Raw genomic sequence first — 112,320 nt, forward strand, 5'->3', positions numbered from 1 at the left:
ACGATGACGGCATCGCGGGCGGCGCCGACGCCGATCACCGAGATGCGCGTGCCGCTCATCCTCTCCAGCGCGAGCACGTAGTCCTGCGCCTCGACGGGCAGGTCCTCGAAGGTGCGGGCACCCGAGATGTCGTTCTTCCAGCCGGGGAAGTACTCGAGGATGGGCCTGGCGTGGTGGAAGTCCGACTGGTTCACCGGGACCTCGTCGAACCGCACGCCGTCGACGTCGTACGCGACGCACACCGGGATCTGGTCGAGCCCGGTGAGGATGTCGAGCTTGGTCAGCACCAGGTCGGTGATGCCGTTGATGCGGGTCGCGTAGCGCGTGATGGGCGCGTCGTACCAGCCGACACGGCGCGGTCGACCCGTCGTGGTGCCGAACTCGAAGCCGCGCGAGCGCAGCCACTCGCCCTGCTCGTCGAACAGCTCGGTCGGGAACGGGCCCGAGCCGACGCGGGTCGTGTACGCCTTCACGATGCCGACGATGCGGTCGAGGCGGTTGGGTCCGACGCCCGAGCCGGTCGACGCGCCGCCCGCGGTCGCCGACGACGACGTCACGAACGGGTACGTGCCGTGGTCGACGTCGAGCATGGTCGCCTGGCCGCCCTCGAACACCACGACATCACCGCGGTCGAGTGCGTCGTTCAGCAGCAGCGCGGTGTCGTCGACCATCGGCCGCAGGCGCTCGGCGTACGACAGCAGATCGTCGACGATCTCGTCGCACGTGATCGCGCGGCGGTTGAAGACCTTCACGAGCAGGTGGTTCTTCTGGTCGAGCGCGCCCTCGACCTTCTGGCGCAGGATGTTCTCGTCGAAGAGGTCCTGCACGCGGATGCCGACGCGGTTGATCTTGTCGGCGTACGCGGGACCGATGCCGCGGCCGGTCGTGCCGATCTGGCGCTTGCCGAGGAAGCGCTCGGTGACCTTGTCGAGCGTGCGGTGGTAGTGCGTGATGAGGTGCGCGTTGGCGCTGACCTTGAGGCGCGAGGTGTCGACGCCGCGCGCGTGGAGCGCCTCGAGTTCGGCGAACAGCACCTCGAGGTCGACGACGACGCCGTTGCCGATGACCGCGTTCACGCCGGGGGACAGGATGCCGGAGGGCAGGAGGTGCAGCGCGTACTTCTCGTCGCCGATCACGACCGTGTGGCCCGCGTTGTTGCCGCCGTTGAACTTGACCACCCAGTCGGTGCGCTCACCGAGCAGATCGGTGGCCTTGCCCTTGCCCTCGTCTCCCCACTGGACTCCGACGATCACGATGCCTGGCATGGGCTACTCCCCCGTTTATTGGACGGTTACACCCCATCCTATCGATGCGGTCCGCAGGGCCGCCGATATGGTGTGCGTATGACGTCTCCCGCCGCCTGGACGGCCTCGCCGAGATGGGTGCTGAGCTGGTCCGTGATCCGGCTCGCGATGGCGGCGCTGATCGCCGCGGGCGTCATCGCGCAGCTCGTCCGCTCGGTGTCGAGCGCGGTCGACGCCGGCCGCCACGTCCCGACGATCGTCGCCAACTTCTTCAGCTTCTTCACGATCCTCTCCAACGTGTCGGCGGCGGTGGTCCTGACCGTGGCCGCGCTGTGGTTCTTCACGCGCGGGAGGGGACAGGATGCCGAGCCCACCGGCATCGCGGTCGCCCTGGCGTGCGTCACCACGTACATGGTGATCACCGGCATCGTCTACAACACTCTGCTGCGCGGGTACGACCTCGAGCCGGGCTCGATCGTGCCGTGGTCGAACGAGGTGCTGCACCTGTTCGGACCGCTGTTCCTGCTCGCCGATCTCTTCGTGGGCCCGCTGCGGCGCGCCCTGCCGTGGCGCGCGGTGTGGGCGATCGTCGCGTTCCCCGTCGTATGGGTCGTGTACACGATGATCCGCGCACCGTTCATCACCAACCCCGGCACCGGCGAGCCGTTCTGGTACCCGTACCCGTTCCTCAACCCGAACAACGCGAACCTGCAGCCGGTCAGCGGCTACCCGGGCGTCATCCTGTACGTCATCGGCATCTCGATCGCGATGCTCGTCGTCGGCGGCTTCGTGGTGTGGTGGGGCAGGCGCGTGGGCGGACGGATGCCGGAGGCCGAGGCAACCGGCGAGAAGGCCGGCTCTTCCGCCGTCGCCCCCTGACGCTGCTCCCGAGCGGATCAGAACGCCCTCGGGCGCTCCAGCTGCAGACCGGCGCGCCCGAGGGCGACTCACAGACGGGGAGAACCCGTGGCCCCAGACCAGGGGTCCCCCAGCGGCTCCGGCACCGGCCCCCAGTGCCGTCGCCGTGCTCGGCTTCACGCTAGCCTGTCCCCCATATGGGGGACAAAGCGCCGAACCGTTCTCCGAGCGAACTTTCAGCAAACAGTCGCGAGCCTGCCGCTCACTAAACTCGTACGCATGTCGAAGGTCCTTCAGTCCCTGCCCGTCGGCGAGCGCGTCGGCATCGCCTTCTCAGGGGGCCTTGACACCTCCGTCGCGGTCGCGTGGATGCGCGACAAGGGCGCGATCCCCTGCACGTACACGGGAGACCTCGGTCAGCCCGACGAGGACGACATCGCATCCATCCCCGACCGTGCGCTGCAGTACGGCGCGGAGGTCTCGCGCCTGGTGGACTGCAAGCCCGCTCTCGTCGAGGAGGGCCTCGGCGCCCTCGCGTGCGGCGCGTTCCACATCCGCTCGGGCGGCCGCACCTACTTCAACACCACGCCGATCGGTCGTGCGGTCACCGGCACGCTCCTCGTGCGGGCCATGAAGGACGACGGCGTCGACATCTGGGGCGACGGCTCCACCTACAAGGGCAACGACATCGAGCGGTTCTACCGCTACGGCCTGCTCGCCAACCCCGCGCTGCGCATCTACAAGCCGTGGCTCGACGCCGACTTCGTCACCGAGCTCGGCGGCCGCAAGGAAATGAGCGAGTGGCTCGTCGAGCACGGCTTCCCGTACCGCGACTCGGCCGAGAAGGCCTATTCGACGGATGCCAACATCTGGGGCGCGACGCACGAGGCGAAGACCCTCGAGCACCTCGACGTCTCGCTCGAGACCGTCGACCCCATCATGGGCGTGCGGTTCTGGGACCCCGCCGTCGAGATCGAGACCGAGGACGTCACCGTGACCTTCGAGGCCGGCCGTCCGGTCGCGCTCAACGGCGTCGAGTTCTCCGACCCGGTCGCGCTGGTCTTCGAGGCGAACCGCATCGGCGGCCGCCACGGCCTCGGCATGAGCGACCAGATCGAGAACCGCATCATCGAGGCGAAGTCGCGCGGCATCTACGAGGCGCCGGGAATGGCGCTGCTGTTCACGGCGTACGAGCGCCTGGTCAACGGCATCCTGAACGAAGACACCCTCGCGACGTACCACGAGCAGGGCCGCCGCCTCGGCCGCCTCATGTACGAGGGCCGGTGGCTCGAGCCGCAGTCGCTCATGCTGCGCGAGTCGATCCAGAAGTGGGTGGGCTCGACGATCACCGGCTCGGTGACGCTGCGTCTGCGCCGGGGTGAGGATTACACGATCCTCGACACCACCGGACCCGGCCTTTCGTATCACCCCGAGAAGCTGTCGATGGAGCGCGTCGGCGACGCGGCGTTCGGCCCGACCGACCGCATCGGCCAGCTGACCATGCGCAACCTCGACATCGCGGACTCGCGTTCACGTCTCGAGCACTACGCGGCGGCGGGCATCATCGGCGGTGCGGCCGCCGAGCTCGTCGGCCACCTGTCGCAGGGCGAGGCCGGCGAGATCACCGAGCGCACCGAGCACCTCAGCGCCGAGCAGGAAGAGCTCGCCGAAGCGACGGATGCCGCGAACGAGGCATCCGCGTTCGACGCCGGCACCGACTGACCGGGGCTGCGCCCCGACGTCCGCTCGTCCGTCAGCGGAGGATTCGGGCCGCGAACGACACTCGGGATACGATGCGAAAACGGTGCCATGCGACCCGAACCCGTGGCACCGGGTGCCGCTCCGCGCGGAATCGCGTGCCCCAGCCGACAGGAAAGACCTTCAATGTCGAAGCCCCCGACCTCGCCCTACGCCATCGACGACGCACCTACGGGCCGATCCGTCGGCCGCAGGATCGGCATCACGCTGTTCAGCATCGTCGCCGGGGTCGTGGTGCTGGCTCTCATCGCCGTGGGATTCCTCGTCTACACGGTGCAGCGATCGTTCCCGCAGCTGAGCGGGGAGGTCGCGGTGTCGGGGCTCGACGACGATGTGACGGTGCAGCGCGATGTGCTCGGCATCCCGACGATCACCGCCGATTCAGCGCATGACCTCTTCTACGCGCAGGGTTTCGTGCACGCGCAGGATCGGTTCTGGGAGATGGACTTCCGCCGCCACGTCACGAGCGGGCGGCTGTCGGAGCTCTTCGGCGAATCGCAGCTCGAGACCGATATGTTCCTGCGCACCCTCGGCTGGCGCGAGATCGCCGAGCAGGAGGTCGCGGCGCTCAGCGAGACCGAGCGCGCCTATTACGAGGCGTACGCCGACGGCGTGAACGCATTCCTCGCCGACAACGACGGCGCCGACGCCTCGTTCGAGTACGCGGTGCTGGGCCTGCAGAACGCCGACTACGAGATCGAGCCGTGGACGCCCGCCGACTCGGTGGCGTGGCTGAAGGCGATGGCCTGGGACCTCCGCAGCAACATCGAGGACGAGACCGAGCGCGCCGTCATCGCGTCGGACTTCACGCAGGCCGAGATGGACGAGCTCTACCCGGCCTATCCCTTCGACCGCAACCCGGTCATCGTGCCGCAGATCTCGACGGTCCCCGCCGTCGGCACGGCTCCCGACCTCGACGAGGCGGCCGGCGAAGGGGAGACGGATGCCGAGGCCGAAGCGGACGCCGCGACCTCGTCCGTCGAATGGACCGAGGTCGAGGGCGTCGTCGAGGCGGTCAGCACGCTCGTCGACGGCGTCGGTGAGGGCGTCGGCTCGAACTCGTGGGTCGTGTCGGGCTCGCACACGGAGTCGGGGATGCCGCTCCTCGCGAACGATCCGCACCTGGGGGCGTCGCTGCCGAGCGTGTGGCATCAGATCCAGCTGAAGTGCTCGGAGGTGTCGGAGGCCTGCCCGTTCGACGTCGCGGGCTTCGGGTTCGCCGGCATGCCGGGCGTCATCATCGGTCACAACGACCGCGTGGCCTGGGGATTCACGAACCTGACGACGGACGTCACCGACCTGTATCTCGAGAAGATCGACGGCGACTCGTTCTGGTACGACGGCGCGCTGGTGCCGCTCGAGGAGCGCACCGAGACGCTGAAGGTGGCAGGGGGCGACGACGTCGAGCTCGTCATCCGCTCCACCGTCAACGGTCCGATCGTGTCGGGCCTCACCGACGACTTCACCGCCATCGCCGACGATCCGAGCACCGGCGAGACGGACGCGATCGCCGCGCCGACGGATGCGCTGGCCGGGGAGTACGCGGTGAGCCTGCGGTGGACCGCGCTCGAGCCTGGGACGACGGCATCCGCCATCTTCGCCCTCAACACGGCACGCGACTTCGACGACTTCCGCAGCGCGGCGGCGCTGTTCGACGTGCCCGCGCAGAACCTCGTCTACGCGGACGTCGACGGCAACATCGGCTACCAGACCCCCGGCCGCCTGCCGATCCGGGGAGCCGGAGACGGCTCGATGCCCCAACCCGGGTGGGACTCGACGTACGCATGGCAGGGCTACATCCCGTTCGAGGAGCTGCCCGTCGCGTACAACCCCAAGGACGGCTACATCGTCACGGCCAACAACGCGATCGTCGGCACCGACTACCCGCATTTCCTGACGCGCGACTGGGACTACGGCTGGCGCGCGGCGCGCATCGAGGAGCTCATCCAGCGCAAGATCGCGGAGGGCCCGATCACGGCGGACGACCTGCGCGAGATCCAGGCCGACAACTCGTCGTTCATCGGCATGCGCCTGGCGGCGGCCTACCTCGACATCACCACGGGCGATGACGAGGCGGATGCGGCTCTCGAGCTCCTGCGCGAATGGGACGGTCAGAACGCGCCCGACTCCGCGGCCGCCGCGTACGCGAACGTGCTGTGGGACACGCTCGCCGCAAACATGTTCGTCGAGGAACGCGAGAACCCGGCGCCGGTCACCGACCAGGGCAGGATGTTCCTGGTCGTCGACCGGCTGCTGGACACGCCGGACTCGGAGTGGTGGATCAATCAGGGACTCGGCGTCTCGGGTATGGACGACATGCTCAAGCGGTCGGCGATCGACGCGCGCGAGCGGCTCGCCGCGCTGCAGGGTGACAACGCGAGCCGGTGGAACTGGGGCGGACTGCACGCGTTGCCGCTCGTCAGCGACACGTTCGGCGCATCGGGCATCGCGCCGATCGAGTGGCTGTTCAACCGCGGCCCGTTCCCGGTGGGCGGCGGCTCCTCGGTCGTCAATGCGACCGGCTGGTCGCTCGGCGACGACTTCGCCACCGTCACGGTGCCCTCGATGCGCATGGTCATCGACCTCGACGACTTCGACGAGTCGGGCTGGAACCACCTCACCGGCGCGAGCGGTCACACGTTCCACACGAACTACACCGACCAGACCGAGACCTGGCAGCGGGCCGAGCTCACGCCGTGGGCCTACACGCCCGAGGCTGTCGACGCGTCGACCACCGACACGCTCGTGCTGACGCCGGCCGGCTGACGCGTTTCAGCGAGAGGCTTCGTCGAACTCCCGCCGGAGGTACTTCGGCGCTTGGCTGCGCCACGCCTCGGTGACGAGCTCGGCGAGGTGGTCGTCGTCGACGCGCGCCATGCGGAATGCGACCTTCGGCTCGCTCCACCGCGTCGTGGTGCGCAGGAACACGTCGGGTGCCATCTCGACGAGCGCGAGCGCGTCGACCCGGTCGGCGACCTTGACGGCCACGACGAGCTCGGACGCGATGAGCGCGCGCATGTCGTCCGGGATGCTCGGCCACGGATGGCACTCCCACGCGTAGAGCTTGCCGCGCACGAACCACGCCGCTCCGCCGGTGGTCGCACGCTCCTCGCTGCCGGGCAGCTCCGCAGCCGCACGGCGGACGTCGTCGAGGGTGGCCACGGCCCGAGCCTAGGCCGCACCCCCGACACACGCGCGTGGGAGCCCTGGACCATGCGCCACGGTCGCGGCTAGCGTGAAGTGCAAGGAGGCGCCATGACGATCGACGACCGAGGAGCCGAGTCCGGATCCGAGACGGACCTCGCCATCGAGCGCGCGCTCGAGGCGGCGAACCTGCGAGCCGGCGGCGCGACAACGACCGCCGAGGTCGTCGAGGACTGGGAGCCTTCGGCCGTCGAAGCCGGCGACGTGGGCGCGGACGGGGACTAGGCCGCCGCGTCGGCGCCGTGCACGAGGTACGCGGCGCCGAGGAGAGGGGCCTGGCCGTCGAGGGGCGACGGCAGCACGCGCACGGTCGCCGCGTGGGGCAGCGGCGCGTGACGCGCGACGCTCTCGCGCACGAGGTCGAAGTAGTCCGGCGCGACGTTGACGAAGCCGCCGGCGATGACGGCGACCTCGAGGTCGAGCAGCGCCGCCGTGCTCGCGATCCCCTCGCCGACCGCCGACGCCGACCGGCGTACGGCCGCGACGGCGATCGGATCGCCCCCGGCGTACGACGCCGCGAGGTCTTCGCCGGTGCTTCCGGCCCACCCCTGCGATCGCGCCCACGCCACTGTCGGCGGCCCGGCTGCGAGAGACTCGAGGGTGCCGTCGAGCACATCTGCACCGGGTTCGCGAAGGCGGATCTGACCGATGTGGCCGGCATTGCCGGTGCCGCCCGAGACGACGCGGCCGTCCAGCAGCAGTCCGCCGCCGACGCCCGTCGACACCACCATCGCGAGGGCGTTGCGCACGCCGCGAGCCGCGCCGAGCCAGTGCTCCGCCATCATGAGGCACGCCCCGTCGAGAGCGAGCCGCACCGGCACGTCCGGCACCACACCGCGGAGGATTGCGACGACGTCGAGGCCCGCGCCGTTCGGCAGGTTCAGGGGCGAGGTCGTTCCCGCCGTCGTATCGACGGGGCCGGCCGAACCGGCCCCGGCACCGAGGATGCCGACGCCCGCGCCGCTCTCGACGGCCGCGGTCGCGGCATCCCGGATCGCCGCCGTCAGCTGGTCCCGCGTCGCCTCGCGCCCCGTCGGACGACGGTGCCGTGAACCCTCGAGCACCACGCCGGCCGCGTCGATCAGCGCGGCCTCGACCTTCGTGCCGCCGATGTCGACGGCGAGCGCAGCGTGCAGCATCCGTTCCCCCTTGTCCGAATCGTGCAAAACGCCGTCAGTTCTCGGCGGGCCCGCTGATGCGATCGAGGAGGTCGTCGAGCGAGTCGAACTCGATCGTCTCGGCGTCTCCCTCCTCGGCGACCTCGACGTTCTCGATCTCGAAGTCCTCGTCGAGCTGCACCAGGATGCGGGACTCGGGGAACTGTCTCGGCGCCGCGAGCGAAAGCAGCACGGCGTCGGCGAACACGACGACCGACTTCGGCTCCAGCTCGGCTCGGAGGTCGGTCTGCTCCACGATGGGCCCGTCGTCGGCGACCGCGTCCTCGAGCTCGGTCGCGACCGTCTCGACGATCGCCGTCCACTGTGCTTCGCTCATCGCCAGGATGCGCGAGACCCCGGCGACGAGCGCAGCAAGATCGGGGTCGTCCACCTCTTCGAGCTCGGGGTCGACGTTCACCATGACGTCGGCGCCCGCCGCGTCGAGGCGGGCGCGACCGTGGACGATGTCGTCCTCGGCTACGGGCTCGTCGAGGAGCCCGCCTTCCGAGAGGCGAATGACAAGGGCTTCGAGGGCGGGAGTGGCCATGACGACATTCTCGCAGTCGCGCTACTCGACAAGCTTGCCCGCGACCGAGACCTCGTGCATGAGCGCGGCGATCTCGTCGGGAATCGGCGGGATCTGCTCGCGCACGACGCCGGTCGTCGGCGACCACACCAGGTTGACCTGGAGCTCGGGGTCGATCTCGGGGTAGTCGCTGCGGTTGTGGCAGCCGCGGGTCTCACGGCGCTCCAGCGCCGCTTCGAGCGTCGCGCGCGCCGCGAGCGCTGCCGACTTCAGATCGAACGCGTGGGCGAGGTCGTGGTAGCCGGCGATGTCGGGGTGCACGCCGATGTCGGCCATGCGCGCCTCGATCGCGTCGAGCTCGGCGAGGCCGGCGAGCAGCCCCTGCTCGTCGCGCACGACGCCCGCGTACTCGGTCATGGTGTCGCGGATCGCGCGCTGCAGCGCACGCACGTTCTCGGTTCCGGATGCCGCGAGCAGGCCCGCGATCTCGTCTCGCGCCGTGTCGACCGCCGCCGCCGAGCGCTTCTGCGCCGGCAGTGCGGCCGAGTAGGCCGCTGCGGCCTGCCCCACGATCCTGCCGAACACGAGCAGCTCGATGAGCGAGTTGCCGCCCAGGCGGTTGGCGCCGTGAAGCCCCGACGACGCCTCGCCGATCGCGTAGAGGCCGGGCACGTCGGTGGAGTGGTCGGACGAGCGCACCCACACGCCGCCCATCGAGTAGTGCGCGGTCGGCGCGATCTCGATCGGCTCCTTGGTGATGTCGAGCATCTGCAGTTCGAGCATCGTCTGGTACACGCGGGGCAGGCGCGTCATGATGACCTCGCGCGGCAGGTGCGATACGTCGAGCCAGACACCGCCGTTGGGCGTGCCGCGGCCCTCCTTGATCTCGGTGTAGCAGGCGAGCGCGACGCGGTCGCGGGTCGACAGCTCGAGCCGCTCCGGGTCGTACCTGTGCATGAACCGCTCACCGAGGCCATTGCGCAGGATGCCGCCCTCACCCCGAGCCGCCTCCGAGATGAGGGTGCCCGCGGCGTTCTCGGGCTCGATGATGCCGCTCGGGTGGAACTGCACGAGCTCCGGGTCGCGCAGCCGACCGCCGGCCTCGACCGCGAGACGGAACGAGTCCCCGGTGTTCTCGTCCCGTCGCGACGACGTCCGGCGCCAGATGCGGTTGTGTCCGCCGGCGGCGAGGATCACGGCATCCGCGTGGATCAGGTAGCGCGTGCCGTCCTCGAGGTCGAACCCGTACGCGCCGAAGACCGCGCCGTCGTCGTTCACGAGGATGCGCGTGACGTACACGGTGTCGAGGATCGGCACCTGCAGCTGCGCGGCGCGGTTGATCAGGGTCCGCTGGATCTCGAGGCCGGTGTAGTCGCCGGCGAACGCGGTGCGACGGTAGGTGTGGGCGCCGAAGAAGCGCTGCGAGATGCGGCCGTCCTCCTCTCGCGCGAACGGCATTCCGTAGCGCTCGAGGTCGTCGATGCCCTGCGCCGCACCCTTCGTGACGGTCTCGACGGTCCCGGGGTTGGCGAGCAGGTAGCTCTCCTTGAGCGTGTCGGCGGCGTGCTGCTGCCAGCTGTCTTCGGCATCCATCGTCGCGAGAGCCGCGTTGATGCCGCCGGCGGCGAGCGATGTGTGCGCGTCGGACTTCGGGCGCTTGCCGAGGGCCAGCACATCGACGCCGGCCTCGGCCAGTTCGATCGCGGCGCGCAGGCCCGAGCCGCCGGTGCCGATCACGAGGACGGTGGTGGAGATCTGACGTTCTGAAGTGCTCACACTTCGACGCTAGGCATCCGTCCTCGATAACTCCAATGCATATTCCTGCTCAGTTCAATAGTCGTACGCTATTGATATGAACCTCGAGCAGCTGCGAGCCTTCGTCGAAGTGGCCCAGCTCGGCAACTTCACGCGCGCCGCGGAGCGGCTGCACCTGGCGCAGCCGTCGCTGAGCCGCCAGATCACGACGCTCGAGCAGGATCTCGGCGCCGAGCTCTTCCACCGCGCTCGGCGCGGCAGCACCCTCACGGTCGCCGGCGAGTCGCTGCTGCCCCTCGCCCGCCGCATGCTCACCGACGCCGACTCGGTGCGCCGGGAGCTCGCGGAGCTCGCCGGGCTGCAGCGGGGCCGCGTGCGGCTGGGCGCCACGCCGACGCTCTGCATCAGCCTCGTCGCCGAGGTGTTCACCGCCTTCCACGCGGCGCATCCCGCGATCGAGCTGCACATCTCGGAGCACGGCTCACGGCGTCTGCTCGACGAGCTGGGCGCCGGGGCGCTCGACCTCGCCCTCATCACGACGTCGGGTGCGGCATCCGCCGACCGATTCACCGTGACCCCGCTGCTGGTCGAAGAGCTCGTCGTGATCTCGTCGAGCGGCGCCGCGCCCCTCACCGATCGCGACGCGATCGGGCTCGCCGACGTCGCCGCGCTGCCGCAGGTGGTCTTCGATCCCGCCTACGATCTTCGGGCGACGACGGATGCCGCGTTCCGCGCCGCGGGCCTCACCCCCGCCGCGATCGTGCAGGGGGCCGAGATGGACGCGGTGCTGAGATTCGTCGAGCGGGGGCTGGGAGTGGCGATCGTTCCGGCCATGGTGCTGATCGAGCGTCCGGGGCTCCGCTCGGTGCGGCTCGTCGACCCCACGCTGACGCGCACGATCAGCGTCGCCCGGCCCGCCGACATCGCCCCGACCGCGGCCGTCGAGGTGATGCAGCGCACGATCACCCGGACCGCCACCGCGCTGGCCGAGGCATCCGCCGCGACCATGCGGCTCGCCTGACGCGCGGATCGGAAGAATTTCGCCGAAGCTATCGAAACGGGCGCCTGTCGTTCGTAGCAATGGTGAAAGCACCTCCGGAACGCGAGACAAGGGAGCAGCACCATGAGCACCACCTTCACCGTCGACTTCTTCTCGACCCTCGATGGCTACGGCATGGCCGAGGGCTGGCCGGGGTACTGGGGCAAGGAAGGGCCCGAGCTCAGGGAGGACCGAGTACGGACCTTCGCGCAGGAGCAGGTCCTCGTGTTCGGGGCGACGACGTTCCGGGAGTTCCGGAGCTTCGTCAAGGAGTACGACGAGCCCTACTACGACAGCCTCAACGAGCGGCAGAAGATCGTCTTCTCGCGCACCCTCGAGGAGCCTCTCGGGTGGGAGAACTCGACGGTCCTCCGCGAGGACGCGGTGACGGCGATCGAGCGACTGAAGCGCACCACCGACATGCCGATGCGATCGCACGGCAGCATCTCGCTGAACCGCGCCCTGCTCGCGGCCGGCCTCGTCGATCGGCTCGAGGTCATGGTCTTCCCCGTCGTCGCAGGACGCGCCGGCGGTTCCGCCCTCCTGCACGGCGGAGCGGAGTTCGACCTCGAGCTCATCGAGTCCACCGTGCTGGACGGACGCACGCTCAAGCTCGTGTACGCTCCGCACCTGCACGGTGAGATCCCCGCGGGTGTCGGCCCGAGGCGTCGTGGCGAGAAGTAGGCGTTCCGGGATTCGCCCGCGAGGGAAAGGATGAGGTCATGAAGTACCTGGTCAACGTCATCGACAGCCGCAGCAACTCGGGGACAGCCGACGAGATGGTCGCGATCGACGCCTTCAACGACAGGCTCCGCGCCGGCGGCCATTGGGTCTTCGCCGCGGGGCTCGCCGACCCGACGGTGTCGACCGTCATCGACGGCCGCGGCGACGAACCCGTGCTCACCGACGGACCGTTCGTCGAGACGAAGGAGTGGGCCGCCGGCTTCTGGATCATCGAGGCGCCCGATCTCGATGTCGCCCTCGAGCTCATGACCGAAGGCTCGAAGGCCTGCAACCGCCGCCTCGAGGTGCGACCGCTGCTGGAGGCGTGATCGACGCGCAGGATGCCCTGGCCCGCGCCCACCGCGACGAGTGGGCGCGGGTGGTCGCGACGCTCGCGAAGCGGTTCGGCAGCCTCGACATCGCCGAAGATGCCGCGGCGGAAGCGTTCGCGACGGCCGCCGAGCGCTGGCCGGCCGACGGCATCCCGCCGGGTCCCGGCGCGTGGCTCACGACCACCGCGACCCGCAAGGCGATCGACCACATCCGGCGCGAGAGCAGCCGCGACGCGAGGCACAGGGAGGCGCTGCTCGTGCACGACGCACAGCCCGAGCCGCTCGGCGTCATCGACGACGACCGGCTGCGGCTCCTCTTCATCTGCTGCCACCCGGCGCTCGCGATGGAGGCGCGCGTCGCGCTGACGTTGCGCATGGTGGGCGGGTTGAGCGTGCCCGAGATCGCGCGCGCGTTCCTCGTGAACGACACCACGATGGGAGCCCGGATCACGCGCGCGAAGGCCAAGATCGCCACGGCGCGGATCCCCTACCGGATGCCGGAGGCCGAGGATCTGCCGCGCCGCGTGTCGGGGGTGCTCGCGGTGCTGTTCCTGATCTTCAACGAGGGCTACCTCGCGTCCGGACCCGGCACCGCGCCGGTGCGAGAGGACCTCACCGGCGAGGCGATCCGGCTCACGCGGCTCCTGCGTCGGCTGCTGCCCGACGACGGCGAGGTCACCGGCATGCTGGCGCTGATGCTGCTCATCGAAGCCCGTCGCTCGGCCCGCGTGTCGTCTGCCGGCGAGCTCGTGCCGCTGGCCGACCAGGACCGGGCGCTGTGGGATGCCCAGCTCATCGGCGAAGGACACGCCCTGGTGCGCGCGCGCCTGGCCGCGCGCGTGGCGCCGGGCCGGTACCAGCTGCTCGCCGCGATCAACGCCGTGCACACCGACGGCGACGCCCCGGACTGGACGCAGGTGGTCGCGCTCTACGACCAGCTCGTACGGCTCGACGGCTCGCCGATCGTCCGGCTCAACCGCGCGATCGCGGTGACCGAGTGCGATGGGCCGGACGTGGGGCTCTCGCTCATCGACGCGCTCGAGCCGGAGCTGCGCGGCTACCACCCGTTCCATGCCGCCCGTGCCGAGCTGCTGCGGCGGCTGGGCCGCGACGCGGAAGCGGCCGACGCCTACGACGCCGCCCTCGCGCTCGCGGGGAACACCGCCGAGGTGGCGTATCTCACGCGGAGGCGCGAGGAGCTGTCGTCAGGCTGAGGTCCGGATCGCCCGCGGCAGTCGGCTGAGCTTCCGGCTCGGGCTCGGGCTCGGGCTCGGCGCTTGCGGCACCGGGCGCTCCCGCCGAGCGGTTGAGGATGCGCCGGACGACGGCATCCACCACCGCCCCCACGAGGGCGGCCACCACGATGGCGAGCACGATCGCCAGGAGCGGCTGGTCGTGGAGCCACTGCCCCGCGACGATGCCGAAGAGCGCGGAGTACGCGGCCCACGTGACTCCGGCCGCGACCGACAGCGGCAGGAAGCGCCGGAACGGGTACCTCGTCGCGCCCGCGGTCATGTTGACGGCGATCCGGCCCACCGGGATGTAGCGCGCGGTGAAGATCAGCAGCGCGCCCCGGCGGTCCAGTCCCCGGCGCGCCCAGTCGAGGGTGGTCGCGACCCGCTTCGCCCGCATCCACCGGAAGCGGGTCGTGCCCAGCGCCCGCCCGAGCTGGTACGCGATGTTGTCGCCGACGATGGCCCCGGCAGCTGCCACCGCGATGAGGAGCACAAGGTTGGGCTCGCCGGTTGCAACCGAGACGGTGGCTGCGCCGACGACGACGGTCTCGCTCGGGACCGGCGGGAAGAACCCGTCGATGACGCACACCGCGAACACCACGAGGAACAGCCAGGGCGATGCTGCGAGGTCGGTCACGAGGGTGTTCAGCAGTGCCAGCAGGTCCATGTCTGCGACGCTACGAGCGGGGCTTACGGTGCCACATCCGACGGAAGGCTGGACTGGACCTTACTTTCGTCAGTCTTGCGACGTACGGCGGCTTTCTACGATGGGGGGATGCCGCGTTCCGGACGTCCGATGCGAGAGACGTGGTCGACGCCGCTCGGCGTCGTGCTCCTGGTGCTCGCGACGTCCGTCGCGCTGCCCCTGGCGCGGTGGGGCGACTCGCCGTTGGTGCTCGCCCTGTTCCCCGCCGCCGCGGCGGGATACCTTGCCGGACGCCGCATGGCCGGGCTCCTCCCGGCGGTGGTGACGTTCGCCGTCGTGCTGGCCGTCTCGCTTCCGGTCTCGTTCGTGATGCCGGGCACGGCGCCGGTGGGCGACTGGATGGCGAGCGTGCTCATCTCGCTGCTCACCGTGGTCGCACCGTGGTGGTTCGGCAGGTTCCGGCTGCTGCGTGCCGAGCAGCAGAAGTCGGATGCCGCGATCCTGGCCGAACGCGCGCAGGCCGAGGAGCGCGCACGGATCGCCGACGACCTCCACGACACGATCGGGCACGAGCTCGCCCTGATCGCGGTGCAGGCCGGCGCGCTCGAGCTCGGACGCGACCTGACTCCCGAGCAGCGCGACCGGTTCCGCGAGCTGCGCGAGGCCGCGGTCCGCGCGAGCGGTCGCCTGCGCGACGTCGTGCAGATGACCCGGCCCGACGGGCCGAGCCGTCTCGACCCCGTCGGCGGCGAGGGCATCGAATCGCTCGTGGCGGGGGCACGCGACGCCGGCATGACGGTGAGCGCCGAGATCGACCGGGCTGCGATCGCCGGCGTGCACCCGCTCATCGCGGAGCTCGCTGTGCGCACGATCCGCGAGGGGCTGACGAACTCGGCGCGTCACGCCCCCGGCGCGGCGGTCGTCGTCGGCGTCAGACCGGAAGGACCGAACGCGATCGTCGTGTGGGTGCGGTCCGGTCCTTCGACCGGAGGCGATGCGGAGGGGGGCGGCCACGGCATCCCGAGCCTTCGTCGTCGCGCCGAGCTGCTCGGCGCCTCGATCGAGGCCGGTCCCGACGACCACGGCTTCGAGCTGCGGCTGCGAGCGCCGGCGCAGCCTCCGCCGTCGGGTCGCGACACGAGGGGCACGTCCGATCTGGCTCTGCGGTCGAACGCGCAGGGCGTTCGCCGGCGCGTGCTGCAGGCGGCGATCGTCCCGGCGACGATCATCGCGCTCGCGCTGGTCGGGTTCCTCGTCGTCCAGGCGATCACGGTCGCGCAGACCGCGATCTCGTCGGAGGTGTACGACGGGATCCACCTGGGATCGACGAGGGCGGAGCTCGCGCCGCTCCTTCCCGCTGGCACCCCGGGTCCGGTGCCGATCGTCTCCGAACCGCCGGTGCCCGTGGGCGCCGAGTGCGAGTACTTCGCCGCGCGCGACGGCTGGCTGCACTTCACCGATGCGACCTACCGCCTCTGCTTCGAGCAGGGCGTGCTCGTCGAGAAGATCGTGCTGGGGGTTTCGTGATCCGCGTGCTCATCGCCGACGACGAGGCCATGATGCGCGGGGGCGTGCGCGCGATCCTCGAGTCCGATCCCGACATCGAGGTCGTGTTCGAGGCGGCGGACGGTCACGAGGCGATCGCCGGGGCGCAGCGGCATCGGCCCGACGTCGCCGTTCTCGACATCCGGATGCCGCGGCTCGACGGCCTCGCCGCGGCCGCCGAGATCGCGGCCACCGTGCCGGCCACGCGGGTCGTGATGCTGACGACGTTCGGGGAGGACGAGTACATCGAGCGCGCCCTCGGCGGCGGCGCTCTGGGATTCCTGCTGAAGGCAGCCGATCCGCGCGAGCTCATCGCGGGAGTGAGGGCGGTGTCGGAAGGCGGCGCGTACCTCTCGCCAGACATCGCACGCCGCGTGATCGCGCCCTACCGCGACGGCGATCGGCTGCGCGGCGCCGAGGCTCGAGGGGCGATCACGGCTCTCACCGAGCGCGAGCGCGATGTGCTTGCGCTCCTCGGCGCGGGCGCCTCGAACGCAGAGATCGGCGCACAGCTGCACCTGGTCGAGGGAACCGTGAAGGGCTACGTGAGCGCGATCCTCGTCAAGCTCGGCGTGCGCAACCGCGTGGAGGCCGCAGTGCTCGCGCATCGGGCGGGGATCGTCGCGGCGGATTGAACCCCGTCAAGGGGTCGCCCGCGGGCGCCCGGCGGACTAGCCTGAGCTCATCGACGAGGGAGGCGAGGGATGACCGAGCAAGCCGTGCCCAAGTCAGGCTGGCTGGGCAAGTTCGCGGCACTCTTCCTCGGTGTCCCGCCCATCGCGGTGTACGCCGCCGACCAGGACGAGGATGACGAGCCTCAGCGGGACGGCGCTGATTTTCACTGGCGGGAGCGAACATGAGCGAAGAGTGGCATCGTCGGCACCTCGGAGACGACGTACCGGACCAGGCTCCCGGTGAGGAGACGCTGCTGGGCGCCGCGGGCGACGAGGTTCCCCCTGGGGGAGTCGTCGCCGGCTCGTTCGATCACGAGTTCCCCGGCGCCGACCCGTATGCGGGTATTCCCGCCGACGAAGTCGGCCTGCCGCCGCTGAGTGAGGCAGAGCAGGAGGCCGTGGCGCGCGAGGCGGACCGGCTCGCAGACGACCCGGGCGCGCGCGGCGATCTCTGAGCGCGAACGTCACGCCGGAGCCGCGAACCAGCTCCTGAATCACCTCGCGATCCGACGGCGGTTCCCGACGACCGCGGGTGCCTTCGCGATGGCTGGATGCATCGTCGTCATCGTCGGTCTGCTCACCCCGGTGTCGTTCGGCTGGTTCGCGTATCAGCCGCTCGCGAACACGGCATTCGCGCCTGGCGGGAGCGGGGTGTTCCTCTCGTCGGTCACGATCCTGGGATTCGTCATCCTGACCGTCGGACTCCTCGCGCTGTCCTTTCTCGCCGGCATGCGCACGGGCGCCAAGCGCCGCCGTTGACGCGGTGCGCCCTGCGTGCGCGGATCCGCTTCGACGCGCGCGAGGATGGACGCGTGCCCTCGACTTTCACTGTCGTCACCGTTTCCGCGCATGCCGTAGAGGAGCTCTTCGACGGGTCGCTCGACATCGACGCCCACGTGGCATCGATGTCGGAGTCGAAGGAGCGCGCCGTTGCCGGAGTGACGACAGGACGGATCGGGCTCGGCGAGACGGTGACCTGGCGGGCACGTCATTTCGGCGTGTGGTTCACCATGACCTCGGAGATCTCGGAGCTGGATCGGCCCGTCCGGTTCGTCGACCGGCAGGTGCGCGGTCCGTTCAAGATGTTCGTCCACGAACACGTCTTCGAGCCGCACCTGAGCGGATCACGGATGACAGATCGCATCACCGTCGGCTCCCCCGTCTTCGGCCGGCTGGCGGAGCGACTGATCCTCGTTCCCTACCTCCGCCGACTCATCGCCAAGCGGAACGCGCACCTCGTGGCCGCCCTGGGCTAGTCGGCCCGCGGCGTGCGGTGCGGACCCAGCCGCGACTCATTCAACGCGTTCGCCGCGGAGCCTCAGCTGGATCCGCTCGATGTGCTCCCCCAGTTCACCCGTCGCCAGAAGGCCGGAGCCGAGCGGGCCCGCGGAGTCTTCGCCGACCAGCGGCAGGAGGCGAAGCGCCGAGGCGACTTCGTCGCTCATGTGCTCGAGCTGCCACTCGAGCTCCGCCGTCGCGGCGTCGGGGTCGGCAGCCGCCAGCCGGGCAGCCTTCGCGGCATAGGCGGCAGCGCCCAGGGCGTGCGCTCCCATGTGCGCCACGCCGGCGGCCTGCGCTGCGGCGCGTGCGGCCGCGACGGCCGCAGGCGACGACGCCGACTGGGCGGCGCGACCCGCGACGAAACGCCGCTTGATCTCTCCTGCCGCGGTGAGCTCGCCGCGAGAGAAGGCGCGTGCGCGCTCGATCGCGTCTCGCGGCCGGTCATCGTCGGGCACCTCCGACTCGAACAACGCGAGAACTCGCTCCGCGCAATCTGCTGACCATGCCGCGACCAGACGACGGTCGGACTCGCTGAGCGATTGAGGTGACGACATCCCAGCACTCTGGCACACGCCGGTCGCGCGGGCTGGAACAATCGCATGATGACGTTTGCGATCGCAGCCGAGATCCCCGAGCCCGCGGAGCTCGTCGAGCTGTATCGATCGGTCGGGTGGACGGCCTACACCGACGATCACCGCAGACTGGTCGACGCGATCAACGCGTCGCACACCGTGCTCACCGCGCGCACGGAGGCCGGCGAGCTCGTCGGACTCGCGCGGACGATCTCGGACGGGCACACGATCGCCTACCTGCAGGACATCCTCATCGCACCGGAACACCACAGGCGCGGTATCGGCGGAGCGCTGCTCGACGAGATGCTCCGTCGAACCGATCACATCCGGCAGCTCGTGCTCCTGACCGACGCCGAGGAAGCGCAGCGCGCGTTCTACGAATCGCGCGGATTCGTCGAGGCTCACGACTTCCGCCCGAACGAGCTGCGTTCGTTCGTCCGCATCCGATGACCGGCGTTGTGTGCGGTTGAGGCCCGTCGCCGTCGTTGCGGCGGCGGTCGTCCTGCGATGGGCATACGGCGCCACGTCCTGAACGGCACGGGACGTGCCAGAGCGGTCGGGTCAGACCTTCTTCAGCTCCTGAGCCAGCATCACGAGAATGCCGCTCGGACCGCGGAGGTACGTGAGCTTGTACACATCCTCGTAGGTCGCGACGCCGCGCAGCGGGTAGCACCCGTGCTTCGCGGCGATCTCCAGCGCCTCGTCGATGTCATCGACCGAGAAGGCGACGCGGTGCATGCCGATCTCGTTGGGAAGCGTGGGCTCGGTCTCGATCGCGTCGGGGTGGATGTACTCGAAGAGCTCCAACTGACCCTGGCCGCCCGGAGTCTCGAGGATCGCGATCTTGGCGTGGTTCCCGTCGAGGCCGACGGCCGTGTCGGCCCATTCGCCGCTGACGGTGTCGCGGCCGAGGACCGTGAGTCCGAGATCGGTGAAGAACGCGATGGCCGCCTCGATGTCGCTCACAGCGATTCCGACGTTCTCGAGCTTGATGGGCATGGAGGCACCCTACCGAGCCGGGTCCGTCACCGCACGGGCGTGGACGCCCGCCCGCGGGCGCGCCAGCTCGCGCCGTGCGCCGCCGCAAGCACCACGACACCGCCCACTGTCAGGATTCCGACTGCAGCTCCGGCCGCGACGTCGTGAAGGTAGTGGGATCCCTCGAGGACGCGACCGGTGGCGACGACGACCGCGAGCAGCATCGCCGCGCACGTGAGGGAGACCGACCGGGTCGTCACGGCGATGACGACGACCGCTCCGAAGGCGAGCGTGGCGTGATTCGAGGGGAAGGACCAGTCCCCGGCCGGCGGGCAGTCGCCCGCGAGGTTCCAAACGGTGCACGGCCGCGGCTGGGCCGCTGCGAGCTTCAGTCCTTCGCTCGCCAAGTAGGCGAGGAAGACACCGACCGCCGCGCTCACTGCGATGAGGCGGCGCGGCGACCTCGTCCAGAGGACGCGACCGACAGCGGCCGCCGCGGCCGCTGCGAGCGCCAGGAGGGGGAGCTCGGACGCCAGTTCGATTCCCGGAATGCCGCTGAAGGTCACTGCCGCGGCCCGAGTGACCTGCACGCTGAGGCTTCCGGGAAAGGGCACCACCAGCAGCACGACGGCGATCACGAGAGCGCCGAGCACGGGGACCAGAGGGCGGCGCGATTCTGCTGATGACACCCGTCTGACGCTACGTGGCGCTCTCGCGCGCGCGCATCCGGCGGCAGATGTACATCCTGTACGCCCAGAGTCGTATCCTGCGCAGACGTCGCCGACGCGGCGAACCGTCAGACGCCGCCCACGGCGGGAGACGTCTGCTACGGCTCCGCCGCGGCTTCCCGTGCGCGGGACCGGAGCACGTCGAACTCGCACCCCGGCGCGTCCGGATCGAAGCCGTGCTCGATCAGCCAGCGCGACGCGACCAGGCTGCGCAGCGACCACCACGCGCGGATCACGTCCCGGTCCGCGTCGTCTCCATACCCGACGAGCAGGTCGTCGAGGCGCTCCTCGTGCCCGAGCGTCAGGATCGCGAGGTCGTACATGGGGTCGCCGGGGGCAGCCTCAGACCAGTCGATGATGCCGGTGACCTCGTCGCCGTCGACGAACACGTGGGTGATCTGCAGGTCGCCATGGATGAACCGCGGCTCCCACTGCCGGAGTGCGGTCTCGGCGATCCGGCGGTTGCACCGGATCACCTCGGCCGGCAGGACGGCGCTGTCCAGCAGCCACGCGCATTCCCGGTCGAGCTCCGCCGCGACGTCGTCAAGGTCGGGCCCCGGCCACGGCGGCAGCGGCGCCTCGTGCAGCCGTCGGATGGCGGCACCCGAAGCGGCCCATGCTGCCGACGAGGCCGGGGACGGTTCACCGAGGATGCCGAGAGCCTCACCGGGCACGACCGAGATCGCAAGCGCGGGTGGCTCCCGCCACAGGATGGCGGGAGTCGGTATCGGTGCCATGGCCATCGCTCGCACCTCGATGTCGGCGTGAGCGGGATCACCGTCGATCTTCAGGAAGATGTCGCCGACGCGCAGCGTGACGCGTTGAGTGTGCGCGACGACGACCTGGACCTCATCCATACCGTCATCCTGATGCAATCACGGCCCACTCGGGCTGCCGATTCCCCACGTCGATGACGATCGTGCCGGGAACGGCGACCGCTCCGGGTCTCCGCTGCAGGGGGCTGGGTCCCTCGCCCTGCCCATCAGCCCCCGGCGGCAGGCGGCGTCTGCTTCGACTCGGCCAGCTCGTCGACGTACAGCCCGGACTCGTCGATCGTGCCGTTGCGATAGGCCTGCCGGCCGACCATGTGCGCCGACAGCGGCGCCGTGGCGAGCTGGATCAGCACGACGGGAACCAAGAAGGCGACCACCTCCCACGAGCGAAGCGACAGCGCGATCGCAAGGCAGATGAGGATGAGGCCCAGCACCTGCGGCTTGGTCGCCGCGTGAAGACGCGTCGGCACGTCACGGAACCGCAGCAGGCCGATCGCAGCCGTCAGGCACAGGAGTGCTCCGATCAGGATGAGGATCAGCGCGGCCAGGTCGAGCCAGTGTTCGAGCGTCATCGGTCGGTGTTGTCCCTCCGTGCGACGAACCGGGCGATCGAGATCGACCCGAACACCCCCACGGCTGCGATGATCAGCAGCACCGGCAGGGTCCGCGTGTGATGGTTGATCGCCATCTCTGCGCCGAGCACGCACATCACCTCGGTGAGGAGCACGTCGGATGCCACGGCACGGTCCAGAATCGACGGGCCGATCACGATGCGCCACAGCGTCAGCAGCGCGGCGACCGCGAACACCACGTAGATCACGAGCAGCAGGACGTTCACCGCGCACCACCTCGCCCCGCGGTCGCGGCGCGGGCCGCGGCATCCGTCTTCATCGCCTCCAGCTGCGCGCGCGAGCCCACCGCCCGCACGATGCGCCGCTCCCAGTGCAGCACGCTGTTCCGCTGCTTCTCGAGATCGGCGTCGTTGCGCACGCCGATGACATGCAGGAACAGCACGCGCCGGTCGCGGTCGGTGTCGACGAGGAGCGACCCGGGAATGAGGGATGCGGTCACGGCCGTGTGCGTCATGATGAGGTCGTCGTCGGTCACGAGCTGCACCGCGATGATCGCCGGCCCCGGCTGCCGCCGGAAGTCGAGCACCTGCCACGCCACGGTGAGCGAACCCCGCACGAGCGCGACGAGGAACTCGAGCGCGAACAGCAGCCCCCACCACAGGTTCACGCGGCCAGAGAGCTCGACGGGCGGGAGGCGGAACACCCGCGTCACGACGACCGCTGCGACGAGTCCGGTGAGGAAGGCGAGCCACGTGAACTGGCCCCACAGCAACATCCACAGCGCGATGAGCCACGCGAAGAACGGCAGCTGCCGCCACGCTGTGACAGCGGCGCGGCGCACGCGGGTCTGAGGGAGGTCCGGGCTCACGGCGCCTTCTCCCATCCCTGGAGGTCGTCTTCGAGCTGGGTCAGCGAGACCGGCTGCAGCAGCGACTCGCCGATGCGGGTGCACACGTCGTAGAGCGGGCCGGCGAAGATCGTCAGCGCGACCGTGATCGCCACCATCCCGGCGGTGGAGGCCGTCATGATGCGCGGGATGACGCGGCGCTGCGTCTCGACGCCCGCCGCGGGCGCCGCGCCCAGGTACGAGATGCGGGCCTCGGTCTCGGCCGAGTCGTCCTCTTCGCGCCAGAACGAGAGGTTCCACGCGCGCATCAGGGCGTAGAGCGTGAGCAGACTCGTCACGATGCCGCCCACCATCAGCACGATCATGATCGGTGTGCCGACCCCGGCGGCGGCGTCGAACAGCGCGAACTTGCCGATGAAGCCCGAGAACGGCGGCAATCCGCCGAGGTTGACCGCGGGGATGAAGTAGAGCACCGCGATCACGGGGGCGACCTTCATGAGGCCCTTGACGCGAAGGATCGAGGTGCTTCCGGCACGGCGCTCGACGAGACCGACGGCGAGGAACAAGGTCGTCTGCACCACGATGTGGTGGACCATGTAATAGATGGTCGCGCCGATCGCGGCCGGTGTCGCGATCGCGAGCCCGAAGATCATGTAGCCGATGTGGCTGACGAGGGTGAACGACAGGATGCGCTTGAGCTCGGCCTGCGCGACCGCTCCGAGCACGCCGACGATCATCGTGGCGAGCGCCACGAACATCAGCAACATGTTGACGTCGTTGTCGAGGAACATCTCGGTCTCGGTGCGGATGATCGCGTACACGCCGACCTTGGTCAGCAGGCCCGCGAACACCGCCGTCACCGGCGCGGGTGCGGTCGGGTACGAGTCGGGCAGCCAGAACGACAGCGGGAAGACCGCGGCCTTGATGCTGAAGGCCAGCAGCAGCATGAGGTGCAGGATCAGCTGCGTCTCCTGCGGCAGCTCGCCCATCCGTTCCGAGATCTGCACCATGTTCACGGTGCCGAGCGCGCCGTAGATCATCGCGATCGCCGCGAGGAAGAGGATCGACGACACGAGCGAGACGACGATGTAGACGACGCCGGTGCGGATGCGCGACTCGGTCGACCCGAGCGTGATCAGCACGTAGGACGCGACGAGCAGGATCTCGAACCCGACGTAGAGGTTGAACAGGTCGCCCGCGATGAAGGCGTTGAAGATGCCGGCCGCGAGGATCAGATACGACGGGTGGAAGATCGAGACGGGCGTCTCGTCGTCGCCGTCCGCCGCGCCCTGACCGACCGAGAACAGGAGGACGGCCAGCAGCACGATGCTCGACACCACCACGAGCAGGGCCGCGAGCCGGTCGACGTAGAGCACGATGCCGAACGGGATCGGCCAGCCGCCGACCGACACCGCGATCGGCTGATCGCCGGTGTCGACGACGTACAGCAGCACGGCCGCGACGGCGCAGACGAGCGTGAGCGTCGCGACCGAGACGGCGACCTGCGTCTTGCGATGCCGGCCCGCGATGAGGGCGATGGCCGCGCCGAGCAGCGGCAGCGTCACCAGCAGCGGGACGAGCGCGGGAGCGAACGCGATCATGCGTCGTCCCCCTTGTCGTTCGACCCCGGCCGCGGTCGGTCCACCGGCGCGTCGTCTCGGACGCCCGGCACGTCGCGGCTCGAGAGCACCGTGATGGGGGCGGTGTCGGTGCCGACGAAGTCGGTCGTGGCGTCGTCGTCCTCGTGCTCGATCTCGGTCTCGTCGTCCATCGTCTCTTCGACGTCGGCGGTGCCCTCGCGCACGGCGCGATCGGCCTCGTCGTCGACGAACGTGTCGGCCTGGCCGAGCTGCCATGAGCGGTAGATCAGGGCGAGGAGGAACGCCGAGACCGCGAACGTGATCACGATCGCCGTCAGCGTGAGGGCCTGCGGCAGCGGGTCCGACATGTCATCGGGCGACTCGGCCGCGCCGAAGAACGGGGCCACGCCGGGTGCTCCCATCACGATGAGCAGCAGCAGGTTCGTCGCGTTGCCGAGCAGCAGGAACCCGATCAGCACGCGGGTGAGGCTGCGCTCGAGCATGGCGTACACGCCGCACGCGAAGAGCACGGCCATGACGATGATGAGGACGAGCGACACGCTCACGAGACGCCCACCTCTCCGGCGCTGCGGCCCTCGCGGGCCTCCTGGGCCTGCCGGTCGACTTCGGCGCCGAGGCTGCGGAGCACGTCGAGCACCAGCCCGATGACGACGAGGTACACGCCGACGTCGAAGAACGTCGACGTGACGAACTCGACGTGCCCGAGGACGGGCAGGTCGGCCGTGAACCACGTGCTCGTAAGCGGCGGCGCGCCGAAGAACAGCGGCACGACGGCGCACGCGACGGCGATGGTCATACCGGTGCCGAGGAGGCGTCCGGCATCGGTGGGCGCGGCGGCGCCGAGCTCGTACCTCCCGCCGGCGACATACCGCATGACGAGCGCCATGCCGGCGACCAGCCCGCCCGCGAATCCGCCGCCGGGAAGGTTGTGGCCGGCGAACAGCAGGTAGAGCGACACGATGATGATCGTGTGGAAGAGGATCCGCACGATCACCTCGAGCACGATCGAGCGGTTCTCGGGGCGCACGCGCTGGCCGCCGACCAGCCACGCCATGCGCCCGCTGCCGCGCGCGTCGCCGCGCTGCCTCAGTCCGTCCGACGTCTCGACGAGCGGCCGGCGGGCCCGCGTGGCGCCCGACGGGAGCGGGGCGATGAAGCGCGACAGCGTGTCGGCCCGATGCGTGACGAAGACGAGGGATGCCACGCCCGTGGCGGCGAGGATGAGCACCGACAGCTCGCCCATCGTGTCCCAGCCGCGCAGGTCGACGAGGGCGACATTGACGACGTTCTTGCCGTGGCCGAGCTCGTACGCGAGCTCGGGGAACGCATCCGAGATCGGGTCCTCGACGCGTGCGCTCGTGGCGACGATCGCGACGAGCGCCATCGTGACGCCGACGGCGGCGCCCAGCACGGCGCGCGCCACGGGCCACACCGACGCGTTGTGCTCGCCCATGCGTGACGGGATGCGACGCAGCACCAGGGCGAACGCCACGAGGGTCACCGTCTCGACGAGGATCTGCGTGAGCGCGAGATCGGGCGCACCGCTCGTCGCGAACAGCAGCACCATGCCGAGACCCGTCACCGACACCAGCACCACGCCGGTGTAGCGCTTGCGGGCGCGGATGGCGACGAGCCCCGCCGCGATCATGATCGGCGCGACCACGAGCTGCATGGGAGTCTGGAATGCGTCGAGCTGCGCCTGCAGGTCCTCGCTCGCGAGGAGCGCGGTGGCCTCGGCCGCGACGAACACCACGAAGATCGTGCCGACGTACACCGGCAGCGAACCGCGCTGCGTGAAGCTCGTCGTCACGACCGACAGTCGTGCCACGCCGCGCAGTGCGGCGTTGTAGACCTCGGCCGCGGTGAACGGCAGCACGCGCTTCGCGGGCCGCCACGCCGTCGTGGCCCAGAACACGAGGGCTCCGACGGCGATCGTCGCGAGCGAGATCCACAGTGCCGGCTCGAGTCCGTGCCACAGCGCGAGGTGCGCGGTGTGCTCGGGCGGAGCCACGCCCGGGCTCGACAGCGGGGCCTCGTCGGCGTACGGCGTGAACGCCGTGTCGAGCCAGGGGGCGAAGAACCCCGCGACGAGCGTGAGGCCCGCGAGCACGACCGGCGCCGCGAGGAACCCGAGCGGCGGGTCGGGCCATTCGGTGGCGGGCACGATGTCGCCGGCCGGATCCCGCTTGGTCCAGAACGCGCCCCAGAGGAACCGGATGCCGTAGGCCGCGGTCAGCACGGAGCCCAGGGTGATCCCCGTCACGGCGACGATGCCCCACGCCTCCCCGCCGACCGCCTCGTGCAGCAGCGCTGCGAGCACGCCCTCCTTGGCGACGAAGCCGATCGTGGGGATGACCCCGATCATCGACGCGACCGCGATGATCGAGAACGTCGCCATGACGGGCGCCTGACGCCCGACTCCCGACAGCTCCGTGAGATCTCGCGTCGACAGCTGGCGGTCGATCACGCCGACGACGAGGAACAGCGCCGACTTGAAGAGCGCATGACTCAGCAGCAGTGCGAGGCCGGCGAGCGCGGCATCCCTCGTTCCGTATCCGAGCACGACGGCGAGCATTCCCAGCTGACTCACCGTGCCGAAGGCGAGGACGCGCTTGAGGTCGGTCTCGCGCAGCGCCTGGAAGCCGCCGAGCAGCATCGTGAACACGCCCAGTGCGATGACGATGGGCCGCCACGTCGGCGCCAGGGCGAAGACCGGGGCCAGGCGCGCGATCAGGTAGATGCCCGCCTTCACCATGGCCGCGGCGTGCAGGTATGCGCTGACCGGCGTGGGGGCAGCCATGGCGCCGGGAAGCCAGAAGTGGAAGGGGAAGATCGCCGACTTGCTCAGCGCGCCCACGAGGATCAGCACGAGGGCGGCGTCGACGACCGGCCCCGTGGGGGCTTCGGCGAGGATCGTCGAGATGCTCGAGGTGCCGGCATCCACCACCAGCAGCACGACGCCGATCAGCATCACGAGGCCGCCGAGCGTCGTGACGAGGAGCGCCTGCAGCGCAGCGCGACGACTCGACGCGCGGCTGTTGTAGTACCCGATCAGGAGGTACGACAGCACGCTCGTGACCTCCCAGAACATCACGAGCACGACGAGGTCGTCGGTGAGGACGAGCCCGTACATCGCACCCGCGAAGGCGAGCAGCACGGCGGCGAACTGCCCGAGGTTCTCCTTCTTGCCGCGGAAGTACCAGCGGCAGTAGATCATCACGAGCGCACCCACGCCGGTGACGATGAGGGTCATGAGCCACGAGAGCGTGTCCATGCGCATCGACAGGTCGATGCCGAGCGGCGGGATCCACGCGTACGACTCGAACGGCACCTCGCCCGCGAGGATCCGCGGCGTCTGGAACGCCGCCTGCACGAACCCCGCGATCGGCAGCACCGCCGCGACATAGAACGCGAGGGGGCCGATGCGCGCCACGAGCCACGGCAGCAGGAGCGGGAGGACCGCGAACGCGCCGAGCACGAGGAGCATCCAGGCCTCCTCGGGGTCGTCGGCCGGTGCAGTCCTGCAGACGCAGGAGGACCGGCTCGGGCGATCGGGGTGTCCGGTCCAGTCTATCGGGGGCGCTCACCCCCCTGAGCCGTGCCGGCTGTCGCCCCGTCCCCGGTACGCTCGCAGCGACCCGACGAAGCGAGATCATGATCGACCTCCCCGACTCCGCAGCACACCGCGACCATCTGCCGCGCTGGGCACGCGAGCTGCTCGGCGTCGCCGCGGCGATCGCGGTGGGGATCGCCGTCGTGGCGACGGTCGCGGCATCCGCTCGCTCCGGACTGCTGTTCCGCGACGGCGACTCCCTCGTGACGACGCTCGTCGTCCGCTCGATCGCCGCGGGCCAGCCTCAGGACTGGGCGCTGTCGACCGTGCTGTTCCTGCCCGAGACGGCGGCGCTCGCGGTGCTCTCGCTGTTCGGGCTCGGCGTGAACGGCACGCTCGCCCTCGCCGGGGTCGTGAACGTCGTCGGGCTGTACGGCGCGCTCCGCGTGGCCGCGGGCCGTGCCGGGCGGGTCCGGATGCCGGTGACGGGCGCCCTGCTCGCGCTCGTCGCATTCGCGCTCGTGGCCGCGAGCGAGGGCTCGCCGTCGCGCGATGCCCTCGAGCTCGCCTCGCTCCTCACGACGACGACCTACTACAGCGCGACGGTCATCGCAGTCGTGCTCGCGATCGGCCTCGCGCGGCGAGCACTCGACCGCACCGGTGCCGCCCCGTGGGCCGCGGTGGTCGGGATCGGCGTCGTGGCGGCGGCATCCGTGGTCACCAACCCGATGTTCGCGGTGTGGGCGACCGTTCCGCTCGGCCTCGTGCTGGCGGTCGTCGCCGCGCGGCGGCGCAGCGCCGTCGCGCTCCAGCTGGTCGCCGCGCTCGTCGCGGGCTCGGCGATCGGCTTCGTGGGACGGATGCCGCTGGCCCGACTCATCGCGAACACCGGCGCCGGGTACGCCGACGCCAGTCGATGGCTCGAGTCGCTCGGCTACTACGGCGCGCTGCTCTCGGAGCGGTGGAACGCGCCGTGGGGCGCGGCATCCGTCGTCTTCGTGGTCGTGCTGTGGGGCTGGAGCCTCGTCGCGACCGTGCTGCTCACGCGACGCCGCGAGATCGGCGCCGCGGTCGTCGCCGCGTGCGGATGGATCATGCCGCTGCTCGTGGTCATCGGAGCGATCATGCTCGGCACGCACGCCGCGCGCTACCTGCAGCCGGTCGTCTTCGGACCCGTGCTCGGACTCGTGGCGCTGCCCGCGCTCCTGCCCGCCCGAGCGGCCGTGCGATCAGGCGCGGTGATCGCGGTCGGTGCTGTCAGCGCCGCCTTGGTAGTCGCCGCGACGGTCGGCGTCCCCCGCATCGCCGCCGCGGCGAGCGCGCCGGACGCCGACCTCACGTGCGTCGTGGACTGGGTCGACGACGCGGGGCGCGCCGGTGCGGGGCAGTTCTGGACCGTCCGCCTCCCGAAGACCCACCTCGCCGATCCCGCCGCGCTCGTGCAGGTCGACCACGAGCTGCGCGGCTACGCATGGCTCGTCAATCGCGACGACTTCACCGTGGGCGAGGTGTCGTTCCTCGTGATGGACGCGCAGTCCCCGCCCTTCGACCTCCCCGGCGATGCCGAGATTCAGGATGCCGACACCGTCGCCTGCGGTCGCTACACGATCTTCGACTTCGGCGACGCCCTGCTGCCGATCGGCCCGCTGCGCTCCTAGCTCACAGCCCCCGCGACCATCCCACGCCATGCGACCTCGAGCGCGGCGCGCACGCGGGCCTGCACGGCGGGGGTTTCGATGCTGTCACCGCGCACCACCAGCTGGTAGTACACGACACCGGCGAGCAGGTCGAAGCACGCGGCGGGGTCGAGATCGGAACGCAGGATGCCACGCGCGATGCCGCGGCGAAGCGCGTCTTCCAGACTCACGCGCCGGCGCGCCACGTGCGACCGCCAGTACGCGCGCTGCAGCTCGCGGTCGGTCATCGCCAAGCCGATCCGCTGCCGGAAGCGGGCCTCGGAGTATCCCGACGCCGACACGCTGTGACCCGCGACGAAAGCATCCAGCACCTCTTCACGAAGGTCGCCGTCGTCGGGGATCGCCGGGGGCACCTCGCGACCGACGTCGAGCGCCGCAGCGACGAGGGCGGTGAGCGACGGCCAGCGCCGGTACAGCGCCGCGCGGCTCACCCCGCTGCGAGCGACGATCCGGCCGACGGTGACCGGCTCGCCGGCGTCGATCAGCGCGAGGGTGGCGTCCAGGATCTGCGCATCCAGGTCCTCGTCGCGGGGGCGGCCGGGACCGCGGCGTACCGCGGTCCCGACGTCTTCCGCCGACGCGATCTCTGCGAGCGCCGCGGTCATGCCGCGAGCGCCCGCGCGCGGAGCCGGGCGATCAGATCATCGCCGAGACCCGCCGCGCGAAGCGGCGTGAGGGCATCGCCGTGCCGCTCGCGGAGCCGTGCGAGCATCGTACGCATCGAGACGTCCATCGGCTCCTCCGACAGGGTCAGGCTCGACATCTCGTCGAGGTCGAAGCCGAGCCGCGCCATGAGCACGCCCATGACCGGCTTCATGCGCGCCTGGATGGCCGCCATGTTCGGGTCGGTCCGGGCGTAGTCGGCGACGATGTCGTCATCATCCGCGCCGAGGGCGAGCAGCAGCACGGCCGCGAGCACACCGGTGCGGTCGCGTCCGGCAGCGCAATGGAAAGCCGTCGCGCCGGGAGCGACGGCGATGATCGACAGTGCGCTCACGAGCTGCGGCGCTGCGCCCTCGACCATGCGTGCGTACATCTCGCCCATCTGCACGTGGTCGAACGCGAACGGCCCGTCCTGCGGCATCCCCTGTCCGATGCTCGCCATCAGCGGGAGGTGGTGGTAGGCCACCGGACGCTGAGCGAGCGGACCGCGGCCGGTGAGTGCGGCCTCGTCGGCGGTGCGCAGATCGATGACCGCGGTGAGGCCGCGCTCGATGAGGTCGTCGGCGTCGGCCGCGGTGACGACCGACAGGTCGTCGGCCCGCACCGCAAGGCCGTCCCGCAGGACGCCGCCCGCGATGGGGATCCCGCCGAGGTCGCGCAGGTTGACGGGCGTGCTCAGCTCGATGTCGATGGTGGTCATGTGATTCTCCTTCTGATGAACGCGCTGCCTTGGTCGATCGCCGTGACGAGCACGATGATGCAGATGACGATGGCGCTGAGGTGGCCGTAGTCGTACATGCGCATCGCGGTGGTGAGCTCGAGCCCGATGCCGCCCGCGCCGACGAGGCCGAGGATGGTCGCGCCGCGCACGTTCCCCTCGAACAGCAGCAGCGTGTACGACACCAGGAGCGGCGCCGCCTGCGGCAGCACGCCGTACTGGATGACCTGGCGTTTGGAGGCGCCGACCGCCTCCATGGCGACCATCGGCCCGCGATCGACGGACTCCATCGCCTCCGCATAGACCTTGCCGATCGAGCCGATCGAGCCGAGGGTCATCGCCAGGATGCCGGCGAAGGGTCCGAGCCCGACGGCCGAGACGAACATGAGCGCGAAGACGAGATCGGGCACCGAGCGGATGATGTTCATCAGCCAGCGCGACGAGTAGTAGAGCCACTTCGGCGCCAGATTCGACGCCGCACCGAACGCCACGATGAGCGACAGCACCGCACCCAGGACCGTGCCGACGATCGCCATCTGCAGTGTCTCGATCAGCAGCACGACGATGGTGCCGAAGTCCGAGAAGTCCGGCGGGAACAGCCTCCCGAGGAACTCCGTCATGTTGACGGCGCCCTCGGCGAGCTTCGCGAAGTTGAACTCCGCGCCCTGGAACGACCACAGGAGGACCACGATGGCGACAGGGATGCCGAGCAGGAACCTGGTGCGCGGCATCCGGATCGCCTGCTCGAGCCGCGCCCGCTCCCGCGGATCCAGCGTCGGCGCGGTCTTGTCGGAGCGCGGCCCGGAAGCGTCTCGCGTGCGCTCAGTCGACGTCGTGGTCATCGCCATCACCTCCGTCGTCGTAGACGTCGGCCAGCGCCGCCGCGTCGAGGTGCGCGGTCGGGGCCGACACGACGACCTCGCCATGACGGAGACCGATGATGCGATCGCTGTGCGCGAGCGCAAGGGGCAGCACGTGCAGGCTCACCAGCACCGGGATGCCGTCTGTCGCGGCGATGTCGCGCAGCAGGCCGAGCACCGAGTCGGCCAGCCGCGGGTCGAGCGAGGCCACCGGTTCGTCGGCGAGGATGAGCCGCGGCCGCTGCATGAGCGCGCGCGCGATCGCGACGCGCTGCTGCTGTCCGCCGCTCAGCGAGCGCGCCGGCTCGGAGGCCTTGTGCGCGATGCCCACGCGATCGAGCAGTTCGAGCGCCCGCGTGCGCTGCTCGCGCGTGAACCCGCCGACGAGGTTGAACGGGCCGGCGGCGTGGAGTCCGCCGGCGAGGACGTTCGTCAGCACGCTGAGCCGCGGAATGAGGTTGAACTGCTGGAAGACCTGGCCGACCTGCGCGCGCAGCGAGCGGAGGTCACGGCGGTGCAGACGAGCGACGTCGTGACCCACGACCTCCACGCGCCCTGCCGTGATCGGCGCGAACCCGGTGAGACTGCGCATGAGCGTGGACTTGCCCGAGCCCGACGCGCCCAGGAGGGCGACCGTCTCGCCACGGAACAGTTCGAGATCCACGCCGCGCAGGACCGGTGCGCTCTTGTCGTACGCGACCTCGAGCCGGCGCACCGACACCACCGGTTCGGGCGGTTTGACGGTCGCGCGAGGCGCCGCCGTGGCGGTGAGGGTGGTCATCAGCGCAGGTCCTCGAGCTCGACGCCCGCGACCGCGGCGATGTCGACGAAGCCCTCGAACAGCTCGGGGTCCGGCGCGATGATCGCCTCCTGCCCGATGAAGCCCTCACCCAGTGCGCCGAGCGCCTCGGCGTTCTCTTCGGAGAAGACCGCGGGCAGGGCCTCTTCGAGGAGGGCGCGCGTCTCGTCGTCCAGCGACTGACGTGCGAGCACGCTGCCCGCGACGGGCATCGACGGGCTCTCGCCGACGCCGCGCCACTCGCCGTCGGCGAACGGGAAGTAGGGCTCACCCAGCTGCGTCAGCATGATGGCGGTGCACGCGGCATCCACCTGTCCCTGCTCGAGCGCGACGAAGCTGCCCTCATGGCCGCCCGCGAAGATCGCCTCGTAGTCCTCGCCCTGCTCGAGGCCCGCCTCGTGCAGCATGTACACCGGCATGAAGTAGCCCGAGCTCGACGCCTGGTCGGCGAACGCGACCGTCGCACCCGCGAGGTCTTCGACCTCCTGGATCGGCGAGTCCGCGAGCACGACACACGTCGACACCGGGGAATCGTCGCCGGCCCAGGCCAGCAGCGCGTCGACCTCGCCGGTGTTGACCGCGAGCGCGGACGGGAAGCCGCTCATGATGCCGATGTCGACGTGGTCGGCGCGGATCGCCTCGACCACGCTCAGGTAGTCGGGCACGTCCGTGACCTCGACCGTGCGGCCGGTCTCCTCTTCGAGGAGTGCGGCGAACGCTTCGATCGGGTTCTCGGCCGAAGGGTCGTCGCCGAGCGGGATGGTGGCGATCGTGATGGGAGCGGCCGCGGCATCCGCGCCGGAGTCGGCGGATGAAGCGGATGCCGCGCACCCGGTGAGGCCGAGCGCGGACAGGCCGGCGAGACCGAGGGCCGACAGAGTGGCGCGACGCATGGAGGTTCCTTCCAGAGGGGTTTGAAGAACACCGGTATGCAAACCCGCGGAAGTGACGTCGAATTACGAGACCGCCGGACCTGTAATGGAACGCGAGGTGAACAATCCGCGCAGCCCGTCCGGGCAGGCCGCCAGCCCCCGGCCGCCGTCGCTCCGGCCGGGGGAGCAGCGCTGCTACGACGCGCGATATGACAGCACTGCGCACCCGTTGCTGAAGGTCCGTGCGTCCTCGAGGGTGAACTGCGTCGGCGCGAAGCCCGTCGCGAAGGCCGCACGCCCGCTGCCGGCCACCACCGGGTACTTCTTGACGACCAGGCGGTCGATCTCGGGAAGGAGCTCACCCGCGAGCCGACCGCCGCCGGCCAGGTAGATGCCGAGGCCGTCCTCTGCCTTCAACTCCTTGACACGCGTGCGGGGATCGCCGCGCACGAGTTCCACGGCGGGATCGGGCGACGCCTCGAGCGATCGGCTCACGACGATCTGGCGCAGGTGCGCATACGGGCTGGTGATCCCCGCCTCCAGGGCGGGGTCGTACGTGCGACGCCCCATGACGATCGTGTCGAACCGGCGGTTCGGAACGTCGCCGAATCCGATCGCGGTGCGAACGTGCGTCGGCAGCATCTCGGGGTAGTGCTCGTTCATGTAGGCGCTGTGGTCGTCGGCCAACGGGTAGAAGTCGACCTCGTCGTTCGGACCGGCGATGAACCCGTCGAGGGTGAGAGCGATGTAGTAGGTGAGTTCGCGCATGGCGGCGTCCTTTCCCGGCGGTCTCGCTGACCGCACGGCGATCAGTAAATCACTACATTTGGAGTACTGCAAGTGGAGTGGTTGTATGCGAGACTGTCGGCATGGTCTCGAATCCCGAACGCCGCCGCCGTCTGCTCGACGCGGGGATCGACGTCCTCGCGCAGCAGGGTGCACGCGGACTGACATTCCGCGCCGTCGACGACGCGGCCTCCGTCCCGCAGGGAACGACGTCGAACTACTTCGCCAACCGCGACGAGCTGCTTCGCGAACTGGGGCGCCACGTGTTCGACCGCCTCACCCCCGATCCGGTTCCCGAGACCGCGGCCCCCACGCGTGCTCGAGAGATCCAGCTCATGAAGGAGCTGCTCGGGCGGGCGCGCGACGATCGCGACGGCTTTCTCGCCCTCTACGAGCTGCGTCTCGAGGCCGCGCGACGCCCGGACCTCGCCGACGCCATCTCCGACCGCTACGCCGCCAACCTCGAGGCCATCTCGGCCGGGCACGTCGAGGGCGGCTTCCCCGGCGACCGGCGCACGGCACTGCTGCTGTACCTCGGCATGAGCGGCCTGATCCTCGAGCACCTGACTCTTCCCGGACTGCTCCCGGCCGACGACGGCGGACTCGACGACCTGGTGGCCGACCTCGTCACGGCGGTCGTCCCGCCCGAGTAACCGCCGGTCCCCCTCCTCGCCGTGCGAAAACACCACTCCGTCACCCCGACACGCCGAGCCGAGGCATCCGTCATCGGCGTGTCGCCGTTATCGACTGGTGTTTTCGCACCATGACGGGCTCAGACCGCCGAACCCCGCCGGACGGTGCTTACTGGGCGCGCTCGGGAGCGGGACCGGTGGTGTTGCCCTCGCGGAAGACGCACGTGAAGTGGATCGTCGCGGCAGGGCGGCCCTCGAGCATCGCGGCGACCGCGGCGCCGGCGGCGCGCCCCTTGTCGGTCGCGGGCTGCACGAGGGTGGTCAGCTCGTACGGCGCCAGCCCGTCGACGACGATGCCGTCGAAGCCGGTGACGCTGACGTCGTCCGGCACGCGCAGTCCTGCCTCCTCGGCGGCGCGGATCACACCGGCCGCGAGCAGGTCGCTCTGCGCGATCACGCCGGTCGGTCGGCGAGCCGGATCGGCGAACAGCACGCGGCCCGCCGCGAGTCCCTCGTCGATGAAGCTTCCGGCCGCGGCGTAAGCGGGGGCGTCTGGGAACACGTCCATCGCACCGGCGAGCCGATCGCGGGTGACGTCGATGGCGATGGCCGTGTCGTCGCTCAGCCAGCCGCGCTCCCACCCGGTGCGTGCCGGGAGCGCGACGACCGCCACGTCGCGGTGTCCGAGAGCCCGCAGATGGCTGGCGGCCTGGCGCTGCGCCTCGCGGTTGTCGAGGCCGATGCGGGGCACGTCATCGCCCGCGTCGCCCTCGATCACGACGACCGGGATGCCTCGTGCCTTGACCGCGTCGAGCGACTGACGCAGCAGACCGCTGCAGCCGATGAGCACCGCCGCGTCGATCGGGGCGCTCGTGAGCGAGGGGCCTCCGCCGCTCGGCTCCTGGTCGCGGAGCAGGAGGAGTCCGGCGCCGAGGGGTGCGACCGCGTCGGCGAGGCCGTCCATCACGAGCGTCTTCACCGGGTCGAGGAAGGCGGTGCCGAGGTGCTCCTCGAACACGACGCCCACGATGCCCGAGCGGCCGCGCCGCAGCGACGCCGCGCGGGGGTCGGGACCGGCATACCCGAGGGCCGTGGCGGCATCGAGCACACGGCGGCGGGTCGTCTCCGACACGGGCGTCTTCCCGCTGAACACGACGGAGGCCGTCGAGGGCGAGACACCGGCCTCGCGGGCGACGTCCGCGATCGTGGCGCGTCTGGTGCTCATGGGCCCCGATGGTACCCGCGTCCGAGGCATCCGCCGAATCGATTCGAAAGGATCGAATCGATTCGCTACGCTAGCCCGCATGGAACTCGACCTCACCCGTGCGCAGTACGTGCGGTGGCGCACCGCGGTCTTCGCGATCTTCCTCGCGAGCGGGCTGAGCATCGCGACCTGGGCATCGCGCGTTCCCGCGATCAAGGTGACGCTCAATGTCGACAACATCCAGATCGGGCTGATGCTGCTGGGCGCGGGCATCGCGTCGATCGTCGGGCTGTCGCTCGCGAATGTCGTGCTGGCGCGCTGGGGCGCCCGCAAGGGGATGCTCGTGTCGATGTTCGTCTTCGCCGCCGGAGTCGCGCTCATCGGCGTGGGCACCGACGTGCTGCACTCGTACGTCGTCGTGATCGCGGGCCTGGTGCTGTTCGGACTCGGCAACGGCGCGGTCGACGTCATGATGAACGTCGAGGGCGCCGCGATCGAGAAGCAGTCGGGCAAGACGATCCTGCCGCTGTTCCACGCGTTCTTCAGCTTCGGCACCGTGATCGGCGCCGGCATCGGCGCCCTCGCCGCGGCCTGGCACGTCAACGTCCTCGTGCACACGCTCGTGATGGCCGCGCTCATCGTCGGCATCGCATTCGGTGCGTATGCGAACGTGCCTGCGCGCGACATCCCCGGAGATACGGATGCCGCGACCGACAAGCCGCACTGGCGGGAACGGCTGCACACCTCGCTGTCGGCCTGGCGCGAGCCGCGCACCTACGCGCTGGGCGTCATCATGCTCGGCATGGCGTTCGCCGAAGGCGGCGCGAACGACTGGCTGGCGCTGGGCATGGTCGACGGACACGGCGCGACTCCCGCCGTCGGAGCCCTCGGTCTCACGGTGTTCTCGGTGTCGATGACCGTCGTGCGCATCTTCGGCGGACCGCTCGTCGATCGGTTCGGCCGCGTCACGACGCTGCGCGTGCTGTCGGGCCTGGCCGCCGGCGGCCTGCTTCTGTTCATCCTCGCGCCGAACATCCCGCTGGTGTTCGTCGGAGCCGCGCTGTGGGGCGCCGGCGCCTCGCTCGGCTTCCCGCTCGGCATGTCGGCCGCCGCAGACGACCCGGCGAAGGCCGCTGCCCGCGTGAGCGCGGCGGCGACCATCGGCTACGTGTCATTCCTGTGCGGCCCGCCCATCCTCGGGTTCATCAGCGAGCAGATCGGCCTGCTCAACACCCTGTACATCCTGGTGGCCCTGGCCGTGGCATCCGGCCTCGCCTCCCCGGCCGCCAAGCCCCTCGCAGGCTCGACGGTCGGCGCCGGTCACACCCATCACTGAAAGGGGCCGCCCGTCAGGCGGCGGGGCCGAGCTCGGCGGAGACCTCGAGCAGGTGGGGGAGAGCCCGGTCGATCATGTCCATGGTCGCCGTGAGCGCGATGCGGAAGTGCTCGGGCCGGTCGAAGAGCGTGCCGGGCATCACGTAGACGCCGCGCGCGGCGAGCGCGTCGCAGAACGCCGCCGCGTCGCCACCGGGGGCGCGGCCCCACAGGTAGAACGTGCCCTCCGGGCGCGTGACGTCGAGTCCGGCATCCGTCAGGGCGCCGTAGAGCCGGTCCCTCTTGCGGGTGAGCTCGGTCAAGTCGATCGAGAGCCCCTCGAGCGCGGGGACCGAGTACTGCATGACCGCGTCGGGGAAGCCCCAGCCGATCGCGAGTCCGAGGGGCATGAGGGCATCACGCAGCTCGTCGCGCTCCGCGGCGGGGATCAGCGGAGACAGGGCGAGGTAGCCGAGGCGCTGACCGGGAGCCAGGAGCACCTTGCCGTAGCTGTAGTCGATGACCGTCCACGGGTAGGAGGCGGCGGGGCTCGCGAACTCGATGCCGTCGAACCGGATGCGCCGGTACGGTTCGTCCGACATCAGCCAGATGCGACGGCCCTGCTCGCGAGACGCGCGCTCGAGAACGTCGGCCAGGTCGTCCCACGTCGCCTTCGGATACACGCGGCCGGTCGGGTTGGCGGGCGAGTTGACGATCACGATCCTGGTGCGCGGGGTGATCGCCCGGGCGATCGCGTCGAGGTCGAGGTCGAAGGTCGTCGCATCGAGGGGCGCGTGCACCGGAAGGAGGTTGGCCGCGTAGAGCATCGGCTCGTAGCAGAACCACCCGGGGACCGGGATGACGACCTCGTCGCCGGCATCGGCCAGCAGCGCGAGCGCCAGCGACATCGCGCCGAACGCGCCCTGGGTCATCGCGATGTCTTCGGGTTCGAAGGCGAGCCCCAGCTCCGACGCGAGGCCCGCCGCGACGACCTCCTGGGCACTGCGCTCGCTCGTCTTGTACGCGAACCACTCCACCGTCTTCGGTTCGGCCTGCGCGCGGATCGCCGCGGGCAGGCCGGGCAGCGCCATCTCGTGCGGGTTGCCGAACGTGAAGTCGAGCGCGTCCGGGTCGTCGGCGATCGCCTGGATCCGTCCGAAGAACGCGGTCACGACATCGACCGCGGCCTTCGCTTCGCTCGCACGAGCCGATATCGCCACACAGATCACCTTCGTCCCCAGCACCGTCTGCACGCCAGCCCGGCGACCCGGGTCGGCGCGCAAGGATACCGCTCCGCGAGACCGATGTGAAGATGCCCGCGCGACGCGGTGCTCGTTGTTAGCGTGATCCGCACCCCAGCCCGGACGGACCCCGGACCGGTTCCCGACCCGAAGGAGTCATCATGCTCTGGACCATCATCGGCCTCATCATCATCGGCCTCATCGCAGGTCTCATCGCCCGCGCCATCATCCCCGGCAAGCAGAGCATGGGCATCCTGATGACGATCGTCCTCGGCATCGTCGGCTCGTTCGTCGGTGGCTTCCTCGGGTTCCTTCTCTTCGGCGCCGACCCGAACGGCGGATTCCTGCAGCCCGCGGGCATCATCGGCTCGATCCTCGGCGCGATCATCGTGCTGGGTCTGTACGTCTTCTTCGCGCGACGTCGTACGTCGCGGCCCTGAGTTGCGGCGGCCGCGGCGGGGCCCCTGACCCGCCCGGCTGCCGTCAGGCCTCGCCCGCGGCGAGCGCCACGGCATGCGACCGGCTGCGGGCGCCCAGCTTGGCGAGCACGTTCGAGACGTGGGTCTTCACGGTCGCGACCGAGATGCCCAGATCGTCCGAGATCTGCTGGTTCGAGCGGCCTGCGCGCATCCCGTCCAGCACCTCCCGCTCGCGCTCGGTGAGAAGCGCCAGCCCCGCCGCGGCGTCGGACATGGGTTGCGGCTCGTCCGGACCTCTGGGGATCAGCGAAAGAGCGCGGCGCGTCACACGTGGATGCAGAACCCCCTCGCCCGCCGCCACCCGGCGCACGGCGTCGACGAGGGTCGCGGCATCCGTCGTCTTCAGCAGGAATCCCGCCGCACCGGCGCGCAACGCGCCGTCGACCAGCTCGTCCTCGTCGAAGCTCGTGAGCACGAGCACGGCCGCGGAGCCGGTCTCGACGATCTCGCGCGTCGCCGTGACGCCGTCGACCCCGGGCATCCTCAGGTCCATCAGCACGACGTCGGGCCGCAGCGCCGCCGCATTGCGCATCGCGACTGCGCCGTCCGCCGCCTCACCGACCACCTCGATGCCGTGCGCCTCGAGCATGATCCGCAGACCCTCGCGGATCGCACCGTGATCGTCGGCCAGCAGCACGCGGGGCGTCATGCCGCCGCCTGGAGCGGGATCGTGGCACGCACGGACCAGCCTCCGTCCGTCGGGCCCGCCTCGAACCGGCCGCCCAGGGCGCGCGCCCGTTCGCGCAGCAGCTCGAGGCCCCAGCCGCTGCCCTGGATGGGCGACCGAATTCCGGTGCTGCCGCCGTGCGAGTCCACGCGCACGTGAACGACCTCGCCCTCGACGGCGTCGAGCACCACCTCGACCTGGGCGCCGGCGGCGTGGCGCACGCAGTTGGCGAGGGACTCCTGCACGATCCGGGTCACGGCCTGGTCGACGGGCGACGGGATGCCTGCCGGCAGGGCGTCGTCGAGTGTCACGGTGAGCCCGTGCCGGCGCGCATCGTCGACGAGCGCGGGCAGCACGTCGCGGCGGGGGGCCGCGACGGCCCCGTCACCGGTGCGCAGGACCGAGATCATCGACCGCAGCGCCTGGTGCGCCTCGAGGCTCGAGTCGCGCACCGCCTGCAGCGCGGCACGATCCGATCCCGCCGCGGCATCCACCGACAGCGCCGCTTCGGCGCGGATCGCGATCGCCGCGACGTGCCCGGCGACGAGATCGTGGAGCTCGCGGGCCATCTGCTCGCGCTCATGGCGCACCGCCTCGGCACGATCGCGGTCGGCGATCCGCTCGGCGTCTTCCGCGCGCTCGCGGTGCAGCGCGACGAGTTCGTGCGCCTGCGCGACCGAGGTGGCGTACCAGTAGTCCATGCCGGCGAGCGCTCCGAGCTGCAGTGCCACGAGGAGGGCGACCCGGATGTCACCGGACGCGACGAGCGCGACGCCTCCCACTGCGACGACGGCGACGGCGATCCCGGCGAGGATGCGCCAGCGGCCGGCCGGCGGCGCGGAGGTGGTCGCGGCGTACAGCAGGTCGAGCACCACGACGAGCGTGACGATGCCGCCGACGGTGGCGAGGTCGATCGCCAGCAGGGCGAGCGCCACCCACAGCAGGGCCATCGGCGCCCGGTCGCGGAAGACCACGAGGGCGCACGCGGGCAGCGCGATCGCCAGCGACCACCACGGCGACACAGGCTCGGGCAGTAGCGAGAACACGGTCCACAGCCCGCCCAGGCCCAGCGCCGCGAGCACCACCGCCAGCGCGGCGAACCCGATCGCGTCCGCGAGCGGCCGGCGGGCACGCACCCAGTCGACGAGGGTGCGTGCGGGGCTGCGGATCGTGTCCGGCGCGTCGGCCGCGGGCTCGGGCGCCGGCCCGGCCCCGCGTCGCTGCATCGTTCCGCTCACGCTCTCATGCAACCACGGGCACGTGGCCGCGGCATCCGTCGAAAGAACGAGGACCGGTTCGCGCGGCTCGTCCTTCCGCCCGATCCGCGCGCGTATGCGTCACGCGAGGGTGGGGGCATGGACCTCCTCGCAGACGCACCCCTCGCCGTCACGCTCGGCGTGCTGGCGCTCCTCGACGGCCTGAGCGTCGGCACGCTCCTCATCCCGGTGTTCCTGCTGCTCGCGCCGGGGCGCGTGCGCGTCGGCCGGGTGCTGCTGTACCTGGTGACGATCGCGGCGTTCTACCTCGCGGTGGGCATCCTCTTCACGCTCGGACTCGTGAACCTCGTCGACGTCGCCCAGGACTTCCTGTCTTCGACGGGGGGCCAGATCGCCCGCCTGGTGGTCGGTGCCGCGCTTCTCGTGGCGGCCTTCTTCATCGGCGGCTCGTCGTCGAAGGCGACGGATGCCGCGTCCGCCGCCTCTTCGGCGGGGATGGGTGCGACACCCTCGCTCGACGGCGAGGTCTCGCCGCTCACCGGCATGCCACGCACGACGGCGCCGCGGGTCGCGGTGCCCGAACCGGCCCCCTCGACCCGCCTGACCCGCTGGCGGGACCGGCTGCTCTCACCGAAGGCCTCGGGCGGTGCCGTGATGGCGGTCGCGGTCGGCGCCGGCCTCGTCGAAGTGGCCACGATGCTGCCGTATCTCGTCGCGATGGGCATGCTCGCCGAGGCCCCGATCGCGATGCCGGTGCGCATCGCCGCCCTCGCCGCCTACTGCGCCGTCATGGTGCTGCCGGCACTCGTGCTGCTCGTGCTGCGCCTCGTCGCCGCGCCGCTCGTGGAGCGTCCGCTCACGAAGCTCGCGGCCTGGATGGAGCGGACGGGCCGCGAGAACACCGCATGGATCATCGGCATCGTCGGGTTCCTCATCGCCCGGGGCGCGGCCACCGAGCTCGGCCTGTTCGAGGGCCTCGGCCGGATCCTCGGCTGACACCCCGCCGCGCGACGCGGATCAGAGGCGGTCGGCGACCGTCGCGGCGACCGTCAGCCAGGCATCCCGGGTCTCGGGGGCGAGCGCCTCGAAGTCGATCGGCCCACCGTCGACGAGCGAAGGATCGAACGGCGCGCTGACGACCGCCGACGTGACCTGCTCGAAGTGTCGTGCGAGGCGCTGCTCGAGGCGGCGGTCCGGGCGGGACGACGGCGCCGTGAGCACCGTGACCGCCTCGTCGATCTTGGTCCCGAAGCCCTTCTCGCGGAGTCCGTCGAGCAGCCACGCAGCGCTGGCCGCGGTGTCTTCGCGCACGGTCGAGACGATCACGAGCTGATCGGCCGCGGCGACGGCTGCCACCCAGTTGGAGGCGCGCATGTTGTTGCCGGTGTCGACGATCATCAGGCGGTAGTAGCGGCTCAGCAACGTGTGAAGCCGGTCGAACGCCGCGGCGTCGATCGTCGACGATGCCGCGGCATCCTCGTCCGAGGCGAGGACGTCGAAGCGGGCGTCGACCTGCGTGCGCACGTAGGTGTCGAGCGCAGCGAGACTCGAGCCGTTCGGGTTCCAGAACTGGTCGAGGTCCTCGAGGAGGTCGACCGCGGTCCGGTGGTGCGGTGCGTGCTGGGCGCGCCAGCCGAGCGTGCCGCGGGTCTCGTTGTTGTCCCACGCGAGGGTCGCGCCGCCGCGCAGCGTCCCGAACGTGGCCGCGAGCAGCAGTGTGCTCGTCGTCTTGTGGGCGCCGCCCTTGGGATTCAACACGACGATCGTGCGGGGCGCGTCGAGGCGCCGCTGCACGCGCTTCTCGCGGTCGAGCCGCGAGCGCTCGACCTTGCCGGGAGCGGGCGAGACCAGACCGCCGGTCGCGCGACGCACCGCGCCCTGCCATCCCGTGGTCGCGCGGGCGCGCTTGCCGGCGCTGCGCGATTCGAGCAGATCCTGGACGGTCGGGCGGCCGGCATCCCGCTGGGGTGCGGGGGTCGCCGAGTGACCGGCCGGCACGGCGGGCGCGGGAACCGGAGTCCGCTCGGCTGCGGCGATCTGCGCGGCGGCGGGGATCTGAGCCGTCTCGGGGATCTGAGCCGTCTCGGGGATCTGAGCCGTCTCGGGGGTCTGCGCCGTCTCGGGGGTCGTGGCTTCCAGCGATTCGGAGTACGTGCCGTCGGGGTGGACCACCATCGGCCAGCGTGACGACCCTTCGACGAGCGTCGCGTGCGCGGGCTCCCCCGCCGAGGCGGCGAGCCGCCGGATCTCCTCCACGAGGCGGTCGCGCAGTGCGAGGCTGTCGGATGCGACGACTTCCTCCACGTCGCTGCCGACGTGCACTTCGGCGACCGTGCTCGAAAGGATGTGCACGGTCGCTTCGGGGCGGCGAGAGTTCATCGGTTCCTCCTGGGGAGCGGTGAGTTCCTGGGTCACGGCCGCCGGCGGATTGCCGCAGTCCGACAGGGCAGGCGAGCGAGCGCCTGGGCCGGCGAGAGCCCTCGAGCGCGAACGTGACCCGAAGGTCACGGATTCGCCGTGCATGTTCACGCTAGCCGACGGTCCGCGCGACCGATGCCGGGACGGCGCGGACTAGGCTCGTCGGGTGCGTCTCGTCATCGCTCGCTGCTCCGTCGACTACACCGGCCGGCTCAACGCCCACCTGCCGCTGGCGACGCGGCTGCTGGTGCACAAGGGCGACGGCTCGCTCCTGGTGCATTCCGACGGCGGCTCGTACAAACCGCTCAACTGGATGAGCCCGCCGTGCCGGTTGGACGTCGAGATCCCGGATGCCGAGTCCGCCGCCGCGGGAGTGCTCGAGCACTGGCGGGTGACGCACGCCAAGACCGGCGACGCGCTGCTGGTGCGCATCTACGAGGTGATCCACGACTCGTCGCACGAGCTCGGCATCGATCCCGGTCTGCAGAAGGACGGTGTCGAGGCCGACCTGCAGCGCCTGCTCGCGGAGCAGGTCGACGTGATCGGCGACGGGCTCACCCTCGTGCGGCGCGAGTACCCGACGGCGATCGGTCCCGTCGACCTGCTGCTGCGCGATCCGGCCGGCGGAACGATCGCGGTCGAGGTGAAACGCCGCGGCGACATCGACGGCGTCGAGCAGCTCACGCGATATCTCGAGCTGCTGGGCCGCGACCCGCACCTGGCGCCCGTGACCGGTGTCTTCGCCGCTCAGGAGATCAAGCCCCAGGCCAAGGTGCTCGCCGCGGACCGTGGCATCCGGTGCGTCACCCTTGACTACGAAGGCATGAAGGGCGTCGAATCCGGCGCCCCCCGCCTGTTCTGACGCCCGCTCAGCGGACGATCACGTAGGCGCCGTCGGCCGGGTCGACGATGACGCCGAACGTCTCGCCGAGCGCGGCGATGCGGCTCTCGGTGCTGCGGTGCTTCATCTCGAACGCCGGCACGTCGGGCCCGCTGACGCGTACCGTCACCTCGACGCCCGTCTCTTCGCCGATGCTCGCGGGTCTGGCGGCGATGACCTCCGCCGTCGCAGGCCGCCCGTTGCGCTCAAGACGCTCCACGCGCCGCTGCATGCGGGTGATCGAGACCATGGTCAGGATGCCGAACCCGCCGGAGACCACCAGGATCGCGATCCCGCCGATCAGGGTCGGCAGCTCGAACGCACCCGCTGCCGACACCACGACGATCAAGGCCGGCCCGAGGAGCAGCAGGACGACCGCCCCGACGTAGCCCATCGCACGGGCGACGGGCCCCTTCGGGATCACCTGCTGGAAGTTGCCGTCCTCGGCCAGCCACAGCTCATCTGGCTTCATGCCTCGACCGTACTCCGCACCCGGTCGGGTCCCCCGGCGTCAGACCCGCCGCGACCGCGCCAGGAGCAGCATTCCTGCGGCGAGGACGGATGCCGCGGCCACGGCTCCCCACAACGTCCATGCGGAATCGGACCCGGAAGACGCGAGCTCACCGGATGCGCCGCCCGCGCCGGCGCCCGCGCCCGGTCCCGGGGCAGCCGGCGGTTCCGTGGGCTCGACCTGCCCCGGCACTTCGACGACACGGAGGATCACGTCGTTCCCGTCCCACACGACGTCGAACGTGGTGCCGTCCGCCGTCGTCTGGCTCGACGGCAGGTCGGTCCCCCCGCCGGTCGTCGTGAGGACGACGAACTCGTCGCCGACCTCGGGCTGGAACCCGTCCGTCAACGACACCGACCACTGCACCTGGCCGAGGTCCTGGGCGAGGGCCGAGACCCGGTCGGATGCCGAGCACGGGTCGGGTCCGCCGATCTCGATCACGAACGTCCCGCTGCCCGACACCGTGCCCTCGCTCGAGAGGCACCCCGGTGACGTGCCCGGGGCGATCGTCCCCCCGTCGACGATGATCGATCCCAGGGTCCCGACGCCGCCGAGCGTGCTGAACACGGTCGTCTCGGTGAACGGCATCCACGCGTTCGCGATCACGGTGCCGCCCTCGACGGCGAGGCGCGAGTCGACCGCGAACTGGGTCCACGTGCCACCCAGCTGCAGCGTGCCGGTGCCTTCGTGAACGAGCTGGCCGTCGCCCATGAAATCGCCGTCGTAGACGGTCGCCGACGAGCCGGCGATCGTCAGCCCGGAGTCGACGTCGACGATGTGCACGCGCCCGGTCGCTCCGGCGAGCGACCCGATGCGCTCGTTGTCGTTGATGACGAGCAATCCGGCGTCCCCCTCGATCGTCACCGCCGACGTGTCGGCGATCTGGTCGTGCAGGTCATCAGGCAGCGTGTGCGCCGTCGTGACCGCCGCGTCGATGATGCGGAAGTCGCCGGGGATCGCGAGGTCGCGGTCCAGCTGCACGGCCCCGCTCACCGCGACGGTCGTGCCGGTGTACGCGCTGGAGCCGTCCTCGCCGAACAAGATCGGAGCGTCTGCCCCCGCGCTGGCGAGCGTGACCGTGCTGTCGTCGAGACCGGTGAGGTCCTGGATGACGAGGCTCGATGCCGGTGCGCGCGTCTGGATGTCCACATCGCCCGCGAACGCGGCGCTCGCGACGGTGAGGGATGCCCCGGGCGAGAGCGTCGCGACAGCCGAACCGCCGACGAGCTCGATGTCTTCGGAGAGCGTCATGGTCGAGTTCGTGCCGAGGGTCGCGCCGCTCTCCACGAGGGTTCCGCCCGGCGCGGGGTTCGGCCCGAGCGCGAACGCGTCGTCGGCCACGACCATCGATCCCGCGCCCGAGGCGATCGTGCGGCCGTGGTGGTCGAGTTGGCCCTCATCGATGCGGATGCTCCCGGCGATGTCTTCCGAGCCGACGCGCAGCGTGCCGTCCGGCGCGCTCGTCAGCTGCCCGAACAACGGCACCTCGGTCGCTCCGTGGATCGTGAGCTCGTGCGCGGCGATCGCCACGCCACCGCTGAACAGCAGGGGCTCGGCATCCGCGCCTCCGCGGACCGCCACCGATCCCGCGAGGTCGACCGGAGCCTGAAGATCGACGGCGTGCCCGCCGGCGTCGATCGAGTATCCCGAGCCGGGCCCCACGACGAGCGCTCGCTCGAACTCGGTGGCGGCTGTGAACTCCAGGCCCGCGGCATCCGTGATCGTGACGTCGCCGCCCGCGCCGCAGTCGAGACCGCCGCAGCGAAACCGAACGGCGCCCGAGAGATCGAGCGCACCGGGGTAGAAGAGCCCGCGGGCCTCGACGACGCCGTCTCCGGCGACGCGCAGCCGTTCGCCCGAACCGGTCAGTCGCGCGTCGAGCACCGCGCCCTGCGAGAGCTGAAGGGTCGCCACCGTCGCGGGCTCCTGGTCGAACTCGATCGACGAGGGGATCGGGACGGTCAGCGGCGCCGCGATGTCGTACGTCTTCTCGCCGGCCTCGACCGGCAGCACGACGTTCACCTCGAGCGTCGTCGCGCCGTGGACCGTGAGTCCACTCGTGCGCAGCTGCCCGCCGCCGACGACGTACCCACCGACCGCGAACTCGACGTTCTCGAACGACACACCGGCGAGGTCGTTCGTCATGTCGGTCGTGAGGGCACCGGCGCCGAACCGGAGCAGGTCCGCCTCACCGGGGGCGGCGTCGGCGCAGTTCGTCCAGTTCGCAGCGTTCGACCACAGGCCGTCGCCGGCGGCGCCGGTCCAGTCGCACGTCAGTCCGACAGCCGACGCGGACGGCGCCGCGATCAGCGAGAGGGCGATGAGGCCGCCCGCGGTGAGCGCGGCGGCCATCTTCCGGGCAGGAGTCGTCGAAGTCACCCGATCGACGCTACGGACGCCGCCGACACGCGGGTATGGGAGATCCTACGGATTCCTGGCGATGAGGCAGCCCGTCTCCTACGCTGAGCGCCGGGGGAGGCCGCCGTTCGGAGTGCGCACATGACAGAGACATCGAGGGAGATGGCCCTCCCACCGCACGAGTCGTCACGGCTCGCGACCGCGACCCTGTGGGATCTCGTCGCCGGCGATGCCGGTGCGACGCTGGCATCGTCGCCGGATCCCCGCGACCGCATCCGTCTCGCCCGCTACGAGCAGCTCGCCGGCTACGAGCGCCGCGCGCACGAGCGCCTCGCCGACGTCCTCACCACGAGCGCCGACCCCGCGATCCGGCGAGAGGCGCGCGGTCAGCAGCTCGCCGGCGCGGCCTTCGAGCCCCGCCTCGAGGCGGTGGACTGGCAGACGCGGCCGTGGCCGGCGGGCGACGATCCCACGGCTCTGCGCGAGAAGCTGGCGATCTCGTACGCCCTGCTCATGCAGGACGGCGTCGAGCCGCCCGAGGGGTGGATGGCCCCGCCGACCGACGCGGACTGGGAGCGACAGCTCGCGCGCGTGCGCGAGGTGCGCGCCGCCTTCCTGGACCACATCGCGGGGGCGGATGCGGCGGCCGTCCTCGACGCGATCGACCTGGTCGTGCTCGTGCCTCTGCTCGTGCTCACGCACTCGATGCAGGACGAGTCGGTCGCCGACGCGCTGCTCGTGCGCGACATCACCGACCGCACCGGCATCCGAGCCCTAGAGCCCTTCGCGGACTATCTGCTCGGAGTGTCGTTCACCGCCGCTGCGCGGGTGCCCGACGCGGCCGAGCCGCTTCAGCGCGCGGCCGACGGCTTCTCGGCGGCGCCGAACCTCGGCTGGTGGATGACCGTGCGGGGCACGCAGTACGTGCTGTCGGTGATGACCGATGTGGCGCCGCCGGACGACCTCGACCGGCTTGAACGCGAACTGCTCGCGGGTTCGTGGCGCGACGGGCGCCGGTCGCTCGGGCACGGCGTTATCGCCTCGGTCGCCCTCATGCTCGCCGGTCACGGCGACCTCGAGGCCGCGCGGCGGATCGCGCTCTCGGAAGGCGACATCGACGAGCTGCAGGTCGGCAGCAGCAACCGCTGCTGGCTGCTGGAGGTGATCTTCGCCGCCGCCCTCGCCGACGGCGAGCTCGAGGTGTGCCGGCGCATGCTGCGCATCGTCGAGCACATGATGCCGTCGCCGTGGCAGCGGGCGACGCTGCAGCGGATGCGCACGCGATTCGGCGATGAGCCGATGGCCGCCGCGTCGGCGGCCGAGGTCGCAGCCCCGCCCGAGATCCCGGGCAGCATCGACTCCGAGATCCTGCGCACGAGGTGGGTCTCGCTCGCGCAGGCGGTCGAACGCGGCCACCGCACGTCGGCGTACCGCGAGCTCGCGGCGCTCGACGAGTTCGCGGCGCAGACCCGCGCGTCGGCCTTCCGCGTGCGCGCCGTGCAGCTGTTCCGCCCGCGACGCGAAGCGACGGTGGCACCGCTGTCGACGCGTCAGCTCGAGGTCGCCACGCTCGCGGCAGCCGGCCTGACGAACCGCGAGATCGCGGCCGAGCTGTTCCTCGGCATCCGCACCGTCGAGCACTACGTCGCGAGCGCGCTCAAGCTGCTGGGCCTGTCACGCAGGGAGGAGCTGGCTTCGGTCGTCCTGCCCGTGGACGTACCGTCGCCGGCGAGCGGCGAGGCGGTTCGTCTCACGCTCCGCCAGGGGCAGGTCGCCGCGCTCGTCGCGGCGGGTGCGAGCAACGCCGAGATCGCGGCCGCCCTCGGCATCAGCGAGAAGACCGTCGACAAGCACATGACGGTGATCAAGGAGCGCACGGGCGTGTCGACGCGCACCGCGCTCGTCGCGCTCTTCCGCACGACCGTCGCCGCTGTGCCGGGGCCCGCATGAAACGTCAGCGCCTTCGGTCCCGATGGCGACATGCTCACCGGCGCGTGGCACTACCCCGGTGGCGGCGCGTACTCGACGGTGTCGCGCCGGGTCACCGGCTGACCGCATCCGGCCCCGGACGGGTCCATCCGGCCGCATAGGCTGGACCCATGCCGACTCGATCGCCGTCGCCCTCGCCGTGGACCTGCGTGCTGTGGGACGTCGACGGCACGATCGTCGACGCCTCCGAGGGCATCCTGCGACGGCTGACCATCGCGCTCGAGCATTTCGGCAAGCGGCCGCCGACCAGGGCAGAGCTCGTGCACTGGATAGGCCCGCCCATGTACGAGTCGTTCCAGACGAACGTCGGCATGACCCCGGCCGAGGCCTCCGAAGCCGTCACGTTCTACCGCGGACTCAACAAGATCGACGGGTACTCGACGGGCGCCAAGCTGTTTCCGGGAATGGAGCGGCTGATCAAGGATCTCGCGGCCGCCGGCGTTCCGCAGGCGACGGCGAGCTCGAAGCCCGAAGTGCAGGTCGTGGCTCTGATGGACCACTTCGACCTGTCGACGTCGCTCACCGCGATCGTCGGCGCCACGGCCGACGAGCGGACGCTGGCGGCCAAGTCCGACATCGTCGCCGAGGCGCTGCGCCGGCTCGAGGCCGCCGGCGTCGACACCAGCCGTCCGGTCCTCGTGGGCGACCGCCATCACGACGTCGAGGGCGGCGCGGCCCGCGGCGTTCCGGTGATCTTCGTGCGCTGGGGCTTCTCGTGGCCGCACGAGGCCGACGGCGCGCAGGCCGCGGTCGACGATGTGGATCAGCTGCGGACGCTCCTGCTGCTCGACCATTCCTCCGCCGCGCCCGACGACGACGCCGACGTCGCGACACCCGCCGAGGGCGCGCATGCCTGAGCTCGCGGCCGCGGTCGTGGGGTGGTTGATTCCTCCCCTGATCGCGATCGGCGTCGCGGCTCTTCTCATCGCCGTGCTCGTGTGGGCACTCCGGCGCGCGCGCCGCTCGCCGCGGGCCCGCGCCGCAGCAGAGCAGGTGCGCGCGAAGGCGGGCGCCGCCCTCGTGCGCCTCGACGACGAGGTGGGTGAGCTCGAGCTCGAGGTGGGACTGTCGGGAGCCCTCTACGGCGGCGACGCGCCGCCGTCGCTGCGCCGCGCGCGGATGATCGCGCAGCACGTGCGCGATTCGTCGTTCGACGAGTACCGCGAGATCAGCGCGCCGGATGCCGCTCCCGACGAGATCCGCCGCGTCGCGACGCGCATCGACCGCAAGGCCGGCGAGGCTCTCGCGATGATCACGTCGGCACGGGCGGAGCACGGAGCCTGGGTGCGCGCGAACGTCTCGGCGGCGAGTCAGGTCGAGTCCACGCGCGGGCGGCTCGCCGACCTGCGCGCGTCGATGGGCGACCCCGCCGCCCTCGTGGCCGAGCTCTCGGCGCGCTTCGACGAAGCGGAATGGCAGGATGCCGCGCGCGCTGCGCACGCGGCGGTGGCCGAGGTCGCCGAAGCCGAGCGCCGACTCGACGCGGCGGCATCCCAGGCCGCCGATCCGTCGCTCAGCGCGCTCCCCGAGCTCGCCGCGGCCGAGCGCTCCCTGCGTCAGGCCGAGACCGACGCCCGCATCCTCGAGGAGGCGCACCGCCTCGTCGTGCAGGCCGCGCAGGCCGTGCCGGACGAGATCGCCGCTGCGCGCGCCGCGCTGCGTCAGGCCTCCGCGACACGTGATCACCTGGATCCGCCGGACGCCGAGCGGCTCGGCGCCGAGCTCCGCGCCATCGACGGCGACCTGAACCGCATCGAGACGGATGCCGCACGCCGCCCCACCCGCGCCGTCGACGGCATCGCGCGACTGCGCGGACGCCTCGACCTCGCGCTCGGCGACGCCCGCACGGCGCAGCAGCGCCTGCGCGGCGCGCGCACGGCGCTGCCCGGGACGCTCGCGGCCGCGCGCGCCGCGATCGCGCATGCCGAGGCATCCGTCGCCCACGCGCGTGCCGGAGCCGACGCGAGGTCGCGACTGCTGTCGGCCCAGCACGAGCTCGCGCAGGCACGCCAGACCCAGGATCCGGTGGCCGCCCTCGACGCCGCGCGACGCGCGATGCGCGATGCGGAGGACGCCACGGCGCTGGCGGACTACGCACGCCTTTCTCGACCGAACCCCTGAACGCCCCGCCAACGAATGGCGGGCCCTCGCTAGGGTGAACCCATGAGCGAGGCGCCGACCCGCAAGCCGAACGCCGTTCTCACCGTCGCCGGTCGCATTCCGGCGACGCTCACGATGATCGCGATGATCCTCGCCGCGGGTGTCATCTGGCAGGGACTGTGGCGGCCGTTCCAAGACAGCGAGCTTTTCGACGTCGTCGCCTACGGCCTGCCGGCTCTCGCCGACGGCCGATGGTGGACCCCTGTCACCGGGACCTTCTTCGTCAACCAGCCGTGGGTGTACGTCTTCACGATCGCCGGGTTCGCGGGCATGGCGTACCTCGAGTTCCGTCGCGGGTCGCGTGTCGCCCTCGCCTACTACTGGGTGGGTCAGCTCTTCGCGATCTTCGCGACGGCGCTGGTGCTGTGGGCGCTGTCGCAGCTGCCGTGGGCATGGGCCGTCGCCCAGGCGCAGGCGCTCGACGTCGGCGCATCGGGCGGGACGATGGCGTGCGTCGCAGCCGCCATCGGCCTCTTCGTGCCGCCCTGGCGCGTGCGTGCGTGGCTCGTCCTGCTCGGGTTCGTCTTCGTCGCGATGGTCTTCTGGGGCACGCTCGCCGACCTCGAGCACCTTCTCGCCGTGCTGCTCGTCCTGTTCGTCGACCGGTCACTGCGCATCCAGCGCACGACCGTGCGCGAGCAGCGCCTGCTCGCGTTCGTCGCGGTGCTCGTGATCGGCGCGACGCAGGTCGTCACGATCCTGGTGCCGACCGACGGTCCCTTCGGACCTACCGAGCCGGTGTCGGGTGGATTCGTCGACTTCGCGATCGACACCGTCGTGATCCTCCTGATCGCCAACGGCCTGCGCCGCGGCCGCCGCTGGGCGTGGGTGCTGGGCGTCATCCTCGCGAGTTTCAACATCCTGACGGCGGCGGTGATCGTCACCGGGATCATCGTCACCAGCGAGGCGCGGGTCGAATCCATGATCGACGGCGAGACCGAGCTCGCGATCGCGAGCGGCGTGCTGTGGCTGCTGATGCTGATCTACCTGGTCTGGGTGCGCCGAGCGTTCCGCGCCCGGCGAAGGTCGGTCATCGGGCAGCAGCCCGCGCCGACCGTCGACGACGTCAAGGCCATGCTGCGCGCGGACGGCGGCGGCACGCTGTCGTGGATGACCACGTGGGACGGCAACGCCTACGCCCGCACGGCCGACGGGATCGTCGCGTACCAGCGTCGCGCGGGCGTCGCCCTCGCCCTTGCGGACCCGCTGGGACCAGAGGCCACGCGAGCGGCATCGGTCGGCGAGTTCATCCGCATGGCCGAGCACGCCGGGCTCGTGCCGTGCTTCTTCAGCGCCGACGAGGCGACCCGCGCCGCCGTGCCGCCGACGTGGCGCAGCCTCGTGGTCGCCGACGACACGATCGTCGATCTGCCGGGCCTGCAGTTCACCGGCAAGCAGTGGAACTCGGTCCGGTCGTCGCTCAACCGCGCGGGCCGCGAGGAGATGACGTTCCGCATGACACGGCTCAAGGACGAGCCGTGGGGCGTGCGCCAGCAGCTGCGAGCGATCTCCGAGATGTGGGTCGGCGACAAGGGCCTTCCCGAGATGGGATTCACCCTGGGAACGCTCGTCGAGGCGGAGGATCCGGATGTCCGGCTCGCCCTCGCGATCGCGCCGAACGGAGACGTCGACGGGTTCCTGTCGTGGCTGCCGGTCTTCGGCGGGGGCGGCGACATGCGCGGCTGGACGCTCGATCTGATGCGGCGGCGCGAGGGCGGCTTCGCGCCGGTGATGGAGTTCCTCATCGGCTCGTCGGCGAAGCTCTTCTCCGAGGAGGGCGCCGAGATCATGTCGCTGTCAGGAGCGCCGCTCGCGCACGACTACCCACCGGGAGCCGGCATGATCGCGACGCTCAGCGACAAGCTCGCCGAGATCCTCGAGCCGGTGTACGGCTTCGGGTCGCTGCACCGGTTCAAGCAGAAGTTCCACCCACGGTACGAGACGCTGTACCTGCTCTACCGCGATGAGAGCGACCTCACGCGCATCGGCGGAGCCCTCACCCGCGCGTTCCTGCCGGACGCGACGCTGCGTCAGTTCGCGGGCGCGGGGTTGGAGCTCGTGCGCGGCGAGCGCGACTGAATCGCCGCGCCGCGGCGCGGCGAACCCCCGTGAGGGCGCACGACCGCGGGCCGCGGCATCCGTCCGCTGTGGAACCGGGATGCCGCAGCCCGCAGCCGTTCGGAAAAGGCCGGGCGCGCTCGACTCAGAGCGGGCGGATGTTCTCGGCCTGGAGGCCCTTCGGTCCCTGCGCGATGTCGAATTCGACGCGCTGGTTCTCTTCGAGGGAGCGGTATCCGGACGACTCGATGGCGCTGTAGTGCGCGAAGACGTCTGCGCCGCCCTCGTCCGGCGCGATGAAGCCGAATCCCTTCTCCGAGTTGAACCACTTGACGGTGCCCTGCGTGCTCATTACTTGCCGTTCTTCGTTGGACTCGCTGCGATTGCGGCGAGTTGATCCCAACGTAGTGAAGTGCGCGGCGCGCGGCGAGAGCCGAAGCGAAGATGGTGACACAAATGTTGCAGAGCGGCATCGCGGGCCCATCGCACGCCCGGGCTGAGCGGTGCTCGAAGCCCGGGCGTCGACGGATCCCCCCGGATAGGCCACGCCGAAGCGTGGACATCGCCATCGTACCGATATATCAGCGGCAGGGCGACAGTCGGATGCCGGGAACCGGAGCCTTAGAGGGCGCCCCCTCCCGGCGCGGACGAGCCCGAAATCCGGGGCTCTATGCAGCTGAATCGTCCGGCGTACACTTGTCGCACTCATGTCAGCTCCGTTCATGGCCATCGAGCCGCGCGGCACCGTCCTCGGCGACGAGGTTTACGCCCGGCTCGGTGAGGCGATCCTCGACGGCCGCCTGGCGCCGGGGGAGCGGCTGCGCGACCAGGAGCTCGCCGAATGGCTCGGGGTCTCGCGCACGCCGGTGCGCGAGGCGCTGCAGCGGCTCGAGCGCACAGGCCTGGTCGAGGTGTCGCCGAATCGCTACACGCGCGTGTCGATCCCCGACCCGTCGCTGCTGCAGGAGACGCACGAGTTCGCCGTCCTCATGCTCGGCGACATCGTGCGGCTCGCCGTCGTGCGCTGTTCCGACGAGCAGCTCGCGGTCCTCGTGGAGCAGCTCGACGACGTCATCGCCGCGTCGCGCGCCGATGACCGGCTCGGGATCATCGACCGCAGCGCCATCCTGTTCGCCACGGTGACGCACGCCGCACGCAACCGCGCCTTCGTCGTGGTCATGCGCGAGGCCGAGCTCGTCATCCGGCGCAATCTCGCGGGCTGGCACCCCTATATCGAGTGCCCCATCCGGCGCAGCGAGGCGTACGAGGACTTCCGGGACGCGCTGATCGCGCGCGACCCCGACCGTGCCGAACGCGCGCTGCGCGCCCAGCACGGGCTCGCCTGACGCCGGACTTCTCGCCGTCGGCGACCCTCGCTACGTTGAGCACGTGAACCACATCGAGCTGCGCGCGCTGGACGACGACGACCTCGATGCCATCTTCGAGATGATGCGCGACCGCGAGGCGATCGCGATGGCCGCGTTCACGGCGGCCGACCCCGACGACCGCGCCGCGTTCGACGCGTGGATCGCACGGCAGCGGTCGTCGGCCGACGTGCAGTTCTTCGTGGTCACCGAGAACGGCGGCTTCGCCGGCACCGCCGGCGCCTTCACCGTGGACGACGATCGCGAGGTCACTTACTGGATCGCCCGCCACGCGTGGGGCCGCGGGGTGGCCAGCGAGGCGCTGCGGCTCCTGGTCTCGCGGGAGCCCACACGCCCGCTCTTCGCCCGCGCCGCCGCCCACAACAGGGCATCGATCGCCGTGCTCGAGCGCAACGGCTTCGCGGAGGTCTCGCGCAACGTCGACTTCGCCCCCGGTCTCGGCCGCCAAGTCGAGGAGATCGTGTTCACGCTGGTGCCCGCGATCGACGGCGTGTGACACGAACGCTCGAACGACAAGACCCCCGCCCGGGAGTCCTAGTTCGGGGGGTCGTGTCTGCTACCCCTCCGTGATGGGTCGTCGGGGTCAAGCCCGCATCCGCCGTGAGCGGTGGTGATGTGGGACGGGATCACATGAGTGAGTGATTGACTAATCACTCAGAGTGAGTGTACAGTCACTCTCATGACACAGCGCAGCTCCATCCTCTCCACTGCAGACGTCCGCCGACCGCTGGTCGCAGCAGCGGCCGTCGAAGAGTTCGCGGCTGGCGGATTCCACGGAACCACGGTGGCGGATGTGGCAGGACGCGCCAAGATTTCACCGGCGTACGTCTTCAAGCTCTTCCCCAAGAAGGAGGCGCTCTTCGTCGCGGCGCTCGAGGCCTGCTACGACCAGATCCTGCAGGCGCTCGCCGAAGGTGCAGACAGCGCGTCAGAAAAGTCGCCCGAGTCGGTGCTGGATGCCATGGGCGCCGCGTACGCGGAACTCATCGGCGACCGGACCCTGCTCATGTTGCAGGTCCACGCCCAATCCGCAACCGACATCCCCGACATCGCCCAGGCCTTGCGGGACGGGCTCGCAAGAATCACGACGTTCGCGCAGGAGCGCTCCGGCGCCGGCGACGATGACGTCCAGCGCTTCATCGCTTACGGACAGCTCTGCCATCTCATCGTCACTGCGCGAGTCGAAGACCAGACAGATCACTGGGCTCGGGTTCTCGCTCAAGGAATCCGCCACCCCTGACAGCTGCCTTGCTCGTCGCACGGCGCACGACTATCGCTTTGCCCATCGGAGTGAGTGAATACTCACTCATCACGAAAGGAAACCAATGAAATCCGACCTCGTAATGCGCTGGGTCGCACTGGCCCCGCTCATCTTCGCCATCGCCGCGCTCTTCACGCAGTGGCAGTAAGCCAAGGAGAAGACATGAACGACAACCAGAATCCCGCCACTCACCGGTCGTGGACCGCTGAGAAGACCGCCTGGTGGCTGGTCTTCGGCGTCCTCACTCTCACCCTGCTGGGGATTCTCAGCCTCTGGAACTGACCAGCCCCGGGGCGACCTGGCAGCTGGTCGCCCCGGCACGCCCACACCTCTTAGGAGCATCATGACAATCACCACCCCGGTCGCAGTCGGCCGCAGCACCCGTCGCTGGCTCGCGCTCGGCGTTCTGGCTCTCGCACAGTTCCTCGTCGTTCTCGACGCTTCCATCGTCAACATCGCTCTCCCCGTGCTCGGCGAGCAGCTGGACATGGACACCGCCGCCCTGGCCTGGGTCATCACCTCGTACGTCCTCGCTTTCGGCGGCCTCCTCCTGCTCGGCGGACGTCTCGCAGACAGGTACGGGCACCGCCGCGTGTTCCTCATCGGCACCGCGGGTTTCATCTCCGCCTCCGCGTTGGCGGGCCTGTCCATGTCCGGCGGGATGCTTCTGGGCGCGCGAGCGCTCCAGGGAGCGTCCGCTGCTTTGCTCGCGCCCGCTGCGCTCGCACTCCTCACCCATCTCTTCCCGCAGCCGGGAGACCGCGCCAAAGCACTCGGCGTGTGGGGCGGGGTGGCCGGAATCGGTTCGGCTGCAGGCGTGCTGCTCGGCGGCGTGCTGACCGCCGCATTCGGGTGGCAGTCGGTGTTCTTCGTGAATGTCCCCATCGGCCTGGTCGTTCTTCTCACGATTCCCGCCCTCATCACCCGGGACGAGACCGCCGGCGAGCGCGGCAAGCTGGACGTCCCGGGGGCGGCCACCATCACCGGAGCCCTCGCCGCGGCCGTGGGCGCGCTTACGGCCATCGAGCAGCTCGGCGTGACGCACGCCCTCACCCTGTCCCTTGCCGCCACCTCCGTCATCCTGGGTATCGCCTTCATCCTCATCGAGCGCCGCGCCGCCGAACCCCTCGTCCCGCTCGAAGTGTTCCGAAACCGCAACCTCACCGTCGGCAACATCGTCATGCTTCTCATCGGGGCGGCAATGGTGGCCCTCTTCTTCGCCCTCTCCGTCTATATGCAGGCAGTGCTGCACTACGACGCGCTCACCACGGGGCTCACCCAGCTCCCACTGGCCGGCACGCTGGTCGTCGTCGCAGGACTCGTTCCCGCTGTCGTCGCGCGAGTGGGCGCCAAGCGCACACTCGCCGGTTCCTTGCTGGTGCTCGCGGCCGGTCTGGTCTGGCTGGGATTCGCACCCGCCGACGCCCAGTTTCTGACCCAGCTCCTCGGGCCGACTCTCATCATCGGTGTCGGCATGGGCGGCGCGTTCGTGACCACCACCCAGCTGTCCGTGGACGGCGTCGCGGGCGGCGAGTCCGGACTGGCCGGCGGCCTGGTCAACACGAGTCAGCAGATCGGCGGGGCGCTCGGCCTGGCCGTGCTCGGAACGCTGGCTGCGGTGCGTACCGACGCACTCCTGGAAGCCGGTGCGCCTGCCGCGGATGCGCTGACGGGCGGCTTCTCCTGGCTGTTCTTCGGCACAGCGGTCATCGCCGTCGCCGGTGCGGTCGTGGCTGGGTGGGCCAAGCGCTCGTAGCTGCCCTGGCGGCGCCTACCGAATCGATGGGCGCCGCCACTTGTCACTGCCCAGCGGCCGTCCGGCGCCGCGAGGTCAGTCACGGCCGGCGGAGGACGTCTTCACGAGGACGTTTCGCACCTCGTCACGGGCGTCCGGAGCGTTCGCCAGCGCCGCAACCAGAGCAGCCTCTTCGATACCGACAAGCTCGCCCGAAGCGGTGAAGCTCAGCGGCTCCGGTGGTCACGAACCAGCGCGCCCCGCCACTGACCGGCTGAAGCCGATCCCCTGCAGCTCCACAACGCGCTGGTCGGTTGTTCCGTACTCGACGAGGCTGGCGCCCCGCGAGGGGCTACTCCCGTTGGTGTGGTTACGTGGACGGAGAGATCTAGCGGCGCACGTCGCGGGTTGCGACGCGCAGAACGACGAAGCCGGCTGGAGTTTCGACTCCAGCCGGCTTCGATCTTGAACTTGCTTGGAACTATCTTCTCCTCTGAAGAAGAGAGCTGCGCTGTGCGCGAGGGGGGAGTTGAACCCCCACGCCCTTTCGGGCACTGGCACCTGAAGCCAGCGCGTCTGCCTATTCCGCCACTCGCGCGAGCCGCGGCATCCGAAGATCCCGCGAAACTCAACTTCCCGAGGATATCACGCGCCGCCACCGGGGCCGAACTCGCCCGGTCCACACGCCATCCATCGTCAATACAGACTGTGCAATTAGCATGTACCAACCGGCACCCCCCGTCCGAGGAGCCCCGTGGGACTACTTGACAGCTTCGAGAAAGGTCTCGAACGCGCTGTGAACAGCGCGTTCGCCAAGACCTTCCGCAGCGGCATCCAGCCCGTCGAGATCGCGTCTGCGCTTCGCAGCGAGCTCGACAAGAAGGCTGCGGTCGTCACGCGCGACCGGATCCTCGCGCCCAACACGTTCGCCGTGCACCTGTCCGCCTCCGACGACGATCGGATGTCGGCGCTCGGCGACGCTCTGATCCAAGAGCTCGACTCCCTCGTGCACAAGCACGCCAAGGCACAGGGCTACTCGTTCGCGGGCCCCGTCTCCATCTCGCTCTCGCGCGACGAGCAGGTCGCGACCGGCACGCTGCGGGTCGAGTCGTCGACCGCCCAGGGTGGGCGCGTGGCCTGGCGCGGCGTGGTCGACGTCGAGGGACGCCGCATTCCGCTGACGAAGGCGCGCACCGTGATCGGACGCGGAAGCGACGCCGACATCACGGTCGCCGACGCCGGCACCAGCCGCAAACACGTCGAGATCCTGTGGGACGGCGAGCGCGCGATGGTGCGCGACATGAAGTCCACGAACGGCACCAAGCTCAACGGGCGGGCGGTCACCGAGGCGGCCCTGCCCCCCGACTCGACCGTCACGATCGGGCGCACCGACATCGTCTTCCGCGTGGTGGCTCAGGCATCGCCTCCCAAGCCCTCGATGCCCGCCGACCAGGCGACGCGCATGTTCGACCTCCGGGAAGGGGGCCCGCTGGCATGAGCGAGCTGACTCTGCTGCTGCTGCGCATCGCGTTCCTGGTGCTGCTGTGGGCGTTCGTGTTCGCTGTCGTGTACTCGCTGCGTGCGGATCTGTTCGGCGTGAAGGTGCGACGGATGCCGGAGCCCGCGGCCGCCGCCGCGCCCAGCCCCGCGCCATCCGCCCCCTCGCCCGCGGCCGCCACGGCACCGGTCGCGTCGCGCCCTGCGGCGGCGGCCGCGAGCGGTGGGCCCGCGACGACCGACGCGGTCTCGCGCATCGTCATCACCAGCGGCCCCAAGGCGGGGCTCGAGCTGCCGCTCGGCAACGAGCCGCTCACGATCGGCCGCTCGAGCGAATCAGGGCTCGTCATCCGCGACGACTACACCTCCAGCCACCACGCGCGCCTCGTCCTGTGGGGCGACCAGTGGATGATCCAGGACCTCGACTCGACCAACGGGACGTGGCACGACGGCGTCCGCGTGACGGCGCCCGTGCCCGTCAAGGTCGGCGCCCCGATCAAGGTCGGCGCGACGACCTTCGAGCTGCGGAAGTAGCGGGCGGACCCCTCGCATATGGTCTTTCAGGGCTCGAGCGCCGCGATCTCGCACACCGGCAAGGTGCGCTCCAACAACCAGGACTCGGGCTACGCCGGCTCGAACCTGTTCGTCGTCGCCGACGGCATGGGCGGTCACGCCGGCGGCGACGTCGCTTCGAGTCTCGCGATCACCCGCCTGGAGCGACTCGATCAGCCGTACCCGACCACCACCGCCGCAGAGGACGCACTCCGCGACGCGATCTCGGACACGGCGGTCGAGCTGATCGACACCGTGCAGCTGCGGCCGGAACTCGCGGGAATGGGCACCACCGTCAGCGCGATGATCATGGTCGACGACTACGCCGTCATCGCCCATATCGGCGACTCGCGCATCTACCTGTTCCGCGACGGCGCGCTCACCCAGATCACGACCGATCACACGTTCGTCCAGCGACTCGTCGACTCCGGTCGCATCACGCCCGAGGAGGCGCGCTACCACCCGCGCCGCTCGGTGCTCATGCGCGTCCTCGGCGACATGGACCCCGATCCCGAGATCGACACGTTCATCATGCCGACGCAGCCCGGCGATCGCTGGCTGCTGTGCTCGGACGGCCTCTCGGGCGTCGTCGACGAACCCCACATCGCCAAGGCCCTCGGCCTCGGCCTCGCCCCGGGACGCACCGCCGACAGCCTCCTCAAGCAGGCCCTCGACGGCGGGGCACCCGACAACGTCACGGTGGTGATCGTCGACGTCGGCGGTCAGCATCCGCTGTTCTCGGGCACGCCCACGATCGTCGGCTCGGCGTCGAACCCGGTGGGCGTCGAGGTGCCCGCGGCGGCGCCGCGCCGCTCGGGCTGGCTGCACCCGAACCGTCAGGCGGCGAACGAGCCGACCCATTTCGAACCCGCGCCCGAGTTCCTCGAGGAGCTCATCGAGGAGGACCGCCGCCGCGCGCGCCGCCGGCGGGTGGGATGGATCGCGGGCGTGCTCCTGGTCCTCGTGCTCATCGCGGGCGCCGCATGGCTCGGCTACCAGTGGACCCAGACGCGCTACTTCGTGGGCGCCGACGAAGACACCGTCGTGATCTATCAGGGCGTACAGCAGAACATCGGGCCGATCTCGCTCTCGACCCCGTACGAGGACACCGAGATCCCCTTGGACTCGCTGTCGGACTTCGCCCGCGCGACCGTCGAGGGCACGATCTCGGCGAGCTCCCTCCCAGACGCACGCCGTATCGTCGCCGACATCAGCGAGCTGGCGGGAGGGAGCTCATGAGCACGTCCACGAGCAGCCCGGCGACCGCCTCGGTGTCGGCCGACACCGCCGTCATCCGCGCGCTCCGCCGCATCCGCGTGCCTCAGACGCAGCGGAACCGCGAGCTCGGCCTGCTGCTGTTCGCGTTCGTCATCAACTGGTCGGCGGTCGCCCTCGTGCAGCTCGGCGAGTCGGGCGCGATCGACTGGACGTTCCTGGTCTACTGCGGCGGGCTCACCGCTCTCGTCGTCGCCCTGCACATCGTGCTGCGGCTGCGAGCGCGTGACGCCGACCCTTTCGTCGTGCCCATCGCGACGCTGCTCACCGGCCTCGGGCTGGCGATGATCTACCGGCTCGACCTGCACTGGGATCGCCACGGCTGGGAGGCGTTCTCCACGCGACAGCTCGCGTGGGCGGCCATCGCCCTCGTCGCCGCGATCGCGGTCGTGCTGCTCCTGCGCAACTACCGGGTGCTGTTCCGCTACACCTACATCTTCGGCTTCGTCGGCATCGTGCTGCTGATCCTGCCGATCATCCCGGGGCTCAGCGGCGGCGGGAACGCCGACGTGTGGGTCGACCTCGGCTTCTTCACGTTCCAGCCGGGCGAACTCGCCAAGATCGCCCTCGCGATCTTCTTCGCGGGGTACCTGGTGCGCACACGCGAGAGCCTCACCTCGACCGGCACGCGGTTCCTCGGCATGACATGGCCCCGCGCGCGCGAGCTGGGCCCGCTGCTGGTCATCTGGCTCGTCTCGCTCGGCATCATCGTCATGCAGCGCGACCTCGGCACCGGCGTGCTGATCTTCGGCATGTTCGTCGCGATGCTCTACGTCGCGACGGGCAAGACCAGCTGGGTGCTCATCGGCGTGGTGCTGGCGGTGTCGGGGGCGTTCCTCGCCTCGCGCATCCTCCCGTACGTCGGCGCTCGGTTCACGAACTGGCTCGACGCGTTCAATCCGGCTCTGATGGACGATTCGAGCTACCAGCTCGTCAACGGCATCTTCGGCATGGCACACGGCGGCCTCATCGGCACCGGGCTCGGCCAGGGCCGGCCCTACCTCACCCCGGTGGCGGAGAGCGACTACATCCTCCCGGCGCTGGGCGAAGAGCTCGGCCTCATCGGCGTGTTCGCGGTGCTCGCGCTCTACATGGTCTTCACCAGCCGCGGCATCCGCATCGGGCTCGCCGGTCAGGACGACTTCGGCAAGCTGCTCGCCACCGGGCTGTCGTTCACGATCGCGCTCCAGGTCTTCATCATGGTCGGCGGCGTGACGCGCATCATCCCGCTCACCGGCCTCACCACGCCGTTCCTCGCCGCGGGCGGTTCGTCGCTCGTGGCGAACTGGATCATCGTGGCGCTCCTGCTGCGCATCTCAGATGCCGTGCGCAGCCGTCCCCGGGTGGTGATCGGCTGACATGACGAAAGCCCTTCGACACGGTCGCCTCGCGACCTGCTCGGGAACCGCCTCGCCGCACGTCCAAGGGAGGTGCCGGTCGTGACGAAAGAACTGAGGCGTCTCAGCATCCTGATGCTGATCATGTTCCTGGCGCTGTTCGGGTCGACCAGCTTCATCCAGGTGATCCAGGCCGACGAGCTCGCGGCCAACCCCGCGAACCGCCGGGCGCTGTACGACTCCTACGAGGTGCAGCGCGGCTCGATCATCGCGAGCGGATCGGCCATCGCGTCGTCCGTGCCGTCGGGCGACGTGTACAGCTGGCAGCGGGTGTACACGGATGCTGACATGTGGGCGCCCGTGACCGGCTACATCAATCCCGCCCTCGACTCGGCCACCGGCATCGAGCAGGCGATGAACCCGCAGCTGAGCGGCGCCGGTGGCTCGCAGTTCTTCTCGCGCATCGAGCGGATCTTCACCGGGCAGCCGCCCCGCGGGTCGAACGTCGTGCTCTCGCTCGACGCGGCCGTGCAGCGTGCCGCCTACGAGGCGCTCGGCGACCTCCAGGGCGGCGTCATCGCTATCGAGCCGGCGACGGGCCGCATCCTCGCGATGGTCACGAGCCCGAGCTACGACACCAACATCCTCACCTCCCACGCCACGCGCGAGGTCAACGCCGCATACGACGCGCTCGTGGCCGACCCCGGCAAGCCGCTGTCGAATCGGGCGATCAGCGGCGACCTGAATCCACCGGGCTCGACCTTCAAGCTCGTCACCGCGTCGGCCGCCCTCGCGTCCGGCAGGTACACGCCGGAGTCGACGCTTCCCAACCCGGCCTCGTATCAGCTGCCGCAGTCGAGCAGCATCGTGCACAACGCCAGCGGCGGCACGTGCGGCCCCGGCGAGACCGTCACGCTCGCCGACGCGCTGCGCCTGAGCTGCAACATCCCGTTCGCGGAGCTCGCGGTCGAGCTCGGCGACACCGCCATCCGCGAGGAGGCCGAGAAGTACGGCTTCAACCTGTCGTTCGAGTTGCCGCTCGCCTCGACGCCGTCGGGCTACCCGCGGACGATCATGGACGACGCGCAGACCGCGCTCAGCGGCTTCGGCCAGGGCCAGGTCACCGCGACGCCCCTGCAGATGGCGATGGTCTCGGCCGGCATCGCGAACGGCGGCGTCGTGATGAACCCCCGTATGGTGGACCGCGTGATCGGACCCGACCTCTCGGTGCAGCAGACCTTCGACGACGTCGAGTTCGGCCGCGCCCTGGAGCAGGGGCTCGCCGACGAGCTCGCGGCGATGATGGTCGCCAATGTCAGTGACGGCGCGGCGTCGGGTGCAAGAATAGACGGGGTCGACGTGGCCGGTAAGACCGGCACCGCAGAGAACACCGGGGACGAGCCTTACACGCTCTGGTTCACGGGGTTCGCTCCGGCCGAGAACCCCGAAGTCGCCGTGGCGGTCGTCGTGGAGGACGGCGGCGGTCAGGGACAGTCGGGTAGCGGCAACACGATCGCCGCTCCCATCGCGAAGAAGGTCATGGAGGCGGTGCTGGGCAGATGAGACCGACGCAAGGCGTGACCTTCGGCGGCCGTTACGAACTCGATTCGCGTATTGCGATCGGCGGCATGGGTGAGGTCTGGGAAGCGACCGACCACGTCATCGGACGAACGGTCGCCATCAAGATCCTCAAAGACGAGTACATGGGCGATCCGGGGTTCCTGGAGCGCTTCCGCGCTGAAGCGCGTCACGCGGCTCTCGTGAACCACGAGGGCATCGCGAGCGTGTTCGACTACGGCGAGGAGAACGGCAGCGCGTTCCTGGTGATGGAGCTCGTGCCCGGCGAGGCGCTCTCGACGATCCTCGAACGCGACGGCTCGCTGTCGACCGACAAGACGCTCGACATCGTCGCGCAGACGTCGGCCGCGCTGCAGGCCGCGCATGCCGCAGGACTCGTCCACCGCGACATCAAGCCCGGAAACCTCCTCATCACGCCCGACGGCCGCGTCAAGATCACCGACTTCGGCATCGCGCGCATCGCCGACCAGGTGCCGCTCACCGCGACCGGCCAGGTGATGGGCACGGTGCAGTACCTGTCGCCCGAGCAGGCGTCCGGGCATCCGGCATCGCCCGCCACCGACATCTACTCGCTGGGCATCGTCGCGTACGAGTGCCTCGCCGGCAAGCGCCCCTTCACGGGCGAGTCGCAGGTCGCCATCGCGATGGCGCAGATCAATGAGCAACCGCCCGCGCTGCCCGCCACCGTCGCCGTGCCGGTGCAGAACCTCGTGATGGCGATGATCGCCAAGAAGCCCGAGGAGCGACCCGCCACCGCCGCCGCCGTCGCGCGCGCTGCAACAGCGTTGCGCCGAGGCGACGTCGCGGCCGCCGCCGCCGCGGTGCCGGCGATCGCCGGCGTGGCCGCCGGCAGCGAGGATGCCACGCAGCTCCTCACCGCCGGAGGGGCGACGGGCACGGCGACCGCGATCATGCCTGCCCCGGGAGAACCGGCGGCAGAGGAAGAGGGCGAGAAGAAGAAGCGCAGTCCGTGGACGTGGCCGCTCATCGCGCTGATCGTGCTGCTGCTGCTCGTGCTCGGCGGCACGATCTGGGCGATCCTCGCCAACCAGGGGGATCCCGAGCCCGGCCCCTCGACGCCGTCCGCGAGCCGCTCGACCACGCCGACCCCGACCCCGACGCCGACCGCCGAGCGGATCGACGTCGAGTCACTGGGCCTCGTTGGCATGACCTGCGACCAGGCGACAGCGGTCCTCGTGGAGAACGACCTCATCGCGGACTGCCAGACAGGAAACGCCGCGCCGACCGAGCCCGACCAGGGGGTCGTCTACGACGTCAACCCGATCGGTCGCGTCGAGCCCGGTACCACGATCACGCTGATCGCCTATGGTCCGCAGGTCGCCATGGACACGCCCGGAGCGCCCACCCTTGATGCGGCCACCGTCACGCCGGGCGGCTCGCTCGCGGTCAGCTGGCCGGGATACTCGTGCCCGGCGGGTGAGGGCTCGCCGAGCGCGTACAACTTCACGACGAGCATCGGCACCTTCCCCAACGGCCAGTCGACGTCGGCGTTCGGCGGCGGTGAGCGGTCCACGCAGATCGAGATCCCCGCGAACGTCACCAGCGGCACCGTCATCGTGACCTATACGGTCACGTGCACCGGCGGTGCTTCGGGTGAGCGCACGTCCGGCGCGTCAGGCGAGGCCACGGCCACGATTCAGCCCGCACCCACGCCCGGACCGACCGACGACGCGGACGACGAAGGCTGACATCGGGGTGAGCGGGCCGCTGCTCGCGCGTTCTGCGTGACGCGTCCCTCTCACCGCCTCGGTTAGTCTGGCTGAAGTTCCACGCAGGGAGTGACCGTGACAGCTGAGCCGCGCGTGCTTTCGGGGCGCTATCGCGTCGACGAGGCGATCGGACGTGGCGGCATGGCCAGCGTGTACCGCGGCTACGACCTCACGCTCGGTCGCGAGGTCGCCGTCAAGATCCTCGACCGCGAGCTCGCCGACGACAACGCGTTCCGCACGCGGTTCCGCCTCGAGGCGCAGGCCGCGTCTCGCATGGCGCACCCGACTGTCGTGCGCGTGTACGACGCCGGCGAGGACTCGTTCACCGCCGCCGACGGCTCCGTGCGTCCGGTGCCCTTCATCGTGATGGAGCTCGTCAAGGGCCGGCTTCTCAAAGACATCATCGCCGCGGGCCCGGTTCCCGTGACCGATGCCGTGCGCTATGTCGACGGCATCCTCGAGGCTCTCGAGTACTCGCATCGCGCCGGCGTCGTCCACCGCGACATCAAGCCCGGCAACGTCATGGTGACTGACGCCGGGCAGGTCAAGGTCATGGACTTCGGCATCGCGCGCGCGGTGTCGGACAGCTCTTCGACCGTCGCCGAGACAACGCAGATCCTCGGCACGGCGGCGTACTTCTCGCCCGAGCAGGCGAAGGGCGAGCCGGTCGATGCGCGCGCCGACCTGTACTCGACCGGCGTCGTGCTGTACGAGCTGCTGACCGGGCGTCAGCCGTTCCGCGGCGAGTCGCCGGTGGCCGTGGCGTACCAGCACGTCAGCGAGGCGCCGGTGCCGCCGTCCGAGGTGAACGAGACCGTGCCGCGCGCTCTCGACACGGTCGCGCTGCGCGCCCTGGCGAAGGACCCGTTCCAGCGCTACCAGGACGCCGCCGGCTTCCGTGAAGCGCTCGACGCGACCGTCGACGGCCGGCAGCCCTCGAAGCGCCAGGTGGGCGCGCTCACAAGCGAGCTCTACGGACCGAACCCCCGCCACGCGGCGGAGACGGCGCGGTCGCTGCGGCAGCTCAGCACCGACACCACGATGAAGCGCACGCAGGCGGGTCCACCGGTCGCGTGGATCTGGGCGGGCGTGGCGCTCCTCGCGGTGCTGCTGATCTCACTCCTGTTCTGGGTGCTCACGATCCAGCCGCAGGAGCTGCCCAACGTGCGCGAGGTGCCCAACGTCACCGGCATGACGTACGACGACGCGAACACCGCTCTCGCCGAGAACGACCTGCTCGCCATCCGCATCGACGAGGAGAACGCGGACGTCCCCGAGGGCGACGTCATCCGCACCGATCCGGTCGCCGGGACGTCTGTCGAAGAGCAGCAGGAGGTCCGCGTCTACGTATCGACGGGCCAGGAGATGTCGACGGTGCCCGCACTCACGGGATTGACGCAGGATGCCGCGGACGCGGCGCTCTCGGCGGCGGGCCTGCAGGTCGGCACGATCACGCAGCGCAACGACGCCGACTTGTCGGCGGGCACCGTGATGGAGGCCGACCAGACCGAGGGGTCGGACGTGCCTGTCGGCACGACCGTGAACCTCGTGGTCGCGTCGGGTCAGGTCACTATCAAGGACGTACGCGGCTACACGGTCGAGGCGGCCACGCGCGAGCTCGAGGGCGCGAAGCTCACGGTCGTCACCCGAGAGGATCCGGACTGCGCGGCGTCGTCCCCGCCGACGGTGTCGGCGCAGTCGCTCGCACCCGGCGACGTGCCGGTGCACTCCGAGATCACCCTGCGGTTCTGCTCGGGGAGCTGACCGCTCGGCCGCGCTTCGCCGTATCAGCGTCGCGGGCTGAGCATCGCGCCGCGGGTCGCGGCATCCGCGATCCCCACCGACGCGAGCCAATTGCCCAGCAGCCGGTATCCGCCGTCGGTCAGCACGCTCTCGGGATGGAACTGGACCCCCTCGATCGGGACGGTCCGGTGGGCGACGCCCATGATCACGCCGCCGTCCGTCCAGCTCGTCACGACGAGCTCGTCGGGCACCGTCTCGGGGACGATCGCGAGCGAGTGGTAGCGCGTCGCGGTGAACGGGTCGGGGAGACCCGCGTACAGCGGAGACCCGCCGTGATGGACCCGCGAGGTCATGCCGTGCATGAGCTCGGGGGCGTGATCGACTGTCGCGCCGAAGGCGGCCGCGATCGCCTGGTGGCCGAGGCAGACGCCGAGGAGCGGGATGCCGGAGTCCGCCGCCGCCCGGACCACCTCGATCGACGCGCCCGCGCCGGCGGGCGTGCCGGGGCCGGGGGAGATGACGACGCCCCGGCGCTGCGCGACCGCGGCGGCCGGGTCGAGGATCGCGTCGGCCTCGACGAGGTCGGTCTCGGCCCCCAGCTCATGGAGGTAGCCGATGAGGGTGTGGACGAAGCTGTCGTGGTTGTCGACGACCAGGATCGGCGCCGCGTCTCCCGCGGTCATGTCACGCCGGCCGGACGACGGCCCATACCGACGGCAAGCCGACGGTGACGTCCTGCGGGTTGACGAACTGGCTCACCCACGGGAACGCGTAGAAGATCAGCCCGTAGAGCGCGGCGGCCACCAGCACGAGCAGGATCAGCACGCGCACCCACCAGGGACCTGGGAGGACTCGCCACAGCGCCGCGTACATCACGCCACCGCCTGAAGCGAGGCCGGCTCACCGGCGGACCGGGGAGTGAAGGAGTCGAACACGCCGTAGGCGACGATGCGCTCGGCCAGCGAGTACATGGGGCTGCAGCTGGTCATCGTGATGTAGGCCGTCCCCGCCGGGACGTCCATCGCCTGCGGGACCGGGAGCAGCACTTCGACCTCACTCGGGGTGACGTACTCGAGAGTGCGGAACCGGTACGTGTACCAGCCATCGGGTGTCTCGATCACGATCGCGTCGCCGACGTGCAGGTCGGCGATGCGGTTGAACGGCGCTCCGTAGGTCGTACGGTGCGCGGCGACGGCGAAGTTGCCGGGCTGCCCGGGCATCGCCGTGCCCGGGTAGTGCCCGATCTTCTTCTTGTCGAGCGTGCCCGGTCGCGTGACTCCGCCCGCCATCGTGTAGGCGTAGTCGCTGCCGAGTCGCGGGATGCGCATGATCGCGAAGTCCTCGGTGTCGGCGGGCTCGGCCATCAGGATGGGTTCGGCACTGACCGGTGCGGGGTCGCCGGGTTCGTCGGTGGGTGCCGGAAGGGGCGCGGGCTCGTACCCCTGCGCCCACTGCTGCGACAGCGTCTCGCTCTCGGCCTTGGCCTCCGCGCCGTAGATCACATCGCCCAGCCACAGCTGCCACACGACATACAGCAGCACGATCACGCCGGCCGTCACCAGCAGCTCGCCGATCACGCCGACGACAGACGTGCGCCTGCGCGGGCGAGCACGTGCGTCCCCCCGCAGCGCCCCGCTCCCCACGGTGACCGCCGCTTCATCCACAGAGGGATTCTCGCACAGCACTGCTGGAGCCCCGCTGGCAGTTAGACTCTTCTGCATGGCACGACCCGGCAAAGACGACGACTCGCTCGTCGAGCGCGCAGAAGGCGAGGCCGCACCCAACCCGGTGTGGTTCAAGCCGATCATGATCGGACTGATGCTCATCGGTCTGGTCTGGATCCTCGTCTTCTACCTGAGCGGCATGCAGTACCCGATCCCCGGCATCGACGCCTGGAACCTTGTGATCGGATTCGGCATCGCCTTCATCGGGTTCCTGATGACGACGCGCTGGCGCTAGCGGACTTCATAGAAGAGCCCCGGTCAGGGATGACCGGGGCTTTTCCGTTCCCGGAAGTTGTTAACAACCCTGTTAACAGGTGTGAATTACACAGGTGTGATTCTCCCCACCTGTGGATGAACCTGTGGATAACTCAGCCGATGGTCGCGGCGGGGAAGAACACCGGCACGAACAGCAGCGCCACGAGCACCAGGCCGACAGCCGCCAGCAGGGCGATCTGCAGCCCACGCTGACGCGCCGACCGCGTGCGCGTGAAGATGAAACCGACGACCAGGCCGACGACGAGTCCGCCGACGTGCGCCTGCCACGAGACATTGAACCCGGGAATGAATCCGATGACGAGGTTGATGCCCAGCACGATCGCAATGCCGGCGATGTTTGCGCCGAGGTGGCGGCCGATCACGAGCAGCGCGCCGAACAGGCCGAAGATCGCGCCGGAAGCCCCGACCACGGGCGTGAAGAACGAAAGAAGCGTCACGGCCACCGAACCGCCGAGCGTGCTCAGCACGTAGAGCGTGAGGAACCGCCACCGACCGAGGAGCGGCTCGAGGCTGCGGCCGATCATGAACAGCGCCAGCATGTTCAGGCCGATGTGCCAGAAGGTCGAGTGCACGAGGGCGACCGAGAACAGGCGCCAGATCTCGGGAAGACCGCCGAGCTGCGGGAAGAAGCCCGGGTAGATCGTGGGCGCGATGAACATCAGCGAGCTCTGGATGACGCCGCCGACACCGGGGATCAGCGTCAGCAGATACACGAACGCCGTGATGCCGATGATCACGTACGTGACGATCGGGCGGGTGTCGTGCACGGCGACCGCACTCGGGCGTGACCACCGACGTTGCGCCTTCCGCTGCGCGGCGGACTGCCCGTTCTGCTGATCGCGCAGGCACTCAGGGCAGATCACTCCGACCGCAGCCTGGGTCTGGCATTCCGGGCAGATCGTGCGCAGGCACCGCTGGCACAGCACGAAACTCTGCCGGTCAGGATGCCGATAGCAGAAGTTGTCGCTGTTGCGGCGGAAGTCGTCGGTGGTCACGCGAGGCTGTTCGAGTCGGGAGGCGGCGGCTCAGACCGAGACGACGTCGACCGATTCGATGACGACGGGCTCGATCGGGCGGTCGCCCGCAGCCGTCGGCACCTCGCTGATCGTGTCGACGACCGCCTTCGACGCGTCGTCGGCGACCTCGCCGAAGATCGTGTGCTTGCCCTGCAGCCACTCCGGACCGCGGCCGCCCTGACCGGGGACCGTGATGAAGAACTGCGAGCCGTTGGTGCCCTCGACCTGCCCGGTGATCGCGTTGCGACGCAGGCCCGCGTTCGCCATCGCGAGCTTGTACGGCTCCGTGAAGGTGAGCTCGCCGTTGATCTCGTCGTTGAAGTTGTAGCCGGGACCGCCCACGCCCTGACCGAGCGGGTCTCCGCCCTGGATCATGAAGCCCGAGATGATGCGGTGGAAGACGACGTCCTTGTAGAGCGGGCCCTCGCCAGGCTTGCCTGTCGCCGGGTGGGTCCAGGCCTGCGAGCCGTCGGAGAGGCCGATGAAGTTCTGGACGGTGCGCGGCGCGTGGTCGCCGAACAAGTTGACGACGATGTCGCCGTAGTTTGTGTGGATCGTTGCGACTGCGGTGTGAAGCGGCATTGTGACATTGTCTCAGAGTTCGCTGCAACCCCTGCCGTCTCGGCACCGGTCTGGCAAGATGGGGAGACCGACATCCCCACGACAGGGAGGGCACCGTGAGCCTCAGCCGCAAGCGCAAGAAGGAACTTCAGAAGCTGCAGAAGCAGGCGAACAGCCTGTGGGAGTCACAGCAGGTGCTGGTGGGCGAAGCCGCATCGGTCGCTCGCGAAGCGAGCCGGCAGCTCGGGCACTACAACCGCGAGCACATCAAGCCGCAGGTGCAGGCCGGCTATGAGAAGTACGCCGCGCCCTACGTCGAGAAGAGCAAGCAGGTCGTGAACAGCACCGTCATCCCCGCCGCGGGTGCGGTCGTGGGCTCGGCGCTGTCGGTGTGGGACGCCGCGAACGAGCAGCGCTCGCGTCTCGCGTCCGGTCGTGGCCTCGGGATGCCGGACTCGAAGAAGTACGCCAAGAAGGCCGACAAATACGCGCGCGACGCGAGCAGCTTCCTCTCGGCGAAGCTCGACCGCGCGACCCCGCAGAAGAAGGGCATGGGCGCCGGCGGCGTCATCGCGATCATCCTCGGCGTCGCCGCGGCCGTCGGCGTGCTTTACGCGGCGTGGCAGACGCTCCGGGCCGACGACGAGCTCTGGGTCGCCGACGACCCGCTGCGCGCGCCGGATGCCTGAGCACGTCCTCGAGGGCACCGAACGCGTACGAGCGGCCGCGGCCGCGCGCGGTCTCGAGATCGAGATCAAGGAGCGTCCCGCGGCGAAGAGCCTTCCCGAGGCGGCGGAGATCCTCGGCATCGAGCCGTCCGGGATCGTGAAGACGCTCGTCGTCAAGCGCAGCGACGACACCTATCTGTTCGCGCTGATCCCGGGCGACCGGGCGATCTCGTGGCCGAAGCTGCGCGCCGTCGTCGGGGTGAACAAGCTCCAGCTTCCCGATCCCGAGCGCGCGTTCGCGGCCACGGGATACGAGCGAGGAACCATCGTCCCGGTCGGCAGCACGAACGACTGGCCGATCTACGCCGACAGCGGCATCGTCGGCCGCCGCGTCGCGATGGGGGCGGGCGCGCACGGCTACAGCCTCTTCATCGAGGCCGACGACCTCATCACGGCCTACGGCGCGACGGTCGCCGACATCTCGCAGCCGCTCGAGTAGCGGCATCCGTCGGTCGTCAGACGAGGCCGGCCATCTCGAGAGCGATGTCGACGAGCTTGACGCGCTGCAGTGACGGCACCTCCGCCAACGGGAACCACTCGGCGCGGTCGGTCGATCCGTCGGTCTCGTTGCGCAGGCGACCGCCGATCACGCGCGCGCGATAGACGATGCGCAGCGTATGCAACGGCTCGGTGACGCCGGGCGTCAGCCGCCTGCCCGGCGGGATCACCCGCGAATGGATGCCGAGCAGCTCCTCGATCGCGACCCGGTAGCCGGTCTCCTCCCGCACCTCACGGCGTGCGGCGCGCTCGGGCTCTTCGCCGGGTTCCAAACCGCCGCCCGGCATCGTCCAGGCTCCGCGTCGTCCCTCGTTCCAGTGCGCGAGCAGCAGCCGGTCGTCTTCGTCGACGATCACCGCGTAGGCCGCGACGCGCAGGTCCATGCTTCACCCTACTCGCGGAGTGCCTCGTGACGACGAAGAAGCCGGTCCGAGGGACCGGCTTCGATGGGGGATCTTGTGGAGCCTAGGAGATTCGAACTCCTGACATCCTGCTTGCAAAGCAGGCGCTCTACCAACTGAGCTAAGGCCCCGGGGCTTACGGTGGGGCTACCAGGACTTGAACCTGGGACCTCTTCATTATCAGTGAAGCGCTCTAACCGCCTGAGCTATAGCCCCGTTTCGTGCGGCGCTCGCGCCCCGCAACCTCCAAGACTTTACCCGACGATCGCCGATTTCACGAATCGGCGACCGCCGGTCGAATCAGTTGGAGGTGAACCCGACGAGCAGGCCGCCGGTCACCTTGACGGCAAGGTTGTAGATGCCGGCGATCACCGCCCCGAGCACCGTGACGACGACGAGGTTCAGGATCGCGACGACCGCCGAGAACGCCAGGACCTGGGGGAAGCTCACGAACTGCGACAGCAGGATGCTGCCGTCCGAGAAGCTCGAGAACAGATCGTCGGCCTTGGCGATGAGGCCCGTGGTCTGCACCACGAGGAACACCATCACGAATCCCACGACGGTCACGATGGCGATCGCGATCGCCGCGAGGAACGACAGCTTCACCGCCGACCAGAAGTCGATGTACACCAGGCGCAGGCGCACCTGCTTGGCGCTGGTCTTGTGGCTGGATTTCTTCGCGAGCTTGTCGGCTACCGTGCTCATGCGTCAGTGCTCTCTTCCGGGGTCTCGGGCGAGGCGTCCGTCCCGAGGGGGGCTTCGGGCGACGGACCTTCGTCAGCGGCCTCGGCAGCTGCATCCTCGGGTTCCTCGGCCAGGCCCCGCTCGCTGTTGCGGGCGATCGCGAGGATGCGATCGTCGCCGCCGGCGCGGGCGAACACGACACCCATGGTGTCTCGCCCCTTGGCAGGTACCTCGGCCACGGCAGAGCGTACCACCTTGCCGCTGGCAAGAACCACCAAGACCTCGTCGTCCTCCGAGACGATGAGACCGCCTGCCAGATCACCCCGATCCTCGTTGAGCTTGGCCACCTTGATGCCCAGTCCGCCGCGGTTCTGCACCCGGTACTGGTCCACCGCGGTGCGCTTCGCGTACCCGCCTTCGGTGACCACGAACACGTACTCGTCGTCCTTCGCCACGGACGCCGAGAGCAGGCTGTCGCCGGCACGGAAGTCCATGCCCTTCACGCCGGACGTGGAGCGTCCCATCGGGCGGAGCGCCCCATCGGTCGCCGAGAACCGCAGAGACATCCCGTGGCGGCTGATGAGGAGGATGTCGTCGCCCTCGTCGACCAGCAGCGCGCTGACGACCTCGTCGTCGGACTCTGCGACGTCGTCGTCGGACTCGTCCGCGCCGTTGCCGCGGAGCTTGATCGCGATGATGCCGCCCTGGCGGTTCGTGTCGTACTCGGTCAGGCGCGTCTTCTTCACCAGGCCGCCGCGCGTCGCGAGCACGAGATAGGTCGCCACCGAGTAGTCCCGGATGTCGAGGATCTGCGCGATCTCCTCCCCGGGCTGGAGCGCCAGCAGGTTGGCGACATGCTGGCCCTTCGCGTCGCGACCGGCTTCGGGAACCTCGTACGCCTTCGAGCGGTAGACGCGGCCCTTCGTCGTGAAGAACAGCAGCCAGTGATGCGTGGTCGTGACGAAGAAGTGCTCGACGACGTCGTCCGCGCGCAGCTGCGCACCCTTGACGCCCTTGCCGCCGCGGTGCTGCGAGCGGTAGTTGTCGATGCGCGTGCGCTTGATGTACCCGTCGCGCGTGACCGAGACCACCATCTCCTCTTCGGGGATGAGGTCCTCGATCGACATGTCCCCGTCGAAGCCGGGGAGGATGTGCGTGCGGCGCTCGTCGCCGAACTTCTCCACGATTCCGGCCAGCTCGTCATGCACGATCGTGCGCTGACGGAGGGGTGTCGCCAGGATGTCGTTGAGGTCGGCGATCTGCGCCTCGAGCTCGTTCGCCTCGTCGATGATCTTCTGACGCTCGAGCGCCGCCAGGCGGCGCAGCTGCATCTGGAGGATCGCATCCGCCTGGATCTCATCGATCTCGAGCAGCGTCTTCAGACCCTCGCGGGCATCGTCGACGGTCGGCGAACGACGGATGAGCGCGATGACCTCGTCGAGCGCGTCGAGCGCCTTGAGGTAGCCGCGCAGGATGTGCATCCGCTCTTCGGCCTTGCGCAGGCGGAAGCGGGTGCGCCGAACGATGACCTCGATCTGGTGCTCGACCCAGTACGAGATGAAGCCGTCGAGGGGCAGCGTGCGCGGCACGCCGTCCACGATCGCGAGCATGTTCGCGCCGAAGTTCTCCTGCAGCTGGGTGTGCTTGTACAGGTTGTTCAGCACGACCTTGGCGACGGCATCCCGCTTCAGCACCACCACCAGGCGCTGACCCGTGCGGTCGGAGGTCTCGTCTCGGATGTCGGCGATGCCGGTGATCTTGCCCTCGCGGGCCAGGTCGCCGATCTTCACCGCGAGGTTGTCTGGGTTGACCTGGTACGGCAGCTCGGTGATCACGAGGCACGTGCGGCCCTGGATCTCTTCGATCGACACGACCGCGCGCATCGTGATCGAGCCGCGACCGGTACGGTACGCCTCGCGGATGCCCTTCGTCCCGAGGATCTGGGCGCCGGTCGGGAAGTCGGGTCCCGGGATGCGCTCGAGGAGCGCTTCGAGCAGCTCCTCGCGCGAGGCCTCGGGATTCTCCAGCGCCCACAGCGCGCCCGCCGCGACCTCGCGAAGGTTGTGCGGCGGGATGTTGGTCGCCATGCCGACCGCGATGCCGACGGACCCGTTGACGAGCAGGTTCGGGAATCGCGCCGGCAGGACCTTCGGCTCCTGGGTCTGACCGTCGTAGTTGTCCTGGAAGTCGACGGTCTCCTCTTCGATGTCACGCACCATCTCGAGGGCGAGCGTCGCCATCTTGGTCTCGGTGTACCGGGGTGCCGCGGCGCCCATGTTGCCCGGCGAGCCGAAGTTGCCCTGCCCCTGTGCGAGCGGGTACCGCATCGACCACGGCTGGACGAGGCGCACCAGTGCGTCGTAGATCGGCGCATCGCCGTGCGGGTGGTACTGACCCATCACCTCGCCGACGACGCGCGCGCACTTCGAGAACGACTTGTCGGGACGGAATCCGCCGTCGTACATGCCGTAGATGACACGGCGGTGCACGGGCTTGAGCCCGTCGCGCACGTCGGGCAGCGCGCGCCCGACGATGACGGCCATCGCGTAGTCGAGGTAGCTGCGCTGCATCTCGAGCTGCAGGTCGACCTGGTCGATCCGGCCGTGCTCGTGCGCGGCGTTCGGGTCGGGACGGTCTTCTTCTTCAGCCATGTGTGTTCTCTATTCCTCTCCGCGTCCCGATCAGATGTCGAGGAAGCGGACGTCCTTGGCGTTGCGCTGGATGAACGTGCGGCGCGACTCGACGTCTTCGCCCATGAGCACCGAGAAGATCTCGTCGGCCGCGGCCGCGTCGTCGATCGTCACCTGGCGCAGCGTCCGGGTGGTGTGGTCCATCGTGGTCTCCCACAGCTCCTTAGCGTTCATCTCGCCGAGACCCTTGTAGCGCTGGACGCCGGAGTCCTTCGGGATCCGCTTGCCTGTGGCGAGTCCGTGCTCGAGGAGCGCATCGCGCTCCTTGTCGGAGTACACGTACTCGTGCGCAGAGTTCGACCACTTGAGGCGGTACAGCGGAGGCATCGCGAGGTAGACGAAGCCCGCCTCGATCAGTCCGCGCATGTAGCGGAACAGGAGCGTCAGCAGCAGGGTCGTGATGTGCTGGCCGTCGACGTCGGCATCGGCCATGAGCACGATCTTGTGGTAGCGCGCCTTGGCGATGTCGAAGTCCTCGCCGATGCCCGTACCGAACGCCTGGATCATCGCCTGGACTTCCTTGTTCGACAGCGCCTTGTCCAGTCGCGCGCGCTCGACGTTGAGGATCTTGCCTCGCAGCGCCAGGATCGCCTGCGTGTGCGGGTCGCGCCCCTGCACGGCCGAGCCTCCGGCGGAGTCGCCCTCGACGAGGAAGATCTCGCTGATCGACGGGTCCTTACTGGTGCAGTCCTTCAGCTTGTCGGGCATCGCGGCCGACTCGAACACGCTCTTGCGTCGCGCCGTCTCGCGGGCCTTGCGCGCGGCCATGCGCGCGCTCGCCGCGTCAATGGCCTTGCGGATGACGTTCTTCGCCTGTGTCGGGTTGCGATCGAACCAGTCGCCGAGCTGGTCGCCGACCACCTTCTGCACGAACGCCTTCGCCTCGGTGTTGCCGAGCTTGGTCTTGGTCTGCCCCTCGAACTGGGGCTCGGACAGCTTCACCGAGATGACGGCCGTGAGTCCCTCGCGGATGTCTTCACCGGTGAGGTTGTCGTCCTTCTCCTTGAGCATGTTCTGCGCCCGCGCATACCGGTTCACGAGCGTGGTCAGCGCGGCGCGGAATCCCTCTTCGTGGGTGCCGCCCTCGTGCGTGTTGATCGTGTTCGCGAAGGTGAAGACGTTCTCGGTGTAGCTGGTTGTCCACTGCATCGCCAGCTCCATGGCGATCTTGCGGTCGGTGTCCTCGGACTCGACCTCGATGATCTCGTCGTTGACCACGTCGGCGTGGCGCACCTTGTTGAGATGCTCGACGTAGTCGACGAGGCCCCGCTCGTACAGGAAGCTGTCGTTGCGCGGCTGCGGCTCGTCGACGCCGTCGCCGGGGTGGTCGTCGGGAACGAGGGCGCTCGGGCGCTCGTCGCGCAGGCTGATGCGCAGGCCCTTGTTGAGGAACGCCATCTGCTGGAACCGCGTGCGCAGGGTGTCGTAGTCGAAGTCGACGGTGTCGAAGATCGTGGGATCGGGCCAGAACGTGATGATCGTCCCGGTCTCGTCGCTCTTCTCCTCCTTGGCGAGAGGCGCCTGGGGCTGGCCACCGTCGCGGTACGACTGCCGCCACACGTGACCCTCGCGCCTGACCTCCACCTCGAGGCGGGTCGACAGCGCGTTGACCACCGATGAGCCCACGCCGTGCAGACCGCCCGAGACCGCGTACCCGCCGCCGCCGAACTTGCCGCCGGCGTGCAGCACCGTGAGCACGACCTCCACGGTGGACTTGCCCTCGGTGCGATGCATGCCGACGGGGATGCCTCGACCGTTGTCGACGACGCGCACACCGCCGTCGGACAGGATTGTGACCTCGATGGCATCGCAGTAGCCGGCGAGGGCCTCGTCGACGGAGTTGTCGACGATCTCGTAGACGAGGTGGTGCAGGCCGCGTTCGCCCGTCGACCCGATGTACATGCCGGGGCGCTTGCGGACGGCCGTGAGGCCCTCCAGCACCTGGATGTCGTCTGCCCCGTATTCGCTCGGAGTCTTCTCGGGAGTGGCGGGTTCCTCGGGAACGATATCGGGGGTGTCGGACGTCATCTTCGCGAGGGCTCCAGATCCTTCTGAGGGTGCCCCGACAGTCTATCGGGTTACGAGGGGATCACGAGGCTATACGCCATTCTGACGGTGTGAAATCTCTTCCGGCAGCTCCAGACGTACCTCAGCCGTAGGTATCGCGCGGGCCACGCCCTGCAACGGTTCTGGGACCCCATTTCCAGGAGGGGACGTCCGGCCCGATGAAGCGCACCGCGGTGACCCCAGCTTCGGGGAAGCGGCGGATGATCTCCGAGAGGATGTGCGCGCGCATCAGCTGGAGCTGCTTCGCCCACGCCGTGGAGTCGGCCTGGACGGTGAGCGTGCCCTCCGAGTAGGCGACCGGGCGGGTGTGCCGGGCGGTGTCCTCGCCGGCGACCTCCGCCCACGCCAGCACAACGTCCTCGCGCGCCAGCTCCTTGTCCCATCCCGACTCGCGGGTGAGATCGGCGAGGACGTCGGCGACTCCTCGCGGATCTCTGCCCGGTGCGAACGGCACGTTCTCGTCGTCGGCGTCCCGCCGGCGGCGCTTGCGGAACGACCGCGCCGACGGCTCGAGACCGCGCAGCCGCAGGTAGGTGGCGATCGTCTCGGGGATCCGGGGTCGCTCGGGCTCAGACATCCGTCGCCTCCAGGATGCGACCCGCCTCGACGCGGACCGTCCGTGCGCGCAGGCCGTCCGGCACGTCGCCCTCGACGGCGGCGGTGACCACGACCTGCTCGTAGCCGCCCGCGAGGCCGGCCAATCGCGCGCGACGGTCGGAGTCGAGCTCGGCGAAGACGTCGTCGAGGATCAGCACCGGGTCGCCCAGGCGCGAGTCGGCGCGCAGCAGCTCTGCCGACGCGAGCCGCAGCGAGAGCGCGACCGACCACGACTCGCCATGCGACGCGTAACCCTTCACCGGAAGACCACGGATCCGCAGCAGCAGATCGTCGCGATGCGGGCCGACGAGCGTGAGCCCCCGCTCGAGCTCCGCCGACCGCCGCGCGGCGAGCGCCTCACGGAATCGCGTGGAGATATCGGACAGATCGACCGTCCCCACGCCCACTCCGGCCTCTGCTCGGTCGCCGGGAACGGCATCCGTCGCCCGCTCTCCGGCCTCCGGATCGTCCACGCCCGTGATCGACAGCGCCCACTCGATGCGGGGATCATGATCGGCGCCGGCGATCGCGGTGTACGCGGACGCGAGCGGAGCCGCGAGATCGGCGGCGAGCGTGAGGCGCGCCTCGATCAGCTGGGTGCCGAGGGCGATGAGCTTGTCGTCCCACACGTCGAGGGTCGAGAGGGCGTCACCGCGAAGACCACGGGCCTTCGCCGACTTCAGCAGCGTCGTGCGCTGCTTCAGCACCCGGTCGTAATCGGCGATGACGCCCGACATGCGAGGAGCCCGCTGCACCAGCAGCTGGTCGGCGAAACGACGCCGCGCCGACGGGTCGCCGCGGACGATCTGCAGGTCCTCCGGTGCGAACAGCACGACCTGCGCGTAGCGCGGCAGCTCGGCCGGCTTCACCGCCGCGCCGTTGACTCGCGCCTTGTTGGATCCCTGGCGGTTGATCTGCACCTCGAGCTGCACACGGCGCTCACCGTGGGCGAGGCGCGCCCGGACGATCGCGGCATCGGCGCCGTCGCGCACCATCGGGGCGTCGTTCGACACCCGATGCGATCCCAGCGTCGCGAGGAATCCGATCGCTTCGGCGAGGTTCGTCTTGCCCTGACCGTTGCGGCCGACGAAGACATTGGGACCCGGGAACAGTGCCACGTCGGCGACCGCATAGTTGCGGAAGTCGACGAGACTCAGCTGCTCCACGATCACCGGACAAGCCTAATGAGCGGGGCGGACGCCCGTGCCTCGATGGGACGGATCAGCGGAGCAGCAGGTTGGGCTGAAGCAGGTAGCGGAACGAGTCCTGGCCGGCCTTGTCGACCGAGGTCTGGGGGGTGATCAGCACCGGGCTCAGCTTGTTGGCGTTCTCGCTCGACGTGAACGTGATCCGCACGAACTCGCTGCGAACGGCGCCGAGCGACTCGAGCAGGTACTGCGGGTTGAGGCCGAGGGTGACGTCTTCGCCGACCAGGTTCGCGTCGACCGACTCGGTCGCACGCGCCTGCTCGGTGCCCGAGGCATCCATCGACACCGCGTCGGTGGTGAAGGTGAACCGCAGCGGCGCCGACCGGTCGAGCACGAGCGACACACGACGCACCGCCTCGGCCAGATCGGCGGTGTTCACGACCGCGTGGTGCTCGGTCTGCGCCGGGAACAGGCGACGCACCGGCGGGAAGTTGCCCTTGATCAGCAGCGAGGTCACGGTCTTGTTGCCCGCCGTGAACGCGATGATCTCGCGATCGCCCGAGCCCGAGAACGCGATCGAGATGTCGCCGCCGTGCGCGAACGTCTTGCCGACCTCGGTGAGCGTTCGCGCCGGCACGAGCGCGGTCGTCGGCTCGTCGGATGCCTCGCGGCCGCCGTCCCAGGGGATCTCGCGCAGCGCGACACGGTACCGGTCGGTGGCGACGAGGCTGAGGTTCGTTCCCGACACCTCGAGCTGAACGCCCGTCAGCACCGGCGTGACATCGTCGCGCGATGCTGCGAAGGCGACCTGTGCGATCGCGGTCGCGAAGTCCTCGGACGGCACGACACCCGAGTCGCCGGTGACCTCGGGGATCGCCGGGTACTCCTGCACCGGCATGGACGCGAGGGTGAAGCGGGCGGAACCGCACGTCAGGAGGATCCCGCCGTCGTCGTCGACCTCGATCTGGATCGGTGCGTTCGGCAGTCGGCTGGCGATGTCGGACAGCAGCCGCCCGTGCACGAGGATCGTGCCAGGGTCGTCGACGGTCGCCTCGATCGTGGTGCGCGCGGAGGCCTCGTAGTCGAACGCCGCGAGCGAGAGTCCTTCTTCGGATGCCTCGATCAGCACGCCGGCGAGGATGGGCTGGGGGTTTCGCTGCGGCAGGAGCTTGACGACGAACGATACGGCTTCGCTGAACACATCGCGATTGACGTGGAACTTCACGAACGCTCCCTCTGCAGCGGTCCCGCAGGCTGCGGGCTCGGGGTTCTCATGCTAGTGCCCGCCCCGAAGAATGCCAGTCCTGCTCTGGCCCATCCCTTCTCCACCGCAAAGGTGATCGAACGGGTTCTCATGATGGTTCTCTTTGTCATGGTGTTAACGGCTGTGGAAACTGTGGACAACTCGTCCGATCCCAGTCGCCGTGCCGAAACCACACGCATGTGAGTTGTGGAGCGGCTGCGGAATGACATCGGGATGACGCACGCCGCGGCCTGCGGCATCCGCAATCCATCCACAGGCGTGCACGCCCCGCTCACAGCGGTTTCCGCAGGCTTCGGGAGTTATCCACAGGTTTTCCACACTGGGGAGAACGCAAATGATGGCGCTCTCATCTTCCGCTGTCAAGAACTTCTTTCGGCATATGCCGGGCGATGTCCTCAGCGTCCGTTGCGACCCAGTTGAGCAGTGATCTCGGAGACCTGGTTGTAGATCGAGCGGCGCTCTTTCATGAGGTCGCTGATCTTCTTGTACGCGTACATCACGGTGGTGTGATCGCGGTTGCCGAACAGCTGCCCGATCTTCGGAAGAGACAGGCTCGTGCGCTCGCGGCACAGATACATCGCGATCTGACGCGCCGTCGCGACCGACTGCGAGCGGCTCGACCCGTACAGGTCGTCGACCGTGAGCTTGAAGTACGCCGCCGTCGCCGTGATGATGTCGGTCGGCGAGATGACATTGGCGTCGTCCTGGTCGACGATGTCGCGCAGCACCGTCTGGGCGAGCGACATGTCGAGGGTCGAGCGGTTGAGGCTCGCGAACGCCGAGACGCGGATGAGGGCGCCCTCGAGCTCGCGGATGTTGCTCGAGACGACCGTCGCGATGTACTCGAGCACCTCGTCGGGGATGTGCAGCCGCTCCGATTGCGCCTTCTTGCGCAGGATCGCGATGCGGGTCTCGAGGTCGGGAGCCTGCACGTCGGTGATGAGACCCCACTCGAACCGGCTGCGCATGCGGTCCTCGAAGCCGGTCAGGTGCTTCGGCGGGACGTCGCTGGTGATGACGACCTGCTTGTCGTGATCGTGCAGCTGGTTGAAGGTGTGGAAGAACGCCTCCTGCGTCTCGGCGCGACCCTGCAGGAACTGGATGTCGTCGATCAGGAGGATGTCGACATCCCTGTACCGCGCCTGGAATGCCGAGCCGCGGTTGTTGGCGATCGAGTTGATGAAGTCGTTCGTGAACTCCTCGCTCGAGACGTACCGCACCTTGATGCCGGCATACAGGCTGATCGCGTAGTCGCCGATCGCGTGGAGGAGGTGCGTCTTGCCGAGGCCCGAGTCGCCGTAGATGAACAGCGGGTTGTACGCCTTCGCGGGAGCCTCGGCGACGGCGACCGCGGCGGCATGCGCGAAACGGTTCGACTGACCGATGACGAAGTTGTCGAACGTGTACTTCGGGTTGAGCCGGGTGTCACTGCGCGAGACGGATGCCGTCTCCGCCGGCTCCTCGAGCGGGGGGCGCCCGACCGACGGTGCGACGGGAGCGCCGGCTGAGGGAAGCGACCCCTGCTGGATCGGGATCGGCGAGGTCAGATGCGCGTCGGCGAGCTCGGGGTTGACCACCACGCGGAACGACGACGCAGGATTCTGCGCGTCCTGCTCGACGCGTGAGAGCGCCTCCATGATCGGCGCGCGCATGCGCTTGGTGAACTGCGCCGCCGTGAGGTCGTTCGGCACGTCGAGATAGAGCGTGCCGCCCATGACTCCCTGCGGGACCGCGAGACTGATGAAGCCGTGGAGCTGCGGCGTGATGCGCTCGTCCCTCACGAGTTCTTCCAGCACGGCCGACCAGACCGGAACATCTGGAACTTCGTGCGGTGACATGGCCCCCCCGGGTTGTTGATGACTCCACCGGATGTCGCGGAAACGCCATGCCGAGCCTGTGGATAACTGCCGGAGCCACGCTAGTCAGCGGGCGTCGTGTGAGCAAACTCCACTGTAGATCCAGCCCGCGTGTCGGTGCCAGGCTCTCTTCCGCCGCCGGGGCATAATGCCGGGCCCCGCGCCCGGTTTGAGTTCTCAGGCGTATCGACGTAGCCTTAATCGGTTGACTTATGCCCTCGTGGCAGTCCCTTTGTACGAGCGTCCCCGGTCTCGAGCGTCCCGGTGACACCTGATCGGAAGTAGTCCCCTATGAGCAAGCGCACTTTCCAGCCCAACAACCGCCGCCGCGCCAAGAAGCACGGCTTCCGCGCCCGCATGCGCACCCGTGCCGGCCGCAGCATCCTGTCGGCTCGCCGCGCCAAGGGGCGCACCGAGCTCTCGGCCTGAGCTGGGTCACCCCCTGCGGTGCTCGCGAGGTCGAACCGACTCACCCGCGGAGCGGAATACAAAGCCGCCGTCCGTCGTGGTCGGCGATGCGCCGGCAAGCACACCGTCACGTATGTCAACCGCGCCGAGACCCCTGGTCCGGCGCGGTTCGGCTTCATCGTGAGCCGTCAGGTCGGCGGGGCCGTCGTGCGCAACACGATCCGTCGCCGGCTGAAGGCGCTGTGCTTCGAGTCGCTGGACTCGGTCGCGCCGGGCAGTGACGTCGTGATCCGGGCGCTGCCGAGCGCAGCGTCCGCGTCGTTCGCCGACCTGCGCGACGACGTCACCCGGTGCCTCGCACGGAGGGCCGCATGAGCGTGCTTCCGGCCTACGCCCTCGGTGACGCCGAGTTCTCGGCATCCGACCTGCTCCGCAGCATCCCGCTGCTCCCCCGCAACGCCGTCCTCGGACTGCTGCACGGCTACCGCGCCACGATCTCGCACACCTACGGCGACGTCTGCAAGTACTACCCGTCGTGCTCGGCGTACGCCGTCGGCGCTGTACAGCAGCACGGCGCGGTCGTGGGATCCGTGCTCACCGCGCGGCGGCTGGCCCGCTGCCACCCATGGGCCGTCGGCGGCGTCGACGACGTTCCGCCCCACTCGCACTTCCGGCACGCACTGACCCGCCACGGGTTCGTCGTGCCTGCCCCCTCCGGAAAGGACTGATCCACCGCATGGATCTCTTGCTGGCCTCCACGCCGTCCCCCACCCCACCTCCCGGCGGCGGTGGCTTCGACCTCATCGGGACCATCCTGTGGCCGCTGAAGTGGCTCGTCGAAGCGGTGCTCGTGTTCTGGCACTGGCTGTTCACCGCGATGGGCCTGCCGCCGGCCGAGGGCATCACGTGGGTGCTCGCGATCATCGGCCTCGTGATCGTGGTGCGGTCGGCGATGATCCCGCTGTTCGTGCGGCAGATCAAGAGCCAGCGCAAAATGATGGAAATCGCTCCTGAACTGCGGAAAGTTCAGGAGAAGTACAAGGGCAAGCGCGACCAGCTCTCTCGCGAGGCGATGAGCCGCGAGACCATGGCGTTGTACAAGAAGCACGGCACGACACCGGTGTCGAGCTGCCTGCCGCTGTTGGTGCAGATGCCCGTGTTCTTCGCGCTGTTCAGCGTGCTGAACGACGTCACGAAGCACGCCACGGCGGGCATCGGCGGAGTCGGCCTGCTGAACGCCACTCTCACGGCCGAGTTCTACAACGCGAAGCTCTTCGGGGTCGCGTCGCTGCACGAGACGCTCATCGACGCCATCAACACCGGCAACACGGCAGCCATCATCATCCTGCTGGTTCTCGTCGTGCTCATGATCGCGTCGCAGTTCTTCACGCAGCTGCAGATCATCTCGAAGAACCTCTCCCCCGAGGCCAAGACCGGCCAGGCGTACCAGATGCAGAAGATCATGCTGTACGTCCTGCCCTTCGCATTCGTCTTCTCGGGTGTCTTCTTCCCGCTCGGCGTGGTCATCTACTGGTTCGTCTCGAACCTGTGGACGATGGGCCAGCAGTTCCTCGTCATCCGTGAGATGCCGACCCCCGGCTCGGAGGCCGCCAAGGCTCGCGAAGAGCGCCTGGCCCGCAAGGGCAAGGCGATCGACGCGTCGGGCAAGGTCGTGCCGATGGAGAAGTACCTCGCCGAGCAGCAGCGCCTGTACGAAGAGGCGGAGCGCGCGAAGGCCGCCACCCCGAAGCGCCAGCAGCCCGTGGGCAAGCAGCGCGCCAAGAAGCAGTCGCAGAAGCAGGCTCCCAAGCAGCAGAGCCCGAAGGCACCGGGCGACAGTGGCGCGGGCGCCGGCTCAGCCGGCTGATATCCGGCTCTCCCCCACGACATCGAGGATCACAGGCATGAGCACGTCGTCAGACTCCATCCGCACCGACCCGACCGCTGAGCGCGAGCCCGCGACCGTCGAGCAGCTCGAAGAAGAAGGCGACATCGCCGCGGACTTCATCGAAGGCCTGCTTGACATCGCCGACATCGACGGCGATCTCGACCTCGATGTGCGTGCCGGCCGTGCGTACGTCTCGGTGGAAGCTCCTGAGGGAGGTTCCGTCGCACTCATCGCAGACCCGGACACGGTGCAGGCTCTACAGGAGCTGACCCGCATCGCGGTGCAGAACCGCACGGGACGGTTCTCGCGCCTGATCCTCGATGTCGGCGGCTCTCGCGACGCCCGCCACCACGAGCTCGTCGCACTGGTCGAGCGTGCGATCGCTCGCCTCGAGGACGGTGCGTCGCAGGCCTCGCTCCCCGCCATGTCGAGCTACGAGCGCAAGCTCGTGCACGACATCGTCGCCGAGCGGGGATTCGTGTCGGAGTCGTATGGCGAGGGCGCCGACCGTCACACGGTGATCCGTCGCGGTTGACGCGACGTTTCACGTGAAACATCGGCGGGTGGGGACGACGCGTTGACGATCGAGATCGAGCACGAGCCGGCTGCGGCGGCCGAGATCTTCGGTGACCGCATCGACATCGCGCGCAGCTTCGCCGCGGCGCTCGGGCAGCACGGCGAGGAGCGCGGCCTGATCGGCCCACTGGAACCGCCTCGCCTCTGGTCCCGCCACATCCTCAACAGCGCAGTCATCGCGCCGCTCTTCTCGGGTCGGGTCGGGGATGTCGGTTCTGGCGCCGGCCTGCCGGGACTCGTCCTCGCGATCGCGCGACCGGACGTCGAGTGGGTGCTCATCGAGCCGATGGAGCGCCGGGTCGCGTGGCTGTCGGAGCAGGCTCACTTGCTGGGCCTCGACAACGTCGAGGTCGTGCGCGCTCGCGCGGAGGACTGGAAACGAGGCCCTGTGCTCGACGCGGTCACCGCCCGCGCCGTCAGCGCGCTGAAGACCCTCGTGCCGATCACCGCTCCCCTGGTGCGTGATGGCGGTGAGCTCATCCTCCTCAAGGGCGCGAACGCCGAGAACGAGATCACTGCAGCAGAGAAGCAGCTCCGCAAGTTCCGGGTGACGAACCCGCGCGTCGAGCTCGTCGGCGAGGGGCTGCTCGAGGAGCCGTCGCGCGTCTTCCGCGCCACCGTCCGCTAGTCCGGAGCCGTATCGTTTCACGTGAAACACTCGGCGCCGATGTTTCACGTGAAACGCCCACACCTCGGCACGTGAGTCCCTCGCCCTCTCCGGTCGAGTAGCGAGCCGCGAGCGCATCGAGACGCACCGCCGGGGCATGGTGTGGGAGTGCCTCCGGCTTCACCCCCGCCGGTCGAGTGGCGAGCTTGCGAGCGTATCGAGACCACCACGGGGCCGGCATTGCGGGCGCGACGCGCATGTCAGGGTGTCCGTTCGTTGGCGGCCGTGCGACCGCGACGCTTCGCCGGCCTCTTGGCCTGCCGGTCGGGTCGTGAGCGCACGTGCGTATCGAGGTCGCAATTGAGCGAGGACTTCCGCCACGCGAGCATGTCCACGCCCCCTTCCTGACGGGTTTGCGACGAGATACTGCGGGTCAAGCTCAGCCGGTCGAGTAGCGAGCTTGCGAGCGTATCGAGACCACCACCGCGCTCAAGGTGGGGCCGGACAGCCGGGGTCCGTTCGCTGTTGGCCGCGGGACGGCAGTGTCTCGCCCACCGGCCCCGGTCCCGCCGGTCGAGTAGAGAGCTTGCGAGCGTATCGAGACCACCACGGTCTGCGAGGGTTGGGTTCGTGCAGCAGCCCTTCTGCTGGCTGCTGGTCGCGTGACGACAACGATCCGTAGTACCGTCCCCGGCGCGGCGGGTCGCGTAGCGAGCTTGCGCGGATCGAGACCACCACTGAGTGCGGATACGCACGCTCGCAGGACCGTGTACCGATTCCATGCTCGGCGTGCGATGGCAACGACGCGCCCGTCCCCGTTCCCGTTCCCGTCCCGGCGTCGGTCGCGCCGGTCGAGTAGCGAGCTTGCGAGCGTATCGAGACCAGCCTCGATCGATCGACGCCGCAGTACGCCGACCCAACCACTCGTCGACCCCGGGTCCTCCCCAACGTGCGTGGTCGACCACCTCTTCACAGAAGTGCCGACGCCGCCTTCCCCGCGAATGAGCCGGAGGCAGTCTGCATGGGTGGCATACATGTACATCCCCCAATGCGCTGACGGGTCCTTCTACGTCGGCAGCACCAGGGATCTCGAGCACAGGACCGCGCAGCACAACGACGGAGAGGGCGCCGCGTACACGAGCACAAGACTTCCGGTTCGGCTCGTGTACTTCGAGAAGTTCGATCGCGTCGATGAGGCATACCGAAGGGAGAAGCAAGTGCAGGGCTGGGGGCGGGCGAAGCTGTACGCGTTGATCATGGAGCATCTTGAGGCGCTGCCGCCGTTGAGCAAGGCGCGTTTCCGTTGAGGGCGTGGTTGGTGGCGGGGCACGGGGGTGGGGCGTGTTTCACGTGAAACGCTCTGTCGAGGCGGGTGGTCTCATACGCTCGGGGGCTCGCTACTCGACCGGCGGGCGCAGGTGCAGGGCTGGGGCGGCGAAGCTGTTCGCGTTGATCACGGAGCATCTCGAGGCGCTGCCACCGTTGAGCAAGAAGCGATTCCGTTGAGGGAGTGGGTTGGTGGCGGGACACGGACGTGTGGTGCGTTTCACGTGAAACGCTCTGTTGAGGAGATTGGTCTCGATACGCTCGCGAGCTCGCTACTCGACCGGCGGGTACACGCAGGAAGCGTGCTGTGTCGGTACGGCCGGGAACCACGCTGAGGCAGCCGGGGCTCTTCGGCTTCTCGTCATCCAGCGATGTTCACGTGAAACGTCGGTGGCACTTCGCGCCGGTGAGCCAAAACCACCGGGCTCGGCCGTGGGATGAGTTCGCTTGTCCACACCAGTGCGGCCCACGTCGGGAGAGATCGATGCCACGGGGACGACGGGCGCTCGGTCGAAGACCAACGTCATTCGACGACAGAGGGATGAACGGTCACGGCGACGGGTGTTTCACGTGAAACGTACGGGCGTCTCGTCACGCTTCTGAAGCGCGCCGACAGAGACCAGGGTCAGTTCTCCAGTGAGCGGCAGCGCCCCGCCGTACTTCCAAAGCAGCGCTCAGAGTAACCGGGCGTGGGGTGTTTCACGTGAAACGTTCGGCCGACACCACGATCACGCGGACAGCCGACGATCCCTTGACTTGGTCTGGCGGGACGGCGGCGGGTTGGACGAGCTGCACCGGGGAGCCACGCTTGACTGGATGGCGGTCGACTTTTCGTCTGAAACAGTAGGGAACGCATGAACAAGTGGCTTCGACGGCTGGGAGTGGGGGGAAGCCGGGATAGGGTGGAAGACGATGCTGAGCGGCTGGCGCATGGGGGAGAGTTTCACGTGAAACAGTCCGACGAGAGTGTTGCCGAGGCATCCCTCTCGTCCGGGGAATCGCCCGTTTCCCTGGTCTCGGAGCCGCAAGCGTCGCCCGCCGTTGACCAGATCGACGATCCGGAGACCGAGGACGAGGCGGCGCCGTCGGACTCGACGGACGTCACGGACCCCTCCACGGGCGACACCGCGATCGACGCGGAGAACCAGCCGACTGTCACCGCCAAAACGGCAGACGATGTCACCGACGAGCACGAGCTCGCCGATCATGAAGAGGAACCTCCTATCGCGCAGCAAGAGAGCGCCACGAGCGTGCAGGAAGACGACTCGCCGATCGCGAGAGAGCTGGCGGATCTGAGTGCGCGGCGCAAGGCTCTCGAAGAGGCCGAGGTACGACTCAGTGGACGTACGCGCGTGCTCACGGTGTCCAATCAGAAGGGCGGCGTCGGCAAGACGACGACAACCGTCAACCTGGCGGCGGCTCTCGCCGAGCGGGGCGCTCGCGTGCTGGTGATCGACCTTGATCCGCAGGGCAACGCGTCCACTGCGCTCGGCGTTCCGCACACCGCTGACGTGCCCAGCGTCTACGACGTGCTCATCGACGAGTTTCCCCTCGCCGACATCATCCAGGTCAGCCCCGAATCGCCCAACCTGCTGTGCGCGCCGAGCACGATCCACCTCGCCGGCGCCGAGATCGAACTCGTGTCGCAGGTCGCGCGCGAACATCGTCTTCGCACCGCCGTCGACGAATTCCTCGCCAGCGGAGCGGAGCGAGTCGACTTCATCCTGATCGACTGCCCGCCATCACTCGGGCTTCTCACGATCAACGCCTTCACCGCGGCGAGCGAGCTGCTGATCCCGATTCAGTGCGAGTACTACGCCCTCGAGGGCCTGAGCCAGCTCCTGGGCACCGTGGGCATGATCCAGAAGCATCTCAATCCGCGTCTGCGGTTGTCCACCATCATGCTGACGATGTACGACGGGCGGACCCGACTTGCGCAGCAGGTCGCCGACGAGGTGCGATCACACTTCCCGAGCGAGGTGCTCGACACCATCATTCCCCGTTCGGTGCGTGTCTCCGAGGCTCCGAGTTTCGGCCAGACTGTCCTCGCCTACGATGGACAGTCGGCCGGCGCCATCGCATACCGCGAGGCGGCAGTCGAATTGATCCGGCGCGAGAGCGCCTCGACAGAAGGGGGCGCTTGATGGCAGCGAAGCGCACGGGCCTCGGCCGCGGAATCGGGGCACTCATACCCACGACCGAGCAGGCGGACGACCGTCCATCGGACGTCTTCTTTCCCCGTGCGGTCGCCGTCGAGGATCGCCCCGAACGTGCCGAGACGACGGGACCGGAGTCGGAGGGGGAGAATCCGCAGGCGGACCTCATCGAGGTTCCCGGCGCGCATCTCGCACACATCGACCCGCACGAGATCGTTCCGAACCCGCGACAGCCGCGCACGCACTTCGACCAGGAGCACTTCGCCGAGCTGGTGCACAGCGTTCGCGAGTTCGGTGTGCTGCAGCCTGTCGTCGTCCGCAAGAACGACGAAGGCAAGTACGAGCTCATCATGGGCGAGCGCCGTACGCGCGCCGCACGTGAGGCCGGCCTCACGTCGATCCCGGCGATCGTGCGCGACACTGCGGACGAGCATCTCCTTCGCGACGCGTTGCTCGAGAACCTGCACCGGTCGGAGCTGAACCCCCTCGAAGAGGCCTCGGCGTATCAACAGCTGCTCGAGGACTTCGGGATCACACAGGAAGAGCTCGCCACGCGCATCGGCCGCTCCCGCCCGCAGATCAGCAACACGATCCGCCTCCTCAAGCTGCCCATGCCGGTGCAGCAGCGTGTCGCGGCCGGTGTGCTGTCCGCCGGTCACGCGCGCGCGATCCTCTCGCTCGAAGACCCCAAGGCGATGCAGCGCCTCGCCGACAAGATCGTCAACGAGGACCTCTCGGTCCGTGCCGCGGAGGCTGCCGCAAAACTCCCGGATGCCGGTTCCACGCGCTCCGTGAAGCCCCAGGCGGGCTCTCGCCGAGCCCACCTCGACGAGGTCGCCGAACGACTCGGTGACCGGCTGAACACCCGCGTGAAGATCTCCTTGACGGCGCGAAAAGGCCAGATCAACATCGATTTCGCTACGATCCAGGATCTGAATCGCATCCTCGAGGAGCTGGGTGAGACGGGGTACGGCCCGGTCTGAGTCCGGCGAACTCGGTACTCGCTACGGGCCGCCCACCCCGTCATTGTTCTGTGGGTCGAGCGCGGCCGCGCGGCGGCGCAGCAGAATCGCCTCCGCGTTGTTTCCCGGAAGGTCGGCCGCCGCGAGGAAGGCAGCTGCCGCGGCATCCGTCTTCCCGAGACGTTCGAGCAGATCGGCGCGCACGGCGAGCAGGGGCCGGAAGCCCGACAGCTCCGGCTCGAGCTCGTCGAGTGCCGGCAACGCCGCCTCAGGCCCGTCGACCATCGACAGGGCGACTGCGCGGTTGAGTCGGATCACGGGTGACGGCGCCAGCGCGTGCAAGGCGTCATAGAGCGCGAGGATCCTGGCCCAGTCCGTGTCGGCGAACGTCGGCGCCACGGCGTGACACTGCGCGATCGCGGCCTGCAGCCCGTAGTAGCCCGGTCCGCGCGCGACGGCATCCGCGCTTCTCATCGCCTCGATGCCGCGGGCAATGGCGGCACGGTCCCATCGGCCGCGGTCCTGCTCCTGAAGTGTCCGGGGAAGGCCGTCGGCGCCGAGCCGCGCCGAGAACCGCGACGACTGGAACTCCATCAGCGCGACGAGGGCCTGCGGCTCGGATTCGCGGGGCATGAGTGACGCAAGCTGCCGCCCGACACGGATCGCCTCGTGCGCGACGTCGGGGCGGAGCGAGCGGTCGCCGTCGGCGGAGGCGTAGCCCTCGGTGAACAGCAGATAGATGACTTTGAGCACGGTTGCCAGGCGAGCGGGCCGTTCCGACCGATCCGGCACCTCGAAGGGCACCCCGGCGGCGGCGAGTGTGCGCTTGGCGCGCACGATGCGCTGCTGAACCGTGGTCACCGACATCAGCAGCACTCCCGCGATCTGCTCCGTCGTGAATCCGGCCACCGTTCGCAGTGTCAGAGCGAGCTGAGCCTGAGGCGTCAGGACGGGATGGCACGCGACGAACACAAGCCGCAGCACGTCATCGTCGATGTGGTCCGGATCGGTCCCTGCTCCGACGGGGTCGACCGCCTCGACCGCGAGAGCCTCCGACACGAACAGCGGCTCCCGGTCGGCGAGACGTCCGCGGCGGCGCCATCCGTCGACCGCGCGCCGCTTGGCCACGGCCATGAGCCACGCGCCGGGATTGTCGGGGATGCCGGAGTCCGGCCATCGCGCGAGGGCCTCGACCAACGACTCCTGAGCCAGATCCTCCGCCCATGGGAAGTCGCCGGTGTGCCGTGTGAGGGCGCCGACGATGTGCACGGACTCCTCGCGCCAGACCGCCTCGACGGCCGCGCGAGCCCGGGCGTCTTCGGTCGCCATGGTGACAGCGTAGGGCGTGCGCTGACCCCGTCATCGCCAGCGGGACGTACCCTTGATTGGTGGCGAACGACGATCAGACCCCGCGGCGGCGGGCCAGTCTCGAGCTTCTGCGCGCCGAGGCCGCGGACGAGCTGTCGGTCCTCGTCACCGAACGCCTGCGCGCAGGCGAAGACCCGTGGGACTTCATGGAGGACCTTCCCACTGTCGACGAGCTGGTCGTGTTCATGCTCCGCGCCGAGAACATCGCGGCGAACGGGGGCGCGCGTCCGAACGCCAGCCGCCACTACCGCGTGCTCCGCCAGATCGCGCTGGACTATCCGCCGCTGACACGTGCCGTGTGGCAGCTCCTCGGAGAGGCCAACACGCACCGACGGTGGGACGCGACGGTCCGCGCAGACGCCGGCTGAGCAACAGATGCCCCGAATGGCATAGACCGCCGCATATACGCGAGAACCCCGCCGCGATGCGACGGGGTTCCCGGAATTCTGGGGTCTATGCCAGGTAGGCCGCGAGATCCTGCTCGAGCGCGAACTTCGGCTTGGCGCCGATGATCGTCGTCTCGACCTCACCCTTGTTGAACACCTTCATCGCCGGGATGGAGGTGATCTGGTACTTCATCGCGAGGTCGGGGTTCTCGTCGACGTTGAGCTTCATGATCGTGATCTTGTCAGGGTGCTCCGACTGGATCTGGTCGAGCACGGGCGAGACCATACGGCACGGTCCACACCACTCGGCCCAGAAGTCGACGAGGACGGGACCCTCGGCCTGGAGCACATCCTGCTCGAACGTGGCGGACGTCGTCGCCTTGGCGGTCATGATTCTTCTCCTTCGGTGGAAGTCAGTCTCTTGCGGCAACACGCCCGGCCGGCCATTTGTTCCGCGGCCACGCGCCAGGCCGCGCAGCCGGCACCGCGCCCCGGACTCAGGCCGCGTCGGCCTCGGGCAGGCCCTCGATCTGGTCGCCGTGCACGTCGGGCGCTCCCGCCTCGCCGAGTGCGGCGAGGTAGTGCTCGACGTCGAGAGCGGCGACGGTGCCGCTGCCGGCGGCGGTCACGGCCTGCCGGTAGGTCGGGTCGATGACATCGCCGGCGGCGAAGACACCGGGGACCGACGTGCGCGACGAACGGCCGTCGACCCAGATCGTGCCTTCGGGGGTGAGCTCGAGCTTGTCGTGCACGAGGTGCGTGCGCGGGTCGTTGCCGATGGCGACGAACACGCCGTCGAGAGCCAGCTCACGGGTCGATCCGTCGACCGTGTCTCTGAGGACGACACCGGTCACCGCGTCGTCGCCGATGATGTCGGCGACCTCGGAGTTCCAGATGAACTCGATCTTCTCGTTCTTGAATGCGCGCTCCTGCATGATCTTCGAGGCGCGCAGTTCGTCGCGGCGGTGGATGACATACACCTTCGACGCGAACTTGGTGAGGAAGGTCGCCTCCTCCATCGCCGAGTCGCCACCGCCGACGACCGCGATCACACGCTCGCGGAAGAAGAAGCCGTCGCATGTCGCGCAGTACGACACGCCTCGGCCCGACAGGCGGGCCTCGCCCGCGATGCCGATCTTGCGGGGGGCGGATCCGGTGGCGAACACGAGCGAATCGGCCTCGTGCGTGCCGCCGCTGCCCAGCGTGATCTTCTTCACGGGACCGTCGACCTCGAGCGACACGACGTCGTCGTAGAGCACCTCGGCGCCGAACCGCTCGGCCTGCTCCTGCATCTTCGCCATGAGGTCCGGGCCCTGGATGCCCTCGGGGAAGCCGGGGAAGTTCTCGACGTCCGTCGTGTTCATGAGCTCGCCGCCGGCCTCGACGGAGCTTGCCACCACCAGCGGGTTCAGGTTCGCACGTGCCGCATAGATCGCCGCGGTGTATCCCGCAGGGCCCGACCCGATGATGATGACCTGACGCACGAACGGCTCCTTCTCGTCGATCGGGATGACACACCCCGCCGAATCCTTCAACACATGGTAACCGCGGGGCATTCCGACGGACGGTGTCAGCGCCCGCGCGGCAGGAACCGCTGCAGCTGGCCGAGCACCGGCCGCAGCTCGGGCGCACGAAGCAGGGCGAGAACGCCGAGGTACACGACGAACGCCACGGCGCAGATGATCGCAGTGCCGAGCGCCCCGAAGAGCTTGTCTGCCGTCGTCCACCCCTGGTCGCCGCCCATCAGCTGATAGACGAGCCAGCCCGCGCCGGCGGCGGGCAGTGCGGCGAGGACGAATCGCCCGTAGGAGACGAGCCACGAGCGCGCCGCGAGGCGCCGCATCCGTCGTCGCAGCAGCACGGCCGCGATGGTGACCTGGACCGCCGTGGCGATCGACTGCCCGAGTGCGACCCCCGCCGCGAGCTGCTCGACCGGCAGAACCGCCTGGGCGACGAGCACGAGGCCGACGAAGAGCGCGCACTGGATGACGGTGAAGACGAATGGCGTGCGGGTGTCGTTGTAGGCGTAGAAGGCGCGCTGGACGACGAAGAGGATCGACAGCGGGATGAGCCCCACGAGGAACGCGACGAGCACGGGGGCCGCCGCCACAGCCTGGTCCGTCGCGTTGACGAAGACGCGAGTAGCCGGGACGGCGGCCACCATGAGCGCCGCCGCCGCGATGGTGACGAGCAGCCCCGTGACGCGGATGCTCGCGGAGAGGTCGGTGCGCACATCGTCGTCGCGGCCCTCGTGCGCGTGCTCGGAGAGTCGCGTGAAGTAGGGCGTCCCGATCGACATGACGATGATGGAGTACGGGAGCATGAAGACGAGCCACGCGTTCGCCATCGTGAACACGGACGACCCGTCGCCGGAGGCTTCCGTGATGACCCGTGTCTGCACGAGGCCCGCGAGGGTTCGCACCACGACCATCGCGAACGTCCAGCCGGCGAGCCGGACGATGTCGCCGAGCCCGACGCCGCGCCAGCGGAAGTCGGGTCGCACGTGCAGGCCCGTGCGCCGCCAGAACAGGAACAGCACACCGGCCTGCACCACGATCCCCCCGGTCGCGGTGGCGCCGAGCGCGGCGATCATGCCGGACGTCCAGTCCGTGACGCCGGTGAGGTCGGTGCCGAAGTACAGCCCGATGAGCCCGAAGCCGATGATCGAGACGACGTTGTTCACGATGGGCGCCCACGTGAACGGCCCGTACACCTTGCGCGCGTTGAGGGCTTCGCCCACGAGCGCGTAGAGACCGTAGAAGAAGATCTGCGGCAGACACCAGTACGCCAGGACGGTCGCGAGCGCCTGCTGGTCGGGTGTGAACGACGGCGCGAACAGCTCCACGAGGAGCGGCGCGCACAGCGTGGCGACGAGCGCGGTCACCAGGAGGACGACGGTGCCGAGGGTGAACAGCTTGGAGATGAACGTGCGACCGCCGTCGGCATGCGCGGCCGACCGCACGATCTGCGGCACGATGACGGCGGTGAGGATGCCGTACGAGATGATCTCGTAGATCGTGTTGGGGAGCTGGTTCGCGACGGTGAACGCATCGCCTGCACGGCTCGCGAACGATCCGAGGACGGTGACCAGCACGATAGTGCGCACAAGGCCCGTGAGGCGCGACGCGAGCGTGCCCGCGCCGATGAGAACGCTCGCGCGCCCGATACCGCTCACTGAGGGTTCTCCGTCTCCGTGGGTTCATCAGGGTCTCGGTCGTCCGCCGTCGTCTTGCGACGGCGCATGCGCAGCACGGTGCGGGTGATGCCGACCACCAGCAGCGCGCCGACCACGACCGCGAGCGCTGCGATCCCGACGCCCTCCCATTCCGCCCACACGTTGACCCGCACGGTCTCGGGGTCGCCGATCGCGACGAACGTGGGACTGCGCAGCTGCAGCGCCAGTGTCACCTCGCCGCGTCCCACGCGTGCCTGCACGGGCACCTCGACGCGCGTGTTGCTCTGCGGGGTGGCGACGATCGTGGTCTCGGTCTGCACGTCGAGCCGCAGGTTGTCGGGCGTCGTGTAGAGCACGAGGTTGACGGGGTACTCGAGGTCGTTGCGCACCCAGAACCGCAGCGCGGCGTTGGATCCGTACAGTTCGCCGGGACTCGTGGGCAGAAGCGCGACCGAGTCGAGTGTCTCGGCGGTCGCGGCGCGGTGGTCGGCGAGCGCGGTCGGCCATGCGTCGTCGCCCACCCAGCGCACGCCGAGCAGCTGCAGGAGCTCGGCGCGTTCGGGGCCCGTGATCAGGCTCGGGTCGTCGAGGATCGTGGCGAACCGCGCGACCTCGCCCTCGTCTGCGAGGAGAGCGGATGCCGCGGCCGCGCGCTCGGCGGACGCTTCGACCTCGATGAGTTCGAGGGGGTCGGCTTCACTCGCGGCGAGACCGCCGAGAGTGCGGGGTGCGACGTTCGGTGCGGCGCTCGCGGTCGCGATCGCCGTCGCCAGGCCGATGCGCGAGCGCTCGTGGTCGCGCCCGAGCGTGACCAGGAGCGGACCGTCGGATTCCGCGGTGGCGAAGTCGAGGTACGCCGTCGCCTCAGCGAGGGCTGCGCCGCGCAGCCAGGCCACCTCACGCAGCGACGCTTCGTGCAGCGCGCTCGAGACAGCCTCGTCGTACACGAGGACGCCGGCGTCGCCGACCCGGCCGCGGGCGCTCACCGTGTCACCATCGGCGCCCGCGGTCGTCGTCGTGGAGGGCACGATCGTGAGCGCCGGGTTGTCGGCTTCGCCGAGCTCCCCGAGCCGCGTGACGACGCCCGTGTCGGCGCTGCCGTCCGCGGGCCAGAAGACGGCGTCGCGCGTGGGCTCGCCGACGGCGAGCAGGGTCGCGGTGTCGGGCAGCGACGTCGAGGGCCCCGAGGTGGCGGTCGGGGTGGGGGTGGGCGTCGGGGACGGGGTGGACGCGGGGAAGTCGGCCGGCGTCATGTACGCCGTGAACGAGGTCGGCGCGAGCGGTCGCGGCAGTCCCGCCTGAAGCTGCGTGGTGACGTCCGCGTCGCCGAACTGCAGGGCGAAGCGCGAGTTCGGGAGTGCTTCGAGGCGAGCGAGCCACACGGTCGCCGATTCGGGCGCGGCTGTGCCGAGCACCCGGATCGCGGCGGGGATCGCGGGGTCGACGGCGAGGATGACGGTGGTGCCGGTGACCGCGTCGAGCTGCGCGGTGAGCGCGCCGTCGGGCGCGGTGAGCACCGTGAGCTCGTCGGCCGTCAGCAGGCCGCCCTCGAGCGGGGCGGCGGTGATCGGGACGATGACTCCGATGCCGACTTCCGGCCGATCGTCGGCGGGCACGATCATGACGCTCGTGGACGTGACCGTCCCGGGCCCGGCGGTGTACGAGGCCGCGAGGGGGTACACCCCCGGCGCGAGGCCGGCGAGCGCGGGTTCCGTGGCGGCGACGGTGATCGCGGCGACCTGCTCGGAGCCCGGGTCGACCGCCTCGAGCGCGGCAGTGCCGGCGGGCACGAGCGAGACGCCGCCGAGGTCGCCGCCGAGCCACGACGAGAGCGCGCCACGGTCGGGCAGGGGCACGGAGCCGATCGACAGTGCGATGTCGCTGGGCGGGAGCTCGGCATCCGTCCCGTTCTGCAGCCCGACCGACACGGTCAGCGCCTCACCCGGACGCACGATGCCGTTCGACACGGGCGACAGCGTGAAGACGGTCGTGCCGGCGGGCACCGACGGGGTGGGCGTCGGAGACGGTGAGGGGGTCGGCGCGGCGACCGCCGCGGCGGGCAGCAGCAGCGCGCCGAAGACCGTGAGGGCAGCGGCGACCACGGCGAGGCGTGGCACGCGGCGCGGGGGACGGCGCCGGGGTGGGCTTCCCGGTGTGGTCACGGTCATCCTGTCGGGGGTTCGCTCCTGTGCGATGTCCTGACCGCACGATCGACTGCGATTCTACGGTCCGTGCCTCCGAGCCACCCGGACACCGCGCGGCGCGCGCGCCGACGCGGCCACCCGTGGGGCGCGGGCACGCTTGAATGGGACCGTGATCCCCGAACCCGATCCGGCCGTGTGCCGAGCGCTCGCAGCAGACCTCCGCGACGCCGGGTTCACCGCGGAGGCGCTCCGCGACGCGTGGGGTGCGGCGGCCGACGACGCGATCGCTCGCGGGCTTCGCTCGCCGGCGACCCGTGCGCTCGCCGCTCGCGACGACCCCCTGGCCGTGCTGGGCAGACTGCTGGTGCTCGGGATGCCGGAGGCCGCGGCATCCGTCGACCGGGCGCTCGCCCGCACGCGCTCCGGCGGCCTCGGCGGCCTCGGGCTCGCGGCCGTCGCCGGCGATGAGGTGCGTCCGGTCGTGGTGGTGCGTCCGCAGTCGTATGCGGACGCAACGGGTTCGGGGCAATGGTGGATCGCGAGCGACCTCGACGAGGCGGCGCTCGGCGGCCCTCTGCCCGAGGACCATGTGCTCGGCGTCGGCGGTGCCTCGCTCACCCTCGCGGGCCTGCAGCTGCCCACGCCCGCGGAGCGTGGGCTCGACGTGGGCGCCGGGTGCGGCATACAGGCCCTCCGCGCGCGTGCGCACGTCGGCCACGTGGTCGCGACCGACATCTCGCCGCGCGCGCTGTGGTTCACGCGGTTGAACGCGTTGCTGAACGGAGTCGACGGCATCGAGACGCGGCACGGCAGCCTCTTCGAGCCCGTGGCCGGCGAGCAGTTCGACCGCATCGTCTCGAACCCGCCGTTCGTCATCACCCCGCGGGTCTCCGACGTGCCGGCGTACGAGTACCGCGATGGCGGCATGGTGGGCGACGACCTCGTCGCCGCGTTCGTCGCGGGCGTCGGCGCACACCTTTCGCCCGGCGGCGTCGCCCAACTGCTCGGCAACTGGGAGACGCGCGACGGCGTCGCCGGACTCGACCGCGTGCGGGAATGGATCGAGGCTTCGCCGATCGGACTCGATGCCTGGGTCGTCGAGCGCGAGTCGCTCGACCCGCTCTCGTATGCCGAGCTGTGGGTGCGCGACGGCGGCACCCTGCCGGGGACGCCCGGCTTCGCGCGTCTCGCCGACGCATGGCTCGACGACTTCGACGCCCGGGGCGTCACCGAGGTGGGATTCGGCTACCTGCTGCTGCGCCGCCCCGCCGCGGGTTCGCCGACGCTCGCGCGGTACGAGCGGCTGCACAGCCCGCTCCCGGGCGAGGGGCTCGGTGCGCACCTGGCGGAGGCGCTCGCCGCGCATGACCGGAGCGTCGGCCTCGACGCGGCCGGGCTGGCGGCATCCGTCCTCGTCGTCGCGCCCGACGTCACCGAGGCCCGCCATCACCTGCCGGGCGAGGAGCATCCCACGGTGATCGAGCTGCGCCAGGGCGGCGGGTTCGGGCGCTCGCTGTCGATCGATCCGGGTCTCGCGGCCCTCGTCGGGGCGTGCGACGGCGACCTGCCGCTGGGAGTGCTCATCGACGCGATCGCCGAGCTGATGGGGGTTCCTGCCGCGGCGCTGCGCGCCGACCTCCTCCCCCGGGTGCGGGAGCTGCTGTTCACCGGCTACCTCCGCTTCGCGTAGCGCCGCGGTCCGCCTCGCGGCCCTCGGTAGGCTGGAGGCCATGCTCAACATGGCCGAGGGCATCGCGCGCCTCGGCGCGCTCGCCGAGTCCCCCGTCGTCGACACGCTCGCCCGCGCCTTCGCGGACGCGGGTTTCGACCTCGCGATCGTCGGAGGTCCGGTGCGCGACGCGCTGCTCGGCCGCGAGACGCACGACCTGGATCTCACGACCGACGCGCGACCCGACGACATTCTCCGCATCGTCAAGCCCGTGAGCTCGGCGCAATGGGACATCGGCCGCGCGTTCGGCACGATCGGCGCGCGCGTCCGCGGCGAGCAGGTGGAGATCACGACCTACCGCGCCGACAGCTACGACGGTGTCACGCGCAAGCCGACGGTCGAATTCGGGGACACCATCGACGACGACCTGCTGCGTCGCGATTTCACGATCAACGCGATGGCGCTGCGGATCCCCGGCCGCACCCTGGTCGACCCGACCGGCGGCGTCGAGGACCTCGTGCGGGCAGTCCTGCGCACCCCGACCGACCCGCACGTGAGCTTCGGCGACGATCCGCTCCGCATGCTGCGCGCGGCGCGGTTCTCATCGCAGCTCGGGTTCGAGGTCGACCCGGTGACGGTGGACGCGATGACCGAGCTGCGTCGTACTCTCGAGATCGTCAGCCCCGAGCGCATCCAGAGCGAGCTGTCCCGGCTCCTCGCGACCGACGACCCGGTGCGCGGCATCCGTCTGCTGGTCGAGACGGGGCTGATGGCGGAATTCCTGCCCGAGATCCCGGCGCTGCAGCTCGAGGTCGACGAGCACCACCACCACAAGGACGTGTACGAGCATTCGCTCACGGTGCTGCGGCAGGCGATCGAACTCGAGAGGACGCGGAACCCGGGAGAGGCCCCCGACGTGCCGCTGCGGCTCGCGGCGCTGCTGCACGACATCGGCAAGCCGGCGACCCGGCGTCTCGAGCCCGGCGGCGGGGTGACGTTCTACCACCACGACATCAAGGGCGCCCGGCTCGCCCGCAAGCGGCTGCAGGCCCTGCGGTTCGACTCCGACACCATCGGCGCGGTCGCGCGGCTGATCGAGCTGCACCTGCGGTTCTTCGGGTACTCCGAGGGCGCATGGACCGACTCGGCGGTCCGCCGGTACGTGCGGGATGCCGGCGCCGAGCTCGAGCGCCTGCACATCCTCACGCGGGCCGATGTGACGACGCGCAACGTGCGCAAGGCGAAGCGCCTCGCTAGCGCGTACGACGACATCGAGCGGCGCATCGCCGAACTCGCCGCCCAGGAGGAGCTCGAGGCCATGCGCCCCGAACTCGACGGCAACCGCATCCAGGAGGTCCTGGGCATCACGCCGGGTCGCGAGGTGGGCGAGGCCTATCGCTTCCTCCTCGACCTGCGCCTCGACGAGGGGGTCCTCGGCGAGGCCGAGGCCGAGCGTCGCCTGCGGGAGTGGTGGGCCGCGCGGGCCTGACCGACACGCGGGCGACGGATGCCGGCATCCATCGCCCGCATCAGCCTCACGGCACGATCACCGCGCGGCCGCGCACCTCGCCCTCGTGCAGCCGGTGGTACGCCGTGACGGCATCGTCGAAGCCGTAGCGCTCGACGTGCACGCGCACGGCGCCGATGCGCGCGAGGTCGAGCGTCTCGATGAGCTCGCTGCGGGATCCCCAGTACGGCGCGCGCACCGCGGCTCCGAACGGCGTCGCGAAGAACCCGGCGGTCATCAGCCCGCCGCCGATGCCGACGATATGCACGAACCCGTCGATCGCGACCACGGCCTTCGCGAGGTCGATCGTCGGCTGGACTCCGGCGAAGTCGAACACCGTCTGCGCCCCGAGGCCGCCGGTGAGCTCGCGGACGCGGTCGGCTGCCTGCGCGTTGGAGATGACGGTGTGGTGCGCCCCCACCTCCTTCGCGAGCTCGAGCTTCTCGTCGCTGATGTCGACGGCGATCACCGTGGCGGCGCTGATGGCGCGGATGATCTGGATGCCGACATGCCCGAGCCCGCCGATCCCCATGACCACCGCGACCGATCCGGGGTAGAGCTTGTGCTGGGCCGCCTTGATGGCGTGGTACGGCGTGAGTCCGGCATCCGTCAACGACACCGTCTCGACCGGATCGAGGTCGCCGAGGGCGACGAGGTGGCGGCGATCGTCGACGATGACGTACTCGGCCATGGCGCCGGGCGCGCCGAGTCCGGGAGGTGCGATGCCGAGGCCGGCCGCGTACGGACAGTAGTTCTCGCGGCCCTGCGAGCATTCGTGGCACTGCCCGCAGCCCCACGGCCCGTAGATCGCGTACGCGTCGCCGACCGCGATGCCCTCGACGCCGTCGCCGAGCTTGTCGACGACACCCGCGCCCTCGTGTCCGAGCGTGAGCGGCAGTCCGTACGTGTACTGGTCCTCCGGGAGGTCCATCACGAACCAGTCCGAATGGCAGAGCCCCGCCGCGGTCACCTTCAGCCTGATCTGCCCCGGCCCGGGCTCGGGCATGTCGATGTCGACGACCTCGGGACCCTTGCCGATCTCGCGGTACTGCACAGCCTTCATGTCGGTCTCCTTCCGTCGAGCCCGACACTGCCGCGCCCGGCCTGCCGCCTCAAGCCCCCTTGCGGTCACCCGCGCGGCTGTGCATGCGCCCGCCTACACTGGACGCACGCTCCCCGACGTCGATCGGAGCCGCCGTGCCGTCACCGTGGTCGCAGCGACGCGAAGTGTCCGCAGAGAACTCGCGCCTGCTGATCGAACGCGCCCACGAGGAGCTCGTCGCGGGCAATGCCGAGGACGACCGCCTGCGCGACGTGCGGCCGCTCGTGCGCGACTCCTGGCGCCGTTCACTCGAGAGCCTGGTCGGGGCTGAGGGCCTTCCTCCCCTCGACCTGTCGGCCGACGAGCTCGAGGCGTACCGCAGTGCCCATCCGCTCGCTGAGGTCATCGACATGGTGCGCGGACTGCTGCTGCCGGGCGAAGCATCCGAATCCGGCGTCGTCGTCGCCGTCGGCGACGCGGCGGGCCGCCTGCTGTGGATCGAGGGCGACCGACGCGTGCGCGCTCTGACGGGCGACATGGGCTTCGTCGAGGGCGCGAACTGGTCGGAGCACGCCGTCGGCACGGCCGCACCGGGCACTGCGATCACGCTTGACCGGTCCGTGCAGATCCACGGCGCCGAGCACTTCAACCGTCTCGTACAGCCGTGGTCGTGCACTGCGGCGCCCGTCCACGATCCCGAGACCCGCCGCATCGTCGGACTGATCGACGTCACGGGGGGCGCCGAGGCCGTGACACCGCAGGCGCAGCTGCTGGTGGATGCCACCGCGCGGGCGATCGAGGGAGAGCTCCTGGTCGCGCGGCTCCGGGCCCGCGCACGGCCGGCCCGACCGCCGCGTCGGACGCCGCGTCGACCCGACCCGCCCCGAGCCACCGTGCGTGTGCTCGGCCGGGATCGGGCGCTCCTCGAGGTGGCCGCGGACGGCGTCGAGCACGTGTCCGAGCTGAGCGGGCGTCACGCCGAGATCCTCCTCATGCTCGCCACACACCGGCACGGACTCTCTGCCGAGCGGCTGGGCGAGCTCGTGTACGGCGAGGGCGAGGCCACGCCGTCCGTGACCCTCAGAGCCGAGATGGTGCGGCTGCGCAAAGTGCTCGAGCGCTCGGCACCGGCACTCGTGCCCGAGTCGCGCCCCTACCGGCTGGGGGCCGACGTCGAGACCGACGCGCACCAGGTGCTGTCGCTGCTCGACCGGGGCGCCCACCGCGTCGCATTGGCGGCCTACCGCGGCGACGTGCTGCCGGACTCGGTCGCACCCGGAGTCGAGGAGTTCCGCGACACTGTCCGCACGGCGCTTCGCGAGGCGCTCATGGCCGAGGCATCCGTCGACGTCCTTCTCGCCTTCGCCGAGACGGATGCCGCAGCCGACGACATCGAGCTGCTGCGGCTCTGCCTCTCGATGCTGCCTGCCCGCTCACCCCGCCGCGCCGGGCTGGTCGCGCGCATCGAGCGCCTCGAAACCGGGGTTTGATCGCGGACGGGATATGTCCGCGTTGCGCGGGAGGCTGGGTTCACGACAGAGAGGAACCGTCATGCTCAACGGATTCGCCACCCAGAACGTCTACTCCGCCGACCTCGACGCGGCGGCCGAGTGGTACGCCGAGGTGTTCGGGATCGAGCCGTACTTCCGCCGGCCCGGATACGTGGAGTTCCGCGTCGGGCCGTACGAGCACGAGTTCGGCATCATCGACGCGCAGTACCGGCCCGATGCTCCGGCCGCCCCGGGCGGCGCCATCCTCTACTGGCAGGTCGACGACGTCACCGCGGTCTACGAGGATCTTCTGGCCAAGGGGGCGACGAGCTTTCAGCCGGTCACGTCTCGCGGCGAGGGCTTCGTGACGGCATCCGTCGTCGACCCGTTCGGCAACCTCCTCGGCGTGATGGAGAACGTGCACTTCGTGGCGACGCGGGAGCGTCTCAGCGTCTGACGACGCCATGCAACGTGATGCAACGTAGCGCGGCCTAGCTTCGACGCAACGCGACGACGACCGTCGCGAACGCGTCGAAGGAGACCAGCATGACCATCGTCGAAGAGGGCGTCTCGAGCATCTACGCCGCTCCCGGGCAGCGCGGCTCGATCGCCGACTACCGCCCCCGCTACGGCCACTACATCGGCGGAGAGTTCGTCGAGCCCGTCAAGGGTCAGTACTTCGAGAACCTCTCGCCGGTCAACGGCAAGCCGTTCTGCGAGGTCGGCCGCGGCACCGTCGAAGACGTCGACCGCGCGGTCGACGTCGCCTGGCAGGCGTTCGAGTCGTGGAAACGCACGACCCCGGCTGAGCGCGCCGGGATCCTCAACAGGATCGCCGACCGGATCGAGCAGAACCTCGAGAAGATCGCAGTGGCTGAGACGTGGGAGAACGGCAAGCCGGTTCGCGAGACCATGGCCGCCGACATCCCGCTCGCCGTCGACCACTTCCGGTATTTCGCCGGTGTGCTGCGGGCGCAGGAGGGCACCCTCAGTCAGCTCGACGAAGACACCGTGGCCTACCACTTCCACGAGCCACTGGGCGTGGTCGGCCAGATCATCCCGTGGAACTTCCCGATCCTCATGGCCACGTGGAAGCTCGCTCCGGCCCTCGCGGCCGGCAACTGCGTCGTGCTGAAGCCCGCTGAGCAGACGCCGGCCTCGATCCTGTTCCTGTTCGAGATCATCGGCGACCTGCTTCCCGCAGGCGTCGTCAACATCGTCAACGGCTTCGGCATCGAGGCGGGTGCTCCGCTCGCGCAGCACAAGCGCATCCGCAAGGTCGCGTTCACGGGCGAGACCACGACAGGCCGGCTCATCATGCAGTATGCGTCGCAGAACCTCATCCCGGTGACGCTCGAGCTCGGCGGCAAGAGCGCGAACGTGTTCTTCGAAGACGTCGCGCGCTCCACGGACGACGCTTACTACGACAAGGCGCTCGAGGGCTTCACGTTCTTCGCGCTCAACCAGGGCGAGGTGTGCACGTGCCCGTCGCGTGCGCTCATCCAGCGGTCGATCTACGACCGCTTCCTCGGCGACGGCCTCGATCGCGTCTCGAAGATCGTGCAGGGGAACCCGCTCGACCCGGCGACCATGATCGGCGCGCAGGCGTCGAACGACCAGCTCGAGAAGATCCTGTCGTACATCGACATCGGCAAGCAGGGTGGCGCGAAGCTTCTCGCGGGCGGCGAGCGTGTCGACCTCGGCGGCGACCTCAGCGAGGGGTACTACGTCGCCCCGACCGTGTTCGAGGGCACGAACGACATGCGCATCTTCCAGGAGGAGATCTTCGGGCCGGTCGTGTCGGTCACGTCGTTCGACGACTTCGACGACGCGATCTCGATCGCGAACGACACGCTCTACGGCCTCGGCGCCGGTGTCTGGAGCCGCTCCGGCGACACCGCATACCGCGCTGGACGGGCGATCGAGGCGGGCCGCGTCTGGACCAACACGTACCACCAGTACCCCGCGCACGCGGCGTTCGGCGGCTACAAGCAGTCCGGCATCGGCCGCGAGAACCACCTCAAGATGCTCGACCACTACCAGCAGACGAAGAACCTGCTGGTGTCGTACGCCGAAGGGGCCATGGGCTTCTTCTAAGCCGATGACCGAGACGACGATCCACAGCAGGGTGGCCGTGACGGATGCCGCGGTCGCCCTGCTGCGGCGGCTCACTGCACAGCACGGACCGCTGATGTTCCACCAGTCCGGCGGATGCTGCGACGGCAGTGCGCCCATGTGCTACCCCGTCGGCATGTTCCTCACGGGGCCTTCGGACGTTCATCTCGGCTCGCTCGGCGTCGGCTTGGACGACCCGATCGAGGTCTACATCTCCGAGGCGCAGTTCGAGTACTGGAAGTACACGCACGTCACCATCGACGTGGTCCCTGGCCGCGGCGCGGGGTTCAGCGTCGAGGGCCCGACGGGCAATCGCTTCATCATCCGCTCCCGCATGCTGACCGACGCCGAGCTCGAGCACTTCGGGCTGGGGCCGCAGGCCACGCGCACGGCGTGACCTGCGGCCGGGCCGTCAGCGGCCGTCGCGGATGTCGCGGGCGAAGCGGTCGGCGTGGGCGCGCAGCGCCTCGATCCGCCGTTGTCGCGCGGCCTCGACGTCGAACCCGAGGTACGCGGGCGGCAGCGGCCGGCGCACGTTGGCCGAGCACTCGAACCGCTCGCACAGCAGGGTGCCGACGGTGTCGCCGTTGCGGCCGGCCTTTCCGGCGCGCTTCGCGCCGAACAGCACGACCTCGTTCGGCAGCGTGACGTCCTCGCACCACGAGCACTGCGCGCGCGTCCGCGTGCGCTGCTCGGTCTGGCGCAGCAGGATGCCGACCGGCTCGTCGTCGACGGGAACGACGATGAAGCCCGCGAGGGGCTGCTTGGGGTCACGCCAGCCGAGGTAGTCGAGCTGGTCCCATTCGACCTCGCGGAGGTCGGGGACGACGAGGGCGTTGCGTTCGCGCAGGGAGGCGTTGACGAAGGACGCGCGAATGTCCTTCTCGGTGAATGCGTGCATGATTCCTTGCTTCACGAGCGTCGCCACGGGGCGACGGAGATTCGGATGCCGCGGACCGGCGGTCCGCGGAGGTGCGGACTGCGTCGCTTCGGCGCTTGGCCGACGACGACGCACGCGGCTACCTCCGCTCGGCGCAGAGAGCGCCGACGACCTCCTCACGCCCGACGGGCGTCGCGGAACACAGGGATTGCACGACCGACAGCCTACGCCCGCCGCGCGCAGCGGCATCCGTCGTCATGTCCCGCTTTCGTGCCTTCATGTCCCGATTCCGGTCGTTCCGGCGCTCCGGAATGACCGGAATCGGGACATGCTCACTGGCGCCGCCCGCGCTCGACCGGGCTATGCCGACGTCTTCGCCGTGGGCGACAGCTCGCACGAGAGCGAGCCGGTCCTTCCCTGACTCGCGTCAGCCGCCGAACCACACGGCGAGCAGGCCGGTGTTCGACAGGATCCACCACAGCACCACGACGCCGCCGACAATGATCGGCACCCAGGGGACGCCCCGCTGGAGGCGGCGTCCCTGCGGTGCGACGCCCGGCGGCGGGCGCAGCGCGTCGAGCGGCGGCGTGAAGGGAACGGCGGTCCCCACGCCCCCTCCGGGCGCCGCCGGCGCGTCGCCCGCCGCCGGGCGCGTGGGCCCAGCCGCTGCCGCGGCACCGACGCCGGGATCGCCTGCTGCCGGCCCGATGCCGGGAGCCGAGGCATCCGGGTTCGCAGCCCCCGCACGCAGACGCTCGTCACGCCAGCGCGCCCACTGCGCGAGCTTGTCGAGCAGCGCGCCGACCGCCGAGAACAGCCACGCCCACGTCGCCGGGTCGAGTGTCGAGAAGTCGCGCTTGGCGTACAGGAACAGCCAGTCGTCGACGATCTCGACGTCGAGCGCCGCAGCGTTGTCGATGAAGCGGGCCATGATGTCGGGCGTGAAGAGATACAGCGCGTCGCGCTCGTAGCCGGCCGGGCAATAGAGGGAGAAGAAGCGGTCGAAGTCGCCCTCGAGGCTGAGCCGCTGGTCCTTGTCGAAGAGCTGCGGCAGGTTCGAGCCGAACAGGCCGTTGTTGCCGGTGGCGTCGAGCACGATGTGCGGCAGCGGCACGTCGAGCTTGACCGCGACATACCCCCACGCGTGCGTCGTGCGGTTCTTGCCGGAACCGGTGACATAGCGGTAGTTCGCGAACTCGACGAACCGCGGGCGCTCGCCGCGCACGAGGTCGGTGGCCTGGCGAGAGCCGCCGAGCGAGAAGATCATGCCCGGAAGCGCCGGGTTGTCGAACTGCGGAAGGTACGACATCGCGTTCGCGCGCGCGAAGCCGTCGAGCCGGTACATCCGCTCGTCGCGGGAACGGCGGCCGCGCAGGAACGCGACCAGCACGAGGGCGACGATCGTGCCGATGACGACGAAGGGCACGAGCATGAGCAGCCCGCCGACGAGACCCGAGCCCTCCGAGATCGAGACGAACGCGCCGATGACGGTGGTGATCATCACGAGCAGCATCGACCCCGTGAAGACCGCGAAGATCACCGCGAACACCACCGTGAACACGCCAGACGCGCTCATGCCCGAGGGGAGCCGACCGCTGCGTCGCAGCTCCTCGACGAACCCGCGCGCGGCGCCCGGCGGCACAGGCTCGACCAGGGGTCGATCGTCGAACGGGTAGGCCGCCGTGGGCGAGGGTGCACTCACGGGGCCAGGGTACCGGCGCAGGTGTTCACAACTCAGGCAGAACGGCGCTTCGCGCGGCGAAATGCGGAAGGAGACCGCATCCTGCCTGAGTTGTGAACGGACGGCATCCGGCAAGATCGAGACAGGCCGCGCGGCAGCTCGTACCGCGCAGGCCAGACGCGAGGAGGCGCCATGACCGATGCCCGCAGGGACCCCGACGACCTCGATGCGCTCCGTGCGGCATCCGATGTCCTCGGTGTCGATGCGCTGCTGACGGATGCCGAGCGCGCGGTCCGCGACCGGGTGCGGGCGTTCGTCGACGCCGAGATCCGCCCGCACATCGCGGACTGGTTCGATCGCGCGCACTTCCCTGCGGAGCTAGCTCCCGCCCTCGGACGCCTCGGCGTGCTCGGCATGACGTTGGACGGGTACGGGTGCCCCGGCCGCAGCGCCGTCGAGTACGGCCTCGCGGCACTCGAGCTCGAGGCCGCCGACTCAGGTATCCGCACGTTCGTCTCGGTGCAGGGCTCGCTCGCGATGGGCTCGATCCACCGGTGGGGCAGCGACGCGCAGAAGCAGGAATGGCTGCCGCGCCTGGCGGCGGGCGAGGCCATCGGATGCTTCGCCCTCACCGAGCCCGATGCGGGCTCCGACCCCGCGAGCATGACCACGCACGCGCGGCGCGACGGCGGCGACTGGGTGCTCACGGGCGCGAAGCGCTGGATCGGCCTCGCCTCGATCGCGCACATCGCGGTGGTGTGGGCGCAGACCGATGACGGCGTGCGCGGATTCCTCGTGCCGACCGATGCGCCCGGGCTCGAGATCACCGTGCTCGAGCCGAAGGGGTCGATACGGGCGTCGGTGCAGACGCAGCTGCGCCTCGACGGAGTGCGGGTGCCGGCATCCGCCCTCCTTCCCGAAGCGCACGGGCTTCGGGAACCCTTCGCCGCCCTCAACGAAGCCCGGTACGGGATCGTGTGGGGCGCGCTCGGCGCGGCCCGCGACAGCTACGAGGCCGCGTTGCGGCATGCGCTCCGTCGCGAGCAGTTCGGCCGCCCGATCGCCGGCTTCCAGCTCACGCAGCGCAAGCTCGTCGACATGGCGGTCGAGCTGCAGAAGGGCGCCCTGCTCGCCCTGCACATCGGGCGGGCGAAGGATGCCGGAACCCTGACGCCCACGCAGATCTCGCTCGGCAAGCTCAACAACGTGCGGGAGGCGATCGAGATCGCGCGTGAGGCGCGGACGATCCTCGGCGGCGACGGGGTGCTGCTCGAGAACTCCCCGATCCGCCACGCCGCGAACCTCGAGTCCGTCCGCACGTACGAAGGCACCGACGAAGTGCACACCCTCGTGCTCGGGCAGCACCTCACGGGCCTGGGCGCCTTTCGCTGATCACGCCCGGAAACCGCGATTGGGCGGGGGTCGCGGCATCCGGTACCATAGGAGGGTTGTCCGTATGAGCGCGTGTCCGCGCGCGAACCGGATGACGTGCAACACACCCTCCTGCTGCCGGGAAATGCCCGGCAGCCGTTCTAGTCCGAAGGAGGTGGGTTAGTGACGCACCAGTACGAACTCATGGTCATCCTGAGCCCTGAGATCGACGAGCGCCAGGTCGGCACCACTCTCGACAAGTTCCTCAAGGTCATCACGACCGGCGGCGGCACCATCGAGAACATCGACATCTGGGGCAAGCGCCGTCTGGCTTACGAGATCCAGAAGAAGACCGAGGGCATCTACGCCGTCGTCAACTTCACGGCGACCGCCGAGACCACGCAGGAGCTCGACCGCCAGCTGAACCTCAGCGAGCAGGTCATGCGCACCAAGGTGCTGCGTGCCGAGGAGGCCATCGCGATGATCGCGTCCGAGAAGCAGCGTGCCGACGAGCGCGCCGCCCGCAAGACGGCCAAGGCAGCGAAGGCTTAAGGGCCATGGCCGGCGAGACGATCATCACCGTCGTGGGCAACCTCACGGCTGATCCCGAACTGCGGTACACGCAGAACGGCCTCCCCGTCGCGAACTTCACGATCGCGTCGACGCCGCGCAACTTCGACCGTCAGGCCAACGAGTGGAAGGACGGCGAAGCGCTGTTCCTCCGCGCGAGCGTCTGGCGCGAGTTCGCGGAGCACGTCGCCGGCTCGCTGACGAAGGGCATGCGGGTCATCGCGACCGGCCGCCTCAAGCAGCGCAGCTACCAGGATCGCGAAGGCAACAACCGCACCGCGATCGAGCTGGAGGTCGACGAGATCGGCCCGTCGCTGCGCTACGCGACCGCACAGGTCACGCGCGCGGCCGGCGGCGGCGGTGCCGGCGGCTTCGGCGGCGGCGGACAGTCGCGTCCGGCGCAGGTCGCCGACGAGCCGTGGTCGACGCCCGGTTCGGCGAACGCCGGCGGCGCGGCGGGCGGCGACGCCTGGGCCGCTCCCGGCGCCTACGGCGACGACACCCCGTTCTGATCTCAGTAACAGATTCCGGATGCCTCGGCACGAGGCATCCGATCATCATCACGTAAAGGAAGACCAATGGCTGGAAAGGCAACCGGCGACCGCCGGAAGCCGCGGAAGGGCGCGAAGAACGCCGCTCCCGCGAAGGCGATCCGCGTCGGCGTCATCGACTACAAGGACGTCGCCACGCTTCGCAAGTTCATCTCGGAGCGCGGCAAGATCCGTGCCCGTCGTATCACCGGTGTGTCGGTGCAGGAGCAGCGTCTGATCGCGAAGGCGATCAAGAACGCCCGCGAGATGGCGCTCCTGCCCTACGCCGGCGCTGGCCGCTAAGGAGTACCGACATGGCAAAGCTCATTCTCACGAACGAGGTCGCCGGGCTCGGTAGCGCCGGTGACGTTGTCGAGGTCAAGAACGGGTACGCCCGCAACTACCTCATCCCCCAGGGCTTCGCGGTCGCATGGACCCGCGGTGGCGAGAAGCAGGTGGCGTCGATCCGCGCCGCCCGCGACGCGCGCGCGATCCACGACCACGAAGAGGCCGTGGCTCTCAAGGACGCCCTCGAGGGCAACAAGGTCAAGCTGTCGGTCAAGGCCGGCGCTGAGGGCCGCCTCTTCGGAGCGGTGAAGACCTCGGACATCGCCGACGCGGTCAAGGCCGCGGGTCTCGGCGAGCTCGACAAGCGCAAGATCCACATCACCTCGCCGATCAAGTCGGTGGGCGAGCACGAGGCGACGGTTCGCCTGCGTGACGACCTCACCGCCGTGATCACCCTGCAGGTGGTCGCCGCCAAGTAGCACCTGGCGCACGAGAAAGGATGCCGCGGACCCTCGGGTCCGCGGCATCCTTCCTTTTCGTACCGACGGATGCCGCGAGCCCCCCGGGTCGCGACATCCGCCGATTCGAGGCCCCCGACCGCGGTTGGTCCGATCCAGGCAATGCCGGACCAACCGCGGCCGGAGGCGGCTAGGTGACGGGAGAGTCGCCCCTGGGGCGGGCGACTCTCCCGCGCGCTCGCGCTCGAGGCCGAGGCGAGGGCCGTCTGGGGAACATGACGTCCCCCGTGGTTCGGCCTAAGCGGAGCGCCGCCGCGACACGCGAGCGATCACGCCGGCCACCAGGAGCAGGAGCCCCATCAGCAGCGCGGGGAGCGCACCCGTCCCTCCGGTCGCGGCGAGTTCGGAGCCCGCCGACGCGGCGGCCGAGCCGGTGACCGCGTTCGAGCCGCCGCCCGTCGTACCGTCACCGGGGTCGGTGGGGTTCGTCGGGTCGGTCGGGTCGGTCGGGTCCGTGGGGTCGGTCGGGTCCGTCGGGTCCGTGGGGTCCGTCGGGTCCGTGGGATCCGTCGGGTCCGTGGGGTCGGTCGGGTCCGTGGGGTCGGTCGGGTCTCCCGGGCCCTCGGTCGTGCTGTCGCCGATCACCGAGATGGCGTTGCCGGCGATGCTGATCGGGAGAGAGATCGGCGCGAGGATCTGGGTGCCGCCGAGGATCGAGCCGAGCCCGCTGGTCGTCGCCGACGTTCCGGTGCCCGTTCCGGTGCCCGGAGTCGCGACGGCGCCGCTCGAGCTGCTGTCGCCGATACCCGAGATCGCGTTGCCGACGACCGTGACCGGCGCCTTGACCGGCGCGAGGATCTGGGTGCCGCCGAGGATCGAGTCCTCACCGCCCGTCGTCCCGTTGCTCGAGCCGGGTGTGCCGGTGCCGGGCGCCGTGCCTGCGTCCTCACTGGAGCTGTCGCCGATGACCGAGATGGCGTTGCCGACGGCCGTGAT

The 112,320-nt window shown here is 69.9% G+C and carries 112 protein-coding genes and 3 tRNA genes (2 of these 115 cut by a window edge); 60 read left to right on the forward strand and 55 right to left on the reverse strand.

What is annotated here, in order from left to right; translation table 11 throughout:
- Window positions 1-1,265, reverse strand: the 5' portion of a protein-coding gene (locus AC3ANN_RS17735) for an adenylosuccinate synthase (RefSeq protein ID WP_488338699.1). The gene continues 22 nt to the left of window position 1, outside the view; 1,265 of the gene's 1,287 nt are visible here — the first part of the coding sequence; its start codon is at window positions 1,263-1,265; its stop codon lies off the left edge, out of view.
- Window positions 1,266-1,343: 78 nt separating this feature from the next.
- On the opposite strand from AC3ANN_RS17735, the gene AC3ANN_RS17740 reads away from it, so the two are divergent.
- The 3 genes from AC3ANN_RS17740 (at window position 1,344) to AC3ANN_RS17750 (ending at window position 6,626) form a co-directional block, all read left to right on the forward strand.
- Entirely contained in the window at window positions 1,344-2,123 is a 780-nt protein-coding gene (locus AC3ANN_RS17740) for a Pr6Pr family membrane protein (protein WP_488338700.1), read from the forward strand.
- Between the two features lie 258 nt (window positions 2,124-2,381).
- Window positions 2,382-3,824: an argininosuccinate synthase gene (gene argG, locus AC3ANN_RS17745; protein WP_488338701.1), complete on the forward strand. Its 1,443-nt coding sequence runs from the start codon at window positions 2,382-2,384 to the stop codon at window positions 3,822-3,824.
- 162 nt (window positions 3,825-3,986) lie between these two features.
- A complete protein-coding gene (locus AC3ANN_RS17750; protein WP_488338702.1) occupies window positions 3,987-6,626 on the forward strand; it encodes a penicillin acylase family protein in 2,640 nt (879 codons plus the stop codon).
- A gap of 6 nt (window positions 6,627-6,632) precedes the next feature.
- Here the strand turns inward: AC3ANN_RS17750 and AC3ANN_RS17755 are convergent, their stop codons facing one another.
- On the reverse strand, window positions 6,633-7,022 hold the full coding sequence (locus AC3ANN_RS17755; RefSeq protein ID WP_488338703.1) for an MmcQ/YjbR family DNA-binding protein: 390 nt from the start codon (window positions 7,020-7,022) through the stop codon (window positions 6,633-6,635).
- Between the two features lie 93 nt (window positions 7,023-7,115).
- Here AC3ANN_RS17755 and AC3ANN_RS17760 point away from each other — a divergent pair, with 93 nt between their 5' ends.
- Complete coding sequence (locus tag AC3ANN_RS17760) at window positions 7,116-7,289, forward strand: hypothetical protein (RefSeq protein ID WP_488338704.1); 174 nt, start codon at window positions 7,116-7,118, stop codon at window positions 7,287-7,289.
- On the opposite strand, the gene AC3ANN_RS17765 is transcribed toward AC3ANN_RS17760, so the two are convergent.
- From AC3ANN_RS17765 to AC3ANN_RS17775, 3 genes are read right to left on the reverse strand one after another with little or no spacing between them, the layout of a single operon-like run.
- The gene (locus AC3ANN_RS17765; protein WP_488338705.1) at window positions 7,286-8,203 is read right to left on the reverse strand and encodes an ROK family protein; all 918 of its coding nucleotides are present in this window, start codon (window positions 8,201-8,203) and stop codon (window positions 7,286-7,288) included. The genes AC3ANN_RS17760 and AC3ANN_RS17765 overlap by 4 nt on opposite strands.
- 34 nt (window positions 8,204-8,237) lie before the next feature.
- Window positions 8,238-8,768 carry a cytochrome C5 gene (locus AC3ANN_RS17770; protein WP_488338706.1) on the reverse strand — a complete coding sequence of 177 codons (531 nt, stop codon included), beginning with the start codon at window positions 8,766-8,768 and terminating at the stop codon, window positions 8,238-8,240.
- 21 nt (window positions 8,769-8,789) lie between these two features.
- Window positions 8,790-10,523, reverse strand: a complete 1,734-nt coding sequence (locus tag AC3ANN_RS17775; protein ID WP_488338707.1) for an L-aspartate oxidase — start codon at window positions 10,521-10,523, stop codon at window positions 8,790-8,792.
- Between the two features lie 76 nt (window positions 10,524-10,599).
- On the opposite strand from AC3ANN_RS17775, the gene AC3ANN_RS17780 reads away from it, so the two are divergent.
- The 4 genes from AC3ANN_RS17780 (at window position 10,600) to AC3ANN_RS17795 (ending at window position 13,810) form a co-directional block, all read left to right on the forward strand.
- Window positions 10,600-11,523 carry a LysR family transcriptional regulator gene (locus tag AC3ANN_RS17780; protein WP_488338708.1) on the forward strand — a complete coding sequence of 308 codons (924 nt, stop codon included), beginning with the start codon at window positions 10,600-10,602 and terminating at the stop codon, window positions 11,521-11,523.
- A 102-nt stretch (window positions 11,524-11,625) separates the two neighbouring features.
- Window positions 11,626-12,225 (forward strand): dihydrofolate reductase family protein, encoded by a 600-nt coding sequence (locus AC3ANN_RS17785; RefSeq protein ID WP_488338709.1) that lies wholly within the window; start codon window positions 11,626-11,628, stop codon window positions 12,223-12,225.
- A 38-nt stretch (window positions 12,226-12,263) separates the two neighbouring features.
- Window positions 12,264-12,593, forward strand: coding sequence for a YciI family protein (locus tag AC3ANN_RS17790; protein ID WP_488338710.1), 330 nt, complete (start codon window positions 12,264-12,266; stop codon window positions 12,591-12,593).
- A complete protein-coding gene (locus AC3ANN_RS17795; RefSeq protein ID WP_488338711.1) occupies window positions 12,590-13,810 on the forward strand; it encodes an RNA polymerase sigma factor in 1,221 nt (406 codons plus the stop codon). Before AC3ANN_RS17790 ends, AC3ANN_RS17795 begins: the two co-directional genes overlap by 4 nt.
- On the opposite strand, the gene AC3ANN_RS17800 is transcribed toward AC3ANN_RS17795, so the two are convergent.
- Window positions 13,776-14,498 (reverse strand): DedA family protein, encoded by a 723-nt coding sequence (locus AC3ANN_RS17800; protein ID WP_488338712.1) that lies wholly within the window; start codon window positions 14,496-14,498, stop codon window positions 13,776-13,778. The genes AC3ANN_RS17795 and AC3ANN_RS17800 overlap by 35 nt on opposite strands.
- A gap of 108 nt (window positions 14,499-14,606) precedes the next feature.
- Here AC3ANN_RS17800 and AC3ANN_RS17805 point away from each other — a divergent pair, with 108 nt between their 5' ends.
- From AC3ANN_RS17805 to AC3ANN_RS17830, 6 genes are all read left to right on the forward strand, one after another.
- A complete protein-coding gene (locus tag AC3ANN_RS17805; protein ID WP_488338713.1) occupies window positions 14,607-16,004 on the forward strand; it encodes a sensor histidine kinase in 1,398 nt (465 codons plus the stop codon).
- Window positions 16,001-16,657 (forward strand): response regulator transcription factor, encoded by a 657-nt coding sequence (locus AC3ANN_RS17810; RefSeq protein WP_488338714.1) that lies wholly within the window; start codon window positions 16,001-16,003, stop codon window positions 16,655-16,657. Before AC3ANN_RS17805 ends, AC3ANN_RS17810 begins: the two co-directional genes overlap by 4 nt.
- A 69-nt stretch (window positions 16,658-16,726) precedes the next feature.
- A complete protein-coding gene (locus AC3ANN_RS17815) occupies window positions 16,727-16,882 on the forward strand; it encodes a hypothetical protein (protein ID WP_488338715.1) in 156 nt (51 codons plus the stop codon).
- Window positions 16,879-17,151 (forward strand): hypothetical protein, encoded by a 273-nt coding sequence (locus AC3ANN_RS17820; protein WP_488338716.1) that lies wholly within the window; start codon window positions 16,879-16,881, stop codon window positions 17,149-17,151. The genes AC3ANN_RS17815 and AC3ANN_RS17820 overlap by 4 nt, the downstream gene beginning before the upstream one ends.
- A gap of 88 nt (window positions 17,152-17,239) precedes the next feature.
- Window positions 17,240-17,455 carry a hypothetical protein gene (locus tag AC3ANN_RS17825; RefSeq protein ID WP_488338717.1) on the forward strand — a complete coding sequence of 72 codons (216 nt, stop codon included), beginning with the start codon at window positions 17,240-17,242 and terminating at the stop codon, window positions 17,453-17,455.
- Window positions 17,456-17,508: 53 nt separating this feature from the next.
- Entirely contained in the window at window positions 17,509-17,952 is a 444-nt protein-coding gene (locus AC3ANN_RS17830) for an SRPBCC family protein (protein ID WP_488338718.1), read from the forward strand.
- Between the two features lie 36 nt (window positions 17,953-17,988).
- On the opposite strand, the gene AC3ANN_RS17835 is transcribed toward AC3ANN_RS17830, so the two are convergent.
- Window positions 17,989-18,531 (reverse strand): putative immunity protein, encoded by a 543-nt coding sequence (locus AC3ANN_RS17835; RefSeq protein WP_488338719.1) that lies wholly within the window; start codon window positions 18,529-18,531, stop codon window positions 17,989-17,991.
- Window positions 18,532-18,579: 48 nt separating this feature from the next.
- Between AC3ANN_RS17835 and AC3ANN_RS17840 the strand changes: the two genes are divergently transcribed.
- Entirely contained in the window at window positions 18,580-18,999 is a 420-nt protein-coding gene (locus AC3ANN_RS17840) for a GNAT family N-acetyltransferase (RefSeq protein WP_488338720.1), read from the forward strand.
- A 111-nt stretch (window positions 19,000-19,110) separates the two neighbouring features.
- Here AC3ANN_RS17840 and AC3ANN_RS17845 read toward each other — a convergent pair whose 3' ends face one another.
- The 9 genes from AC3ANN_RS17845 to AC3ANN_RS17885 all read right to left on the reverse strand — a co-directional run bounded on the left by AC3ANN_RS17845 (window position 19,111) and on the right by AC3ANN_RS17885 (window position 27,535).
- Window positions 19,111-19,548, reverse strand: a complete 438-nt coding sequence (locus AC3ANN_RS17845) for a VOC family protein (RefSeq protein WP_488338721.1) — start codon at window positions 19,546-19,548, stop codon at window positions 19,111-19,113.
- A 26-nt stretch (window positions 19,549-19,574) separates the two neighbouring features.
- Window positions 19,575-20,216 carry a phosphatase PAP2 family protein gene (locus tag AC3ANN_RS17850; RefSeq protein ID WP_488338722.1) on the reverse strand — a complete coding sequence of 214 codons (642 nt, stop codon included), beginning with the start codon at window positions 20,214-20,216 and terminating at the stop codon, window positions 19,575-19,577.
- Window positions 20,217-20,353: 137 nt separating this feature from the next.
- Window positions 20,354-21,112, reverse strand: coding sequence for a phosphotransferase family protein (locus AC3ANN_RS17855; RefSeq protein ID WP_488338723.1), 759 nt, complete (start codon window positions 21,110-21,112; stop codon window positions 20,354-20,356).
- 125 nt (window positions 21,113-21,237) lie between these two features.
- Window positions 21,238-21,600 (reverse strand): monovalent cation/H(+) antiporter subunit G, encoded by a 363-nt coding sequence (gene mnhG, locus AC3ANN_RS17860; protein ID WP_488338724.1) that lies wholly within the window; start codon window positions 21,598-21,600, stop codon window positions 21,238-21,240.
- The gene (locus tag AC3ANN_RS17865; protein ID WP_488338725.1) at window positions 21,597-21,866 is read right to left on the reverse strand and encodes an MrpF/PhaF family protein; all 270 of its coding nucleotides are present in this window, start codon (window positions 21,864-21,866) and stop codon (window positions 21,597-21,599) included. Before AC3ANN_RS17865 ends, mnhG begins: the two co-directional genes overlap by 4 nt.
- Window positions 21,863-22,468: a Na+/H+ antiporter subunit E gene (locus AC3ANN_RS17870; RefSeq protein ID WP_488338726.1), complete on the reverse strand. Its 606-nt coding sequence runs from the start codon at window positions 22,466-22,468 to the stop codon at window positions 21,863-21,865. The genes AC3ANN_RS17865 and AC3ANN_RS17870 overlap by 4 nt, the downstream gene beginning before the upstream one ends.
- Window positions 22,465-24,048, reverse strand: coding sequence for a Na+/H+ antiporter subunit D (locus AC3ANN_RS17875; protein ID WP_488338727.1), 1,584 nt, complete (start codon window positions 24,046-24,048; stop codon window positions 22,465-22,467). The genes AC3ANN_RS17870 and AC3ANN_RS17875 overlap by 4 nt, the downstream gene beginning before the upstream one ends.
- Window positions 24,045-24,593 (reverse strand): Na(+)/H(+) antiporter subunit C, encoded by a 549-nt coding sequence (locus AC3ANN_RS17880; protein WP_488338728.1) that lies wholly within the window; start codon window positions 24,591-24,593, stop codon window positions 24,045-24,047. The genes AC3ANN_RS17875 and AC3ANN_RS17880 overlap by 4 nt, the downstream gene beginning before the upstream one ends.
- Entirely contained in the window at window positions 24,590-27,535 is a 2,946-nt protein-coding gene (locus tag AC3ANN_RS17885; RefSeq protein WP_488338729.1) for a Na+/H+ antiporter subunit A, read from the reverse strand. The genes AC3ANN_RS17880 and AC3ANN_RS17885 overlap by 4 nt, the downstream gene beginning before the upstream one ends.
- 167 nt (window positions 27,536-27,702) lie before the next feature.
- Here AC3ANN_RS17885 and AC3ANN_RS17890 point away from each other — a divergent pair, with 167 nt between their 5' ends.
- Window positions 27,703-29,259, forward strand: coding sequence for a hypothetical protein (locus tag AC3ANN_RS17890; RefSeq protein ID WP_488338730.1), 1,557 nt, complete (start codon window positions 27,703-27,705; stop codon window positions 29,257-29,259).
- On the opposite strand, the gene AC3ANN_RS17895 is transcribed toward AC3ANN_RS17890, so the two are convergent.
- The 6 genes from AC3ANN_RS17895 to AC3ANN_RS17920 all read right to left on the reverse strand — a co-directional run bounded on the left by AC3ANN_RS17895 (window position 29,256) and on the right by AC3ANN_RS17920 (window position 33,978).
- Window positions 29,256-29,903, reverse strand: a complete 648-nt coding sequence (locus tag AC3ANN_RS17895; RefSeq protein ID WP_488338731.1) for a TetR/AcrR family transcriptional regulator — start codon at window positions 29,901-29,903, stop codon at window positions 29,256-29,258. The genes AC3ANN_RS17890 and AC3ANN_RS17895 overlap by 4 nt on opposite strands.
- Entirely contained in the window at window positions 29,900-30,661 is a 762-nt protein-coding gene (locus AC3ANN_RS17900) for a tyrosine-protein phosphatase (RefSeq protein ID WP_488338732.1), read from the reverse strand. Before AC3ANN_RS17900 ends, AC3ANN_RS17895 begins: the two co-directional genes overlap by 4 nt.
- Window positions 30,658-31,521: a phosphonate ABC transporter, permease protein PhnE gene (phnE, locus tag AC3ANN_RS17905; RefSeq protein ID WP_488338733.1), complete on the reverse strand. Its 864-nt coding sequence runs from the start codon at window positions 31,519-31,521 to the stop codon at window positions 30,658-30,660. Before phnE ends, AC3ANN_RS17900 begins: the two co-directional genes overlap by 4 nt.
- Complete coding sequence (locus tag AC3ANN_RS17910) at window positions 31,502-32,320, reverse strand: phosphonate ABC transporter ATP-binding protein (protein ID WP_488338734.1); 819 nt, start codon at window positions 32,318-32,320, stop codon at window positions 31,502-31,504. Before AC3ANN_RS17910 ends, phnE begins: the two co-directional genes overlap by 20 nt.
- Window positions 32,320-33,231 carry a phosphate/phosphite/phosphonate ABC transporter substrate-binding protein gene (locus tag AC3ANN_RS17915; RefSeq protein WP_488338735.1) on the reverse strand — a complete coding sequence of 304 codons (912 nt, stop codon included), beginning with the start codon at window positions 33,229-33,231 and terminating at the stop codon, window positions 32,320-32,322. The genes AC3ANN_RS17910 and AC3ANN_RS17915 overlap by 1 nt, the downstream gene beginning before the upstream one ends.
- A gap of 174 nt (window positions 33,232-33,405) precedes the next feature.
- Window positions 33,406-33,978: a dihydrofolate reductase family protein gene (locus AC3ANN_RS17920; RefSeq protein WP_488338736.1), complete on the reverse strand. Its 573-nt coding sequence runs from the start codon at window positions 33,976-33,978 to the stop codon at window positions 33,406-33,408.
- Window positions 33,979-34,079: 101 nt separating this feature from the next.
- Between AC3ANN_RS17920 and AC3ANN_RS17925 the strand changes: the two genes are divergently transcribed.
- Window positions 34,080-34,649 carry a TetR/AcrR family transcriptional regulator gene (locus tag AC3ANN_RS17925; protein WP_488338737.1) on the forward strand — a complete coding sequence of 190 codons (570 nt, stop codon included), beginning with the start codon at window positions 34,080-34,082 and terminating at the stop codon, window positions 34,647-34,649.
- Window positions 34,650-34,797: 148 nt separating this feature from the next.
- On the opposite strand, the gene AC3ANN_RS17930 is transcribed toward AC3ANN_RS17925, so the two are convergent.
- On the reverse strand, window positions 34,798-35,853 hold the full coding sequence (locus tag AC3ANN_RS17930; protein ID WP_488338738.1) for a LacI family DNA-binding transcriptional regulator: 1,056 nt from the start codon (window positions 35,851-35,853) through the stop codon (window positions 34,798-34,800).
- Between the two features lie 79 nt (window positions 35,854-35,932).
- Here AC3ANN_RS17930 and AC3ANN_RS17935 point away from each other — a divergent pair, with 79 nt between their 5' ends.
- On the forward strand, window positions 35,933-37,168 hold the full coding sequence (locus AC3ANN_RS17935; protein ID WP_488338739.1) for an MFS transporter: 1,236 nt from the start codon (window positions 35,933-35,935) through the stop codon (window positions 37,166-37,168).
- Between the two features lie 13 nt (window positions 37,169-37,181).
- Here the strand turns inward: AC3ANN_RS17935 and AC3ANN_RS17940 are convergent, their stop codons facing one another.
- Window positions 37,182-38,366, reverse strand: a complete 1,185-nt coding sequence (locus AC3ANN_RS17940) for an aminotransferase class I/II-fold pyridoxal phosphate-dependent enzyme (protein WP_488338740.1) — start codon at window positions 38,364-38,366, stop codon at window positions 37,182-37,184.
- Between the two features lie 182 nt (window positions 38,367-38,548).
- Between AC3ANN_RS17940 and AC3ANN_RS17945 the strand changes: the two genes are divergently transcribed.
- Window positions 38,549-38,827 (forward strand): GlsB/YeaQ/YmgE family stress response membrane protein, encoded by a 279-nt coding sequence (locus tag AC3ANN_RS17945; protein ID WP_488338741.1) that lies wholly within the window; start codon window positions 38,549-38,551, stop codon window positions 38,825-38,827.
- Window positions 38,828-38,870: 43 nt separating this feature from the next.
- Here the strand turns inward: AC3ANN_RS17945 and AC3ANN_RS17950 are convergent, their stop codons facing one another.
- Window positions 38,871-39,515 carry a response regulator gene (locus AC3ANN_RS17950; protein ID WP_488338742.1) on the reverse strand — a complete coding sequence of 215 codons (645 nt, stop codon included), beginning with the start codon at window positions 39,513-39,515 and terminating at the stop codon, window positions 38,871-38,873.
- Window positions 39,512-40,771: a sensor histidine kinase gene (locus tag AC3ANN_RS17955; protein ID WP_488338743.1), complete on the reverse strand. Its 1,260-nt coding sequence runs from the start codon at window positions 40,769-40,771 to the stop codon at window positions 39,512-39,514. The genes AC3ANN_RS17950 and AC3ANN_RS17955 overlap by 4 nt, the downstream gene beginning before the upstream one ends.
- A 117-nt stretch (window positions 40,772-40,888) precedes the next feature.
- Here AC3ANN_RS17955 and AC3ANN_RS17960 point away from each other — a divergent pair, with 117 nt between their 5' ends.
- Window positions 40,889-41,746, forward strand: a complete 858-nt coding sequence (locus tag AC3ANN_RS17960) for a GAP family protein (RefSeq protein WP_488338744.1) — start codon at window positions 40,889-40,891, stop codon at window positions 41,744-41,746.
- 21 nt (window positions 41,747-41,767) lie between these two features.
- Here AC3ANN_RS17960 and AC3ANN_RS17965 read toward each other — a convergent pair whose 3' ends face one another.
- Window positions 41,768-43,129, reverse strand: a complete 1,362-nt coding sequence (locus AC3ANN_RS17965; protein ID WP_488338745.1) for a MinD/ParA family ATP-binding protein — start codon at window positions 43,127-43,129, stop codon at window positions 41,768-41,770.
- Window positions 43,130-43,334: 205 nt separating this feature from the next.
- Between AC3ANN_RS17965 and nucS the strand changes: the two genes are divergently transcribed.
- Window positions 43,335-44,030, forward strand: coding sequence for an endonuclease NucS (gene nucS / locus AC3ANN_RS17970; protein WP_488338746.1), 696 nt, complete (start codon window positions 43,335-43,337; stop codon window positions 44,028-44,030).
- A 7-nt stretch (window positions 44,031-44,037) separates the two neighbouring features.
- Here nucS and AC3ANN_RS17975 read toward each other — a convergent pair whose 3' ends face one another.
- Complete coding sequence (locus AC3ANN_RS17975; protein WP_488338747.1) at window positions 44,038-44,520, reverse strand: hypothetical protein; 483 nt, start codon at window positions 44,518-44,520, stop codon at window positions 44,038-44,040.
- 39 nt (window positions 44,521-44,559) lie between these two features.
- On the reverse strand, window positions 44,560-46,938 hold the full coding sequence (locus AC3ANN_RS17980) for a hypothetical protein (protein WP_488338748.1): 2,379 nt from the start codon (window positions 46,936-46,938) through the stop codon (window positions 44,560-44,562).
- 120 nt (window positions 46,939-47,058) lie between these two features.
- On the opposite strand from AC3ANN_RS17980, the gene AC3ANN_RS17985 reads away from it, so the two are divergent.
- From AC3ANN_RS17985 to AC3ANN_RS18000, 4 genes are all read left to right on the forward strand, one after another.
- Window positions 47,059-48,867, forward strand: coding sequence for a helix-turn-helix transcriptional regulator (locus AC3ANN_RS17985; protein WP_488338749.1), 1,809 nt, complete (start codon window positions 47,059-47,061; stop codon window positions 48,865-48,867).
- A 149-nt stretch (window positions 48,868-49,016) separates the two neighbouring features.
- Window positions 49,017-49,763 carry an HAD hydrolase-like protein gene (locus AC3ANN_RS17990; protein WP_488338750.1) on the forward strand — a complete coding sequence of 249 codons (747 nt, stop codon included), beginning with the start codon at window positions 49,017-49,019 and terminating at the stop codon, window positions 49,761-49,763.
- The gene (locus AC3ANN_RS17995; protein WP_488338751.1) at window positions 49,756-51,027 is read left to right on the forward strand and encodes a hypothetical protein; all 1,272 of its coding nucleotides are present in this window, start codon (window positions 49,756-49,758) and stop codon (window positions 51,025-51,027) included. The genes AC3ANN_RS17990 and AC3ANN_RS17995 overlap by 8 nt, the downstream gene beginning before the upstream one ends.
- Window positions 51,028-51,069: 42 nt before the next feature.
- Window positions 51,070-53,145, forward strand: a complete 2,076-nt coding sequence (locus AC3ANN_RS18000) for a bifunctional lysylphosphatidylglycerol flippase/synthetase MprF (protein ID WP_488338752.1) — start codon at window positions 51,070-51,072, stop codon at window positions 53,143-53,145.
- Window positions 53,146-53,269: 124 nt separating this feature from the next.
- Here the strand turns inward: AC3ANN_RS18000 and AC3ANN_RS18005 are convergent, their stop codons facing one another.
- On the reverse strand, window positions 53,270-53,476 hold the full coding sequence (locus AC3ANN_RS18005; protein ID WP_127819216.1) for a cold-shock protein: 207 nt from the start codon (window positions 53,474-53,476) through the stop codon (window positions 53,270-53,272).
- 355 nt (window positions 53,477-53,831) lie between these two features.
- Between AC3ANN_RS18005 and AC3ANN_RS18010 the strand changes: the two genes are divergently transcribed.
- The 4 genes from AC3ANN_RS18010 (at window position 53,832) to AC3ANN_RS18025 (ending at window position 57,526) form a co-directional block, all read left to right on the forward strand.
- The gene (locus tag AC3ANN_RS18010) at window positions 53,832-54,470 is read left to right on the forward strand and encodes a GntR family transcriptional regulator (protein ID WP_488338753.1); all 639 of its coding nucleotides are present in this window, start codon (window positions 53,832-53,834) and stop codon (window positions 54,468-54,470) included.
- Window positions 54,471-54,513: 43 nt separating this feature from the next.
- The gene (locus AC3ANN_RS18015; protein WP_488338754.1) at window positions 54,514-55,005 is read left to right on the forward strand and encodes a GNAT family N-acetyltransferase; all 492 of its coding nucleotides are present in this window, start codon (window positions 54,514-54,516) and stop codon (window positions 55,003-55,005) included.
- A 183-nt stretch (window positions 55,006-55,188) separates the two neighbouring features.
- Window positions 55,189-55,749, forward strand: coding sequence for a TetR/AcrR family transcriptional regulator (locus tag AC3ANN_RS18020; protein WP_488338755.1), 561 nt, complete (start codon window positions 55,189-55,191; stop codon window positions 55,747-55,749).
- A 364-nt stretch (window positions 55,750-56,113) separates the two neighbouring features.
- Complete coding sequence (locus AC3ANN_RS18025; protein WP_488338756.1) at window positions 56,114-57,526, forward strand: MFS transporter; 1,413 nt, start codon at window positions 56,114-56,116, stop codon at window positions 57,524-57,526.
- A 493-nt stretch (window positions 57,527-58,019) separates the two neighbouring features.
- On the opposite strand, the gene AC3ANN_RS18030 is transcribed toward AC3ANN_RS18025, so the two are convergent.
- Window positions 58,020-58,103: transfer RNA gene (locus AC3ANN_RS18030), tRNA-Leu, on the reverse strand.
- A 156-nt stretch (window positions 58,104-58,259) separates the two neighbouring features.
- Here AC3ANN_RS18030 and AC3ANN_RS18035 point away from each other — a divergent pair.
- From AC3ANN_RS18035 to pknB, 7 genes are all read left to right on the forward strand, one after another.
- Window positions 58,260-59,003 carry an FHA domain-containing protein gene (locus AC3ANN_RS18035; RefSeq protein WP_488338757.1) on the forward strand — a complete coding sequence of 248 codons (744 nt, stop codon included), beginning with the start codon at window positions 58,260-58,262 and terminating at the stop codon, window positions 59,001-59,003.
- Window positions 59,000-59,536, forward strand: a complete 537-nt coding sequence (locus AC3ANN_RS18040; protein ID WP_488338758.1) for an FHA domain-containing protein FhaB/FipA — start codon at window positions 59,000-59,002, stop codon at window positions 59,534-59,536. Before AC3ANN_RS18035 ends, AC3ANN_RS18040 begins: the two co-directional genes overlap by 4 nt.
- An 18-nt stretch (window positions 59,537-59,554) precedes the next feature.
- Complete coding sequence (locus tag AC3ANN_RS18045; RefSeq protein ID WP_488338759.1) at window positions 59,555-60,793, forward strand: PP2C family protein-serine/threonine phosphatase; 1,239 nt, start codon at window positions 59,555-59,557, stop codon at window positions 60,791-60,793.
- Entirely contained in the window at window positions 60,790-62,187 is a 1,398-nt protein-coding gene (locus tag AC3ANN_RS18050) for an FtsW/RodA/SpoVE family cell cycle protein (protein ID WP_488338760.1), read from the forward strand. Before AC3ANN_RS18045 ends, AC3ANN_RS18050 begins: the two co-directional genes overlap by 4 nt.
- Before the next feature lie 81 nt (window positions 62,188-62,268).
- On the forward strand, window positions 62,269-63,729 hold the full coding sequence (locus AC3ANN_RS18055) for a peptidoglycan D,D-transpeptidase FtsI family protein (protein ID WP_488338761.1): 1,461 nt from the start codon (window positions 62,269-62,271) through the stop codon (window positions 63,727-63,729).
- Window positions 63,726-65,453 carry a serine/threonine protein kinase gene (locus AC3ANN_RS18060; protein WP_488338762.1) on the forward strand — a complete coding sequence of 576 codons (1,728 nt, stop codon included), beginning with the start codon at window positions 63,726-63,728 and terminating at the stop codon, window positions 65,451-65,453. The genes AC3ANN_RS18055 and AC3ANN_RS18060 overlap by 4 nt, the downstream gene beginning before the upstream one ends.
- 96 nt (window positions 65,454-65,549) lie before the next feature.
- Window positions 65,550-67,238 carry a Stk1 family PASTA domain-containing Ser/Thr kinase gene (gene pknB, locus AC3ANN_RS18065; protein ID WP_488338763.1) on the forward strand — a complete coding sequence of 563 codons (1,689 nt, stop codon included), beginning with the start codon at window positions 65,550-65,552 and terminating at the stop codon, window positions 67,236-67,238.
- 23 nt (window positions 67,239-67,261) lie between these two features.
- Here pknB and AC3ANN_RS18070 read toward each other — a convergent pair whose 3' ends face one another.
- The 3 genes from AC3ANN_RS18070 to AC3ANN_RS18080 are packed head-to-tail and all read right to left on the reverse strand — an operon-like array spanning window position 67,262 to window position 68,881.
- Complete coding sequence (locus AC3ANN_RS18070) at window positions 67,262-67,900, reverse strand: anthranilate synthase component II (protein ID WP_488338764.1); 639 nt, start codon at window positions 67,898-67,900, stop codon at window positions 67,262-67,264.
- A gap of 1 nt (window position 67,901) precedes the next feature.
- Window positions 67,902-68,090 (reverse strand): hypothetical protein, encoded by a 189-nt coding sequence (locus AC3ANN_RS18075; RefSeq protein ID WP_488340869.1) that lies wholly within the window; start codon window positions 68,088-68,090, stop codon window positions 67,902-67,904.
- Entirely contained in the window at window positions 68,090-68,881 is a 792-nt protein-coding gene (locus AC3ANN_RS18080) for a class E sortase (RefSeq protein WP_488338765.1), read from the reverse strand. The genes AC3ANN_RS18075 and AC3ANN_RS18080 overlap by 1 nt, the downstream gene beginning before the upstream one ends.
- Before the next feature lie 55 nt (window positions 68,882-68,936).
- On the opposite strand from AC3ANN_RS18080, the gene AC3ANN_RS18085 reads away from it, so the two are divergent.
- Entirely contained in the window at window positions 68,937-69,176 is a 240-nt protein-coding gene (locus AC3ANN_RS18085) for a cell division protein CrgA (protein ID WP_168913330.1), read from the forward strand.
- A 133-nt stretch (window positions 69,177-69,309) separates the two neighbouring features.
- Here AC3ANN_RS18085 and AC3ANN_RS18090 read toward each other — a convergent pair whose 3' ends face one another.
- A complete protein-coding gene (locus AC3ANN_RS18090) occupies window positions 69,310-70,212 on the reverse strand; it encodes a rhomboid family intramembrane serine protease (RefSeq protein ID WP_488338766.1) in 903 nt (300 codons plus the stop codon).
- A 30-nt stretch (window positions 70,213-70,242) separates the two neighbouring features.
- A complete protein-coding gene (locus AC3ANN_RS18095) occupies window positions 70,243-70,815 on the reverse strand; it encodes a peptidylprolyl isomerase (RefSeq protein WP_488338767.1) in 573 nt (190 codons plus the stop codon).
- Window positions 70,816-70,910: 95 nt separating this feature from the next.
- Between AC3ANN_RS18095 and AC3ANN_RS18100 the strand changes: the two genes are divergently transcribed.
- Complete coding sequence (locus AC3ANN_RS18100; RefSeq protein ID WP_488338768.1) at window positions 70,911-71,483, forward strand: DNA helicase; 573 nt, start codon at window positions 70,911-70,913, stop codon at window positions 71,481-71,483.
- A complete protein-coding gene (locus AC3ANN_RS18105) occupies window positions 71,476-71,961 on the forward strand; it encodes an aminoacyl-tRNA deacylase (RefSeq protein WP_488338769.1) in 486 nt (161 codons plus the stop codon). Before AC3ANN_RS18100 ends, AC3ANN_RS18105 begins: the two co-directional genes overlap by 8 nt.
- 16 nt (window positions 71,962-71,977) lie before the next feature.
- Here the strand turns inward: AC3ANN_RS18105 and AC3ANN_RS18110 are convergent, their stop codons facing one another.
- The 10 genes from AC3ANN_RS18110 to dnaA all read right to left on the reverse strand — a co-directional run bounded on the left by AC3ANN_RS18110 (window position 71,978) and on the right by dnaA (window position 82,709).
- Window positions 71,978-72,403, reverse strand: a complete 426-nt coding sequence (locus AC3ANN_RS18110; RefSeq protein ID WP_488338770.1) for an NUDIX hydrolase — start codon at window positions 72,401-72,403, stop codon at window positions 71,978-71,980.
- A 76-nt stretch (window positions 72,404-72,479) separates the two neighbouring features.
- A tRNA-Ala gene (locus AC3ANN_RS18115) sits at window positions 72,480-72,552 on the reverse strand.
- Between the two features lie 11 nt (window positions 72,553-72,563).
- Window positions 72,564-72,637, reverse strand: a tRNA-Ile gene (locus AC3ANN_RS18120).
- A gap of 84 nt (window positions 72,638-72,721) precedes the next feature.
- Window positions 72,722-73,126, reverse strand: coding sequence for a DUF3566 domain-containing protein (locus AC3ANN_RS18125; protein ID WP_488338771.1), 405 nt, complete (start codon window positions 73,124-73,126; stop codon window positions 72,722-72,724).
- Window positions 73,123-75,756 carry a DNA gyrase subunit A gene (gene gyrA / locus AC3ANN_RS18130; protein WP_488338772.1) on the reverse strand — a complete coding sequence of 878 codons (2,634 nt, stop codon included), beginning with the start codon at window positions 75,754-75,756 and terminating at the stop codon, window positions 73,123-73,125. The genes AC3ANN_RS18125 and gyrA overlap by 4 nt, the downstream gene beginning before the upstream one ends.
- 30 nt (window positions 75,757-75,786) lie before the next feature.
- A complete protein-coding gene (gene gyrB, locus AC3ANN_RS18135) occupies window positions 75,787-77,823 on the reverse strand; it encodes a DNA topoisomerase (ATP-hydrolyzing) subunit B (RefSeq protein ID WP_488338773.1) in 2,037 nt (678 codons plus the stop codon).
- A 121-nt stretch (window positions 77,824-77,944) separates the two neighbouring features.
- Window positions 77,945-78,439 carry a DciA family protein gene (locus AC3ANN_RS18140; protein ID WP_488338774.1) on the reverse strand — a complete coding sequence of 165 codons (495 nt, stop codon included), beginning with the start codon at window positions 78,437-78,439 and terminating at the stop codon, window positions 77,945-77,947.
- A complete protein-coding gene (recF, locus tag AC3ANN_RS18145) occupies window positions 78,432-79,631 on the reverse strand; it encodes a DNA replication/repair protein RecF (RefSeq protein ID WP_488338775.1) in 1,200 nt (399 codons plus the stop codon). The genes AC3ANN_RS18140 and recF overlap by 8 nt, the downstream gene beginning before the upstream one ends.
- Window positions 79,632-79,680: 49 nt before the next feature.
- On the reverse strand, window positions 79,681-80,832 hold the full coding sequence (gene dnaN / locus AC3ANN_RS18150; RefSeq protein WP_488338776.1) for a DNA polymerase III subunit beta: 1,152 nt from the start codon (window positions 80,830-80,832) through the stop codon (window positions 79,681-79,683).
- A gap of 434 nt (window positions 80,833-81,266) precedes the next feature.
- Complete coding sequence (dnaA, locus tag AC3ANN_RS18155; RefSeq protein WP_488338777.1) at window positions 81,267-82,709, reverse strand: chromosomal replication initiator protein DnaA; 1,443 nt, start codon at window positions 82,707-82,709, stop codon at window positions 81,267-81,269.
- Between the two features lie 309 nt (window positions 82,710-83,018).
- Between dnaA and rpmH the strand changes: the two genes are divergently transcribed.
- The 9 genes from rpmH (at window position 83,019) to AC3ANN_RS18200 (ending at window position 90,671) form a co-directional block, all read left to right on the forward strand.
- Complete coding sequence (gene rpmH / locus AC3ANN_RS18160) at window positions 83,019-83,156, forward strand: 50S ribosomal protein L34 (protein WP_005054680.1); 138 nt, start codon at window positions 83,019-83,021, stop codon at window positions 83,154-83,156.
- A gap of 18 nt (window positions 83,157-83,174) precedes the next feature.
- Window positions 83,175-83,510, forward strand: a complete 336-nt coding sequence (rnpA, locus tag AC3ANN_RS18165) for a ribonuclease P protein component (protein WP_488338778.1) — start codon at window positions 83,175-83,177, stop codon at window positions 83,508-83,510.
- Entirely contained in the window at window positions 83,507-83,863 is a 357-nt protein-coding gene (gene yidD, locus AC3ANN_RS18170; RefSeq protein WP_488338779.1) for a membrane protein insertion efficiency factor YidD, read from the forward strand. The genes rnpA and yidD overlap by 4 nt, the downstream gene beginning before the upstream one ends.
- Before the next feature lie 8 nt (window positions 83,864-83,871).
- Window positions 83,872-85,002, forward strand: a complete 1,131-nt coding sequence (gene yidC / locus AC3ANN_RS18175) for a membrane protein insertase YidC (RefSeq protein WP_488338780.1) — start codon at window positions 83,872-83,874, stop codon at window positions 85,000-85,002.
- Between the two features lie 37 nt (window positions 85,003-85,039).
- A complete protein-coding gene (locus AC3ANN_RS18180) occupies window positions 85,040-85,558 on the forward strand; it encodes a Jag family protein (RefSeq protein ID WP_488338781.1) in 519 nt (172 codons plus the stop codon).
- Window positions 85,559-85,600: 42 nt separating this feature from the next.
- Entirely contained in the window at window positions 85,601-86,227 is a 627-nt protein-coding gene (gene rsmG, locus AC3ANN_RS18185; protein WP_488338782.1) for a 16S rRNA (guanine(527)-N(7))-methyltransferase RsmG, read from the forward strand.
- A 1,013-nt stretch (window positions 86,228-87,240) separates the two neighbouring features.
- On the forward strand, window positions 87,241-87,513 hold the full coding sequence (locus AC3ANN_RS18190) for a GIY-YIG nuclease family protein (protein ID WP_488340870.1): 273 nt from the start codon (window positions 87,241-87,243) through the stop codon (window positions 87,511-87,513).
- A 1,242-nt stretch (window positions 87,514-88,755) separates the two neighbouring features.
- The gene (locus tag AC3ANN_RS18195; protein WP_488340871.1) at window positions 88,756-89,676 is read left to right on the forward strand and encodes a ParA family protein; all 921 of its coding nucleotides are present in this window, start codon (window positions 88,756-88,758) and stop codon (window positions 89,674-89,676) included.
- Window positions 89,676-90,671, forward strand: coding sequence for a ParB/RepB/Spo0J family partition protein (locus AC3ANN_RS18200; RefSeq protein ID WP_488338783.1), 996 nt, complete (start codon window positions 89,676-89,678; stop codon window positions 90,669-90,671). The genes AC3ANN_RS18195 and AC3ANN_RS18200 overlap by 1 nt, the downstream gene beginning before the upstream one ends.
- 21 nt (window positions 90,672-90,692) lie before the next feature.
- On the opposite strand, the gene AC3ANN_RS18205 is transcribed toward AC3ANN_RS18200, so the two are convergent.
- Entirely contained in the window at window positions 90,693-91,979 is a 1,287-nt protein-coding gene (locus tag AC3ANN_RS18205) for an RNA polymerase sigma factor (protein WP_488338784.1), read from the reverse strand.
- Between the two features lie 59 nt (window positions 91,980-92,038).
- On the opposite strand from AC3ANN_RS18205, the gene AC3ANN_RS18210 reads away from it, so the two are divergent.
- Window positions 92,039-92,386, forward strand: a complete 348-nt coding sequence (locus tag AC3ANN_RS18210; RefSeq protein WP_488338785.1) for a tryptophan synthase subunit alpha — start codon at window positions 92,039-92,041, stop codon at window positions 92,384-92,386.
- A gap of 85 nt (window positions 92,387-92,471) precedes the next feature.
- On the opposite strand, the gene trxA is transcribed toward AC3ANN_RS18210, so the two are convergent.
- From trxA to AC3ANN_RS18230, 4 genes are all read right to left on the reverse strand, one after another.
- Window positions 92,472-92,795: a thioredoxin gene (gene trxA / locus AC3ANN_RS18215; protein ID WP_488338786.1), complete on the reverse strand. Its 324-nt coding sequence runs from the start codon at window positions 92,793-92,795 to the stop codon at window positions 92,472-92,474.
- Between the two features lie 106 nt (window positions 92,796-92,901).
- Window positions 92,902-93,888, reverse strand: a complete 987-nt coding sequence (gene trxB, locus AC3ANN_RS18220) for a thioredoxin-disulfide reductase (protein WP_488340872.1) — start codon at window positions 93,886-93,888, stop codon at window positions 92,902-92,904.
- 86 nt (window positions 93,889-93,974) lie between these two features.
- Window positions 93,975-95,579, reverse strand: a complete 1,605-nt coding sequence (murJ, locus tag AC3ANN_RS18225; protein ID WP_488338787.1) for a murein biosynthesis integral membrane protein MurJ — start codon at window positions 95,577-95,579, stop codon at window positions 93,975-93,977.
- Window positions 95,576-97,741: a DUF6049 family protein gene (locus AC3ANN_RS18230; RefSeq protein WP_488338788.1), complete on the reverse strand. Its 2,166-nt coding sequence runs from the start codon at window positions 97,739-97,741 to the stop codon at window positions 95,576-95,578. The genes murJ and AC3ANN_RS18230 overlap by 4 nt, the downstream gene beginning before the upstream one ends.
- A 151-nt stretch (window positions 97,742-97,892) precedes the next feature.
- Here AC3ANN_RS18230 and AC3ANN_RS18235 point away from each other — a divergent pair, with 151 nt between their 5' ends.
- Window positions 97,893-99,413 carry a DUF7059 domain-containing protein gene (locus AC3ANN_RS18235; RefSeq protein WP_488338789.1) on the forward strand — a complete coding sequence of 507 codons (1,521 nt, stop codon included), beginning with the start codon at window positions 97,893-97,895 and terminating at the stop codon, window positions 99,411-99,413.
- Window positions 99,414-99,453: 40 nt separating this feature from the next.
- A complete protein-coding gene (locus tag AC3ANN_RS18240) occupies window positions 99,454-100,881 on the forward strand; it encodes a CCA tRNA nucleotidyltransferase (RefSeq protein WP_488338790.1) in 1,428 nt (475 codons plus the stop codon).
- A gap of 46 nt (window positions 100,882-100,927) precedes the next feature.
- Here the strand turns inward: AC3ANN_RS18240 and AC3ANN_RS18245 are convergent, their stop codons facing one another.
- Entirely contained in the window at window positions 100,928-101,962 is a 1,035-nt protein-coding gene (locus AC3ANN_RS18245; RefSeq protein WP_488338791.1) for an NAD(P)-dependent alcohol dehydrogenase, read from the reverse strand.
- A gap of 134 nt (window positions 101,963-102,096) precedes the next feature.
- Here AC3ANN_RS18245 and AC3ANN_RS18250 point away from each other — a divergent pair, with 134 nt between their 5' ends.
- From AC3ANN_RS18250 to AC3ANN_RS18265, 4 genes are all read left to right on the forward strand, one after another.
- A complete protein-coding gene (locus AC3ANN_RS18250) occupies window positions 102,097-103,431 on the forward strand; it encodes an AfsR/SARP family transcriptional regulator (protein ID WP_488338792.1) in 1,335 nt (444 codons plus the stop codon).
- 61 nt (window positions 103,432-103,492) lie between these two features.
- The gene (locus tag AC3ANN_RS18255; protein WP_488338793.1) at window positions 103,493-103,888 is read left to right on the forward strand and encodes a VOC family protein; all 396 of its coding nucleotides are present in this window, start codon (window positions 103,493-103,495) and stop codon (window positions 103,886-103,888) included.
- Between the two features lie 89 nt (window positions 103,889-103,977).
- A complete protein-coding gene (gene exaC, locus AC3ANN_RS18260; protein WP_488338794.1) occupies window positions 103,978-105,528 on the forward strand; it encodes an acetaldehyde dehydrogenase ExaC in 1,551 nt (516 codons plus the stop codon).
- A gap of 4 nt (window positions 105,529-105,532) precedes the next feature.
- Entirely contained in the window at window positions 105,533-105,943 is a 411-nt protein-coding gene (locus AC3ANN_RS18265) for a DUF779 domain-containing protein (protein ID WP_488338795.1), read from the forward strand.
- 15 nt (window positions 105,944-105,958) lie between these two features.
- On the opposite strand, the gene AC3ANN_RS18270 is transcribed toward AC3ANN_RS18265, so the two are convergent.
- Window positions 105,959-106,447, reverse strand: a complete 489-nt coding sequence (locus AC3ANN_RS18270; RefSeq protein WP_488338796.1) for an FBP domain-containing protein — start codon at window positions 106,445-106,447, stop codon at window positions 105,959-105,961.
- A 406-nt stretch (window positions 106,448-106,853) separates the two neighbouring features.
- The gene (locus tag AC3ANN_RS18275) at window positions 106,854-108,128 is read right to left on the reverse strand and encodes a hypothetical protein (protein WP_488338797.1); all 1,275 of its coding nucleotides are present in this window, start codon (window positions 108,126-108,128) and stop codon (window positions 106,854-106,856) included.
- Window positions 108,129-108,299: 171 nt separating this feature from the next.
- Between AC3ANN_RS18275 and AC3ANN_RS18280 the strand changes: the two genes are divergently transcribed.
- The 5 genes from AC3ANN_RS18280 (at window position 108,300) to rplI (ending at window position 111,345) form a co-directional block, all read left to right on the forward strand.
- Window positions 108,300-109,499: an acyl-CoA dehydrogenase family protein gene (locus AC3ANN_RS18280; protein ID WP_488338798.1), complete on the forward strand. Its 1,200-nt coding sequence runs from the start codon at window positions 108,300-108,302 to the stop codon at window positions 109,497-109,499.
- Window positions 109,500-109,661: 162 nt separating this feature from the next.
- A complete protein-coding gene (rpsF, locus tag AC3ANN_RS18285) occupies window positions 109,662-110,030 on the forward strand; it encodes a 30S ribosomal protein S6 (RefSeq protein WP_488338799.1) in 369 nt (122 codons plus the stop codon).
- A gap of 5 nt (window positions 110,031-110,035) precedes the next feature.
- Window positions 110,036-110,560, forward strand: coding sequence for a single-stranded DNA-binding protein (locus tag AC3ANN_RS18290; RefSeq protein ID WP_488338800.1), 525 nt, complete (start codon window positions 110,036-110,038; stop codon window positions 110,558-110,560).
- Between the two features lie 66 nt (window positions 110,561-110,626).
- Window positions 110,627-110,881, forward strand: a complete 255-nt coding sequence (gene rpsR, locus AC3ANN_RS18295; RefSeq protein ID WP_005054609.1) for a 30S ribosomal protein S18 — start codon at window positions 110,627-110,629, stop codon at window positions 110,879-110,881.
- A gap of 11 nt (window positions 110,882-110,892) precedes the next feature.
- Window positions 110,893-111,345, forward strand: coding sequence for a 50S ribosomal protein L9 (gene rplI, locus AC3ANN_RS18300; RefSeq protein WP_488338801.1), 453 nt, complete (start codon window positions 110,893-110,895; stop codon window positions 111,343-111,345).
- Between the two features lie 276 nt (window positions 111,346-111,621).
- Here the strand turns inward: rplI and AC3ANN_RS18305 are convergent, their stop codons facing one another.
- A protein-coding gene (locus tag AC3ANN_RS18305) for a hypothetical protein (RefSeq protein ID WP_488338802.1) crosses the window boundary here: on the reverse strand, window positions 111,622-112,320 show its final stretch. 813 nt of this gene lie beyond the right edge of the window; 699 of the gene's 1,512 nt are visible here — the last part of the coding sequence; its start codon lies beyond the right edge, outside the window; the stop codon is at window positions 111,622-111,624.

The organism is Microbacterium sp. STRO-2N (assembly GCF_057747775.1).

Bases quoted from the DNA above. Each gene is read 5' to 3' on its own strand.
- AC3ANN_RS17770 (WP_488338706.1), bottom strand. From the start codon at position 8,768: ATGGCCACTCCCGCCCTCGAAGCCCTTGTCATTCGCCTCTCGGAAGGC.
- AC3ANN_RS18245 (WP_488338791.1), bottom strand. From the start codon at position 101,962: ATGAAGGCTGTGCAGTACCGCGAGATCGGCAAGGGTCCCGAGGTCGTC.
- AC3ANN_RS18140 (WP_488338774.1), bottom strand. From the start codon at position 78,439: ATGTCTGAGCCCGAGCGACCCCGGATCCCCGAGACGATCGCCACCTAC.
- AC3ANN_RS18010 (WP_488338753.1), top strand. From the start codon at position 53,832: ATGTCAGCTCCGTTCATGGCCATCGAGCCGCGCGGCACCGTCCTCGGC.
- AC3ANN_RS17845 (WP_488338721.1), bottom strand. From the start codon at position 19,548: ATGCCCATCAAGCTCGAGAACGTCGGAATCGCTGTGAGCGACATCGAG.
- AC3ANN_RS18255 (WP_488338793.1), top strand. From the start codon at position 103,493: ATGCTCAACGGATTCGCCACCCAGAACGTCTACTCCGCCGACCTCGAC.
- AC3ANN_RS17990 (WP_488338750.1), top strand. From the start codon at position 49,017: ATGCCGACTCGATCGCCGTCGCCCTCGCCGTGGACCTGCGTGCTGTGG.
- AC3ANN_RS17935 (WP_488338739.1), top strand. From the start codon at position 35,933: ATGGAACTCGACCTCACCCGTGCGCAGTACGTGCGGTGGCGCACCGCG.
- AC3ANN_RS17780 (WP_488338708.1), top strand. From the start codon at position 10,600: ATGAACCTCGAGCAGCTGCGAGCCTTCGTCGAAGTGGCCCAGCTCGGC.
- AC3ANN_RS17890 (WP_488338730.1), top strand. From the start codon at position 27,703: ATGATCGACCTCCCCGACTCCGCAGCACACCGCGACCATCTGCCGCGC.
- AC3ANN_RS18020 (WP_488338755.1), top strand. From the start codon at position 55,189: ATGACACAGCGCAGCTCCATCCTCTCCACTGCAGACGTCCGCCGACCG.
- AC3ANN_RS18105 (WP_488338769.1), top strand. From the start codon at position 71,476: ATGCCTGAGCACGTCCTCGAGGGCACCGAACGCGTACGAGCGGCCGCG.
- argG (WP_488338701.1), top strand. From the start codon at position 2,382: ATGTCGAAGGTCCTTCAGTCCCTGCCCGTCGGCGAGCGCGTCGGCATC.
- AC3ANN_RS18110 (WP_488338770.1), bottom strand. From the start codon at position 72,403: ATGGACCTGCGCGTCGCGGCCTACGCGGTGATCGTCGACGAAGACGAC.
- AC3ANN_RS17840 (WP_488338720.1), top strand. From the start codon at position 18,580: ATGACGTTTGCGATCGCAGCCGAGATCCCCGAGCCCGCGGAGCTCGTC.
- AC3ANN_RS17930 (WP_488338738.1), bottom strand. From the start codon at position 35,853: ATGAGCACCAGACGCGCCACGATCGCGGACGTCGCCCGCGAGGCCGGT.
- AC3ANN_RS18190 (WP_488340870.1), top strand. From the start codon at position 87,241: ATGTACATCCCCCAATGCGCTGACGGGTCCTTCTACGTCGGCAGCACC.
- trxA (WP_488338786.1), bottom strand. From the start codon at position 92,795: ATGACCGCCAAGGCGACGACGTCCGCCACGTTCGAGCAGGATGTGCTC.
- AC3ANN_RS17805 (WP_488338713.1), top strand. From the start codon at position 14,607: ATGCCGCGTTCCGGACGTCCGATGCGAGAGACGTGGTCGACGCCGCTC.
- AC3ANN_RS18060 (WP_488338762.1), top strand. From the start codon at position 63,726: ATGAGACCGACGCAAGGCGTGACCTTCGGCGGCCGTTACGAACTCGAT.
- AC3ANN_RS17910 (WP_488338734.1), bottom strand. From the start codon at position 32,320: ATGACCACCCTCACCGCCACGGCGGCGCCTCGCGCGACCGTCAAACCG.
- AC3ANN_RS18290 (WP_488338800.1), top strand. From the start codon at position 110,036: ATGGCCGGCGAGACGATCATCACCGTCGTGGGCAACCTCACGGCTGAT.
- dnaA (WP_488338777.1), bottom strand. From the start codon at position 82,709: ATGTCACCGCACGAAGTTCCAGATGTTCCGGTCTGGTCGGCCGTGCTG.
- AC3ANN_RS17945 (WP_488338741.1), top strand. From the start codon at position 38,549: ATGCTCTGGACCATCATCGGCCTCATCATCATCGGCCTCATCGCAGGT.
- AC3ANN_RS17915 (WP_488338735.1), bottom strand. From the start codon at position 33,231: ATGCGTCGCGCCACTCTGTCGGCCCTCGGTCTCGCCGGCCTGTCCGCG.
- AC3ANN_RS17960 (WP_488338744.1), top strand. From the start codon at position 40,889: ATGGACCTCCTCGCAGACGCACCCCTCGCCGTCACGCTCGGCGTGCTG.
- AC3ANN_RS18205 (WP_488338784.1), bottom strand. From the start codon at position 91,979: ATGGCGACCGAAGACGCCCGGGCTCGCGCGGCCGTCGAGGCGGTCTGG.
- AC3ANN_RS18050 (WP_488338760.1), top strand. From the start codon at position 60,790: ATGAGCACGTCCACGAGCAGCCCGGCGACCGCCTCGGTGTCGGCCGAC.
- AC3ANN_RS17855 (WP_488338723.1), bottom strand. From the start codon at position 21,112: ATGGATGAGGTCCAGGTCGTCGTCGCGCACACTCAACGCGTCACGCTG.
- AC3ANN_RS17800 (WP_488338712.1), bottom strand. From the start codon at position 14,498: ATGGACCTGCTGGCACTGCTGAACACCCTCGTGACCGACCTCGCAGCA.
- AC3ANN_RS17740 (WP_488338700.1), top strand. From the start codon at position 1,344: ATGACGTCTCCCGCCGCCTGGACGGCCTCGCCGAGATGGGTGCTGAGC.
- AC3ANN_RS17790 (WP_488338710.1), top strand. From the start codon at position 12,264: ATGAAGTACCTGGTCAACGTCATCGACAGCCGCAGCAACTCGGGGACA.
- AC3ANN_RS17975 (WP_488338747.1), bottom strand. From the start codon at position 44,520: ATGAAGCCAGATGAGCTGTGGCTGGCCGAGGACGGCAACTTCCAGCAG.
- AC3ANN_RS18040 (WP_488338758.1), top strand. From the start codon at position 59,000: ATGAGCGAGCTGACTCTGCTGCTGCTGCGCATCGCGTTCCTGGTGCTG.
- AC3ANN_RS17750 (WP_488338702.1), top strand. From the start codon at position 3,987: ATGTCGAAGCCCCCGACCTCGCCCTACGCCATCGACGACGCACCTACG.
- AC3ANN_RS17950 (WP_488338742.1), bottom strand. From the start codon at position 39,515: ATGACGCCCCGCGTGCTGCTGGCCGACGATCACGGTGCGATCCGCGAG.
- AC3ANN_RS17825 (WP_488338717.1), top strand. From the start codon at position 17,240: ATGGCTGGATGCATCGTCGTCATCGTCGGTCTGCTCACCCCGGTGTCG.
- AC3ANN_RS17820 (WP_488338716.1), top strand. From the start codon at position 16,879: ATGAGCGAAGAGTGGCATCGTCGGCACCTCGGAGACGACGTACCGGAC.
- AC3ANN_RS18180 (WP_488338781.1), top strand. From the start codon at position 85,040: ATGAGCACGTCGTCAGACTCCATCCGCACCGACCCGACCGCTGAGCGC.
- phnE (WP_488338733.1), bottom strand. From the start codon at position 31,521: ATGACCACGACGTCGACTGAGCGCACGCGAGACGCTTCCGGGCCGCGC.
- AC3ANN_RS18265 (WP_488338795.1), top strand. From the start codon at position 105,533: ATGACCGAGACGACGATCCACAGCAGGGTGGCCGTGACGGATGCCGCG.
- AC3ANN_RS18075 (WP_488340869.1), bottom strand. From the start codon at position 68,090: ATGTACGCGGCGCTGTGGCGAGTCCTCCCAGGTCCCTGGTGGGTGCGC.
- AC3ANN_RS17875 (WP_488338727.1), bottom strand. From the start codon at position 24,048: ATGATCGCGTTCGCTCCCGCGCTCGTCCCGCTGCTGGTGACGCTGCCG.
- AC3ANN_RS17900 (WP_488338732.1), bottom strand. From the start codon at position 30,661: ATGACCACCATCGACATCGAGCTGAGCACGCCCGTCAACCTGCGCGAC.
- AC3ANN_RS18280 (WP_488338798.1), top strand. From the start codon at position 108,300: ATGACCGATGCCCGCAGGGACCCCGACGACCTCGATGCGCTCCGTGCG.
- AC3ANN_RS17760 (WP_488338704.1), top strand. From the start codon at position 7,116: ATGACGATCGACGACCGAGGAGCCGAGTCCGGATCCGAGACGGACCTC.
- AC3ANN_RS18240 (WP_488338790.1), top strand. From the start codon at position 99,454: ATGCTCAACATGGCCGAGGGCATCGCGCGCCTCGGCGCGCTCGCCGAG.
- AC3ANN_RS17785 (WP_488338709.1), top strand. From the start codon at position 11,626: ATGAGCACCACCTTCACCGTCGACTTCTTCTCGACCCTCGATGGCTAC.
- AC3ANN_RS17995 (WP_488338751.1), top strand. From the start codon at position 49,756: ATGCCTGAGCTCGCGGCCGCGGTCGTGGGGTGGTTGATTCCTCCCCTG.
- AC3ANN_RS18045 (WP_488338759.1), top strand. From the start codon at position 59,555: ATGGTCTTTCAGGGCTCGAGCGCCGCGATCTCGCACACCGGCAAGGTG.
- AC3ANN_RS17835 (WP_488338719.1), bottom strand. From the start codon at position 18,531: ATGTCGTCACCTCAATCGCTCAGCGAGTCCGACCGTCGTCTGGTCGCG.
- AC3ANN_RS18200 (WP_488338783.1), top strand. From the start codon at position 89,676: ATGGCAGCGAAGCGCACGGGCCTCGGCCGCGGAATCGGGGCACTCATA.
- AC3ANN_RS18095 (WP_488338767.1), bottom strand. From the start codon at position 70,815: ATGCCGCTTCACACCGCAGTCGCAACGATCCACACAAACTACGGCGAC.
- AC3ANN_RS18085 (WP_168913330.1), top strand. From the start codon at position 68,937: ATGGCACGACCCGGCAAAGACGACGACTCGCTCGTCGAGCGCGCAGAA.
- yidD (WP_488338779.1), top strand. From the start codon at position 83,507: ATGAGCGTGCTTCCGGCCTACGCCCTCGGTGACGCCGAGTTCTCGGCA.
- AC3ANN_RS18005 (WP_127819216.1), bottom strand. From the start codon at position 53,476: ATGAGCACGCAGGGCACCGTCAAGTGGTTCAACTCGGAGAAGGGATTC.
- AC3ANN_RS17765 (WP_488338705.1), bottom strand. From the start codon at position 8,203: ATGCTGCACGCTGCGCTCGCCGTCGACATCGGCGGCACGAAGGTCGAG.
- AC3ANN_RS18070 (WP_488338764.1), bottom strand. From the start codon at position 67,900: ATGACCGCGGGAGACGCGGCGCCGATCCTGGTCGTCGACAACCACGAC.
- yidC (WP_488338780.1), top strand. From the start codon at position 83,872: ATGGATCTCTTGCTGGCCTCCACGCCGTCCCCCACCCCACCTCCCGGC.
- AC3ANN_RS17895 (WP_488338731.1), bottom strand. From the start codon at position 29,903: ATGACCGCGGCGCTCGCAGAGATCGCGTCGGCGGAAGACGTCGGGACC.
- AC3ANN_RS18270 (WP_488338796.1), bottom strand. From the start codon at position 106,447: ATGCACGCATTCACCGAGAAGGACATTCGCGCGTCCTTCGTCAACGCC.
- AC3ANN_RS17985 (WP_488338749.1), top strand. From the start codon at position 47,059: ATGACAGAGACATCGAGGGAGATGGCCCTCCCACCGCACGAGTCGTCA.
- AC3ANN_RS17965 (WP_488338745.1), bottom strand. From the start codon at position 43,129: ATGAACTCTCGCCGCCCCGAAGCGACCGTGCACATCCTTTCGAGCACG.
- AC3ANN_RS18125 (WP_488338771.1), bottom strand. From the start codon at position 73,126: ATGAGCACGGTAGCCGACAAGCTCGCGAAGAAATCCAGCCACAAGACC.
- AC3ANN_RS18000 (WP_488338752.1), top strand. From the start codon at position 51,070: ATGAGCGAGGCGCCGACCCGCAAGCCGAACGCCGTTCTCACCGTCGCC.
- rpmH (WP_005054680.1), top strand. From the start codon at position 83,019: ATGAGCAAGCGCACTTTCCAGCCCAACAACCGCCGCCGCGCCAAGAAG.
- exaC (WP_488338794.1), top strand. From the start codon at position 103,978: ATGACCATCGTCGAAGAGGGCGTCTCGAGCATCTACGCCGCTCCCGGG.
- AC3ANN_RS17815 (WP_488338715.1), top strand. From the start codon at position 16,727: ATGACCGAGCAAGCCGTGCCCAAGTCAGGCTGGCTGGGCAAGTTCGCG.
- gyrB (WP_488338773.1), bottom strand. From the start codon at position 77,823: ATGACGTCCGACACCCCCGATATCGTTCCCGAGGAACCCGCCACTCCC.
- rplI (WP_488338801.1), top strand. From the start codon at position 110,893: ATGGCAAAGCTCATTCTCACGAACGAGGTCGCCGGGCTCGGTAGCGCC.
- AC3ANN_RS17920 (WP_488338736.1), bottom strand. From the start codon at position 33,978: ATGCGCGAACTCACCTACTACATCGCTCTCACCCTCGACGGGTTCATC.
- mnhG (WP_488338724.1), bottom strand. From the start codon at position 21,600: ATGACGCTCGAACACTGGCTCGACCTGGCCGCGCTGATCCTCATCCTG.
- AC3ANN_RS18025 (WP_488338756.1), top strand. From the start codon at position 56,114: ATGACAATCACCACCCCGGTCGCAGTCGGCCGCAGCACCCGTCGCTGG.
- rpsR (WP_005054609.1), top strand. From the start codon at position 110,627: ATGGCTGGAAAGGCAACCGGCGACCGCCGGAAGCCGCGGAAGGGCGCG.
- AC3ANN_RS17925 (WP_488338737.1), top strand. From the start codon at position 34,080: ATGGTCTCGAATCCCGAACGCCGCCGCCGTCTGCTCGACGCGGGGATC.
- gyrA (WP_488338772.1), bottom strand. From the start codon at position 75,756: ATGGCTGAAGAAGAAGACCGTCCCGACCCGAACGCCGCGCACGAGCAC.
- AC3ANN_RS17885 (WP_488338729.1), bottom strand. From the start codon at position 27,535: ATGCTCCTCGTGCTCGGCGCGTTCGCGGTCCTCCCGCTCCTGCTGCCG.